The 107,736-nt window shown below is 67.2% G+C and carries 86 protein-coding genes and 2 riboswitches (1 of these 88 running past the window's edge); of the genes, 48 read left to right on the plus strand and 38 right to left on the minus strand.

Going from position 1 to position 107,736, the window contains the following annotated elements; genetic code table 11:
* Together A9K58_RS13980 and A9K58_RS13985 are read right to left on the minus strand one after the other, a co-directional pair.
* On the minus strand, window positions 1-1,536 hold the 5' portion of the coding sequence (locus tag A9K58_RS13980; protein ID WP_065199905.1) for an acyl-CoA dehydrogenase. It extends 942 nt beyond the left edge of the window; the window shows 1,536 of its 2,478 coding nt (coding positions 1-1,536); it begins with the start codon at window positions 1,534-1,536; its stop codon lies off the left edge, out of view.
* Window positions 1,533-2,408 carry an alpha/beta fold hydrolase gene (locus A9K58_RS13985; protein WP_231109322.1) on the minus strand — a complete coding sequence of 292 codons (876 nt, stop codon included), beginning with the start codon at window positions 2,406-2,408 and terminating at the stop codon, window positions 1,533-1,535. Before A9K58_RS13985 ends, A9K58_RS13980 begins: the two co-directional genes overlap by 4 nt.
* Before the next feature lie 183 nt (window positions 2,409-2,591).
* Here A9K58_RS13985 and A9K58_RS13990 point away from each other — a divergent pair, with 183 nt between their 5' ends.
* A complete protein-coding gene (locus tag A9K58_RS13990; protein WP_005418411.1) occupies window positions 2,592-3,194 on the plus strand; it encodes a TetR/AcrR family transcriptional regulator in 603 nt (200 codons plus the stop codon).
* 135 nt (window positions 3,195-3,329) lie between these two features.
* Here A9K58_RS13990 and A9K58_RS13995 read toward each other — a convergent pair whose 3' ends face one another.
* From A9K58_RS13995 to hslO, 3 genes are all read right to left on the minus strand, one after another.
* Window positions 3,330-6,170, minus strand: a complete 2,841-nt coding sequence (locus A9K58_RS13995) for a TonB-dependent receptor (protein WP_065199907.1) — start codon at window positions 6,168-6,170, stop codon at window positions 3,330-3,332.
* 365 nt (window positions 6,171-6,535) lie between these two features.
* A complete protein-coding gene (locus A9K58_RS14000; RefSeq protein ID WP_065199908.1) occupies window positions 6,536-7,384 on the minus strand; it encodes an XOO1806 family protein in 849 nt (282 codons plus the stop codon).
* 116 nt (window positions 7,385-7,500) lie between these two features.
* The gene (gene hslO, locus A9K58_RS14005; RefSeq protein ID WP_065199909.1) at window positions 7,501-8,394 is read right to left on the minus strand and encodes an Hsp33 family molecular chaperone HslO; all 894 of its coding nucleotides are present in this window, start codon (window positions 8,392-8,394) and stop codon (window positions 7,501-7,503) included.
* Between the two features lie 78 nt (window positions 8,395-8,472).
* Here hslO and mtgA point away from each other — a divergent pair, with 78 nt between their 5' ends.
* From mtgA to A9K58_RS14020, 3 genes are read left to right on the plus strand one after another with little or no spacing between them, the layout of a single operon-like run.
* Window positions 8,473-9,216, plus strand: a complete 744-nt coding sequence (gene mtgA, locus A9K58_RS14010) for a monofunctional biosynthetic peptidoglycan transglycosylase (protein ID WP_065199910.1) — start codon at window positions 8,473-8,475, stop codon at window positions 9,214-9,216.
* A gap of 58 nt (window positions 9,217-9,274) precedes the next feature.
* Window positions 9,275-10,294: a glycosyltransferase family 2 protein gene (locus tag A9K58_RS14015; protein WP_065199911.1), complete on the plus strand. Its 1,020-nt coding sequence runs from the start codon at window positions 9,275-9,277 to the stop codon at window positions 10,292-10,294.
* Complete coding sequence (locus A9K58_RS14020) at window positions 10,254-10,685, plus strand: CBS domain-containing protein (protein ID WP_065199912.1); 432 nt, start codon at window positions 10,254-10,256, stop codon at window positions 10,683-10,685. The genes A9K58_RS14015 and A9K58_RS14020 overlap by 41 nt, the downstream gene beginning before the upstream one ends.
* A gap of 200 nt (window positions 10,686-10,885) precedes the next feature.
* Here A9K58_RS14020 and A9K58_RS14025 read toward each other — a convergent pair whose 3' ends face one another.
* From A9K58_RS14025 to A9K58_RS14040, 4 genes are all read right to left on the minus strand, one after another.
* Window positions 10,886-12,859: an AsmA family protein gene (locus tag A9K58_RS14025; protein ID WP_065199913.1), complete on the minus strand. Its 1,974-nt coding sequence runs from the start codon at window positions 12,857-12,859 to the stop codon at window positions 10,886-10,888.
* 83 nt (window positions 12,860-12,942) lie between these two features.
* Window positions 12,943-13,581, minus strand: coding sequence for a PAQR family membrane homeostasis protein TrhA (gene trhA, locus A9K58_RS14030; protein ID WP_065199914.1), 639 nt, complete (start codon window positions 13,579-13,581; stop codon window positions 12,943-12,945).
* Window positions 13,582-13,790: 209 nt separating this feature from the next.
* A complete protein-coding gene (locus A9K58_RS14035; RefSeq protein ID WP_065199915.1) occupies window positions 13,791-15,395 on the minus strand; it encodes a peptide chain release factor 3 in 1,605 nt (534 codons plus the stop codon).
* 67 nt (window positions 15,396-15,462) lie between these two features.
* Window positions 15,463-16,347: a M23 family metallopeptidase gene (locus tag A9K58_RS14040; RefSeq protein WP_065199916.1), complete on the minus strand. Its 885-nt coding sequence runs from the start codon at window positions 16,345-16,347 to the stop codon at window positions 15,463-15,465.
* A gap of 147 nt (window positions 16,348-16,494) precedes the next feature.
* Window positions 16,495-16,613, plus strand: a riboswitch (SAM riboswitch).
* Window positions 16,614-16,690: 77 nt separating this feature from the next.
* Here A9K58_RS14040 and metX point away from each other — a divergent pair.
* Genes metX through A9K58_RS14055 form a run of 3 tightly spaced genes read left to right on the plus strand, consistent with a single transcriptional unit; the run spans window position 16,691 to window position 20,018 of the window.
* Window positions 16,691-17,722, plus strand: a complete 1,032-nt coding sequence (metX, locus tag A9K58_RS14045; RefSeq protein WP_065199917.1) for a homoserine O-succinyltransferase MetX — start codon at window positions 16,691-16,693, stop codon at window positions 17,720-17,722.
* Window positions 17,719-18,954, plus strand: coding sequence for an O-succinylhomoserine (thiol)-lyase (locus A9K58_RS14050; RefSeq protein WP_065199918.1), 1,236 nt, complete (start codon window positions 17,719-17,721; stop codon window positions 18,952-18,954). The genes metX and A9K58_RS14050 overlap by 4 nt, the downstream gene beginning before the upstream one ends.
* Window positions 18,951-20,018, plus strand: a complete 1,068-nt coding sequence (locus A9K58_RS14055) for a homoserine dehydrogenase family protein (RefSeq protein ID WP_065199919.1) — start codon at window positions 18,951-18,953, stop codon at window positions 20,016-20,018. Before A9K58_RS14050 ends, A9K58_RS14055 begins: the two co-directional genes overlap by 4 nt.
* 108 nt (window positions 20,019-20,126) lie before the next feature.
* Here A9K58_RS14055 and A9K58_RS14060 read toward each other — a convergent pair whose 3' ends face one another.
* Window positions 20,127-21,122 (minus strand): alpha/beta fold hydrolase, encoded by a 996-nt coding sequence (locus tag A9K58_RS14060; RefSeq protein WP_065199920.1) that lies wholly within the window; start codon window positions 21,120-21,122, stop codon window positions 20,127-20,129.
* A gap of 90 nt (window positions 21,123-21,212) precedes the next feature.
* Complete coding sequence (locus tag A9K58_RS14065) at window positions 21,213-22,595, minus strand: L-serine ammonia-lyase (protein WP_065199921.1); 1,383 nt, start codon at window positions 22,593-22,595, stop codon at window positions 21,213-21,215.
* A gap of 99 nt (window positions 22,596-22,694) precedes the next feature.
* Here A9K58_RS14065 and A9K58_RS14070 point away from each other — a divergent pair, with 99 nt between their 5' ends.
* The gene (locus tag A9K58_RS14070; RefSeq protein ID WP_065199922.1) at window positions 22,695-22,928 is read left to right on the plus strand and encodes a glutaredoxin family protein; all 234 of its coding nucleotides are present in this window, start codon (window positions 22,695-22,697) and stop codon (window positions 22,926-22,928) included.
* Window positions 22,929-23,034: 106 nt separating this feature from the next.
* Here the strand turns inward: A9K58_RS14070 and A9K58_RS14075 are convergent, their stop codons facing one another.
* Genes A9K58_RS14075 through A9K58_RS14085 form a run of 3 tightly spaced genes read right to left on the minus strand, consistent with a single transcriptional unit; the run spans window position 23,035 to window position 24,832 of the window.
* Window positions 23,035-23,607, minus strand: a complete 573-nt coding sequence (locus A9K58_RS14075; RefSeq protein ID WP_065199923.1) for a YceI family protein — start codon at window positions 23,605-23,607, stop codon at window positions 23,035-23,037.
* A 3-nt stretch (window positions 23,608-23,610) separates the two neighbouring features.
* Window positions 23,611-24,183 carry a cytochrome b gene (locus A9K58_RS14080; RefSeq protein WP_065199924.1) on the minus strand — a complete coding sequence of 191 codons (573 nt, stop codon included), beginning with the start codon at window positions 24,181-24,183 and terminating at the stop codon, window positions 23,611-23,613.
* Window positions 24,184-24,193: 10 nt separating this feature from the next.
* The gene (locus A9K58_RS14085) at window positions 24,194-24,832 is read right to left on the minus strand and encodes a YceI family protein (protein WP_065199925.1); all 639 of its coding nucleotides are present in this window, start codon (window positions 24,830-24,832) and stop codon (window positions 24,194-24,196) included.
* Window positions 24,833-24,995: 163 nt separating this feature from the next.
* Here A9K58_RS14085 and A9K58_RS14090 point away from each other — a divergent pair, with 163 nt between their 5' ends.
* Together A9K58_RS14090 and A9K58_RS14095 are read left to right on the plus strand one after the other, a co-directional pair.
* Window positions 24,996-28,538, plus strand: a complete 3,543-nt coding sequence (locus tag A9K58_RS14090) for a sensor histidine kinase (protein ID WP_065199926.1) — start codon at window positions 24,996-24,998, stop codon at window positions 28,536-28,538.
* A 94-nt stretch (window positions 28,539-28,632) separates the two neighbouring features.
* Entirely contained in the window at window positions 28,633-32,160 is a 3,528-nt protein-coding gene (locus tag A9K58_RS14095; RefSeq protein WP_065199927.1) for a hybrid sensor histidine kinase/response regulator, read from the plus strand.
* A 711-nt stretch (window positions 32,161-32,871) separates the two neighbouring features.
* On the opposite strand, the gene mdtD is transcribed toward A9K58_RS14095, so the two are convergent.
* The 5 genes from mdtD to A9K58_RS14120 all read right to left on the minus strand — a co-directional run bounded on the left by mdtD (window position 32,872) and on the right by A9K58_RS14120 (window position 37,449).
* A complete protein-coding gene (gene mdtD, locus A9K58_RS14100) occupies window positions 32,872-34,281 on the minus strand; it encodes a multidrug transporter subunit MdtD (RefSeq protein WP_065199989.1) in 1,410 nt (469 codons plus the stop codon).
* A 92-nt stretch (window positions 34,282-34,373) separates the two neighbouring features.
* On the minus strand, window positions 34,374-35,456 hold the full coding sequence (gene hemE / locus A9K58_RS14105; RefSeq protein ID WP_065199928.1) for a uroporphyrinogen decarboxylase: 1,083 nt from the start codon (window positions 35,454-35,456) through the stop codon (window positions 34,374-34,376).
* Between the two features lie 26 nt (window positions 35,457-35,482).
* The gene (locus tag A9K58_RS14110) at window positions 35,483-35,722 is read right to left on the minus strand and encodes a WGR domain-containing protein (protein ID WP_065199929.1); all 240 of its coding nucleotides are present in this window, start codon (window positions 35,720-35,722) and stop codon (window positions 35,483-35,485) included.
* A gap of 60 nt (window positions 35,723-35,782) precedes the next feature.
* On the minus strand, window positions 35,783-36,910 hold the full coding sequence (gene aroB, locus A9K58_RS14115; RefSeq protein WP_065199930.1) for a 3-dehydroquinate synthase: 1,128 nt from the start codon (window positions 36,908-36,910) through the stop codon (window positions 35,783-35,785).
* Entirely contained in the window at window positions 36,907-37,449 is a 543-nt protein-coding gene (locus A9K58_RS14120) for a shikimate kinase (RefSeq protein WP_065199931.1), read from the minus strand. The genes aroB and A9K58_RS14120 overlap by 4 nt, the downstream gene beginning before the upstream one ends.
* Before the next feature lie 98 nt (window positions 37,450-37,547).
* Here A9K58_RS14120 and A9K58_RS14125 point away from each other — a divergent pair, with 98 nt between their 5' ends.
* Entirely contained in the window at window positions 37,548-37,751 is a 204-nt protein-coding gene (locus A9K58_RS14125) for a dodecin family protein (protein ID WP_005410663.1), read from the plus strand.
* A 6-nt stretch (window positions 37,752-37,757) separates the two neighbouring features.
* Here the strand turns inward: A9K58_RS14125 and A9K58_RS14130 are convergent, their stop codons facing one another.
* Window positions 37,758-38,585 (minus strand): kinase, encoded by an 828-nt coding sequence (locus tag A9K58_RS14130; RefSeq protein WP_065199932.1) that lies wholly within the window; start codon window positions 38,583-38,585, stop codon window positions 37,758-37,760.
* 40 nt (window positions 38,586-38,625) lie between these two features.
* On the opposite strand from A9K58_RS14130, the gene pdxH reads away from it, so the two are divergent.
* From pdxH to A9K58_RS14145, 3 genes are all read left to right on the plus strand, one after another.
* Complete coding sequence (gene pdxH / locus A9K58_RS14135; RefSeq protein WP_065199933.1) at window positions 38,626-39,225, plus strand: pyridoxamine 5'-phosphate oxidase; 600 nt, start codon at window positions 38,626-38,628, stop codon at window positions 39,223-39,225.
* A 9-nt stretch (window positions 39,226-39,234) separates the two neighbouring features.
* Window positions 39,235-39,594, plus strand: a complete 360-nt coding sequence (locus A9K58_RS14140) for a YqfO family protein (RefSeq protein WP_065199934.1) — start codon at window positions 39,235-39,237, stop codon at window positions 39,592-39,594.
* 161 nt (window positions 39,595-39,755) lie between these two features.
* The gene (locus A9K58_RS14145; protein ID WP_065199935.1) at window positions 39,756-40,208 is read left to right on the plus strand and encodes a DoxX family protein; all 453 of its coding nucleotides are present in this window, start codon (window positions 39,756-39,758) and stop codon (window positions 40,206-40,208) included.
* A gap of 74 nt (window positions 40,209-40,282) precedes the next feature.
* Here A9K58_RS14145 and prpR read toward each other — a convergent pair whose 3' ends face one another.
* Window positions 40,283-41,866, minus strand: coding sequence for a propionate catabolism operon regulatory protein PrpR (prpR, locus tag A9K58_RS14150; RefSeq protein ID WP_065199936.1), 1,584 nt, complete (start codon window positions 41,864-41,866; stop codon window positions 40,283-40,285).
* 156 nt (window positions 41,867-42,022) lie between these two features.
* Between prpR and prpB the strand changes: the two genes are divergently transcribed.
* The 9 genes from prpB to pbpC all read left to right on the plus strand — a co-directional run bounded on the left by prpB (window position 42,023) and on the right by pbpC (window position 57,774).
* On the plus strand, window positions 42,023-42,916 hold the full coding sequence (gene prpB / locus A9K58_RS14155) for a methylisocitrate lyase (protein WP_065199937.1): 894 nt from the start codon (window positions 42,023-42,025) through the stop codon (window positions 42,914-42,916).
* A gap of 35 nt (window positions 42,917-42,951) precedes the next feature.
* Window positions 42,952-44,109 (plus strand): bifunctional 2-methylcitrate synthase/citrate synthase, encoded by a 1,158-nt coding sequence (gene prpC / locus A9K58_RS14160; protein ID WP_065199938.1) that lies wholly within the window; start codon window positions 42,952-42,954, stop codon window positions 44,107-44,109.
* Between the two features lie 97 nt (window positions 44,110-44,206).
* A complete protein-coding gene (acnD, locus tag A9K58_RS14165; RefSeq protein WP_065199939.1) occupies window positions 44,207-46,825 on the plus strand; it encodes a Fe/S-dependent 2-methylisocitrate dehydratase AcnD in 2,619 nt (872 codons plus the stop codon).
* Between the two features lie 100 nt (window positions 46,826-46,925).
* Complete coding sequence (locus A9K58_RS14170; protein ID WP_005410653.1) at window positions 46,926-47,168, plus strand: type II toxin-antitoxin system ParD family antitoxin; 243 nt, start codon at window positions 46,926-46,928, stop codon at window positions 47,166-47,168.
* Window positions 47,165-47,527 carry a type II toxin-antitoxin system RelE/ParE family toxin gene (locus A9K58_RS14175; protein ID WP_065199940.1) on the plus strand — a complete coding sequence of 121 codons (363 nt, stop codon included), beginning with the start codon at window positions 47,165-47,167 and terminating at the stop codon, window positions 47,525-47,527. The genes A9K58_RS14170 and A9K58_RS14175 overlap by 4 nt, the downstream gene beginning before the upstream one ends.
* Before the next feature lie 3 nt (window positions 47,528-47,530).
* Window positions 47,531-48,709 (plus strand): 2-methylaconitate cis-trans isomerase PrpF, encoded by a 1,179-nt coding sequence (gene prpF, locus A9K58_RS14180; protein WP_065199941.1) that lies wholly within the window; start codon window positions 47,531-47,533, stop codon window positions 48,707-48,709.
* A gap of 103 nt (window positions 48,710-48,812) precedes the next feature.
* On the plus strand, window positions 48,813-50,273 hold the full coding sequence (locus A9K58_RS14185) for a bifunctional 2-methylcitrate dehydratase/aconitate hydratase (RefSeq protein WP_065199942.1): 1,461 nt from the start codon (window positions 48,813-48,815) through the stop codon (window positions 50,271-50,273).
* A 159-nt stretch (window positions 50,274-50,432) separates the two neighbouring features.
* On the plus strand, window positions 50,433-55,343 hold the full coding sequence (locus A9K58_RS14190; RefSeq protein ID WP_065199943.1) for an alpha-2-macroglobulin family protein: 4,911 nt from the start codon (window positions 50,433-50,435) through the stop codon (window positions 55,341-55,343).
* Window positions 55,344-55,392: 49 nt separating this feature from the next.
* Window positions 55,393-57,774 (plus strand): penicillin-binding protein 1C, encoded by a 2,382-nt coding sequence (pbpC, locus tag A9K58_RS14195; RefSeq protein ID WP_065199944.1) that lies wholly within the window; start codon window positions 55,393-55,395, stop codon window positions 57,772-57,774.
* Between the two features lie 134 nt (window positions 57,775-57,908).
* Here the strand turns inward: pbpC and A9K58_RS14200 are convergent, their stop codons facing one another.
* Entirely contained in the window at window positions 57,909-58,484 is a 576-nt protein-coding gene (locus tag A9K58_RS14200; protein WP_065199945.1) for a ferritin-like domain-containing protein, read from the minus strand.
* A gap of 29 nt (window positions 58,485-58,513) precedes the next feature.
* A complete protein-coding gene (locus tag A9K58_RS14205; RefSeq protein WP_065199946.1) occupies window positions 58,514-58,996 on the minus strand; it encodes a peroxiredoxin in 483 nt (160 codons plus the stop codon).
* A 261-nt stretch (window positions 58,997-59,257) separates the two neighbouring features.
* Here A9K58_RS14205 and A9K58_RS14210 point away from each other — a divergent pair, with 261 nt between their 5' ends.
* Window positions 59,258-60,142 carry a DnaJ C-terminal domain-containing protein gene (locus tag A9K58_RS14210; protein ID WP_065199947.1) on the plus strand — a complete coding sequence of 295 codons (885 nt, stop codon included), beginning with the start codon at window positions 59,258-59,260 and terminating at the stop codon, window positions 60,140-60,142.
* Between the two features lie 155 nt (window positions 60,143-60,297).
* Here A9K58_RS14210 and pilH read toward each other — a convergent pair whose 3' ends face one another.
* Window positions 60,298-60,669: a twitching motility response regulator PilH gene (pilH, locus tag A9K58_RS14215; RefSeq protein ID WP_065199948.1), complete on the minus strand. Its 372-nt coding sequence runs from the start codon at window positions 60,667-60,669 to the stop codon at window positions 60,298-60,300.
* An 88-nt stretch (window positions 60,670-60,757) separates the two neighbouring features.
* A complete protein-coding gene (locus tag A9K58_RS14220) occupies window positions 60,758-61,753 on the minus strand; it encodes a YhdH/YhfP family quinone oxidoreductase (RefSeq protein ID WP_065199949.1) in 996 nt (331 codons plus the stop codon).
* A gap of 153 nt (window positions 61,754-61,906) precedes the next feature.
* Between A9K58_RS14220 and hflK the strand changes: the two genes are divergently transcribed.
* From hflK to A9K58_RS14245, 5 genes are all read left to right on the plus strand, one after another.
* Entirely contained in the window at window positions 61,907-63,040 is a 1,134-nt protein-coding gene (gene hflK, locus A9K58_RS14225; RefSeq protein WP_065199950.1) for an FtsH protease activity modulator HflK, read from the plus strand.
* Window positions 63,037-63,900: a protease modulator HflC gene (hflC, locus tag A9K58_RS14230; protein ID WP_065199951.1), complete on the plus strand. Its 864-nt coding sequence runs from the start codon at window positions 63,037-63,039 to the stop codon at window positions 63,898-63,900. Before hflK ends, hflC begins: the two co-directional genes overlap by 4 nt.
* A gap of 65 nt (window positions 63,901-63,965) precedes the next feature.
* The gene (locus tag A9K58_RS14235) at window positions 63,966-64,151 is read left to right on the plus strand and encodes a DUF2065 domain-containing protein (RefSeq protein WP_065199952.1); all 186 of its coding nucleotides are present in this window, start codon (window positions 63,966-63,968) and stop codon (window positions 64,149-64,151) included.
* A gap of 275 nt (window positions 64,152-64,426) precedes the next feature.
* The gene (locus A9K58_RS14240) at window positions 64,427-65,719 is read left to right on the plus strand and encodes an adenylosuccinate synthase (RefSeq protein ID WP_005418326.1); all 1,293 of its coding nucleotides are present in this window, start codon (window positions 64,427-64,429) and stop codon (window positions 65,717-65,719) included.
* A gap of 219 nt (window positions 65,720-65,938) precedes the next feature.
* Window positions 65,939-68,062, plus strand: coding sequence for a methyl-accepting chemotaxis protein (locus tag A9K58_RS14245; RefSeq protein ID WP_065199953.1), 2,124 nt, complete (start codon window positions 65,939-65,941; stop codon window positions 68,060-68,062).
* Window positions 68,063-68,212: 150 nt separating this feature from the next.
* On the opposite strand, the gene A9K58_RS14250 is transcribed toward A9K58_RS14245, so the two are convergent.
* Together A9K58_RS14250 and A9K58_RS14255 are read right to left on the minus strand one after the other, a co-directional pair.
* Complete coding sequence (locus A9K58_RS14250; protein WP_065199954.1) at window positions 68,213-68,674, minus strand: hypothetical protein; 462 nt, start codon at window positions 68,672-68,674, stop codon at window positions 68,213-68,215.
* 22 nt (window positions 68,675-68,696) lie between these two features.
* Complete coding sequence (locus tag A9K58_RS14255) at window positions 68,697-70,787, minus strand: catalase (protein ID WP_065199955.1); 2,091 nt, start codon at window positions 70,785-70,787, stop codon at window positions 68,697-68,699.
* 115 nt (window positions 70,788-70,902) lie between these two features.
* Here A9K58_RS14255 and A9K58_RS14260 point away from each other — a divergent pair, with 115 nt between their 5' ends.
* The 3 genes from A9K58_RS14260 (at window position 70,903) to A9K58_RS14270 (ending at window position 73,629) form a co-directional block, all read left to right on the plus strand.
* On the plus strand, window positions 70,903-71,625 hold the full coding sequence (locus A9K58_RS14260; protein ID WP_065199990.1) for a helix-turn-helix transcriptional regulator: 723 nt from the start codon (window positions 70,903-70,905) through the stop codon (window positions 71,623-71,625).
* Between the two features lie 82 nt (window positions 71,626-71,707).
* A complete protein-coding gene (locus tag A9K58_RS14265) occupies window positions 71,708-73,075 on the plus strand; it encodes an amino acid permease (protein ID WP_065199956.1) in 1,368 nt (455 codons plus the stop codon).
* Between the two features lie 143 nt (window positions 73,076-73,218).
* On the plus strand, window positions 73,219-73,629 hold the full coding sequence (locus tag A9K58_RS14270; RefSeq protein WP_065199957.1) for a VOC family protein: 411 nt from the start codon (window positions 73,219-73,221) through the stop codon (window positions 73,627-73,629).
* Window positions 73,630-73,720: 91 nt separating this feature from the next.
* On the opposite strand, the gene gcvP is transcribed toward A9K58_RS14270, so the two are convergent.
* Window positions 73,721-76,588: an aminomethyl-transferring glycine dehydrogenase gene (gene gcvP, locus A9K58_RS14275; RefSeq protein WP_065199958.1), complete on the minus strand. Its 2,868-nt coding sequence runs from the start codon at window positions 76,586-76,588 to the stop codon at window positions 73,721-73,723.
* Window positions 76,589-76,647: 59 nt separating this feature from the next.
* Window positions 76,648-76,750: riboswitch (glycine riboswitch) on the minus strand.
* 299 nt (window positions 76,751-77,049) lie between these two features.
* Between gcvP and A9K58_RS14280 the strand changes: the two genes are divergently transcribed.
* The 3 genes from A9K58_RS14280 to A9K58_RS14290 all read left to right on the plus strand — a co-directional run bounded on the left by A9K58_RS14280 (window position 77,050) and on the right by A9K58_RS14290 (window position 79,802).
* On the plus strand, window positions 77,050-78,276 hold the full coding sequence (locus A9K58_RS14280) for a multidrug effflux MFS transporter (protein ID WP_065199959.1): 1,227 nt from the start codon (window positions 77,050-77,052) through the stop codon (window positions 78,274-78,276).
* Window positions 78,277-78,417: 141 nt separating this feature from the next.
* The gene (locus A9K58_RS14285; protein ID WP_065199960.1) at window positions 78,418-79,326 is read left to right on the plus strand and encodes a siderophore-interacting protein; all 909 of its coding nucleotides are present in this window, start codon (window positions 78,418-78,420) and stop codon (window positions 79,324-79,326) included.
* Between the two features lie 83 nt (window positions 79,327-79,409).
* Window positions 79,410-79,802: a hypothetical protein gene (locus A9K58_RS14290; RefSeq protein WP_065199961.1), complete on the plus strand. Its 393-nt coding sequence runs from the start codon at window positions 79,410-79,412 to the stop codon at window positions 79,800-79,802.
* A gap of 128 nt (window positions 79,803-79,930) precedes the next feature.
* Here A9K58_RS14290 and A9K58_RS14295 read toward each other — a convergent pair whose 3' ends face one another.
* The 4 genes from A9K58_RS14295 to A9K58_RS14310 form a co-directional block, all read right to left on the minus strand.
* Window positions 79,931-81,898, minus strand: coding sequence for a M2 family metallopeptidase (locus A9K58_RS14295; protein WP_065199962.1), 1,968 nt, complete (start codon window positions 81,896-81,898; stop codon window positions 79,931-79,933).
* A 683-nt stretch (window positions 81,899-82,581) separates the two neighbouring features.
* Window positions 82,582-84,231, minus strand: coding sequence for a phosphoethanolamine transferase (locus A9K58_RS14300; protein WP_065199963.1), 1,650 nt, complete (start codon window positions 84,229-84,231; stop codon window positions 82,582-82,584).
* Entirely contained in the window at window positions 84,228-84,980 is a 753-nt protein-coding gene (locus tag A9K58_RS14305; RefSeq protein ID WP_065199964.1) for a phosphatase PAP2 family protein, read from the minus strand. Before A9K58_RS14305 ends, A9K58_RS14300 begins: the two co-directional genes overlap by 4 nt.
* 111 nt (window positions 84,981-85,091) lie before the next feature.
* Window positions 85,092-86,813 (minus strand): ArnT family glycosyltransferase, encoded by a 1,722-nt coding sequence (locus tag A9K58_RS14310; RefSeq protein ID WP_231109324.1) that lies wholly within the window; start codon window positions 86,811-86,813, stop codon window positions 85,092-85,094.
* Between the two features lie 113 nt (window positions 86,814-86,926).
* Here A9K58_RS14310 and A9K58_RS14315 point away from each other — a divergent pair, with 113 nt between their 5' ends.
* The 3 genes from A9K58_RS14315 (at window position 86,927) to A9K58_RS14325 (ending at window position 90,277) form a co-directional block, all read left to right on the plus strand.
* A complete protein-coding gene (locus tag A9K58_RS14315; RefSeq protein ID WP_065199966.1) occupies window positions 86,927-87,637 on the plus strand; it encodes a response regulator transcription factor in 711 nt (236 codons plus the stop codon).
* A complete protein-coding gene (locus A9K58_RS14320) occupies window positions 87,624-88,907 on the plus strand; it encodes a sensor histidine kinase (RefSeq protein ID WP_065199967.1) in 1,284 nt (427 codons plus the stop codon). The genes A9K58_RS14315 and A9K58_RS14320 overlap by 14 nt, the downstream gene beginning before the upstream one ends.
* A 119-nt stretch (window positions 88,908-89,026) precedes the next feature.
* Entirely contained in the window at window positions 89,027-90,277 is a 1,251-nt protein-coding gene (locus A9K58_RS14325; RefSeq protein ID WP_065199968.1) for a DUF819 family protein, read from the plus strand.
* A 179-nt stretch (window positions 90,278-90,456) separates the two neighbouring features.
* Here A9K58_RS14325 and A9K58_RS14330 read toward each other — a convergent pair whose 3' ends face one another.
* Window positions 90,457-90,681, minus strand: a complete 225-nt coding sequence (locus A9K58_RS14330) for a YbdD/YjiX family protein (RefSeq protein ID WP_065199969.1) — start codon at window positions 90,679-90,681, stop codon at window positions 90,457-90,459.
* On the minus strand, window positions 90,681-92,762 hold the full coding sequence (locus tag A9K58_RS14335; protein ID WP_065199970.1) for a carbon starvation CstA family protein: 2,082 nt from the start codon (window positions 92,760-92,762) through the stop codon (window positions 90,681-90,683). Before A9K58_RS14335 ends, A9K58_RS14330 begins: the two co-directional genes overlap by 1 nt.
* Before the next feature lie 215 nt (window positions 92,763-92,977).
* Between A9K58_RS14335 and A9K58_RS14340 the strand changes: the two genes are divergently transcribed.
* Window positions 92,978-93,829 (plus strand): pirin family protein, encoded by an 852-nt coding sequence (locus tag A9K58_RS14340; protein WP_065199971.1) that lies wholly within the window; start codon window positions 92,978-92,980, stop codon window positions 93,827-93,829.
* Between the two features lie 134 nt (window positions 93,830-93,963).
* Here the strand turns inward: A9K58_RS14340 and A9K58_RS14345 are convergent, their stop codons facing one another.
* The 4 genes from A9K58_RS14345 to A9K58_RS14360 all read right to left on the minus strand — a co-directional run bounded on the left by A9K58_RS14345 (window position 93,964) and on the right by A9K58_RS14360 (window position 98,691).
* Entirely contained in the window at window positions 93,964-94,422 is a 459-nt protein-coding gene (locus A9K58_RS14345) for a hypothetical protein (RefSeq protein WP_065199972.1), read from the minus strand.
* Between the two features lie 197 nt (window positions 94,423-94,619).
* On the minus strand, window positions 94,620-95,339 hold the full coding sequence (gene aqpZ / locus A9K58_RS14350; RefSeq protein WP_065199973.1) for an aquaporin Z: 720 nt from the start codon (window positions 95,337-95,339) through the stop codon (window positions 94,620-94,622).
* A 121-nt stretch (window positions 95,340-95,460) separates the two neighbouring features.
* Window positions 95,461-96,324 (minus strand): pirin family protein, encoded by an 864-nt coding sequence (locus A9K58_RS14355; RefSeq protein WP_065199974.1) that lies wholly within the window; start codon window positions 96,322-96,324, stop codon window positions 95,461-95,463.
* Between the two features lie 303 nt (window positions 96,325-96,627).
* On the minus strand, window positions 96,628-98,691 hold the full coding sequence (locus tag A9K58_RS14360; RefSeq protein ID WP_065199975.1) for a 3-hydroxyacyl-CoA dehydrogenase NAD-binding domain-containing protein: 2,064 nt from the start codon (window positions 98,689-98,691) through the stop codon (window positions 96,628-96,630).
* Window positions 98,692-98,926: 235 nt separating this feature from the next.
* Here A9K58_RS14360 and rpoE point away from each other — a divergent pair, with 235 nt between their 5' ends.
* From rpoE to recO, 9 genes are all read left to right on the plus strand, one after another.
* Window positions 98,927-99,547, plus strand: coding sequence for an RNA polymerase sigma factor RpoE (gene rpoE, locus A9K58_RS14365; RefSeq protein WP_065199976.1), 621 nt, complete (start codon window positions 98,927-98,929; stop codon window positions 99,545-99,547).
* Complete coding sequence (locus A9K58_RS14370; RefSeq protein ID WP_065199977.1) at window positions 99,544-100,425, plus strand: sigma-E factor negative regulatory protein; 882 nt, start codon at window positions 99,544-99,546, stop codon at window positions 100,423-100,425. Before rpoE ends, A9K58_RS14370 begins: the two co-directional genes overlap by 4 nt.
* 73 nt (window positions 100,426-100,498) lie before the next feature.
* Window positions 100,499-102,028 carry a DegQ family serine endoprotease gene (locus A9K58_RS14375; RefSeq protein WP_065199978.1) on the plus strand — a complete coding sequence of 510 codons (1,530 nt, stop codon included), beginning with the start codon at window positions 100,499-100,501 and terminating at the stop codon, window positions 102,026-102,028.
* A 179-nt stretch (window positions 102,029-102,207) separates the two neighbouring features.
* A complete protein-coding gene (gene lepA, locus A9K58_RS14380) occupies window positions 102,208-104,001 on the plus strand; it encodes a translation elongation factor 4 (RefSeq protein WP_065199979.1) in 1,794 nt (597 codons plus the stop codon).
* 50 nt (window positions 104,002-104,051) lie between these two features.
* Entirely contained in the window at window positions 104,052-104,846 is a 795-nt protein-coding gene (lepB, locus tag A9K58_RS14385) for a signal peptidase I (RefSeq protein ID WP_065199980.1), read from the plus strand.
* A gap of 38 nt (window positions 104,847-104,884) precedes the next feature.
* The gene (locus A9K58_RS14390) at window positions 104,885-105,268 is read left to right on the plus strand and encodes a DUF4845 domain-containing protein (protein ID WP_065199981.1); all 384 of its coding nucleotides are present in this window, start codon (window positions 104,885-104,887) and stop codon (window positions 105,266-105,268) included.
* Window positions 105,258-105,938 carry a ribonuclease III gene (gene rnc, locus A9K58_RS14395; RefSeq protein WP_065199982.1) on the plus strand — a complete coding sequence of 227 codons (681 nt, stop codon included), beginning with the start codon at window positions 105,258-105,260 and terminating at the stop codon, window positions 105,936-105,938. The genes A9K58_RS14390 and rnc overlap by 11 nt, the downstream gene beginning before the upstream one ends.
* Window positions 105,935-106,831, plus strand: a complete 897-nt coding sequence (gene era, locus A9K58_RS14400; RefSeq protein WP_065199983.1) for a GTPase Era — start codon at window positions 105,935-105,937, stop codon at window positions 106,829-106,831. The genes rnc and era overlap by 4 nt, the downstream gene beginning before the upstream one ends.
* Window positions 106,832-106,849: 18 nt before the next feature.
* Entirely contained in the window at window positions 106,850-107,569 is a 720-nt protein-coding gene (gene recO / locus A9K58_RS14405; protein ID WP_065199984.1) for a DNA repair protein RecO, read from the plus strand.
* Window positions 107,570-107,736: the final 167 nt, after the last annotated feature.

A 107,736-nucleotide genomic window follows, 5' to 3' on the forward strand; every position in this document is an offset into this window, starting at 1 on the left:
CAGCAGGCTGCGGGTCATGATGTTGGCGCCTTCCACGGTGATCGCGATCGGCGCGGCCTGCCAGCTGCGGCCGGCAAAGTTGCGCGGCCCCAGGATGATGCCCTTGCCGCCGATCACGTCCATCATGTCCGAGATCACTTCGCGGCTCATGGTGGTGCAGTGGTACTTGGCGATTGCCGACGGCACCGACGGCACGTCGCCGCGGTCGACCGCCGCGGCGGTGGCCTGCGACAACGCACTGATCTTGTAGGCCTTGCCGCCGATGCGGGCCAGCGCTTCCTCGACGCCCTCGAAGCGGCCGACCGACAGGCCGAACTGCTTGCGGATGCGTGCGTAGGCGCCGGTCACGGCGGCACCCGCCTTGGCGCCGCCGCTGGCGGTGGAGGGCAGGGTGATCGAGCGGCCCACGGCCAGGCACTCGTTGAGCATGTTCCAGCCCTTGCCGGCCATCGCAGCGCCACCGATCAGCTGGGTCAGCGGGATGAACACATCCTTGCCCTTGATCGGGCCGTTCTGGAACGTCGAGTTCAGCGGGAAGTGGCGACGGCCGATTTCCACGCCGGCGGTGTCGCGTGGCAGCAGGCCCAGGGTGATGCCGATGTCGCGGGTATCGCCGATCAGGCCGTCCGGGTCGTACATGCGGAACGCCATGCCGATCAGGGTCGCGACCGGGGCCAGGGTGATGTAGCGCTTGTCGAAGGTCAGCCGCACGCCGAGCACCTGCTCGCCGTTCCACTCGCCCTTGCAGACGATGCCGTAATCGGGAATCGAGGTGGCGTCGGAGCCGGCGAACGGGCCGGTCAGGCCGAAGCAGGGCACTTCGCGGCCATCGGCCAGGCGCGGCAGGTACTGGTCCTTCTGCTCCTGGGTGCCGTAATGCACCAGCAGCTCACCCGGGCCCAGCGAGTTGGGCACGCCGACAGTGGAGCTGACCACCGACGACACCGACGCCAGCTTCTGGATCACCTTGTGGTGGGCCAGCGCAGAGAAGCCCAGGCCACCGTACTCCTTGGGGATGATCATGCCGAAGAACTTGTTCTTCTTGATGAAGGCCCAGAGCTCCGGCGGCAGATCGGCGTGGACGTGGGTGATCTCCCAGTCGTTGACCATCGTGCACAGCTCTTCGACCGGGCCATCCAGGAAGGCCTGCTCTTCGGCGGTCAGCTGCGGCTTGGGATAGTTGAGCAGGATGTTCCAGTCCGGATCACCGGTGAACAGCTCGCCTTCGAAACCGACCGAACCGGTTTCCAGCGCGATGCGCTCGGTCTGCGACAGCGGCGGCAGCACCTTGCGGAACACCTTCATCATCGGGCCGGTCAGCAGCGGCTTGCGGATGAACGGCAGCAGCAGTGGCACGGCGATCAGCGCCAGCACGGCCGCCGCGACGATGGTGGCGGTCGGGTTGACGTAGGGAATGAACCAGCAGGCGACCAGCAGGGCCACGCTGACCAGCGTCCAGGTAACCAGCCGCATGCGGTGGTAGGCGACGAACGCGCCTGCCAGCAGCAGGGCGAGGAAGGGAAGAACGATGCTCATGAGCGTGCTCCGGTGACGTGCTCGTTTGTGGCGGACGAAGCCGCAGCATCCGCTGCGGGCAACACGTCCAGATAGTCCAACACAGTAGCGGTAAAGGCGTCGTTGTCATCGCCGGCGACCATATGCGTGGCCTGCGGCAGCTGCACATGGCGCGCGTGTGGCGCCAACGCCAGGAACTCGGCCACGGTCTGTGGCGTGACCAGATCACTGCGGCCGCCGCTGACCAGCAGCAGCGGGCACTTCACCTGGCGCGCGGCATCGGCCAGTGCGTCCTGGTGCTGTTCGCTGTCGCGGGCCAGCTCGGCCACCAGGCGCGGGTCCCAGTGCCAGCGCCAGCGGCCGCGGCCGTCTTCGCGCAGCAACGCACGCAGCGACTGCTCGGATTTGCGAGGGCGGTGCGGCAGATAGGCCGAGATCACGTCGGCCGCCTCGGTCAGCGAGGCGAAGCCGTCAGGATGGGCCGTCATGAACGCGAGGATGCGCTCGACGCCGGCGGTATCCCAGCGTGGGGTGATGTCAACCAGCACCATCGCTGAGAACAGGCCCGGCCAGCGCGACTCGGCCAGCAGGCCGAACAGCCCGCCCATCGACGCGGCGACCAGTACCGGTGGGCGCGGCTGCTCACCGGCCAGCACGATCAGGTCGTCGGCAAACTGTTCGCCGTGATAGGGCAGGTCGGCGGCATTCCAGTCGGAATCGCCATGGCCGCGGGCGTCGTAGGCCAGCGTCTGCAGGCCAGCCGCGCTCAGTGCGCGGGCAGTGGCGTTCCAGGCGTGGCGGGTCTGGCCGAAGCCGTGCGCGAACAGGACCCGGCCGCGTCGGCCATGGTCGCTTGCGGTCGCCGCCAGACGGGCGCCATGGGCGGCGTCCATGCGCAGATCATGAAACGCGGCGGGAGTAGGGGATGTGACCATACTTGTTAGTATGGAGCGCTTCCAAGGGAAGTCAATACTGCATGGTATGGTGCGCTGCGGCAGGTGCACTCGCGGCTTCGGTGACGGTTTCGACCGCAACCGCGTACTGCAACGAACCCCGGCGTATGGTTAAATCAGCACATGAATCAACCTGACGCTTCCGCCGGCGAACCGCGCGCCGGCCGCAACAGCCGCCTGAGTGCCGAAGACTGGGCTCAGGCGGCCCTCGATCTGATTGCTGAACAAGGCGTGGGTGCCGTCGCGGTCGAACCGCTGGCACGACGACTGGGAGTGACCAAGGGCAGCTTCTACTGGCATTTCCCCTCGCGTGACGCGTTGCTGCAGGCGGCGCTGGAGCGCTGGGAACTGTTCGAACAGGAGCAGGTGTTCGGCAGCCTGGAAGACGTGCCGGACCCCCGGGTCCGCCTGCGCCAGCTGTTCCAGATGGTGGCGCATGAAGTGCAGCCGCACATCATCTACAGCGAGCTGCTGAAGGCGCTGGATCACCCGATGGTACGCCCGGTGATCGACCGCGTTTCGCAGCGTCGCCTGGATTACCTGGTGGCCTCGTTCCGCCAGGCGGGCCTGAGTTCGACCGATGCACGCCACCGTGCGCGGTTGGCGTATGCGGCGTACGTGGGCTTCCTGCAGTTGTCGCTGCAGCTGCAGCAGCCGAAGCAGGCGCGCGAGGATTTCGAAGCGTATGTCGAGCATCTCATCGAGACCCTGATCCCGAACGGGTAGACGTCTTCGACTGCAGGCAGGCGACGGGGAAGGCCGCGGCAATGCCGCGGTTTTTTCGTTGCACGGCGCAGGTGCCACAAAAAAACCGCGGCCCCGAAGGGCCGCGGTCATCGTGCCACTACTACATGGTTGCGATCAGAACTTCTGGTTGTAACGCATGTAGAAGAAGCGGCCCGGGATTTCGTACTGCGGGTCGAACGAGTTGGCGAAGGTGGTGTACGACTTCGGCGGATCGCGGTCGAAGGCGTTGTTCACACCCACGGTGATCTGGCCGTTCCACGGGGTCTTCCAGTAGGCGCTCAGATCGGTGTACGTGACGCTCGGGATGTGGCGCTGCGGATCCGGCTCGCCGCCGCGACCGATGTGGTCCGGATCCGAGCACAGGCGGCCGAAGTTGCCGTTGGCGCCGCCGGTGTAGTTGGAGCCGGTGCAGTCCTCGACCTGGCTGGAGTAGTAGCGTGCCGAGGCATTGACGCCGAAATCACCCAGCTGCCAGTTGACCAGCAGGTTGGAGCGCAGACGCCAGTAGTTGTCGCGATCCAGGTAATTGCCGACGCGGTTGTAGCCCTCGGTCACCGGGTCTTCGATCGTGTAGCTCGAAGTGTAGGTGGTATCCAGGATGAAGTTGAAGCTGCCGAAACGGGTATCCGGCAGGCGGTAGCCCAGGGTGACGTCCCAGCCTTCCACTTCCATCGTGCCGACGTTGTTCGACACGGCCAGCATGTTGGAGATCTGGCCGGTGTTGTCGCGGGTGATCGCGTTGCACAGCGAGGTCACGCCCTTCTCATAGCAGGCGTCCAGCATCTGCTGGGCGGTCTGGGCGTAGATCGCGTCCTCGATCTTGATGTTCCACCAGTCCACCGACACGTCGAGGCCAGGTGCGAAGCTCGGGCTGTAGACGAAGCCGAGGGTCTTGGAGGTGGAGGTCTCCGGGCCCAGCTGGGTGTTGCCGCCAACGGTCGTGCGGATCTGCGAATTCGCCTGCGGGTAGCGCGGCACGCCGGCGCAGCTGGCCGGGCTGGCGGGGTTGGGAACGCCTTCCACGGAGCCGGCGCACGGATCGGCGACGTCTTCGAAGGTATCGCTGACACCGGAATACAGCTCGCTGATCGACGGAGCGCGGAAGCCCTGCGACCAGTTACCGCGGACCATCAGGTCGTTGATCGGCTTCCAGCGGAAACCGAACTTGCTGTTGGTGGTGTTGCCGAAGTTGCTGTAATCCGAGAAGCGGGTCGCAACCGAGAAGTCCAGCAGCTGGGCACCGGTGACACCGGACAGCAGCGGGATGGCCAGTTCGAGATAGGCCTCGTCGAGGCTGTAGCCGCCCTTGGTGGCGGTACGGGCGTTGCCGGTGGTATCACCGGAGTTGATCAGGGCGTCCGGATCATCGAAGCCCGATTCGTTGCGGTGCTCGACACCGAGCGAGAAGGCGAATGCGCCACCCGGCAGGTCGAACAGCTCGCCGCCGATGCTGCCGTAATAGGTCTTCTGCTCGTAGCCGTAGACGTCGTGCGCGGTGAAGCCGGCATAGTCGATCATCTCCTTGGTCAGCGAGCCGGGGCCGCTGAGCATGTTCATCGGCACGCAGCGATCGATCACGTTACCAGCGGTACCGCAGCGAGCGATGCCGTCGCCGTCGATGAACGACGGGCCGAGGGCATTGCGCAGCGCCGAGATGTTGAAGAAGCCGCTGGTGATGTCAGTCTGGTCGTTCTTGCCGTAGAACATACCGGCTTCCCAGTTCCAGAACCGGCCGTTGACTTCGAAGTCACCCTCGAATGCGCCGTTGAACCCGTAGGTCTTGACGTTCTGCTTGTAGATGCGGCCACCAGTCTCCATCGCACGATACTGGATGTAGTTGATGTCGCGGCCGGTGTTGTTGTAGATGTTGTCGGCGCTGATGACGATGTTGGCGCCGTTGGTGCCTGGAGCCGCGCGACCCAGCACGATCGGCATGGCAGCCAGGATCTGCTCGGACTTGCGCTCGTTGTAGGTCACCGTGGTCTTGAAGCGGACGTTGTCGGTGATCGACAGGCCAGCGTCAGCGAACACCGAGGTGCGTTCCTGCGGAGTGACCAGCAGGTTGCCCGGGGCGTGATTGAAGCTGTCGGCCGAGGTGTAGTTGCGCCAGGTGCTGCCACCGTCGCCGGTGACGAAATAACCTTCGGAACCGTTCGGGCGGGTCGAGCCGAAGACCGGATTGCCTTCGTCGTCAACGCCAGTCTGGCCGTAGTAGCCGAAACGGCCGCCCGGCGTGGTGGAGCTGTTGCCGGTATTCGGCAGCGCGCCGTAGGTCGGCACCGCCGAGATCTTGCGGTCGCCCGCCCAGACGGGCTCTTCCTTCACGTAGCCGACGCCCAGAGTGGCGTGCCAGCGTTCACCGCTCGAGCCGATGGTGAAGTCGTACGATTCGCGCGAGCCGTCGCCCTTGTCGTACTGGCCGAAGTAGGCATTGGCCTCGGCGCCGTCGAAATTCTGCCGCAGGATGATGTTGACCACACCAGCGATGGCGTCCGAACCGTAGATGGTCGACGCGCCGTCCTTCAGCACTTCGATGCGCTCGACGGCGGCGGTCGGGATGGTGTTCAGGTCGACTGCACCGCCCAGGCCGGTACCGCCAACCCAGCGGCGGCCGTTGACCAGCACCAGGGTACGGTTGGAACCCAGGTTGCGGAGGTTCACGCGGGTCTCGCCGTTGCCACCGTTGTTATAGGTGCTGTTGAGGCTGGAACCGTTGACGCTGATGTTCTGGATGATGTCGCCGATCGAGGTCTGGCCCTGCGCGGCGATCTGCTCGCGGCTCATGGTGAAGACCGGCTGCGAAGTCTCCAGATCGGCTCGCTTGATTCGCGAACCAGTGACTTCGATCTTGTCGAGGGTTTGGGTTTCCTGGGCGTGTGCAGCGCCGGTAGCAGCGGCGGTTGCGGCCAGGGCCAGCGCGATTGCATCGCGCAGCTTGTGGTTCCTGCGGTTCATTGGCTCTCTCTCTCCAAGGAAATCTTGGCTGGGTGATTGCCTGCGTGCGGAGCGAAAAGGCGCTCCAAATAACGCGAGGCTGAACCGATAGTAGCCGCCCTTTCCCAGAAATTAAAGCTCCGTTAATTCACGCTGTGCTTCCTGCGATTTCAGATTGAATCGCAAGAAAATCAACGAGTTGTGCACTCATCTGGCGCAAGCCAAGGCGCCGGCAGCGCAGCTCGCCCAGAGAAATGTTGTCGTTTTTTTTATGTCGCTACGTATCAGAGCGCAGCGAGCGGCCCGCTGGCGGGTCCCAAAACACGACGGGCGCCCGAGGCGCCCGTATGCTGCGATCCCTGTCGGTCGGGAGGGTGTGCCTGGATCTACAGATCCTGCTCGTACCGGACATACGGCACGGTGCCGTCGTCGTTGCTCTCGTTGCGCGGAGAGAACGGATTCTTGCCCCGGCTGATCACGTTCTCCGCACCCACGGTGAGCTGGCCGGACCACGGAGTGCGCCAGGTCAGGCCGATGCCCAGGCCTTCCCATTTGCCGGGCTTGCCCGGCACGTCGACCACGCGGCCGATGATGCTGCCGGAGAAATTGCCGTAACCGGCGCCGATGCTCAGGCTCTTGCTGTCCCAGCGGTCGGCGATGGCCGGTGCGGCATCCGCCAGCGGTACCAGGCGCGCCTTGGCGTAAGTGCCGGCGATGGACACGAATCCTTCGCGCCCGAGATTCTTCTGCGCGAACACGGTCAGGTCGTTCTGCTCGGCGCGCAGCGCTGGCGTCCTGTTCGGGCCCGCCAACCAGGCCGGCAGCGTCTCACGGCCACTGCCGGCGGTGATGCCCAGGCGGCTGTTGCCACGGTTCAGGGCCGCAGTGCCGGTAAAGCGGCGGCTGTTGAGATCGTCGTCGTCCCCCAGGCTGGCCAGCATGCAATGGCTGGCCAGGCCACTCATGCTGGTCCCACTGCTGCTGTTGCAGAGCAGGCCCAGCGAGTCGCCGGAAGACAGGCCAAAGGCGGCATCCAGCGAATTGCGGCCGAAATGCCAGCGCGCGCCTGCTGCCTGTTCTCCGGTGGGTTCCAGATAGAGCAGGGCCTCGACCTTGCCGCTGCCCTTGTTCCACACCGGCAGCACGGTCCGGGTGTCCTTGCTCTGCGCATGCGCGCCCGTGATCGCGCCAAGGGCGATCAGCAGGGCCAGCGGTAGACGCAGGAAGGTACGCATCGGACCAGTTCAGACAGGGACGGACAGCGGAAGTTCCCGCCGGAGCGGGGACTTGATCCTAGGGTGTTTATGAATTCTTAACAAGCCTTGATCCCCCCAGATTCAAGACCAGCTGACTATTGCAGCCGCTCAGGTGCCGGCACGGCCCCCTCGGCACTGTGAAACAGTATGCCGAACTCCGTCAAAGGAAAGTGATACTCCCGTCCGCAGAATTCGCAACGGACTTCCACCGCGCCGGTGCCCTCAGCCGCCGCCCGTGCCTCGTCCTCGCCCAGCGACTGCAGCATCGATGCAACCCGCTCGCGGGAGCAGGAACAGGCGAAGGACAGCGGTTTTTCGCCCATCAGCTGGGGTTTCTCTTCGTGGAACAGGCGGTGAAGCAGCTGCCCGGCTGGGGTCGCCAGCAGTTCTGCCTTGCCCAGAGTCTCGAACAGGGCACTGGTGCGGGCCCAGCCATCCTCGTCGCCTTCGTCGCCCGGCAGCTTCTGCAGCAGCAGGCCGGCGGCACCGTTGCGGTCGGCGGCCAGCAGCAGGCGGGTCGGCAACTGCTCGGACTGGCGGAAATAGTCCTCGAAGGCCTCGTCCAGCTCCGGAGCGGTCAGCGCGACCAGGCTCTGGTATCGCTGGGGTTCGCGCGGGTCCAGGCCGGGGTTTTCGATGGTGATGGCGAGGAGGGCGTCATCGCCCAGGCTGGACAGGTCGCGCGGCGCGTCGGTGTCTTCGCTGAGCTGGGCGATGCCGCGGAGCGTGCCCGCAGCGGTGCACTCGGCGAACAGGGTGCGAAGGGCGGTGCTGCTGCGCAGCTGGATCGACAGACGGCCATCTATCTTGGTGTGGCCGGTGAACAGTGCCGAGGCCACGCAGGCCTCGCCAAGCAGTTCGGCGGCGGTGTCCGGGTACCGGGCGTGGGACAGGATTTCCTGCCAGGTGGCCTGCAGGCGCACGTGGACGCCACGGACGCCGGCGTCGGGAAGCAGGAAGCGGATCAGGGAATCGGGGTTGGCGGTCATCGGCTCACATCGCGCGTAAACGAGGGCGGTTGCCGGATAATGCGCCGACAACCAGGCATGAAGAAGGATGCACCAGTAATGGGGTCAGGGGGAGAGCCGCACAAGGTGGAGGCGCCGGTGCCGCGCCGTCGTCGCTGGCGCTGGAAGCGGTTGCTGTGGCTGCCGGTGCTGCTGGTGGCCTTCAGCTGCCTGCAGGTGCTGGTGCTGCGCTTCCTCGACCCTCCGGTGTCCATGGTGATGCTGTGGCGCTATGGCGAAGCGCTGGGCGAGGGCGACTGGTCCTATCGCCTGCATTACCAATGGCGCGACCTGGACCAGATGGCGCCGAGCCTGCCGATCTCGCTGGTGGCCGCCGAAGACCAGCGCTTCCCCGACCACAACGGTTTTGACCTGCAGGCCATCGAAAAGGCCCGCGACCACAATGCCAGGGGCGGGCGCCTGCGGGGCGCCAGCACGATCAGCCAGCAGGTGGCCAAGAACCTGTTCCTGTGGCAGGGCCGCAGCTGGATCCGCAAGGGCCTGGAGGCCTGGTACACGGTGCTGATCGAGCTGCTGTGGCCGAAGGAGCGGATCCTGGAGATGTACGCCAACATCGCCGAGTTCGGCGACGGGGTGTACGGCGCGCAGGCGGCCGCCCGCACCTTCTGGGGCAAGGATGCATCGAGGTTGAGCCCGGCCGAGAGCGCGCGCCTGGCTGCGGTGCTGCCGGCACCGCGCCGCTACAACGCGGCAGCGCCGGGGCCGTACGTGCAGCGGCGTGCGGCGTGGATCCAGCGCCAGGCGCGGCAGCTGGGCGGCGCGGCCTACCTCTCGCAGGATTGAGGGGGCCTTGCCTGGCGCGGTGGGGCCGGCATGCCAGCAGGCAACGTACAATCGACGCATGACCCGCGAACGGCTCACCCTTGTCATCGCCGCCTACAACGAGGCCCTCGCACTGCCATTGCTGCATCCGCGGTTGTGCGCGGTACTCGATGGCATGCCCGACGTCGAGGGCCACATCCTGTATGTGGATGACGGCAGTCATGACGGCACCTGGGAGGTGATCGCCGGCCTGGCCCAGTCCGATGCGCGTGTGTCCGCCCTGAAGCTGTCCCGCAACTTCGGCAAGGAGGCGGCGCTGACTGCCGGCCTGGACCGGGTGCGCGAAGGTGCGGCGATGATTCTCGATGCCGACGGCCAGGATCCGCCGGAGCTGGTGCCACAGTTCGTCGCGCGTTGGCGCGAGGGATATGACAATGTCTACGGCACGCGCATGGCCCGCGATGGCGAAGCCTGGATCAAGCGCGCCACGGCCGCGATGTTCTATCGGGTGATGGGGCGGCTGTCGCGTACGCCGATCCCCGCCGACACCGGTGATTTCCGCCTGCTCTCGGCGCGTGCGCTGAGCGCGCTGCGTGGGATGCGTGAACGCCATCGCTTCATGAAGGGGCTTTTCAGCTGGGTGGGATTCAAGCGGATTGCCATGCCCTACCACCGCCACGCGCGCGTGGCCGGCACCAGCAAGTTCAGCCTGTGGCGATTGTGGAACTTCGCGCTGGAAGGCATTACCGGGTTCTCGACCGTGCCGCTGCGTGCGGCCACCTATCTCGGGCTGGTCACGGCGGCCGTGGCGTTTGTGTTCGGTGTCTGGGTGATCGCCAAGGCGGCGCTGTACGGTGACCGCGTGGCGGGCTGGCCGACGATGATGGCCGTGATCCTGTTCCTGGGCGGGGTGCAGCTGATCGCGCTGGGACTGATCGGCGAATACCTGGGGCGGCTGTACGAGGAGTCGAAGCAGCGCCCCTTGTATCTGGTTGACGCGTGGCTAGCATCCGGCGTGGCAGACTCGGCCCTGCAACCCACCCTGGGAGGGCAGGCAGATGACGACGGTACGGCAACTGTTGGACGGCAAGTCTCCTGAAGTACATGCGGTCGCGCCGGATGCGGCGGTGATCGATGCGATCCGGTTGATGGCGGAAAAGGGCATCGGTGCGGTGCTGGTGATGGACGGGCCACGGCTGGTCGGGATCCTGTCCGAGCGTGATTACGCGCGCAAGATCGTGCTGCGTGATCGTTCGTCGCGCGATACGTCGGTTGCCGAGATCATGACGGCGCAGGTGGTGACGGTGTCTCCGGGCGAGCAGGTGGAGCACTGCCTGCAGCTGGTGACTGATTACCGCATCCGCCACCTGCCGGTTGTGGAGGGCGCGCAGGTGCTGGGGGTGATCTCCATTGGCGACCTGGTGAAGTCGGTGATCGATGCGCAGCGGCGCGAACTGGACCAGCTGCAGCAGTACATCGTCGCGGGATGAGTGTGTGTGTCGCTGGCGGGCCTGCGGCCCGCCGGCCCGCTTTTTGAAGCCCAAAGCCAAAGCCAAAGCAGCGCCTATCTGATGCGCCGGGGGGCGGAGGGCATGGCCGTGCAGGACACGCCGTAAACCCCGCTCCGCGGTCCGGCCTGCGTCACCCCCCCTCGGACCACGATCAATCCAAGCGCCACGAACGAACGCTCCTACTTCGCATACTGCCCTCCGCAGTCGGCGTCCTTGCCCGGCCCCGGCTCGATGGTGGCCAGCAGCGCCGCCGGCGGGGCGATGCTGCCCAGTGCCAGGGCTACGGCGCCGCGGATGCCCAGCGCCTTGAAGTCCGGGCGGAACGACGGGTCCTTGAAGGTGCCGGCGATGTGCAACGGGGAGCGCAGCACGAGGATGCTCCTGTCCTTCGGGCGTGGCTTCAGCAGCAGGTCCAGGGTCTCGTCGCGCAGGCTGACCGTGCCTTCGCCGATCAGGATCGTATCGGTGGTATCCACCGCCAGCGCCTGGCTGGTCATCAGGCCGTCGCGCACGCCGAAATCGGCGAAGGCGCAGCGCAGGGGGATCTGCTTGTCGCCGGTCACCAGGAATTTCAGCGACTCGGTGATGTCCAGGCCGGCCAGCTCCATCACCAGGTTGCCGACATGGCCACGGCCCATCGCCAGGCCGACCTTGCCGCTGCTGCTGCCGAGCATCGCGGCGATCGAATTGCCGCGACCACTCAGGTCCACCTCGCCGCCGATGCCGCCCTTGGCCTGCTCGGCGAGCTTCGCATCCGGGAACAACTGGCCCAGCTGCACGCCGCGCACGCGCGCCTTCAGCGCGGTGCTGATCTGCGGCTGTCGCGCGTCCATGCGGATCGTACTGCGGATATCGCCACCGGCCACGCCGAAGTTCAGCGGATCCAGGCGCAGCAGTCCGTCGTCCAGCAGCAGGTGCGCGTCCATGTCATCCAGCGGCAACGAGGGTGCGTTGATGCGACGGGCTTTCCAGCGCACGTCGGCATCCATCGCCCTCAGCTTGCCGAGGCTGTAGGGCGTATCGGGCAGCACGCGCGCACGAGTGGCCAGCCGTGCGGACTCGGCTTTCTGCTCTGCATTGGCGGTTTCGCCGCCACCGGTTCTCGGCGGGGCGCCCACGAAGCCGGCCAGGTCATCGAAGTCCAGGCGCCTGGATTCCAGCGTGGCGGTCAACCGCGGCCGCGCGCCGCCCACTTCGAACTGCAGGTCGCCACCGAGGTCGCTGTCGCCGACCTTGCCGGTGAACCGCTCGTAGCGCCAGAGGTTGTGCTCACGCTTGAGGCGGCCGTGCAGCGCGTAGGGCGGGGAGGGCGGAATGGCGATGCCAAGCAATGGGTAGAGGTCGGCCAGGTCCTGGCCGCTGAGCGCGAACTGCAGGTCGAACACGCGCAGCTGGAATGGATTGGTCAATGTACCGCTGGCGACGGCGTGGGTGGCACCGGCCCGGCCGTCGAGGTGGATGCGGAACGGGTGGTCGCTGTCGGTCAACTCCAGTGGTGATTCAGTGCCGCCGCGCAGAGTGAACGGATTGCCCTGCCAGCGGCCTTCACCCTGCACCCGCAGCGGTGGCGCAGCGTCGGCCTGCTTCGGCTGGCCGCTGCGCACGTCCACACGGATATCGGTGCGCCCGAGCGCATCGAGGAACTGCAGGCGACCGTCATCGATGCGCAGCCGTTTGAGCTGTGGGCTTGTGCCACCGGCGCGATTACCGAGGAAATCCCAGTTGCCTGGTTCGCCCTTGCGCGGAGCGGTTTCCAGCAGCACATCCGGCCGGGTCAGGCGCACTTCCGGCAGCTGCATGCTGCCGCGCAGCAGGGACCACACCCGTACGTCGATCTCGACGCGGTCTGCCGTGGCCATATCGGGTTGCTTCGCCCAGCTGGCATTGGCGAAGGTGACCGCATCGGCGCGGATCGTACTGGTGCGGCCGAGGTCGACATCCAGGTGGCCGATGTGCAGCGCACGGCCGGTGCGTGCCTGCACTGCGCGCTCGACCGGGCCTTTGAACCAGTTCCAGTCCCACAACGCGATCAGCAGCAGGATCGCCGCCAGCAGGAAGATCAGGATCGTCAGCCAGCGCCGGCCTCGTGGGCCGGGGCGGCGCAGGTGCCAGCGGGGCGTGCGCTTTGCAGCAGGGGAGGCGGCAGCATTCACGCCGCCATGGTTGCCCCCTCATCGTGGAGGGGGCGCGAAGCGTCCATGTGCATGGTGTGCACGCGCCGCGTTCGTGCGGCTGCCTACAGGACCTGCATGGTGACCGCGACGAAGTGGCAGACGCTGCCACCGATCACGAACAGGTGCCAGATCGCATGCGAGTACGGGATCGATTCACGGTGGTAGAAATAGGTGCCCAGCGTGTACGACAGGCCGCCGGCGAACAGCCAGGCGAGGGTGCCGCCGTCGATCGAGGCCCACATCGGCTTGATCGCCACGACCACCAGCCAGCCCATGGCGATGTAGATCACCGTTGAAAGCACCTTGAAGCGGCCGGTGTAGAACAGCTTGAACACCACGCCGGCCAGCGCCAGCGCCCAGATCGCGGTGAACAGGCCCCAGCCCCACGGACCGCGCAGGCCGATCAGGGTGAACGGGGTGTAGGTGCCAGCGATCAGCACGTAGATCGCGCAGTGGTCGAACACCTTCAACCGGCCCTTGGCGACCGGATGCTGGATGGCGTGATACAGGGTCGAGGCGGTGTACAGCAGCAGCAGAGCGATACCAAATACGATCGCGCTGGCCAGTTGCCAGCCGTCGCCGTAGATCGCAGCCAGCGTGATCAACACTGCGCTTGCTGCCAGCGCGAATACCGCGCCCAAGCCATGGGTCAGGGCGTTGGCGATTTCTTCACGGATCGAAGCAATGGACGTGGTGGACATGGGCATGGGCATCGTTCGCGGGGAGGGGGACCCGCGTCCCCCTATCATCGCCGCGATGGCCGCCAGGTGCACGCCCGTCACCGCATGATTGGTGAATCGGGGGCCAACGCCGAATCCGCAGTCGATCCGCGCCATGCGTGGATGAATGCCCGATGATGCTGCTGGGGCCGGAGCCCATCCCATGCGGAAAGGGAGCCGGCCCCGTGGCATCAGCCCGCCGGAATGGTATGCGCTGCTTCGCGGGTGGCCGAGAAGCGGACGTCCGGCGAGCGCTCCTGCGCCAACTGCAGATTGACCCGGGTCGGCGCCAGGTAGACCAGGTGGCCGGCGGCATCCAGGGCCAGGTTCAGCGCATTCTTCTCGCGGAACTCTTCCAGCTTCTTCTCGTTGCTGCAGTGGACCCAACGCGCGGTGGTCACGCTGACCGGCTCGAAGGTGGCCTCCACGCCGTACTCGTCCTTCAGCCGGTAGGCCGCGACGTCGAACTGCAGCACGCCGACCGCGCCCAGGATCAGGTCGTTGCTGGTGAGCGGACGGAAGAACTGGGTTGCGCCTTCCTCGGACAGCTGGGCCAGGCCCTTCTGCAGCTGCTTGAGCTTGAGCGGATCGCGCAGCCGCGCGCGGCGGAACAGCTCCGGGGCGAAGTTCGGGATGCCGGTGAAAGTGACCGCTTCGCCTTCGGTGAAGGTGTCACCGATGGAGATGGTGCCGTGGTTGTGAATGCCGATCACATCGCCCGGCCATGCCTCGGCGGCGATCTCGCGGTCGCTGGCCATGAAGGTCAGCGCGTTGGCCAGCTTCATTTCCTTGCCGGTACGCACGTGGAATGTCTTCATGCCGGCGCTGAACCGGCCCGAGCAGACGCGCATGAACGCCACGCGGTCACGGTGCTGCGGGTCCATGTTGGCCTGGATCTTGAACACGAAGCCGGTCAGCTTGTTCTCTTCCGGGGCGATCTCGCGGCCGGTGGTGGAACGCGCCTGGGGGGCTGGTGCGTGCTCGACGAAGAAGTCCAGCAGGGGCTGCACGCCGAAGTTGTTCACGCCTGAGCCGAAGAACACCGGGGTCTGCTTGCCGTCGCGATAGGCCTGCAGGTCGAACGGGTGGCTGGCGCCCTGGACCAGTTCCAGTTCGTCGCGCAGGTCGGCCAGCATCTGTGCGCCGATCTTCTCGGCCAGGCCGGGCGCATCAATGGACGGGAAGATGGTCGAGTCCTGGCGGGTGAAATTGCGGCCAGGCTCGTACAGGTGCACTTCGCCGGTCAGCAGGTGGACCACACCCTTCAGGCGCTGGCCCATGCCGATCGGCCAGGTCACCGGCGCGCACTGGATGCCCAGCACGGTCTCCACTTCGTCCAGCAGCTCGATCGGGTCCTTGCCCTCGCGGTCGAGCTTGTTGATGAAGGTCATGATCGGGGTGTCCCGCAGGCGGCACACTTCCATCAGCTTGATGGTGCGCTCTTCCACGCCCTTGGCCACGTCGATCACCATCAGTGCCGAGTCCACCGCGGTGAGCACGCGGTAGGTGTCTTCGCCGAAGTCGGCGTGGCCGGGGGTGTCGAGCAGGTTGACGATCTTGCCCTCGTACGGGAACTGCATCACCGACGAGGTGACGGAGATGCCGCGCTCCTTTTCCAGCGCCATCCAGTCGGAGGTGGCGTGACGGGCAGCCTTGCGGCCCTTGACCGAACCGGCCATCTGGATCGCGCCTCCGAACAGCAGCAGCTTTTCGGTCAGCGTGGTCTTGCCGGCGTCAGGATGGGAAATGATGGCGAAGGTGCGGCGGCGCGACGCTTCGGTGGCGACTTCGGACATGGCAGTGGCGCCCGCCCGGGGCGCTTTTTGTAAGAGATAAGCGCGCGATTATACCGGCCGGCGCCGGTCAGCGCCCGGTACCGCCCTCGGGTTCGCCCTGGCGGGCGAACTGCAGCTGGCCCTGCGCGGTGAAGATGCGCACCGGCACCGAGCGCAGGCCCATGCCGCGGTTGACCTGCACCACGAAGTGCAGGTGCGGGCCGCTGCTGTAGCCGCTGTTGCCGGACAGGCCGATCGGCTGCCCGGCCTGCACCGCCTGGCCACGGCGCACGCGCATGCCGCCGGCCAGCAGGTGGCCATACAGGGCCATGCTGCCATCGCTGTGCAGCACACGGACGAAGTTGGCGCGGCTGCCATCGCGCTCGCGGTCCAGGCCGTTGCCGTGGAAGCCGTCCTGGATCTGCATCACCGTGCCCTCGCGCGCGGCCAGCACGAGAGTGGCCTGAGGCAACGCGAAGTCGACCGCGTCGCGGTTCTCGTCGTCATCGTGGCTGAACCGGCCCTGTGGCGCCTGGTCCACGCGCAGGCGGGGGACATCGAAGGGCAGGCGATAGGCCACGTCTTCGGCCTGTGCGGCAGGGTTGCCCGGCACCGATCGCAGGTGCAGGTCCAGGGTGCGGCCATTGACCGGGGGCGGGAGATGGCCGACCACCAGGCTGCTGTCGCCCTGGATCAGCGATTGCACCGGCAGTCCTTCAACCGGGTGGCCGGGCGCCGCGCGCAGTTCGATCTGCAACGGCCCGGCCAGGGCGTTGTCGATCCGGGCCTGCCAATGCTCGCCGATCGGCTGCAGGCGCAACTGGGCCATCGGCGCGGCGTTCCGTGCGGACCCGGAATCCGCAGCGGGAGCAGCCTGGGGTACCAGTCCCCATCCCTGGCGCCAGTCGCCGGCGCTGGCTGTCGTGCTGGCCAGCAGCGGCAGCAGCAGGCAGGTCAGGGGCAGGCGGGGCATCGGAGTTTCCAATGGCAGGTCGCCAGGAACTGTACCTGATGCTGAACAGGGTGGACGGTACCGCCTTCACGGATTGAAGGTGGAAATATCCATCTCTTTATCCGCATGAAGGGATTGACAGCGCTCCGATGGGCTGGCATCGTGGCTTCACCATCGAGACCGGCAGAGGGACAGGCCCTTTGAAGCCGGGGCAGCCCGCAGGCGCACACGCGTCGGCGTAGGTGCCAAATCCTGCGGGGACCGTCGCGTCCACCGGAAGATGGTTCGAACCATGCACCCTGCGTGCATCTCGAACGCGAGCCCCGCGAAGGCTCGATGGCCGATTCCCCAACCGGATCCCGCCATGAGCTTCGCCACCAGTACCGCCGTTCGCCCCGAACCCTTTGTCCCCGTCAGCGTCCCGGTCGCAGACCGCGTGCATGCCGAGCGCGGTGAGTTCGCCGCGGTGCTGCCGATGCGTCACGCCGGCCCCCGCCCGGTGCGCCTGCGCTACGAATGGGTAGGCCCCGCCAACGCGCCGGCGGTGGTGCTGGCCGGCGGCATTTCCGCCCATCGCCATGTGGCATCCAACGCGCAGTTCAGCGAGAAGGGCTGGGCCGAAGGCCTGGTCGGCAGCGGCCGTGCGCTGGATCCGCAACAGCTGCGTGTGCTCGCCTTCGATTTCATCGGTGCCGATGGTGCGCTGGACGTGCCGATCGATACCGCCGACCAGGCCGATGCATTGGCGCTGGTGCTGGACCATCTGGGCATCCGTGCGCTGAAGGCGTTCGTGGGCTATTCGTACGGCGCGCTGGTCGGCCAGCAGTTCGCGATCCGGCACCGTGCCCGCGTGCGGCAGCTGGTGCTGGCCAGTGGTGCACATCGCCCGCATCCTTACGCGGCTGCCTGGCGTGCGCTGCAGCGCCGCGCGGTCGCCCTAGGCCAGTTGCAGTGCGGCGAGGATCATGGCCTGGCCCTGGCCCGGCAGTTCGCCATGCTCAGCTACCGTACGCCGGAAGAATTCGGCGAGCGTTTCGATGCCGCGCCGGAGGTCATCAACGGCCGCGTGCGCGTGGCCGCCGAGGACTATCTCGACGCAGCCGGCGCGCAGTACGTCGCGCGCACGCCGGTGGCCGCCTACCTGCGCCTGTCCGAATCAATCGACCTGCACCGCGTCGACCCCACCGCGATCCTGCCGCCCACCGTGGTGGTAGCCGTGGAGGGGGACCGCCTGGTGCCGCTGGCCGACCTGGTCGGCCTGGTCGAAGGGCTGGGCCCGCGCGGCAGCCTGCGCGTCCTGCGCTCGCCCTATGGCCACGACGCCTTCCTCAAAGAGACCGATCGCATCGACGCGATCCTCGCCACTGCCTTCCGCACTTCTGGAGAGTCCGCATGAGCCTGCACGCCAACGAGCCATCCTGTAGTCGCACCACTGCCGCCGTCCGTGCCGGCATCGATCGGGACACCGCGCACGGCGCGGTCACGCCACCGATCGTGCTGTCGTCGAACTTCAGCTTTGAAGGTTTCGGCAACAAGCGCCAGTACGACTACACGCGCAGTGGCAATCCCACCCGCGACCTGCTGGGTGAAGCGCTGGCCGAACTGGAGGGCGGCGCCGGCGGCGTCATCACGGCGACCGGCATGGGCGCGATCAACCTGGTGCTGAACGCGCTGCTGCAACCGGGCGACACCCTGGTCGTGCCGCACGATGCGTACGGTGGCAGCTGGCGCCTGTTCAACGCACTGGCGAAGAAGGGGCATTTCGAGCTGGTCACCGCCGACCTGACCGATCCGCGTGCACTGGCCCAGGCCCTGGCCACCCAGCCGAAGCTGGTGCTGGTGGAAACGCCGTCCAACCCGCTGCTGCGCATCACCGACCTGCGCTTCGTCATCGATGCCGCGCACAAGGCCGGCGCACTCGTAGTGGTCGACAACACGTTCCTGTCGCCGGCCCTGCAGCAGCCGCTGTCGTTCGGTGCGGACCTGGTGCTGCATTCCACCACCAAGTACATCAACGGCCACAGCGACGTGGTCGGCGGCGCGGTGGTCGCGCGCGATCCGGCACTGCACGAGCAGCTGGTGTGGTGGGGCAACGCACTGGGCCTGACCGGCTCGCCGTTCGATGCCTTCCTGACCCTGCGCGGCCTGCGCACGCTGGATGCGCGCCTGCGCGTGCACCAGGAGAACACCGCCTCGATCGTTGCCCTGCTGGACCAGCATCCGGCGGTCGGCACGGTGTACTACCCAGGCCTGGCCGATCATCCGGGCCATGCCATCGCTGCCCGCCAGCAAAGCGGCTTCGGCGCGATGCTGTCATTCGAACTGGCGCATTGCCCCGGCGATGATCCGCATGCGGCGGTGCGCGCGTTCGTTGATGGCCTGCGCTGTTTCACCCTGGCCGAATCGCTGGGCGGCGTCGAGAGCCTGGTCGCGCATCCGGCCACCATGACCCATGCGGCGATGACCGCCGAAGCGCGTGTGGCGGCCGGCATCAGCGAGGGCCTGCTGCGGCTGTCGGTCGGCATCGAGGCCGAGCGTGACCTGCTGGCCGATCTGGGCGCGGCGCTGCAGCGTGCCGAAGCGGTGATTGATGCGGCCGCGCGCCGCAAACAGGTGGTGGACGCATGAGCGCGCTTGCCGCTGAAATTCCCGTGCCTGGTGCAGGGCGCCTGGCGCTGCTTGGCACCGGCACGGTGGGCTCGGCCTTCGTGCAGCGCTACCAGGCGTTGCAGGCACGCGGGCTGGAGCTGCCCAGCGTGCAGTGGCTGGCCAATTCGCGCACCGCACTGGCGATCGATCGCGACCTGGCGTTGCCGCTGGAGCTGGCGCGGCGTGCACCGCGCGACGGCCTCGGTTCGCCGCCCTGGGCCGGCGCCGAAGGACTGGAGCGTGGCGACGTGGTGGTTGATGCCACCGCCAGCGAAGACGTGGCCGCACGTCACGTGCAGTGGCTGGCGCGGGGCGTGCACGTGGTGACGGCCAACAAGCTGGGCCGTGGTGCGCAGCTGGCACGCGCGCAGGCCATTGCGGAGAGCTGTGCCGACAGTGGTGCGCGCTATGGCGACAGCGCCACCGTCGGTGCCGGGCTGCCGCTGCTGAGCAGCCTGCGCGCACTGGTGGCCGGTGGTGATCACATCCATGCGATCGAGGGCGTGCTGTCCGGTTCGCTGGCGTGGCTGTTCCATCGCTATGACGGCCGGTCGCCGTTCTCGGCGGCGGTGCGCGAGGCGTTGGCGGCCGGCTACACCGAACCGGATCCGCGCCTGGATCTGTCCGGCGAGGATGTGCGCCGCAAACTGCTGATCCTGGCCCGCAGCAGTGGGCTGGCGTTGGATGCTGCGCAGGTGCAGGTGGATTCGCTGGTACCTGATGCGCTGGCAGCGTTGCCGTTGCCGGGCGCACTGGCTGCGCTGGAACAACTGGATGCGCCGCTGCAGGCGCGTTGGCAGCAGGCGCACGCCAATGGTCGCGTGCTGCGCTTCGTCGGCCGCGTCGACGGCGAGGGCGCGCAGGTGGGACTGCGCGAGTTGCCGGCCGACCATCCCTTGGCGCAGGGGGCGGGTACCGACAACCGCGTGGCCATCCACAGTGATCGCTATCAGCGCCAGCCCTTGTTGATCCAGGGACCGGGCGCGGGCGCGGAAGTGACCGCCGCCGCGCTGCTGGATGATGTGCTGCGGATCGTCGGCTGATCGCATTGTTCCTGTAGAGCCGAACCCATGCTCGGCTCATCCCGCAGGAGGGGATCTGGCCAGAAGCAGCCGGGCATGGGCTCGGCTCTACAGGAGCACGCCTGCCGGTCAGCGCGACTTCAAGGACCTCAGCAACGCGCTGTTGAACTGCTCCGGGTCCTGCACCTGCGGCGAATGGCCCAGCTCGGCGAACTCGACCAGCACGGCCCCGGGAATCGCTGCCGCCGCTGCCTTGCCGAGTGCCGGATAGTTGCCCAGCGTCGCCTTCACCGCAGGCGGCGCCAGGTCGCGGCCGATCGCGGTGCGGTCCCTTTGGCCGATGAACAGCGTGGTCGGCACCTGCAGGTTCTTCAGTTCGTAAACCACTGGCTGGTTGAACACCATGTCCGACGCCAGTGCCTGGCTCCATGCGACCGCCTGCCTGCCGGGGCCTTCGTACATGCCCGACTGCATCCGTGCCCATGTCTCGTAGGCGGGCTTCCATTTGCCGTCGTAGTAGACGTCCAGCTGGTAGCGGCGGATGGTGTCGTAGCTGACCTTCATTTCGCCGGCGTACCATGTGTCCACGCTGCGCCAGGGTACGCCCAGCGCCTTCCAGTCTTCCAGCCCGATCGGGTTCACCAGCGACAGGCTGCGCAGGTCCTGCGGGAACATCAGCGCGTAGCGCACTGCCAGCATGCCGCCCATCGAGTGGCCCACCAGGTGGACCGGCACGTCACCCAGCTGCAGTTGCTGCAGCAGGGCGTGGGTGTTGGCGGCCAGCTGGGCGAACGTGTACTGGTAGCGCTCCGGCTTGCTGGACTTGCAGAAGCCGACCTGGTCCGGTGCGATCACCCGGTAGCCGGCCGCGACGAGCGGCTGGATCGATGCCTTCCAGGTCGCCGCACAGAAGTTCTTGCCGTGCAGCAGTACCACCACGCCGATGGGCGGGTCTTTTGGCGCGATGTCCAGGTAGGCCATCTCCAGGGGTTGGCGCTGCGATTCCAGCGCGAAGGTCTTCACCGGATGGCCGTAATCGAAACCCTCCAGCCGTGGCCCGTAGGCCGGGGCGGCCAGGGCCGACAGCGGAAGGCAGGCAAGCAGGGCGGCAGCGATCACGCGCATGGCGAACTCCAGGGCGAGGGAGCTCCGAGCCTAACCGGAACGCGGTGACGGTGCCTGGTGTAGAGCCGAGCATGGGCTCGGCTCTACAACTCAGCACTCGATGACGTTCACCGCCAGGCCGCCGCGGCTGGTTTCCTTGTACTTGTCCTGCATGTCGCGACCGGTGTCGCGCATGGTCTTGATGACCTTGTCCAGCGACACCTTGTGCTTGCCGTCGCCACGCATCGCCATGCGCGAGGCATTGATCGCCTTCACCGCGCCCATCGCGTTGCGCTCGATGCAGGGGATCTGCACCAGGCCGCCGATCGGGTCGCAGGTCAGGCCCAGGTTGTGCTCCATGCCGATTTCCGCCGCGTTTTCGATCTGGCTCGGGTTGCCACCAAGCGCCGCGACCAGGCCGCCGGCCGCCATCGAGCAGGCCACGCCAACCTCGCCCTGGCAGCCCACTTCGGCACCGGAGATCGAGGCATTTTCCTTGTAGAGGATGCCGATTGCCGCCGAGGTCAGCAGGAAGTCGAACACGCGCTGCTCGTTCGCGCCGGGGCAGAAGCGATCGAAGTAATGCAGCACTGCGGGCAGCACGCCGGCCGCACCGTTGGTTGGCGCGGTCACCACGCGGCCACCGGCAGCGTTCTCCTCATTCACGGCCAGCGCGTACAGGTTGACCCAGTCCAGCGTGGTCAGCGGGTCGCGCATTGCCGCTTCGGGCTTCGACGACAGTTCGCGGTACAGTGCCGGTGCACGACGACCGACCTTCAGTCCACCCGGAAGCACGCCCTCCTCGCGGATGCCGCGTGCCACGCACGACTGCATCGCGCTCCAGATTTCGCGCAGCTTCCCGCGGATCTCGTCTTCGCTGCGCCAGCACTTCTCGTTCTCGAACATCAGCTGGGCGATGCTCAATCCGCTGCGCGCGGTCTGTGCCAGCAGCTCGTCGCCGCTCTTGAACGGGTAGGGCAGCGGCGTTTCGTCGGGCACGATGCGGTCATCGGCTGCATCGTCCTGGTTGACCACGAAGCCGCCACCGACGGAGTAGTAATCGCGGGTGGCGATCACTTCGTCGTCGGCGTTGTACGCGGTGAAGCGCATGCCGTTGGTGTGGTAGGGCAGCTTCTGGCGCTTGTTCATGCCGAGGTCGCGCTTCTCGTCGAACGCGATCTTGTGCTGGCCCATCAGCTGGAGGCGCTTGCTGCTGCGGATGCGCTCCAGGGTGGCCGGGATGATGTCCGGGTCGATCAGGTTCGGCCGCTGGCCCTCCAGGCCCAGCAGGATCGCCTTGTCCGTACCATGGCCGCGGCCGGTCAGCGCCAGCGAACCATAGACATCGGCGCGGATGCGGGCGACCTCGTGCAGCCGGCCCGGGTCCAGCAACCAGCGGTGGATGAATCGCTCGGCGGCCTTCATCGGCCCGACGGTGTGCGAGGAACTCGGGCCAATGCCGATCTTGAAAACGTCGAACGTGCTGACAGCCATGGATGCCAAACTGCGGGTACCGGACAAGCCGCTATTCTAGCGGCTTGCCGGGCCACTCGATGGCTGCGGCGCAGCATTCGGGCCAAGGGAGCAAAAACGGTGTTGACCCTGTTCCAGCGTGACGACTGCCACCTGTGCGACATGGCACTGGCCGAGCTGGCCAAGGCGCGCGCGCCGGAATTCGACTCGGTGTTCCTGGACGACCAGCCTGCGCTGGAAGCCCGCTATGGCGCGCGGGTGCCGGTGCTGCGTGACGAGCGCGGCGACCGCGAGCTGGACTGGCCGTTCGACGCGGCGACGGTGCAGGCCTGGCTGGCTGAAAGCCCACTGTAGAGCCGGGCCACGCCCGGCCGAAGCGCGCATCGCAACCTGGACAGCAGCCGAGCATGGCTCGGCTCTACAGGATGCGGCCGGGGCAGTACCCCCGGCCCGTTGTTGCTCACTTGGCGTTGAACTTCACGATCGTGCTGATCGCGGTTTCGTCCGGAATCGTCTTGGTGTCGGCCCAGTCGCCGCCGCCGACGCCGAAGTCCAGGCGCTTGACCGTGGCCTTTCCTGTCAGGACCGGCTGCGCGCCCGGCTTCCAGGTGAAGGTCAGGGTGACCGGCTTGCTGACCCCGCGCAGCTCCAGCGTACCGTCCGCGGCGAACTGATCATTGCCGAGCGCACGGAAACCCTTGGCGGTATAGCGCGCGGTAGCGAACTTGCTGACATTGAAGAAGTCTGCCCCCTGCAGGGTCGAGTCACGGTCGCTGTTGCCGCTCTTGGCGCCGGCCAGCGGGATCACCACGTCCAGCGAGCCGGCGGAGGGGTTGGCCGGGTCGAAGCTGAGCTTGGTCGCAAAGCCCGGAAAGCTGCCGGTAAACACTTCGCCGTCGTACTTGGTGGCAAACACCAGGATGGAACCAGCGCCGGGGGCCTGCGCGTAGTCGGCGGCGAGCGCCGGGGCGGTTGCCAGCATGCCGGCCAGGGCGGTGGCCACGGCGGCCGGAGTGGTCAGTTTCAGCTTCATCGGTCAGTCCTTCTGAGGGGAGGCGAGCCAGCCGCGCGGCAACATGCGGGACAACGTTGCGTCGCGCTGGAACAGGTGGTGGTAGAAGGCGGCACCGGCATGGGCCAGGACCACCGCGATCAACAGCCAGAAGCCGTACTCATGGAGGGCATGGGACACCGCCACGACCTGCGGGTCCGGGGCGCTCAGCTTGGGCACGTCGACCAGGCCGAACCAGCGGAACGGGCGCAGGCCGCTGGCCGAATCGTACAGCCAGCCCGACAGCGGAATGGCGAACATCAGCACATACAGCAGCACGTGGGTGGCACTGGCGATGCGTTCCTGCCAGCCAGGCACGCCGGGCACCGGTTTCGGGGCTCCGGCGTACAGGCGCCAGCCGAGACGGAACAGCACCAGCGCCAGCACGGTGATGCCGATCGACTTGTGCGCGGTGTAGACCCAGAAGTACTTGGGCGTCCTGGGCAGTTCATCCATGGTCAGGCCGACCACGCCAAGGGCGAGGATCAGCACTGCGATCAACCAATGCAGGGTCTGGCTGACACTTCCCCAGGCGGCGGGGGTGTTCTTGGCGGTCATGCGGGGTCCTCTAGCGGGCCGTCTTGGGGTTGGAGCGGGAAGCGGGGGCGGGGGGTCCCGGCGCATCGCTGCGCTCAAGGGTGGCTTCAGCCTCGATCCGCAGCTGTACCGCGTCACCGATGACGCCGGGCCAGGCGGTGATGCCGAACGCGCGCCGGCTCAGTGTGGTGCTGGCGGAAAAGCCGGCGGTGCGCCGGAAAGGAGGGAGCGGGTAGCGCTTGATGGCGTTGAGCGTCACGTCCAGCGTGATTTCCTGGCTGACCCCGCGCAGGGTGAGGGTGCCGATGACGCGGGCATGCCGGTCATCGATCGGTTCGACCCGGGTGGAGACGAATCGCGCGCTGGGGAAACGCTCGCCGTCGAGCAGGCTGCGGGCCAGCGTGGCCTGGTTCCATTGGGGATCGCCAAGGTCCAATCGCGACACGGGCACCTCGACGTCGAGACTGGCTTCGCGCCAGTTGTCGGGATCGAACTGCAGGCGGCCTTCACTCCCGGACACCGTGCCCATGGCCTGCGAGTAGCCCGCGTGGTCGATGGTGAACAGCACCCGCGTATGCACCGGATCGAGACGATATGCCTCTGCAGCCGCCCAGGAGGGATCGGTGGCGAGCAGCATCGGCAGCAGGGCCAGGGCCAGGCGGGGACGCATCGATGGCGGGCTCCGGAACGGGGACACTGCGATCATACGCACAGGTCCCCGACAACGCTGCGTGCATGGCTGCAACAGTTCGTGGTGGGATGTGCAGGGAAACAGGCTGTTGCAGCCGGGGCTCCCCCCTGTGTGACAATCAGGGCAGGACAGGGGGTTCAGGATGACGATTGGCTGGCGCCTGGGGTGCCGATGCATCTGGGCGGGACTGCTGCTGCTGGCCGCTGCTGCGGCGGCTGCCAGCGTGGACATGGCCGAAACACCGCGCTTGCGCCGGTTTGGTGCCGCCGAAGGCATGCCGTCGCGGACGGTGCTGGCCCTGGCGGAGGACCGCCAGGGGCATGTCTGGGCGGCCACCGATGGCGGCCTGGTGCGCTACGACGGCGCAGGCCTGCGGGTCTGGGAGCACGATCCGCAACAGCCGGGTTCGCTGCCGGGCAACGAGATCGAGACCCTGCTCGTCGATCCGCTGGACCGCGTATGGGTCGGAATCAACGGCAAGGGCCTGGCACGGCTCGATGCGGACCGCGCGCGCTTCAGGACGTTCGATGCGTTCAACGGCGTGCACATGGGCGAGGTGTGGACGCTGGCCTACACCGACGACGCATTGTGGATCGGCACCAGCGCCCGCGGCGTCTGCCGCCTGGATGAGGACGGCAGCCTGCGCTTCTTCAGGCATGACCCGGCCCGGCCCGGCGGGTTGCCCAGCAACACCATCTTCAGCAGCCTGGTCGACACGAAGGGACGCCTGTGGATCGGCACCGAAGCCGGGGTGGCGCGGTGGAACGGCCAAGGATTCGAGCCCGTGGCACCCCGCGAACTGGGCCAGCTGAGCGTGCTGCGGCTGAGCCGCGATCCGGATGGGTCGATCTGGGTCGGTAGCCAGAATGACGGCCTGTACCGTGTCGACCCGGAGGATCGGGTCAGTCGCCCGCGATGGGCCGACAGTGCTCGGCTGCGCTCAGCGCTGGTGCTGGCTGATCGTCAGGGAGGTTACTGGGTGGGGATGTCCGAAGGCCTGCTGCGCGGTGACGCCAGCGCGCTGCGCCGGCTCGACGGTGATCGCGGCAGTGGTTTTCTGACGGCACACAGCGGTGTGCTTGATCTGCTGCAGGACCATGAAGGAGGGCTGTGGGTGGCCCTGCTGACCCAGGGGCTGGCCTACCTGCCGCCCGACTGGCGCCGCTTCTCGATCTGGAACCAGCTGGACGGCAAGCCGCTGGACAGCCAGTACCTGCTGAGTGCGGCCAGCGATGGCCGGAACTACTACGTGGGTTCGGCGCACGGCGTGTACCAGCTGGATGCGCAGGGCACGCTGCGGCTGCTGGCCAGTGAGCGCGAGATCGGCAATGGTGCGGTGTGGTCGGTGTTGCCGCGGCCGGGCGGGCGCCTGTGGCTGGGGCGCGCCGGTCGCCTGAGCGTGTACGACCCCGCCACCCGTGCGCTGAACGACTGGCACCTCGACGGTGGCGCCGACCTGCGCCAGCGCATCGACCTGATGCGGCAGGCGCCCGACGGCACGGTGTGGCTTTCGGTGATGAACCTTGGACTGCAGCAACGAAATGCGGACGGCCGCCTGCTGCGCAGCTACCCGCTGGATGATTTCCACGAAGCCACCGATGCGCCTGTCGAGCAGATCCGTTTCGATGCCCTGGGCAAGCCCTGGATTGTCGGGAACATGGGGGTCTGGCGCGAACAGGCCGGGCGCTTCGAGGCCATACCGGGCGTTTCGCGCGGGCCCATCTTCGACCTGGCCTGGATTGATCCGCAACAGCTCTGGCTGGCCCGGCAAGGGGCGTTCGAGCGCTACCAGTGGAACGGCACCAGCCTGCACCTGGTCCAGCGCATCGATGGAAGCGCCGGCGTGCCTCCGGTCAGCATGGGCGGGCTGGCGCTGGCTGACGATGGCCGCCTGTGGGCAACCACGCCGCGCGGGCTGCTGCGCTGGGATCCCGGCGCACGCCGCCTGCAGCAGTTCAACGAACGCAACGGCCTGCCCGACGCCGAATTCACCGGCCGGCCGCCAGCGGTGAATGCCGACGGTCGCGTGCTGGCGGTCGCGCAGTCCGGGCTGGTCGCGTTCGACGTGAACGCCGCCGATGTCGTGCTGCCGCCCTCGTCGCTGGTGATCACCGATGTACGCGTACGCCGCGAGGATGCCCGCGGCTGGCAACCCCTGCCGATCACCGGGACGCTGTTGCTGGGGCCCGATGATCGCGACCTGCAGATCAATGCGCGGTTGCTGTCCTATGCAAACCCGCAGGGCAACCGTTACCGCTTCCGGGTGCAGGGTTATGACCAGGACTGGGTGGAGCAGGGCAGTGACGGGCAACGCACGTTGTCGCGGCTGCCGACGGGCCGTTATGTCATCGAAGTGCAGGCGGCGACGGCCAATGGCACATGGACCCCTGCGCAGACGCTGCACGCGAAAGTGCTGCCGCCGTGGTGGCGCAGCGGCATGGCGATCTTTGGTTACCTGCTGATCGGTTCCCTGCTGCTGCTCACCCTGGCATGGTCGATCCGGGCGCGCCTGCGCCGCCGCCAGCAATGGCAGTTGACCGTGCACAAGCAACGGCTGGCCGAGCAGGCTTCGCAGGCCAAGAGTCGCTTCCTGGCCACGCTGGGCCACGAGGTGCGCACGCCGATGACCGGGGTGCTTGGCATGAGCGAGTTGCTGCTGGCGACGCCACTGGATCCGGTGCAGCGCAGCTATGCCGGCTCGATCCAGCAGGCCGGCAGCCACCTGCTGCGGCTGGTGAATGATGCGCTCGACCTGGCCCGCATCGAAGCGGGCCGCCTGGAGCTGGATCTGCGCCCGTTCGACCTGGTTGGCCTGCTCGACCAGGTACAGTCGCTCATGCAGCCGATGGCGGCGCAGCGCCACCTGGACTTCCAGCGGGGTGATGATCCGCCGGGGCCGGTCAGCGTAAGCGGCGATGAGATGCGTGTGCGCCAGATCCTGCTCAACCTCCTCGGCAATGCGATCAAGTTCACCGAGCGTGGCCATGTCGGCCTGGCCGTGCAGCTGGATGAGAAGGGGGCGGGACTTTGCTTCGAGGTGCATGACAGTGGCCCGGGCATCAGCGCCGAACAGCAGGCACGCCTGTTCCACCGCTTCGAACAGGCCGACGGCCCGCGCACGGCATCACGTTACGGCGGCAGCGGGCTGGGCCTGGCGATCTGCCAGGAGCTGGCCGTGGCCATGAATGGCCGGATCGAGGTGGACAGCCAGCTGGGCAAGGGCGCGCGCTTCCGGGTGTGGTTGCCCCTGCCATGGACGCGGCAGGCCACGAGCGCGCCAGGCGAGGCGACCCTGTTGCCGGTGCTGCCGCCCCTGCGCATCCTGCTGGTCGAAGACGATGCGACGGTGGCCGAGGTCATTGGCGGGCTGCTGCGCAGCCGGGGCCATGAGGTCGTGCATGTCCTGCACGGCCTGGGTGCGCTCTCGGAGATCGCTACCCACGGCTTCGACGCAGGCCTGCTCGACCTCGACCTGCCGGCAATGGATGGCACCTCCATCGCCCGCCAGCTGCGCACGATGGGGTACGAGCTTCCGCTGGTCGCGGTCACCGCGCGCTCCGATGCCTATGCCGAGACGCAGGTGCTGGCCGCCGGATTCGACGGTTTCCTGCGCAAGCCGGTGACCGGCGACATGCTGGTGGCAGCGATTGCACAGGCCCACGCGAAACGCCAGTCGCGCCATTGAATGCGTCGGTGCGCGGCGTGAACGGGCTGACTTTCGGTTTACCATGCCGACGCTCGCAGCGCGGGCACCATCAGGCAGCGTGAGGAGGCAATCGGTGACGTATCTGAGGGCGGCGATGGTGCTGCTGGTCCTCCTGTGCTGCCTGCCACCTGCTGCAGCGCAGCCGGTGCCTCCCAGCCCCCGGCAGGTGACGGTGTTCGACGGATTGCCGTCCAACACGGTCAACCGCATGGCCGAGGACCGCTACGGCTACCTGTGGATCGCCACCAACGACGGCCTGGCCCGCTATGACGGGCGCAATTACCGGATCTGGCGCTCGGAGGACGGGTTGCGCGACAACCGCATCTGGACGGTGCTGGTCGATGCCCGCAACCAGCTGTGGATCGGCACCGAGAACGCCGGGCTGGTGCGGATGTCGGCCGACCGCCGCCAGCTGCACTTCTACGACCGCAGCAGCCAACCGCTGATGGGCTCCAACACCGTGTGGAGCCTGGCGGCCACGCCGGACGGCTCGGTCTGGTTCGGTACGCACGAAGGTGGCCTGTACCGGCTGGACAGCCAGGATCGATTGCAGCGCTTCCTGCCGGAGGCCAACAATCCGCGCAGCCTGCCGGCGGCATCGGTGCCCTACCTGGCGACGCTGGCCGATGGCAGCCTGTGGATCGGCACCAAGCACGGTGTCGCGCGCTGGACCGGGACCGATTTCGAGCGCATCGGTGAGGGCCTCATCCCCAGCGAGCTGATCAATGGCCTGACTGCCGAGCCTGACGGCAGCCTGTGGATCAGCACCATGGCCGGTGCCACGGTGCGTCGCCCCGACGGCCGATTCGAAGCCCCGCCGTGGGCGCTGCCGGAGGGCGAGCAGATCCTGGGCATGATGCTGCGTGACGAGCAGGGCGGTTATTGGCTGGACACCCGGACCGGCCTGGGCCGGGCGGTCAATGGCCAGTACCAGGCCGTGCCGCTGTACAGCGCGGTGGCGCGTGGCCCGGTACGGCCGAACTGGACCGGCGCCTACGAGGATCGTGAAGGAGGGATCTGGCTGGCCAGCACCAATGCCGGCCTCTGGCACCTGTTGCCACGCTGGTGGCAGTTCTCGGTGCTGTCGCGACTGGAGGATGACCCCGGTTCGCTGCGTAATGCCTTCGTGCTGGGCACCAGCCCGTCGAGCAGTGGCGGCGTCTGGACCGTCGGCAGCCACGGCGCGTTGGACCGCTTCGACCCGAAGACCGGCCGCATCGAACAGCATCGCACCTGGGTCAATGGCATGCACTGGCTGACGTCGGTGCGCGAGGATCGGCGCGGCCAGGTCTGGATCGGTTCGAATGATGCACTGCTGCGCTACGACCCGAAGCGGCGCGACCTGCGCCGCTGGGGCCGTGATGCCGGCGCCGACGCGACCATGGAGGGCGTCATCGAATCGATGATGACCTGCGATGGCGACAGCCTCTGGCTGATGTTGCCGTCCGGCCTGCAGCAGCGCGACCTGGACGGGCGCCTGCGTCGCCAACTGGACAATGGCCAGCGCGGATTGCAGCAGGGCCAGCTCAATCTTGATGTCGAATGCGGGCCGCAGGACCACATCTGGCTGGCCAGCAGCCGTGGCCTGCTGCAGTGGCTGCCGGAAAGCGAACGCTTCCAGCCGGTGCCCGGCGCGCCTGCCACGGCCATCCATGCGATGCACGTCGGCAGCAACGGCGAGGTCTGGCTGTCCGAGGATGGCCGCCTGTCGAGATACCACTGGAGCCAGGGCCGTCTGGAGCGGCAGGCAGTGGTCGGTGCCGAGCAGGGCTATCCGGCGATCTCCGCGACCAGCCTGGTGGTCGATGCGCAGGGCGTGGCCTGGGCCACCAGCGCGCGCGGCCTGGTGCGGGTCGGGGCCGATGGCCAAAGCGTGCGCCTGTATGGCGTGCACGACGGCCTGCCGAGCCAGGAGTTCCGCGAGCACACCCTGGTGATGTCCAAGGATGGCTACCTGGTGGCGGGGACGCCGGCAGGCGTTGTGGTGTTCGACCCGGAGCAGGTGCGGCCATCCTTGCGGCGCGCGCCCCTGGTGATCGAGCGGGTCGAGGTGCGCCGCAACGAGCAGGTGCTGGACCTGACCCACGACACGCCATTGCAGATCGCCGATGGCGACCGCGACCTGCGCATCGTGGCGCGCCTGCTGTCGTTCGCCGATTCGGCGTCCAACACCTACCGCTACCGGCTGGCCGGCTATGACCCGGACTGGGTGGAAGTGGGGCCGGCAGGTGAGCGCCTGTTCTCGCGGCTGCCACCGGGCAGCTATCGGCTGGAAGTGCAGGCCCGTTCGGCCGACCACGTCTGGTCGCGGGTGCAGGGCCTGGAGTTCCGCGTGCAGCCGCCGTGGTGGCGCAGCCTGTCCGGCCTGCTGGTGCTGGCCTCGTTCGCGCTGCTGCTGACCAGTTGGTTCGCCTGGCTGTACCGCCGCCGCCTGCAGCGCCGGCATGCCTACCAGCTGGCACTGCACAAGCAGGAGCTGGCCGAACAGGCTTCGGCGGCCAAGACCCGCTTCCTGGCCAACCTCGGCCATGAGATCCGTACGCCGATGACGGGGGTGCTGGGCATGAGCGAACTGCTGCTGGCCTCGCCGCTGGACCCCCAGCAGCGCGGCTACACGCAGTCGATCCGGCATGCAGGCGAGCACCTGCTGCACCTGGTCAACGATGCGCTGGACCTGGCACGTATCGAGTCGGGACGGCTGGAGCTGCAGTCCAAGCCGTTCATGCTGGGCAGCCTGCTGCAGGACCTGTCCGCGTTGATGGGACCGCTGGCTGCCCAGAAGGGCCTGCGCTTCATCCTCGACAACCAGTTGCCGCCAGGGCTGCAGGCCACCGGCGACGCGATGCGGGTGCGCCAGATCCTGCTCAACCTGCTGTCGAACGCGGTCAAGTTCACCAGCCGCGGCACGGTCACCCTGCACGCCCGCAGCGATACCGGGCTTCGCTCGCTGCGCTTCGAAGTGCGTGACACTGGCCCGGGCATCAGCCAGGAGCAGCAGCTGCGCCTGTTCCGCCGCTTCGAGCAGGCCGACGGTGCGCGCACGGCGGCGCAGTATGGTGGCAGCGGCCTGGGCCTAGCGATCTGCCGTGAACTGGCGCAGGCGATGCACGGCCGTATCCAGGTGGAGAGCCAGCTCGGCCGTGGCACCTGCTTCGGCGTGATCCTGCCGCTGCCACTGAGAATCGATGACCATGCCGGAGCGGAGGTTGACGCGCGTCGTGACGATGCTGCCAACCTGCCGCCGCTGCGCGTATTGCTGGTCGAGGACGACACCACCGTGGCCGATGTGATGCGCGGCCTGTTGAGCGCACGCGGCCATGAGGTGGTGCATGCCGGCCATGCGCTGGCGGCGCTGCGCGAGGTCAGTGCCGCTGATTTCGACGTCGGCCTGCTGGACCTGGACCTGCCGGGCCTGAGCGGTTTCGAGCTGGCCCAGCACCTGCGCAACCAGGGCTACATGCTGCCGCTGCTGGCGGTGACGGCGCGGACCGATCCTGACCTGCAGCAGCAGGTGGAAGCGGCCGGTATCGGGGGGTTCCTGCGCAAGCCGGTGACCGGCGAGCTGCTGGTGGAAGCGATTGCCAGGGTGATGGGCAGGTAGGGTTTGTTGCAGGGCTTGCAGCCCTGCACTTGCAGAATCAACGTCAACGTCAACGTCAACGTCAAAAGCCTGCATTCCGTGGGATGGCGGGGTGGGTCCGGTTGCGGGGGACGCTGCAGGTCCCCCTCCGCGGCCCGGCCCAGCCGCTGGCGGCTGGGTGTTCGGGCGCTTGCGAAGCAGTGCTTCGCAAGCAAAGCGCCCTCACCCATGTAAGCTCGGTCGCCGCTTGCTCGTGTGCGCAGTCCTGCGCACACGGCAAGACCGGGGTTGCGCGTCCTGCCCAACCTGCCCGAGGCATGCCTCGGGCCCATGCGGCTCACGCCGCCGCAACCGGACCCACCCCGCCTTCGACAGTTTTCCGCGATTTGTCGGAGCACGGGGTCGGATCCCGTTGCTGCGCAACGGGCTCTGACCCCCAATCTGGAATTCGATATCTGACAGATGTGTCGACCAAGGTCGACACCTACCAAAAACCGCGTGTTCCAACAGTCGCGGTTACCCACAGCCGCGTGAACCTGTCAGAGGTGGGGCGGTGTGGGATTGCGGGACCGTTGGCGCCATGGATGGCGCCATCGAGCCCCCATGGACGGGTTTACGGCGTGTCCTGCAAGCCCACACCGCCCCGCCAACCCACGGAATGCTCACTGTTGGTGTTGCTGTTGCTTCGGCTTCGGCCTCTGCAGGTGCAGGGCGCAGCCCTGCCGAACCCCCTCACTCCGCGACGTGCTCGACCTGTCGCGGTTCGGGCCGGGTATCCGGCAGCTGCCAGAAGATCATCGTCGAGGTCAGGGTAATCGCACCCACGCACAGGAACGTGGCATGCAGTGCGGAGGTCGCGCTGTGGCTGTCGAGGTGGTTGCCGAATGCGGCGAGCAGGCTGCCCGCGGCCGCGGCACCAAAGCCGGCTGCGAGCATCATCACCATCGACAGCAGGCTGTTGCCGGAACTGGCGAATTCGCGGTCCAGATCGCGCAGGGTGACAGTGTTCATCACGGTGAACTGCAACGAGTTGACCGCGCCGAAGAATGCCAGCTGCAGCAGGCGCCAGGCCAGGTGCTGGCCGGGTGTCATCAGGATGAAGCTGGCCATTGCCAGGCCCACCAGCACGGTGTTGACCATCAGCACGCGGCGATAGCCATAGCGCTCGACCAGCTTGACCGCCAGCTTCTTCGACACCATGCCGGCCGCCGCCACGGGCACCATCATCAGGCCGGCGTTCATCGGGCCGAGGCCGAGGCCCACCTGCAGCAGCAGCGGGATCAGCATCGGCATGGCGCTGCTGCCGATGCGCGAGAACAGGTTGCCGAGGATGCCGATGCGGTAGCTGGGCACGCGGAACAGCGCGAGCGAGAACAACGGTGCGGTGGAGTTGGCGGCGTGCAGCCAGTAGCCCACCAGCGCCGCCAGGCCGGCCACGGTCATCAGCATCACCAGCGCGTGTGGCGTGCCGAGCCCGGAGATGCCGTCCAGCGCCAGCGACAGCACAACCATCGCGAAGGCCAGCATGAGGTAGCCGCGCAGGTCGAAACGGGTCCGGTGGCTGGCGTAGTGGTCGGGCATGATCTTCATCGCGGCGACGAATCCGATCACGCCGATCGGCAGGTTGATCAGGAACACCCAGTGCCACGAGGCAATCTCGACCAGCCAGCCGCCCAGGGTCGGGCCGATCAACGGGCCGACCAGGGCCGGGATGGCGATGAAGCTCATCGCGCGCAGGAAATCCTCGCGCGGCACGGAGCGCATCACTGCCAGGCGGCCAACCGGCAGCAGCATGGCGCCACCAATGCCCTGCAGCACGCGCGCACCGACCAGCTGGTGCAGGTGCTGTGCCAGTGCGCAGGCCAGCGAGCCGAGGGTGAACAGGATGATGGCCACCAGGAACGTGCGGCGGGTGCCGTAGCGGTCGGCAATCCAGCCGGAGGCCGGGATGAAGGTGGCCACCGCCAGCGCGTAGCTGAACACCACCGACTGCATCTGCAGCGGGCTCTCGCCCAGGCTGGCCGCCATCGCCGGCAACGCCGTATTGACGATGGTCGAGTCCAGCATCTGCATGAAGATCGCCAGGGACACCAGCCACAGCAAGGGGCGGTGGCGGTTGTACGTCGATGGCGATGGGGACATGGCGTGCGGCCGGTGCAGCATGGGGGACGCCATGATCGCGCAATGCGGGTCACGGCGCGATCAACATCGCGCCGCAACTGCATGGGTGAGGCTCAGCGTTGGCTGTGCGCGTGCACTGCGTCGACCAGGACCTGCACGTGCGCCGGATCCATGTCCGGCGACATGCCATGGCCGAGGTTGAATACATGGCCCTCGCGCGAGCCGCCGTTGCCAGCCGCATAGGTATCGAGCACGCGCGCTGCGGCCGCGGCGATCGCGTCCGGCGAGGCGTACAGCGTGGTCGGGTCGAGGTTGCCCTGCAGGGCGACACGGCCACCGGTGCGGCGCATCGCTTCGTCCAGGTCCAGCGTCCAGTCCAGGCCCAGCGCATCAGCGCCGGTCTGCGACAACGCTTCCAGGTGCAGGCCGGTGCCCTTGCCGAACAGGATCAGCGGGGTGCGCCCGCTGCCCTCGCCACGGTCCAGGCCTTCGGCGATGCGCTGCAGGTAGCGCAGCGAGAACTCGCGGTACATCGCCGGCGACAGCACGCCCCCCCAGGTGTCGAACACCTGCAGGGCCTGCGCACCGGCCGCCCGCTGCGCGCCAAGGTAGGCGATCACCGCTTCGGTGGTGACCTCCAGCAGGCGGTGCAGGGCCCGCGGGTGGTTCAGCGCCATCGCCTTGATGCGTGCGAAATCCTTGCTGCCGCCGCCTTCCACCATGTAGCAGGCCAGCGTCCACGGGCTGCCGGAGAAGCCGATCAGCGGTACCTGGCCGTCCAGCTCGCGGCGGATCAGGCGCACTGCGTCCATCACGTAGCCGAGGTCCTGTTCCATGTCCGGCACGGCGAGCCTGGCGATGGCGGCTTCATCGCGCACCGGGTGGCGGAACTTCGGGCCTTCGCCTTCGACGAAATACAGTTCCAGGCCCATCGCATCGGGAATGGTGAGGATGTCGGAGAACAGGATCGCGGCGTCCAGCGGGAAGCGGCGCAGCGGCTGCAGGGTGACTTCACAGGCGATCTCCGGATTCTTGGCCATGGCCAGGAAGCTGCCGGCCCTGGCCCGGGTCGCGCGATATTCCGGCAGATAGCGCCCAGCCTGGCGCATCAGCCAGACGGGGGTGCAGTCCACCGGTTCGCGTCGCAGGGCGCGCAGCAGGCGATCGTTGCGGAGAGGGCTGGTCACGATGGGCATTCCTTGGGCGAAAGTTGGCAGCGGCGTCAGTCGCCGCGCGAAAGGATCTGGAAGCCGCGATGCAGTTCGGCATCGCGGGCCTTCTCGAAAGCATGGCGGGCTTCATCGGCCTGCAGGAACAGCTCGCGGCGCAGCTGCGAGCGGCCACCGACGCGACCGCTCTCGCGCAGCAGCTCCCAGCCGCCGAACAGGTCCGGTTGCAGGCTCAGGCGCAGGAAGCGCGGTGCCTGCGCACCGGCATCGGGATGTTGCAGGTAGACGTGCATGGTGCCGATTGTAGCGCCCGGGGACGACACGGACCTGTAGAGCCGAGCATGGGCTCGGCTCTACAGCGGTGGTTTCCAGCCCGCGTCCAGCACCTTCAGCACCGCCGCTTCACCCACATCCGGCACGACCTCGGCGCGGCCGATACCCCGCCACAGCACCAGGCGCAGGCGGCCGGCCACGTTTTTCTTGTCCAGCCGCATCCGGCCGAGCAGGGCCTGCGGGTCCAGGCCGGCCGGGATCGTCACCGGCAGGCCCAGGCGTTCCAGCAGCGCCTGCAGGCGCACGCGGTCGGCATCGTCGGCCAGGCCCAGGTCGGTGGACAGCTTCGCCGCCAGCACCATGCCCACCGCCACCGCCTCGCCATGATTCAACGCATCGCGGCCGGGGGCCGAGTAGCCCTGTTCGGTCTCGATGGCATGGCCGAAGGTGTGGCCGAGGTTGAGCAGGGCACGCTCGCCCTTCTCGAACGGGTCACGCTCGACGATGGCGGCCTTGTGCCGGCAACTGCGCGCGATGGCCTCGGCCAGCACTGCATCCTCGCCTGCCAGCAGCGCATCGGCATGCTGCTGCAGCCATTCGAAGAACACCGCATCGCCCAGCGCGCCGTACTTCACCACCTCGGCCAGGCCGGCACGCACTTCGCGCGGCGGCAGGGTGGCCAGCACGCGGGTGTCGGCGATCACTGCACGCGGTGGATGGAAGGCGCCGACCAGGTTCTTGCCGGCCGGAATGTCGACCGCCGTCTTGCCGCCCACCGACGAATCAACCATCGCCAGCAGGGTGGTGGGCAGTTGCACGCAATCGACGCCGCGCATCCAGCAGGCGGCGGCAAAACCGGCGAGATCGCCGACCACGCCGCCACCGAGTGCGAACACGCAGGCGTCGCGGGTGGCGCCGAGTGCGGCCAACGCGTCGATCGCACGGCCGAATTCGGCCAGGGTCTTGGACGCTTCGCCGGCGGCCAGCACGTGCTCGCCGACGATCAGGTCCGGGCGCGTGGCCAGCAGGGCCTGCTTCACGGCAGCCAGATAGCGCGGGGCGACTTCGCTGTCGCTGAGCAGCAGTACATGGCGGCCGCGCACATGCGAGGCCAGCGCGGCGCCGTCGGCCTGCGCACCGGCGCCGATGGTGATGGAGTAGGGGCGGTCGCCGCCAACGGCGACCCGCAGCAGGGCGGGGGAGGTCATGCGTTCAGGTCCTGGCGCTGCCACTGCGTGGCCAGCTTGACCACCAGCTGGGCGGTCGCATCGGCAGCGGTGTACGGGTCGGTATCAAGGGTGAGGTCGGCCACCTCGCGGTACAGCGGGTCGCGCTGTGCGGCCAGATCGTGCAGCACCTGCTCGCGGTCCGGACGCTGCAGCAGCGGCCGGCCCTTGTCGCGGGCCAGGCGCTCCAGCTGCGCGGCCACGCTGACACGCAGGTAGACCACGAAGCCGCGTTGGGCGATCAGTGCACGGTTGTCCGGATCCAGCACCGCGCCGCCGCCGGTGGAGACCAGTTGGCCGCAGCCTTCCAGCACGCGGGCCAGGGCCTGGCGTTCATGGTGGCGGAAGCCGGTTTCGCCGGAGTGCTCGAAAATGGCCGGGATGCTGGCGCCGGCGGCCTCGACGATGGCCTGGTCGACATCGACGAAGTCCAGCGTGAAGCGCTCGGCCAGGCGGCGGCCGATGCAGGTTTTGCCGGCGCCCATCGGGCCGATCAGGATCAGGTTCGGAGCGGGATTCATGCCTTCTGATGCTAACACCTCCGTGCCCTGGCCTTTACGTTCTTCACGTCAGGGTAGGCATTCCTGCGGGATTTCCCGCGCCAGCCGGAGTACAGGCCATGACGGTCGCCAAGGTCATCGAAATCACTGCCTCCTCGCCGAAGAGCGTGGAGGATGCCGTGCGCAGCGGGCTGAAGAAGGTCTCCGAGACGGTCAAGGGCATCCAGGGCGCCTGGGTCAACGAGACCAAGGTGGTCACCAACGGCAGCGGCGAGATCACCGAATGGCGGGTCAACCTGCGGGTAACCTTCCTGGTGGAATAGGCGCCTTCAGCGCACCGCCTGCACTTGGCGCTGGCCGTCCAGCACCACCACGTGGTCGGCGAGGGCGGGCAGGGTGCGCAGCGCCTGCCGGCTGACCCGTTCGTAGTACTGCACAAAGCGCTCCAGCTGCGGCCGGCTCATGCCGTGCCGGCCCGGCTGCGCGGCCTGCAGGTTCTGTTCCTGCTGCCAGCGCCAGCGCGGCACCACCGAAAAATCCGGCGGTTGCAGGAACCACAGGCGGTCGCAGCGCTGCCACAGCGCCGGGTAGTCGCGGGCCAGCGCCACGTTGCACCAGCGGCGCCAGCGGCCATCCGTGTCGGCCTCGCGTTCCAGTGCGTTCAACGGGGTGCCCAGCGCAGCGTCATCCTGCGCGGGCGTGCCGAGGAACCATCCCTCGAACACCAGCAGGTCCAGCGGGTGGTCCAGTTGCGGCCATTGCGCCTCGGGCAGGCGCTCGTCGGCCAGCTTGTCGAAGCGCGGCAGCGCGAAAGGCTGGCGCGCCGTCAGGGCATCCAGCACGGCATGCGCCAGCGGCAGGTCGTGGGTGCCTGGCGGGCCACGGGTGATCAGCAGGGGGTGCACCTGGCGGGCCAACCGCTGGCGCTGTGCGCGGGTCAGGTAGACATCATCGATCGACAGCGCAGCCGCGTTCAGGCCGCGTGCCCGGGCGCGCGCCACCACCTGTGCGGCCAGCGTCGATTTGCCGCTCCCCTGCAGGCCGCTGATCGCCAATACTGGAACCGCTGCGCCGCTGCCCAGCGCATCGTCCAGCGCCTGTTCGGCCAATGTTTCGGGGAATCCTTTCACCTGGGGCATATACGCAGCAGCGGCCATGCAGCCACAATAGCCCAAACCGTGTGAGAACAACGCCATCATGAGCGACCTGTACGCCGAAGCCCTGTCCACGTTTGCCAGCCTGTTCGAAGAGGCCAGGCAGAGCCGCGAGGTCGAGCCGAACGCGATGACCGTGGCCACCGCCGATACCTACGGTCGTCCCTCGGCGCGCACCGTGCTGCTGAAGGCCTTCGACGAGCGCGGCTTCGTCTTCTACACCCACCTGGACAGCCACAAGGGGCGTGAGCTGCAGGCCAATCCGCAGGCCGCGCTGCTGTTCCTGTGGCGCAGCCTGCGCGAAGCCGGCATCCAGGTGCGCATCGAAGGCCGTGTCGAGCAGGTCGCCGATGCTGAGGCCGACGCCTATTTCGCCAGCCGTCCGCGCATGAGCCAGATCGGTGCCTGGGCCTCGCAGCAGTCGAAGACGCTGGCCACGCGCGAGGAGTTCGACGCGCGCGTGGCCGAGGTCGAAGCGCGTTTCGAAGGCAAGGACGTGCCGCGCCCGGACGGCTGGAGCGGCCTGCGCGTGGTGCCCGACCGCATCGAGTTCTGGTACGGCGCGCAGTTCCGCCTGCACGAGCGCTGGTGCTATGAAGCCGGTGCCGAAGGGCGCTGGAGCAAGCGCCTGCTGTACCCATAAGGCAGCGTGATGCAACGCCTGCCGCTGTACCGCGTGGTGGTGTTCGTGCCTTCGGCGGCATTGGACGCAGTGAAGCAGGGCATCCTCGCGGTGGATGCCCTGGCCGCGGGTGACTACGAACACGGCATGTGGTGGTCTGCGCCGGGATTCGAGCAGTACCGCCCCCGCGTGGGCGCCTCACCCGTGCAGGGTGAGGAAGGCCGCACCGAAGTGGTCGGCAGCGTGCGCCTGGAGTTCTGCCTGCCGCGCGATCCGATGCGGCTGCAGCGCATCTTCGAGCAGGGCATCGTGCCGCATCATCCGTGGCAGGTGCCGATGGTGCAGGTGGAGGACATCGAGCTGCTGCTTGCTGATGCACGCCTTCTGTAGAGTCGAGCCATGCTCGGCTGCTGTTGCTCTGGCGCGCAAGGCAGTCGAGCATGGCTCGACTCTACAAGAGCGGATTGTCGCGAACGGACCGGCTCGCTTCATCTGCGAGCAGGTCGTTGCCCGGCACACTCCGCCGAATGCCCTTGACTTCCGGAGTTGCCATGCCCTCCTGGCGTTGCCTGTTTGCCGTGCCTTCGCCGCGCGGCGGTGTCGAAGCATGCCTGCTGCTGCTCGCCCGCATCGTGGCCGGTGTGATGTTCAGTGTATCTGGCTGGAACAAGGTATTCACCGAAGCTGGCCGCGAGCGCATGGTGCACACCCTGGTGGACGCGGGGATTCCGGTCCCGGCATTCAGCGCACCGGTGCTTGGCACGATTGAATGGATTGCCGGTGGCCTGCTGGTGCTGGGCCTGCTCAGCCGGCCCTCGGCCCTGCTGCTGGCGGCAATCTGCGCCGTCGCAGCATTGACTGATGGCATCGCCCGCATTCCGGAAGGGCTGGGTGTACCGGACTGGCTCAGCTGGTTCTTCTACCTGAGCGAAGTGCCGCTGGGCGTGTTGCTGCTGTGGATTGCCGCGGTGGGGAGTGGACGGTTCGCTATCGAGGCGCGCTGACGACAGGCACCCCGTAGGGCCGAGCCCATGCTCGGCTGCTTATGCGGGAACATCAGCCGAGCATGGGCTCGGCGCTACAACCCCTCCGTGCGCAGCCACCGCCACAGCGTGGTGCGTGATACCCCCAGCGCGTGCGCCATGCCTTCGCGGTCATTGCGATGTTCCTGCAGCAGCGTTTCCAGTTGTGCACGCGGCGGGCGCCTGCCGTTGCCTTCCGCCGGCGCCGCCGCCGTGACTTCAACCGCCAGCTCCGGTGCCAGCTGCCGCAGGCGAACCGCATCGATGAGCCCCTCGCCCGGCTGCCAGTGGATGCGCAGGCGATCCACCAGGTTGCGTAGTTCACGTACGTTGCCCGGCCACTCCGCGCGGGCCATCATGGCCAGTGCGTCTTCCGCCAGCGGCGCGTCGATCCCTCGCAACTGGCGGAAGAAGTGCTGCGCCAGCAGCGGGATGTCGCTGCGCCTTGCACGCAGCGGCGGCAGGGCGATGCGCAGTGCCGCCAGCCGGTAGTAAAGATCGCGGCGGAAGCTGCCGGTCGCTGCGCGCAGCTCCAGCGATTGCAGGGTGGCGGCGACCACGCGCAGATCGACCGGAGTCGGTTCGGTGGCGCCCACGCGCAGCACTTCTCGTTCTTCCAGCACCCGCAGCAGGCGGGTCTGCAGCGGCAATGGCAGTTCACCGATCTCATCCAGGAACAGGGTGCCGCCGTCGGCCGCTTCGACCAGGCCCACGCGGCCGCCCCGACGCGCGCCAGTGAAGGCGCCATCGCTGTAGCCAAACAGTTCGGCTTCCAGCAGCGATTCGCTGATGGCGCCGCAGTTCAGCGCGACGAAGCGCCCGCGACGGCCGCTTGCGGCGTGCAGTTGCCGCGCCACCAGTTCCTTGCCGGTGCCGGTTTCGCCGCTGACCAGCACGGTGCTGTCGTGCGGCGCGTAGAGCGCGATCTGGGCGCGTACCTGCGCCATCGCATCGCTGTCGCCGAGCAGTTCATGCGCGTCCGTGCGCGCCGCAGGGCGCCGGCGTGGGGCGGTGCGGTTGCCACCGGAGCGGGCCAGGGCCCGGGTCAGCTCCAGCGCATGTTCGAAGGCCTGGCGCACCGAGTCGGCCGAGTACAGCAGCACGCCGGGCAGGCCAGCCTGCTCGGCATGGTCGATGGCCATGCCAGTGCCGACGATCACTTCGATACCGTTGGCACGCAGGTCGGCAATGCAATCGCGCGCGTCCTCGCGGGTGACGAAGCGACGGTGTTCGATGTCCAGGCCGAAACTCTGCTGGAAGTTGCTGAACACCGGCACGTCGCTGGCGTGGGTGACCAGGCCGATGCGGCTGGCGATCCGCCGCGCCCGCGCCAGCGCTTCCATCAGGTCGAAGCCGTTGGCCTGGATCGGAACCAGCGGCAATTCCAGCCGGCCACGCAGCCAGGCCGCATTGGAGCCGCCGGCGATGACCACATCGCAGTGTTCGCGGCGCAGGCGCCGGCCGATCACCTCCACCGCTTCCTCGAAGCCGAGGTTGATCTGCTCGATGCGCGCGCGGCGGTCGAATTCGGGAATGACATCGCCGAGCAGGCCGGTCAGGCGCGAGACGCTGACCGTCCAGATCACCGGACGGCCGGGGTCGGCATCGGCGTGGCGCAAGGGCGAGCGGGGCAGGTACATGACGGCATTGGGGGAGGGCAGATGTTTCATGATACATCTGTTTCAGTGTTTCATATGTTTCATTGATGCGCGCCGGTCATCCCAGTGAAATCAACGGCTTGCAGCTTGGCATGGTGCTTGCGCTTACCTATCCCGTTCTCCAACCTGGATTGCCGCATGACTGCTTCCGCCCCTTTTTCCGCCGGTGCCCGCTTCCGTGAGGCACTGGCTGCCGAATCGCCGCTGCAGGTGATCGGCGCGATCAACGCCAACCATGCCCTGCTGGCCAAGCGCGCCGGCTTCCGTGCCATCTACCTGTCCGGTGGCGGTGTCGCCGCTGGCTCGCTGGGCCTGCCGGACCTGGGCATCAACACCCTGGAAGACGTGCTGGTGGACGTGCGCCGCATCACCGATGTCTGCGACCTGCCGCTGATGGTCGACATCGACACCGGCTTCGGCCCGAGCGCGTTCAACATCGCGCGCACCGTGAAGTCGCTGATCAAGGCCGGCGCGGCCGCCTGCCACATCGAGGACCAGGTCGGCGCCAAGCGCTGCGGTCACCGTCCGGGCAAGGAGATCGTCTCGCAGGGCGAAATGGTCGACCGCGTGAAGGCCGCCGCCGATGCCAAGACCGATCCGGAGTTCTTCCTGATCGCGCGTACCGACGCCATCCAGGTGGACGGCGTGGACAAGGCCATCGAGCGCGCCATTGCCTGTGTCGAGGCCGGTGCCGATGGCATCTTCGCCGAGGCCGCCTATGACCTGGATACCTACCGCCGCTTCGTCGACGCCGTGAAGGTGCCGGTGCTGGCCAACATCACCGAGTTCGGTGCCACCCCGCTGTTCAGCCGCGATGAGCTGGCCTCGGCCGGCGTCGCCATCCAGCTGTTCCCGCTGTCCGCGTTCCGCGCCGCCAACAAGGCGGCCGAGAACGTCTACCAGGCGGTGCGCCGCGACGGCCACCAGCGCAACGTGGTGGAAACCATGCAGACCCGCGAGGAACTCTACGACCGCATCGGCTATCACGCTTTCGAGCAGCAGCTCGATGCGCTGTTCGCCGCCAAGAAATAAGCAGTACCCTGCACCATCAAGTTTCGGAGGGAAACATGAACGATACGACCGCAAACCCGACCTTCAAGCCGAAGAAGTCCGTCGCCCTGTCCGGCACCGCTGCCGGCAACACCGCGCTGTGCAGCGTGGGCCGCAGCGGCAACGACCTGCACTACCGTGGCTACGACATCCTGGACCTGGCCAACACCAGCGAGTTCGAGGAAATCGCCTACCTGCTGGTGCACGGCAAGCTGCCGACCCGCGCCGAGCTGGTTTCGTACAAGGCCAAGCTGAAGTCGCTGCGTGGCATTCCGGCCGCAGTCAAGGCCGCGCTGGAAGAACTGCCGCCGTCGGCGCACCCGATGGACGTGATGCGCACCGGCGTGTCCGTGCTCGGCTGCGTGGCGCCGGAGAAGGATGACCACAACCATCCGGGCGCGCGTGACATCGCCGACAAGCTGATGGCCTGCCTGGGTTCGATGCTGCTGTACTGGTACCACTGGAGCCACAACGGCCGCGCCATCGACGTGGAAACCGATGACGATTCGATCGGCGGCCACTTCCTGCACCTGCTGCACGGCGAGAAGCCGCAGGAGTCGTGGGTGAAGGCGATGCACACCTCGCTGATCCTGTACGCCGAACATGAGTTCAACGCCTCGACCTTCACCTGCCGCGTCATCGCCGGTACCGGCAGCGACATGTACAGCGCGATCTGCGGTGGCATCGGTGCGCTGCGTGGGCCGAAGCATGGCGGCGCCAACGAAGTGGCGTTCGAAGTGCAGAAGCGCTACGACAACCCGGATGAGGCCGAGGAAGACATCAAGGCCCGCGTCGAGCGCAAGGAAGTGGTGATCGGTTTCGGCCACCCGGTGTACACCGTGTCCGATCCGCGCAACAAGGTGATCAAGGACGTGGCCCGCGAGCTGTCCGAAGAGCAGTCGAGCATGAAGATGTACGACATCGCCGAGCGCCTGGAGTCGGTGATGTGGGACATCAAGAAGATGTTCCCGAACCTGGACTGGTTCAGCGCCGTCAGCTACCACATGATGGGCGTGCCGACCGCGATGTTCACCCCGCTGTTCGTGATCGCCCGCACCGCCGGCTGGAGCGCACACATCATCGAGCAGCGCATCGACGGCAAGATCATCCGCCCGAGCGCCAACTACATCGGGCCGGAAGACCGCGACTTCGTCGCCATCGACAAGCGCGTCTGATCCACCTGCTGTATTCATCCGGCCGGCCACATGCCGGCCGGGTGCTTTCGCCGCCGCACCGCCGGCACCCGGCCCGCCCCAAGCATTCCGCCAGCCCATGAACACCGATTACCGCAAAAACCTCCCCGGCAGCGCGCTGGATTACTTCGACGCGCGCGCCGCCGTCGATGCGATCCAGCCCGGCGCCTACGCCACCCTGCCGTACACCTCGCGCGTGCTGGCCGAGAACCTGGTGCGCCGCTGTGAACCGGCCCGGCTCAGCGATTCGCTGAAGCAGTTGATCGAGCGCCGCCGCGACCTCGACTTCCCGTGGTTCCCGGCGCGCGTGGTCTGCCATGACATCCTTGGCCAGACCGCGCTGGTCGACCTGGCCGGCCTGCGTGATGCGATCGCCGACAAGGGCGGCGACCCGGCCAAGGTCAACCCGGTGGTGCCGGTGCAGTTGATCGTCGACCACTCGCTGGCGGTGGAGTGCGGTGGTTACGATCCGCAGGCGTTCGAAAAGAACCGCGCCATCGAGGACCGCCGCAACGAAGACCGGTTCCACTTCATCGACTGGACCAAGCTGGCGTTCCAGAACGTGGACGTGATTCCGCCGGGCAACGGCATCATGCACCAGATCAACCTGGAGAAGATGTCGCCGGTGGTCTACGTGCAGGACGGCGTGGCCTTCCCGGATACCTGCGTGGGCACCGACAGCCACACGCCGCATGTCGATGCGCTGGGCGTGATCGCCATCGGCGTCGGTGGCCTGGAAGCCGAGAACGTGATGCTCGGCCGCGCCTCCTGGATGCGCCTGCCGGACATCGTCGGCGTCGAGCTGAGCGGCAGGCCGCAGCCGGGCATCACCGCTACCGACGTGGTGCTGGCCCTCACCGAGTTCCTGCGCAGGGAGCGCGTGGTCGGTGCGTATCTTGAATTCTTCGGCGAGGGTGCCGCGGCGCTGACCATTGGTGACCGCGCCACCATCTCCAACATGTGCCCGGAGTACGGCGCCACTGCGGCGATGTTCTACATCGATCAGCAGACCATCGACTACCTGCGGCTGACCGGCCGCGAGGAATCGCAGGTGGCGCTGGTGGAGAACTATGCGCGCACCACCGGCCTGTGGGCCGATGCGCTGGCCACCGCGCAGTACGAGCGCGTGCTGCGTTTCGACCTGTCCAGCGTGGTGCGCAACATGGCCGGCCCGAGCAATCCACACCGCCGCCTGCCGGTGTCCGAGCTGGCCGAGCGCGGCATTGCCGATGAAGCCAAGCTGGAAGCGGGCAAGGCCGAGCAGGCGCAGGGCCTGATGCCGGATGGCGCGGTGATCATCGCCGCCATCACCAGCTGCACCAACACCTCCAACCCGCGCAATGTGATCGCCGCCGGCCTGCTGGCGCGCAAGGCCAACGAACGTGGCCTGCTGCGCAAGCCGTGGGTGAAGTCGTCGCTGGCGCCGGGCTCGAAGGCGGTGCAGCTGTACCTGGAAGAAGCCGGCCTGCTGCCGGACCTGGAAAAGCTCGGCTTCGGCATCGTGGCGTTCGCCTGCACCACCTGCAACGGCATGAGCGGCGCGCTGGATCCGGCGATCCAGCAGGAAATCATCGACCGCGACCTGTATGCCACGGCGGTGCTGTCGGGCAACCGCAACTTCGACGGCCGTATCCACCCGTATGCCAAGCAGGCCTTCCTGGCCTCGCCGCCGCTGGTGATCGCCTATGCCATCGCCGGCACCGTGCGCTTCGACATCGAGAAGGACGTGCTCGGCGTGGATGCCGATGGCAACGAGGTGCGCCTGAAGGACATCTGGCCGAGCGACGCCGAGATCGACGCAGTGGTGAAGGCCGCGGTGAAGCCGGAGCAGTTCCGCAGCGTCTACAACCCGATGTTCAACGTGCGCGTGGAGCAGGGGCCGGCGGTCAGCCCGTTGTACGACTGGCGCCCGCAGAGCACCTACATCCGGCGCCCGCCGTACTGGGAGGGCGCACTGGCCGGTGAGCGTACGCTGGCAGGCATGCGCGCGCTCGCCGTGCTGCCGGACAACATCACCACCGACCACCTGTCGCCGTCCAACGCGATCCTGGCGTCGAGCGCCGCCGGTGAATACCTGGCGAAGATGGGCCTGCCGGAAGAGGACTTCAATTCCTACGCCACCCACCGTGGCGACCACCTGACCGCGCAGCGCGCCACCTTCGCCAACCCGAAGCTGTTCAACGAGATGGTGCGCAACGAGGACGGCAGCGTGAAGCAGGGTTCGCTGGCGCGCGTGGAACCGGAAGGCAAGGTGATGCGCATGTGGGAAGCGATCGAGACCTACATGGAGCGCAAGCAGCCGCTGATCATCATCGCCGGTGCCGACTACGGCCAGGGCAGCTCGCGTGACTGGGCCGCCAAGGGCGTGCGCCTGGCCGGCGTGGAAGCGATCGTGGCCGAAGGCTTCGAACGCATCCACCGCACCAACCTGATCGGCATGGGCGTGCTGCCGCTGGAGTTCAAGCCCGGCACCACCCGCCTGACCCTGGGCATCGATGGCACCGAGACCTTTGACGTGATCGGCGAACGCACCCCGCGTGCCGAGCTGAGCCTGGTCATCCATCGCCGCGACGGGCAGGACGTGGTCGTGCCGGTCATCTGTCGCTTGGACAGCGACGAGGAAGTGTCGATCTACGAGGCGGGCGGCGTGCTGCAGCGCTTCGCTCAGGACTTCCTGGAAGGCGCCAAGGTGGCGTGATAGCCGGCTGAATGCCCGCCCCCGGAGGCCGGGGGCGGGCTTGTCCGACACCAGAGCGGGGCGCACACTGACTTGGCAAAAACTGCCAAAGGAGGGTCTCATGGCCACCATGAACATTTCGCTGACCGATCCGCTCAAGCAGTTCGTGGACGAAGAAGTGCGCGAAGGGGGCTACTCCAGCACCTCGGACTATGTGCGTGACCTGATCCGCCAGCGCCAGCGCAGCAAGGCTGAAGAGCTGCTCAAGCAGCTGATTGCTGAGGGGCTGGCGTCGGGACCTTCGGCGCCTCTGGCGCCGGATCACTTCGACAAGCTGCGTGAGCGTGCACGGAACCGCAAGTGAAGCCCTCGCACTGGTCCCCCGCAGCGGTTCGAGATCTTGACCAGGCAGCAGGCTGGTATGCAGATCAAGGCAGAGAAGTGCTGGAAATCGGCTTCATCGATGCGGTGGAATCCGTTGTAAAGCTGATCGAGGCCCACCCGGGTGCTGGTTCCGCACTGCATGCGGGTCTGTTGCCCTCGCTGCCAGCGCCGTTGCGTTTTCATCCGGTTCGTCGCTTCGACGGCTACCTGGTCTACTACGTGGAGCTACCTGCGCACGTTTCCATCGTGCGCATCTGGAATGCTTCGCGGGGCATGGAAGCACTGTTCGAAGACGAGAAGCTCAACCCCGATATTGGTTCGTCGCATCCAGGATACTGATCCATGACCTTCCTCCCGCAACTCCGTATTCCCGCCACCTACATGCGCGGCGGCACCAGCAAGGGCGTGTTTTTCCGCTTGCAGGACCTGCCTGAAGCCGCGCAGGTGCCGGGTGCTGCACGCGATGCACTGCTGATGCGCGTGATCGGCTCGCCCGATCCGTATGGCAAGCAGACCGACGGCATGGGCGGTGCAACGTCCAGCACCAGCAAGTGCGTGATCATCTCCACCGCGTCGGTGCCGGACCACGACGTGGACTATCTGTACGGCCAGGTCTCGATCGACACCGCCTTTGTTGATTGGAGCGGCAACTGCGGCAATCTCAGCACCGCGGTCGGTCCGTTCGCGATCGCCAACGGCCTGATCGATCCGGCCCGCGTGCCGCGCGACGGCCTGTGCACCGTCCGCATCTGGCAGGCCAACATCGGCAAGACCATCATCGCCCACGTGCCGATGCGCGATGGCGAAGTGCAGGAGATCGGCGATTTCGAACTGGACGGCGTGACCTTCCCGGCGGCCGAGATCCAGCTGGAATTCATTGATCCGTCCGATGATGGCGATGCAGGTGCGATGTTCCCGACCGGCAACCTGGTCGACACCCTGGACGTGCCGGGCGTGGGCAGTTTCGAGGTGACCATGATCACCGCCGGCATCCCGACCATCTTCCTCAACGCCGCCGACCTGGGCTACACCGGCACCGAACTGCAACCGGCGATCAACGAAGACAGGGGGGCGCTGGAGCGCTTCGAGAAGATCCGCGCCTGCGGCGCCTTGCGCATGGGGCTGATCAAGAACCTGGAAGACGCGGCGACCCGCCAGCACACGCCGAAGGTGGCCTTCGTGGCACCGGCGCAGGACTACGTGTCGTCCAGCGGCAAGGCCATTCCGGCGTCGGCCATCGACCTGCACGCGCGCGCGTTGTCGATGGGCAAGCTGCACCACGCGATGATGGGTACCGCCGCAGTGGCAATCGGTACTGCGGCGGCGATTCCGGGCACCCTGGTCAATCGCGCCGCCGGTGGCGGCGAACGCGAGGCGGTGACCTTCGGCCATCCCTCCGGCACGCTGCGCGTGGGCGCGCAGGCCGGTCTCGTTGACGGCCAGTGGACGGTGACCAAGGCCATCATGAGCCGCAGTGCCCGCGTGCTGATGGAAGGCAAGGTGCGGGTGCCGGCAGATTGATCAGCCGGTCGGCGCTGGCATCACATGCTTTGGTGGATGCCAACCAAGGTTGGCCACTACCGGGACGCGCGGCCTGACCTGCTTTCTGACGAGGAGATCGACGATGTCCGACAGTCACACCCCATCCAACGAGCGTGCAGCGTGGGATGCGCTGCTGGTGGACATCGTCGATTACGTGCGCGATGCGCGCATCGACTCACCAGTCGCGTTCGAGACCGCGCACCACTGTCTGCTCGACACGCTGGGTTGCGGTTTGGAAGCACTGTCCTTCCCGGCCTGCAGCAAGCTGCTCGGGCCCCTGGTGCCGGGCATGAGCGTGGTCAACGGTGCGCGCGTGCCGGGCACGCACTACGTGCTGGACCCGGTGCAGGCCGCCTTCAATCTGGGTGCAATGGTGCGCTGGCTGGATTTCAACGACACCTGGCTGGCCGCGGAATGGGGCCATCCGTCGGACAACTTGGGCGGCATCCTCGCCGTCTGCGATTGGCTGGGGCGCAACGCGCAGGCGTTGCGCCGCCCACCGCCAACAATGCATGACGTGCTGCTGGCGATGATCAAGGCGCACGAGATCCAGGGCGTGCTGGCGCTGCAGAACTCCTTCAACCGGGTCGGGCTGGACCACGTGGTGCTGGTCAAGGTGGCCACCACTGCCGTGGTCGCCCAACTGCTCGGGCTGGACCGCGAGCGCATGCTCAATGCGCTGTCACTGGCCTGGGTCGATGGCCAAGCGCTGCGCACCTACCGGCACGCTCCCAACACCGGCTCGCGCAAGAGCTGGGCGGCCGGCGATGCGACCAGCCGTGGCGTGCGCCTGGCCTTGATGGCGGCCAGTGGTGAGATGGGCTACCCCAGCGTGCTCAGTGCGCCAACCTGGGGTTTCGAAGCGGTGTCCATGCGTGGCCAGAGGCTGACGCTGGGTCGGGCGCTGGGCAGCTACGTAATGGAGAACGTGCTGTTCAAGATCAGCTACCCGGCCGAGTTCCACGGCCAGACCGCAGTGGAGGCGGCGATCGCGCTGCACCAGCAACTGCGTGCGATGGGACGGCGGGCCGAGGACATCGCGCACATCGCAATCCGCACCCAGGAAGCCTGCATCCGCATCATCGACAAGCAGGGCCCGCTGCACAATCCGGCCGACCGCGATCACTGCGTGCAGTACATGGTCGCCATCGCACTGCTGCACGGTCGGCTCGTGGCCGGGGACTATGAGGACGACGTGGCGGCGGATCCGCGCATCGACGCGCTGCGCGCGAAGATGGCCTGCCATGAGGACCCGCAGCTCAGCGCCGATTACCTGGATCCTGACAAGCGCAGCATCGCCAATGGCCTGAGCGTACGCTTCACCGATGGCAGTGAACTGCCGGAGGTGCTGGTGGAGTACCCGCTCGGCCACGCCCGGCGCCGTGAGGAGGGTATTCCGCTGCTGATGGACAAGTTCCGCCGGCACCTGGCCCATCGATTCCCCACCGCCCAGCAACAGCGCATCCTGGCCGCGTCGCTGGACCCGGTAGCGCTGGCGGCGATGCCGGTGACCGACTACGTGGACCTGTACCTGCCGGGGTGAGGCCGCTCTGGTAGCCGCCAACCTTGGTTGGCATGTGGGGGGCGCCAACCAAGGTTGGCGGCTACCGGGTCCCGGGCGGAACCGGGTTTCCGACCGCCGGGGCGTCAACACCTTGACGTGGCCTGCCTATAATGGCCACCTCGATCAAGGAGTGACGACATGAGCGGTCCGGCACGGCGGAAGCGGTGGGGATGGGCGGCGGCTGTTCTGGCGGGAGGCCTGCTGTTGCTGGGCCTGGCCGGCTGTCGCAATGACAGCGGGCAGCTGCCCAAGGCCAGTGGCGAGGCCATCGCCACCCAGGCCGAGCAGGTGAAGGAGTTCACCCTGCTGCGCGCTTACCCGGACCAGAAGAATGACGGCCTGTCGCTGGCGCTGGAGTTCTCGCGCCCATTGGTCGGCACCCAGGATTTCGACAAACTGGTTCGCTTCGAGGAAAAGGTCGGCACCGACGAAAGCAGCTGGACCCTGTCCGATGATGGCCTGACCCTGCGCTACCCGTTCGTCGAGGCCGGCAAGGAGTTCAGCCTGGTGGTCTCGCCGGACCTGCTGGCCGCCGATGGCAGCCGCCTGGGCAAGGAACTGAAGCAGAAGGTGTTCAGCGGCGAGCTGAAACCGGTGGTCGGCTTCGCCTCGCAGGGCAGCGTGTTGCCGGCCAAGGACAGCCGTGGCCTGCCGGTGGTCTCGGTGAACGTGCCGGAGGTCGACGTCGAGTTCCTGCGCGTGCGCGAGAAGGATCTGCCAACCTTCTTCAGCCAGTACCAGCGCGGTGGTCGCCGTGGCAGCTGGGAGCTCAGCAGCGACTACGAGCGCAGCCCGATCAACAAGCTGGCCGAGCCGGTCTACGTCAACCGCTTCATCCTGGGCGGCAAGCAGAACGAGCGGGTGCTGACCTACCTGCCGACCCAGGACATCAAGGAACTGCAGGAGCCGGGCCTGTACTTCGCCCTGCTCAAGCGCACCGGTGACTACGAAGGCGAATTCGATACTGCGTTCTTCTCGGTCAGCGACATCGGCCTGCATACCCGTGCCTACAAGGACAAGCTGTTCGTGCACACCGCCGGGCTGAAGGACGGCGAACCGCGCAAGGGCATCGACCTGCGTGTGCTGGATGCCAAGGGCGAAGTGGTGCTCAAGGGCAGCACCGATGGCAATGGCAATGCGCTGCTGAACTACACCCTGGATGCCACCCACGTGCTGGTCGCCAGCAGCGGCAAGGACACCAGCTTCCTGCCGTTCAACCAGCCGGCGCTGGACCTGAGCGAATTCGCCGTGGCCGGACGCGACAATGCGTGGTTCGACGTCTATGCCTGGTCCGGGCGCGACCTGTACCGGCCGGGCGAGACCGTGCGCCTGTCCGCACTGCTGCGCGACAACGACGGCAAGCCGGTCAAGGCACAGCCGGTGTTCCTGCGCCTGAAACAGCCCGACGGCAAGACCTTCCGCGAAACCCGCCTGCAGCCGGGCGACCAGGGCTACATCAATTTCGAGCAGGTGATCCCCGCCGAAGCCCCGACCGGGCGCTGGCAGGTCGAGTTCCGTACCGACCCGGCCAGCAAGGAAGCGATCCAGGGCATGACCCTGCGCATCGAGGAGTTCCTGCCCGAGCGCATGAAGCTGGACCTGGACAGCACGCAGAAGACGCTGAAGCCGGGCGAGGACCTGCGCCTGCAGGCCAATGGCGCCTACCTGTATGGCGCACCGGCCGATGGCAACCGCTTCACCGCGCGCCTGGCGGTGGCCGCCGAGCAGCAGCCGGTGGACGGCCTGCCGGGCTACTTCTTCGGTGACCCGACCCTGCAGCTGCCGCGCGAAGCCAAGGACGTGATCGATACCACGCTGCCGGCCAATGGCCAGCTGCGCGAGGACGTGGCGCTGCCGGAAGAAGCGGCCAAGGCCAAGGCGCCGATCGCCGTGGTGCTGTCCGGCAGCCTGTATGAGACCGGTGGCCGTACGGTCACCCGCACCCTTAAGCGGGTGATGTGGCCGGCCAATGCGCTGGTCGGCGTGCGCCCGCTGTTCAACCCCGAGGACGGTGCCGACTCCAACGGCAACGCGCGCTTCGAGCTGATGCGCGTGGACGCCGCCGGCGCGCCGCAGCCGGCCAAGGGCCTGAAGATCACCCTGGTGCGCGAACTGCGCGACTACCACTGGACCTTCAACGACAACCGCTGGGACTACGATTTCACCCGCCGCTTCGAGAACAAGGACACCCGTACCGTCGATGCCGGCAGCAGCGCGGTCGCCTTCGATTTCCCGGTGGAGTGGGGCGAGTACCGGGTGGACGTGTTCGATCCGTCCACCGGCCTGACCAGCCGTTATCCGTTCCGCGCCGGCTGGAGCTGGGGTGATGACAACCGGGGCCTGGACGCGCGCCCGGACAAGGTCAAGCTGGGCCTGGACAAGACCGGCTACAAGGCCGGCGACACCCTGGAAGTGACGGTGACTCCGCCGCATGCCGGCAAGGGCATCCTGATGGTCGAGACCGACCGCATGCTGTACGTGCAGGACATCGACGCCAAGCCGGGTTCGACCTTCAAGATCCCGGTCACCGCCGACTGGGAGCGCCATGACGTCTACATCACCGCGCTGGTGTTCCGGGGCGGCAGTGCGCCGAGCAAGATCACTCCGGCCCGTGCGGTGGGCGTGGTGCACGTGCCGATGGACCGCAAGGGCCGCACCGTGGCCGTCGGCCTGGCGGCGCCCAAGCAGATGCGCCCGGAGCAGGACCTGCCGGTGACGGTCAGCGCACCGCAGCTGGCCGGCAAGATGGCGCACGTCACCGTGTCGGCGGTGGACGTGGGCATCCTCAACATCACGCGCTTCCCGGTACCGGATGCCGGTGCGCACTTCTTCGCCCAGCGCCGCCTCGGCATCGATGCCTACGACATCTACAGCCGGGTGATCGAGAGCTTCGACGGCGGCGCCGGCAAGCTCAAGTTCGGTGGCGACATGGCGCTGCAGGCGCTGCCGCAGGCCAAGCGTCCGACCGCGCGCGTGCAGACCGTGGACCTGTTCTCCGGCCCGGTGCAGCTCGACGCCAAGGGCATCGCCCGGATCCGCCTGAAGGTGCCGGACTTCAACGGCACCCTGCGCGTGTCGGCACTGGTCTACAGCGATGACCAGTACGGCAAGCGCGACGCGGAGACCGTGGTGCGCGCGCCGATCCTGGCCGAAGCCAGCATGCCGCGCGTGCTCGCCCCGGGCGATCGCAGCACGGTGACCCTGGACGTGCAGAACTTCACCGGAAAGCCCGGCCAGTTCAACGTGAAGGTGGACACCGAGGGCCCGCTGAGCCTGGGCGAGGGCAGCCGCAGCGTGCAGTTGAATGCCGATGCCAAGACCACGTTGAGCTTCCCGTTGTCTGCGCGCGAAGGCCACAGCGTGGCCAAGGTGCGGGTGCGGGTGGACGGCAACGGCTTCAAGGCCGACCGCCGCTACGAGCTGCCGGTGCGTGCGGCGTGGCCGCAGGTACTGCGCTCGCAGGTACGCACGCTGGATCCGCTGGCGGCGGTCAGCCTCGACAACAGCCTGACCGAGGGCCTGATGGCCGAGTCTGTGAACGCGCGCCTGCTGGTCAGCCCACTGCCGCCGATCCCGTTCGCCAGTGCGCTGCAGGGCGCGCTGAACTACCCCTACGGCTGTGCCGAGCAGACCACCAGCAAGGGCTACGCCGCGCTGATCCTGGACCAGGCGACCTCGTCGATGCTCGGTGCCGATGGCCTGGACGCCAGGACCCGCCGCGAGCGCATGGAAGGCGCGTTCGGCCGCCTGGCGTCGATGCAGGTGGCCAATGGCAACTTCTCGATGTGGGGTGACGACGGCTACGTGAATCCGTGGCTGACCCCGTACATCACCGAGTTCCTGCTTGATGCCAAGGACGCCGGCTTCGCCGTGCCGGACAACGTGCTGCAGAAGGCGCTCAACCGCCTCAGCGAGGACCTGCTGTCCGGTGGCAACCAGTTCTATGGCCAGGATGACCGCGAGAAGCTGAAGTTCGCCAACCAGGCGTACTCGGGCTACGTGCTGGCGCGGGTCAACCGCGCGCCGCTGGGAACCCTGCGCACGCTGTACGACAACGAGCGCGGCAAGGCGGTCGGCGGCCTGTCGCTGGTCCACCTGGGCGTGGCGCTCTCGCTGCAGGGTGATGCCAAGCGTGGCCAGGCCGCGCTGGCGGCGGCCTTCGCCAAGTCCAGCAGCGAGCGCCCGTCGTATTTCGGCGACTACGGCAGCGCGATCCGTGATGACGCGTTGATGATCGCGCTGACCCACGAGAACAAGCTGGCCAAGCCGGCCTGGGACGCGCGTGCGGTGGATCTAGGCCGTGGCCTGGATGCGCGCCGCAATGCCGGCTGGATGTGGTTGAGCACGCAGGAACAGGTGGCGATTGCCCGTCTCGGCAAGGCGCTGGCCGCCAACCAGAAGGCGCTGGTGGCCGGTGAGCTGGTGATCGGTGGAAATAGCGAGGTGATCGGCGAGCGCAAGCTGTTCGGCCGCAACTTCAGTGCCAGCGAACTGGCCAGCGGTGTTCGCTTCACCCCGCAGGGCCAGCCGCCGATGTTCGCCAGCATCGACGTAGCGGGTATTCCGCGCAGCGCGCCGGCACCGGACAACAGCGTGCTGGGCATCGAGCGCAGCTACTACGGCACCGATGGCAAGCCGTGGTCGCCGCGCCCGCTGAAGGAAGGCGAAGCGCTGATCGTGCGCGTGACCGTGACCGCCGACACCACCATGCCCGACGCGTTGCTGACCGACCTGCTGCCGGCTGGCCTGGAGATCGAGAACTTCAACCTCGGCGATGCCAAGCAGTGGGCCGATGTGGTGGTTGACGGCATCACCATCAGCGACCGTGGCGAAGCGGCCGACACCAAGCACGAGGAGTTCCGCGACGACCGCTACGTGGCCGCGCTGAAGCTCTCGCGCGGCAGCAAGGCCACCGTGTTCTACCTGGTGCGCGCAGTGACCCCGGGCACCTACTCGGTGCCGCCGCCACTGGTGGAGGACATGTACCGGCCGCAGCTGCGGGGCGTTGGCCGCAGCAACCCGACCACGATCACGGTGGTGCAGCCGTGACCGCGCGGACGGGCCGCGGCGGCGCGGCCCGTCCCGCTGGCGCCGGGCGATGAGGACGTCGATGACAGCCCGGCTGGCGGTCGTGCGCCGCTGGCTGCGGCCGCTGTGGCCGTGGCTGCGCTGGGGTACGGCGGCCATGCTGACGCTGCTGCTGATCCTGGACGTCGCGTTCCCGCCGCCCCTGCCGAAGCAGCGCGATACCAGCACCCTGGTGGTGGCGGCCGACGGCACGCCGCTGCGCGCATTCGCCGATGCCGAAGGCGTGTGGCGCTATCCCGCCTCGATCGACAGCGTCTCGCCGTTGTACCTGCAGGCGTTGTTGACCTACGAGGATCGCTGGTTCTGGCGCCATCCAGGGATCAACCCGCTGGCGATCCTGCGTGCCAGCGGCCAGTTGCTGCGCGGTGGCCGCATCGTTTCCGGTGGCTCGACGCTGACCATGCAGGTCGCGCGCATCCTCGATCCGCATTCGCGCACGCCGTGGGGCAAGCTCAAGCAGATGCTGCGCGCGGTGCAGCTGGAAGTGCACCTGAGCAAGCGGCAGATCCTGGATCTTTACCTCGAGCGTGCACCCTATGGCGGCACCATCGAGGGCGTGGAAGCCGCCAGCTGGGCCTATCTCGGCAAGCCGGCGGCGCAGTTGTCACGCGCCGAGGCCGCGCTGCTGGCGGTGTTGCCCCAGGCGCCCAGCCGGCTGCGCCCGGACCGCCATCCGCAGGCGGCGCAGAAGGCGCGCGACAAGGTACTGGCACGCATGGCCGAACTCGGTGTGTGGACGCCGGAAGAGGTGGCGGACGCGCGCATCGAGAACGTGGTGGCGCGTTCGCTGCGGCCGCCGCTGCATGCTGCGCTGCTGGCGCAGCGCCTGCATGCGGCGCATCCGGGCCAGGCGCGCATCCAGAGCAGCATCGACATCGGCCTGCAGCGCACGCTGGAAGAACGCGTGGCCAGCTACTTTTCGACGCTGCCGGAGCGCACGTCCGCCGCCTTGCTGGTGGTGGACAACCAGACCCTGCAGGCGCGGGCCTACGTCGGCACCTTGTCCTTCGGCGATCGCCAGCGGCTCGGCCACGTGGACATGGTGCAGGCGTGGCGCTCCCCGGGCTCTACGCTCAAGCCGTTCCTCTATGCGATGGCGCTGGATGATGGGCTGATCCATTCGGAAAGCCTGCTGGTCGATGCACCGCAGAGTTTCGGCAGCTACCGCCCCGGCAATTTCGACATGGCCTTCAATGGGCCGATCGGCGCTTCCAGCGCACTGCGGCTGTCCCTCAACGTTCCCTCGGTGGACCTGCTGCAGCGGGTCGGGGCCGCGCGTTTTGCCGCGCGCCTGTCGCACGCCGGCATCCAGCTGCGCTTTCCGCCCGGCAGCACGCCCAACCTGTCGCTGATCCTCGGCGGCACCGGCGCGCGCCTGGAAGACCTGGTCGGTGCCTTTGCCGCGCTCAACCGCGGCGGCATCGCCGGCCGCGTGCGTTACACCGGCGATGAACCGATGATCGAACGCCGCCTGGCCTCCCCGGGTGCCAGCTGGATCGTGCGCGAGATGCTGGAATCGAATCCGCGCCCGGGTTATGGCGTCGGTACCTTCGATGTCGGTGGCCGCCCGCGCGTGGCCTGGAAGACCGGTACCAGCTATGGCTACCGTGATGCGTGGGCGATCGGCAGTACCCGCCACTACACCGTGGGCGTCTGGGTGGGGCGACCGGATGGCACACCGTTGCCGGGCCAGTACGGCGCGGTCACCGCGCTGCCGCTGATGTTCGAGGTGATCGACAGCCTGCCGCGCCAGCGCGGCGATTCCGCCGCTGCGCCGATGCCGGCCAGCGTCAGCCAGGAGGACATCTGCTGGCCCACCGGGGAGCGTGCCGATGGCCTGCCCGTGGTGTTGTGCCAGCGGCGCATGCCGGCCTACCTTCTGGACGGTGTCGCTCCACCGACCTTCCCCGAGCGCGAGGCGCGGCGCTGGCAGCCGGGACGGCAGCGCTACCTGGCCGATGCGCGCACCGGGCTGCGGGTGTCTGCCGATTGCCAGGCGCCGCACGAGGAAGTGGCACGCGAGATCGCGCGCTGGCCGGCACTGCTGTCGCCGTGGTTGTCCAAGGCCACGCGTGAGGCGTCGCAGCTGCCAGCGTTGTCGCCGGATTGCCGCGACGACGGGCGTGAAGCCAGTGTCGCGCTGCACGTGGACGGGCTCAACGACGGCGCCACGCTGGCGCGCGCGCCGAACTCGGAACATGGCGTACGCCTGCAACTGCGTGCACTGGGCAGCGAGCAGGCAGTGGACTGGCTGCTGGACGGCCGCTGGATCGCGCAGACCCAGGGCGCACAGCTGATGCAGCGGGAGTTCGCCGAACCGGGCGCACATACCCTGACCGCGCTGGCGGCTGACGGCGCGTGGACGCAGGTGCGGTTCACCGTCCTGCGGTAGCTGCCGACCTTGGTTGGCACTTCCTGTAGGTTTGCCACGCTGCTGTAGAGCCGAGCCCATGCTCGGCCGCTCCTGCGACGTGCGTTCAGCGGTCAGCCGAGCATGGGCTCGGCTCTACAGGGAGCGCTGCACCGCTATTCCCCGATCCACCCATCCAACAGGTCGGCGAACTCGTCGGCGTGTTCTTCTTCCTGTGCCAGGATCTCTTCGAGGATGCGCTTGGTGGTGGTATCGCGGTCACCGATGAAGTTGATCATCTCGCGATAGCTGTCGATGGCAATGCGTTCGGCGACCAGGTTCTCGCGCACCATGTCGCGGAGGTCGCTGCCTTCCTTGTACTCGGCATGCGAGCGCGCGGTGAGCGTATCGGGGTTGAGGTCCGGCTCGCCGCCGAGCTGGACGATGCGCTCGGCCAGCTTGCCGGCGTGCGCCTGCTCCTGCTGTGCGTGTTCGAGGAACTCGGCCTTGACCGCGTCGGCCAGCATGCCCTTGGCCATGAAATAGTGCCTGTAGTAACGCAGTACGCAGACGTACTCGGTAGCCAGGGCGTCGTTGAGCAGCTTGATCACCGCCTCGCGATCGGCGCTGTAGCTGTCGGTGATCGCACCGTCCTGGATGTTGTGCCGGGCCCGCTCGCGCAGGGTGGTGCGGTCGCTGATGCCGGAAACGCGGGCGGCGGGCGGGTTGGCGTTGGCTGGCGTGCTGGACATGGCTGGCCGTTTCCTCTTGCGGTGAAGAATCAGGTGGGGAGGTGCTCCAGTACATATTCGGCCGAGGACACCTCGAACTGGCCGGGCTGTTCGATCCAGGCGGCCCGTACCACGCCATCGACCACGTACAGGGCGAAACGTCGCGAGCGGACGCCCATGCCCGACGCGCTGGCATCAAGCTCCAGGCCGAGCGCGCGGGTCAGCTCGGCGTTACCGTCGGACAACATCAGCAGGCCATCGGGCACGCGCTGGTCGGCGGCCCACGCCTTCATCACGAACGGGTCGTTGACCGCCATGCAGTAGACATTGATGCCACGATGACGGAACGCCTCGAATCTCTCGACGTAGCCGGGCAGGTGCCGCGCCGAGCAGGTCGGTGTGAACGCGCCGGGCACGGCGAACAGCACGACCTTGCGCGCGTCGAACAGCGAATGCGTATCGAGCGTTTCGATGCCCTCGCGGATGCGCTTGAGGGTCACTTCCGGAATGCGGTCGCCGACATGGATGGTCATGGGGAACTCCTTGCTGGGGCAGGCTAGTGGGCCGGATGGGACAGCGGCGTCAAGGCATTGGAAACCTGGTGTGCAGGCCCCATCTCCGGGCGTTGCAGCGTGGGCTTCCAGCCATAGCGTGGCGCATCGGGATGGCATCCGCATTGCGCAGGATCAGTCGGGCTCACCGGGACCGCACGGGCGGCCGCGTAGCATCGCCGGCGCGTAGAATGAACCCGGGGCGGCGCTGCCGGCGCGGCCGAAGTGAATCGAGGTAACTGGATGGAATTCAAGGATTACTACGCCACCTTGGGGGTGGAACCGAGCGCGGGTGAGGCGGAGATCAAGACCGCCTATCGCCGGCTGGCACGCAAGTACCACCCGGACGTCAGCAAGGAGGCCGGGGCCGAGGACAAGTTCAAGGCGGTCAACGAGGCCTACGAGGCGCTGCGTGATCCCGAGAAGCGCGCGGCCTACGACCAGCTGCGTGCGCAGGGCTACCGCCCGGGCGAGGAATTCCATGTGCCGCCGAACTATGGGGGAGGAGGGTTCAACTTCGAGGAAGTGTTTGGCGGCGGTGGCGCCAATGGCGGCTTCAGCGATTTCTTCGAGAGCCTGTTCGCTCGCCAGCGCGGCGGTGCCGGCCCGGGGCCGGGTTTCAGCAGCCACGGCCATGCGCCCAACCGTGATACCCGCGCCAAGCTGTCGGTACCGCTGGAGGCCGCCTACAGCGGCGACAGCCTGCGCATTACCGTCAATGGCAGGCAGCTCGATGTCCGCGTGCCCAAGGGCATCCGCCCTGGCCAGGTGATCCGCCTGGCGGGGCAGGGCAACCAGGGGGGCAATCTGCTGCTGGAGGTGGAGTACGCGGCGCACCCGCAGTTCGAGGTCGATGGCCGCAACATCCTCTACACGCTGCCGGTGACCCCATGGCAGGCCGCGCTGGGCACCAGCATCAGCGTGCCGACCCTGGGCGGCGCGGTGGAGCTCAAGATCCCCGCCGATTCGGACGCCGGCCGCAAACTGCGGCTGCGTGGCCGGGGCCTGCCGGGGAACCCGGACGGTGATCAGATCGTCGAGCTGGAGATCGTCGCGCCGGCCGCGACCGACGAAGCGCAAAAGAAGGCCTACCGGAACCTGGCCAAGGCCTTCGGCGAGTCGATCTGACAGGCCGGAGGAGCGCCGGCGGCGTGCGCCGTCGGCGAGTCGATCTGAGGCCTTGGCATGTAGAGTCGAGCCATGCTCGACTGCTCTTGCTGGGTCGAGCATGGCTCGACTCTACAGAAGCGTGCCAACCAAGGTTGGCACCTGCCGGAAACCTCTCAACCCTGCGCGGCGAACACCCGCTCCAGCACCTCGGACAGCTCGTCCTCAGAGAACGGCTTGGTGATGTAGGCCTTGGCACCCTGGCGCATGCCCCACATGCGATCGGTGTCCTGGTCCTTGGTGGTGACCAGGATCACCGGAATATGCCGGGTCGCCTCGTCGCGGGCCAGGGTGCGGGTGGCCTGGAAGCCATTGAGATTGGGCATCACCACGTCCATCAGCACCAGGTCGGGCAGCTCGGCCTTGGCGGTTTCGACCCCGGCGGCACCGTCGGTGGCGGTCAGGATCTGGTGCCCGAGCTTCTCGACGATGCGCTGTATCCCCAACAGCTGCGACGGTGAGTCGTCGACGATCAGAATGCGTGCCATGTTGTTCCCCGTGTGATGCCCGCAGTGTAGTGCGGGCACATGGCCGGCGGGAGGGCCGCACCTGCCGTCCGTCGCCCGCCTGCGACGTTCAGTCGATCCGGACCACGGTGCGGCCCAGTGACCCTCCGGCCAGCATCCGCTCGAACACCGCCGGCAGCCCCTCCAGTCCGACTTCCGCAGTGCAGATGCGGTCCAGGTGCTGCGGTTTCCATTCGTTGCCCAGGCGCGACCACACCTCTTCGCGCAGCCCGCGTGGCGCGTTGGCCGAGGAGACGCCCAGCAGCGATACACCGCGCAGGATGAACGGCATCACGGTCATGTCCAGCGCCGGGCTGGCCGCCAGCCCGGCACTGACCACGCTGCCGTAGGGCACGGTCTGTGCCAGCAGGCTGGCCAGCATGCTGCCGCCGGCATTGTCGAGGCCACCACCGAAGCGAGCCGACTGCAGTGGGCCGGTGTCGGCCAGTGCCTCGCGCGGCAACACCTCGGCAGCGCCGATGGCGCGCAGGAAATCCGCCTGGTCGGGCTTGCCGCTGATCGCATGCACGGTATACCCGGCCCGGCTGAAGATGGACAACGCCAGCGCACCGACGCCGCCACTGGCACCGGTCACCGCCAGCGGGCCGAGCTCCGGGGTCTGCCGGTTGTCCTGCATGCGCAGCAGGGCCAGTGCCGCAGTGAAGCCAGCGGTGCCCAGTACCATGGCCTCGCGCGGGCCGAGGCCCGCCGGCTGGGCGATCACTGCGCTGGAATCCAGGCGGACGAACTGGCTGTAGCCACCGTCACGCGTTTCGCTGAGACCGCAACCGGTGGCCAGCACGGCATCACCCTCCCGCCAGGCCGGGTCGGTGCTGGCAACGACGGTGCCGGCCACGTCGATACCGCCCACCAGCGGGAAACGGCGCAGGATCCGGCCCTTGCCGGTGCCGGCCAGCGCGTCCTTGTAGTTGACCGAAGACCAATGCGCGCGGATCAGCACCTGGCCGGGGCTGAGGTCGCCGACCATCAGCCGGGCCAGGCCGCTGCGGTAGCCGGCGCTGTCGTTTTCGATGCGGAAGGCGGTGAACGGGGTGGTGGGGGCCATCGGCGCTGCCTGACTTCGAGGAAAACGCCACCATACCCCGGACGTGCCCTTTCGATCCTGCCGATCCGCCCCATCTTGTATGATCAGTGATGGTTTCACGGCTGGCGCCGCGGGAAGGGCCCGCGCCGCAGCCCATATCTTGATGGAGCGTGCATGGCCTGGAATACACCCGGCGGCAACAAGGGCGGACAAGGCCCCGAGGACAATCGACGCGGGCCGTTCGGGTCGCGCGGCGGTGGCAGTGGCGGTGGCTGGGGCGGATTGCCCGGGCCGCTGAGGGACCTGTTCGACGGCGGCATCTGGCGCTGGGTCGTGGCAGCCGTGGTGCTGCTGGTGCTGTTCTCCAGCTTCCAGCTGATCGGCGAACAGCAGCGTGGCGTGGTGCTGCGCTTCGGCCAGTTCTCGCGCATCCTGCAGCCTGGCCCGAATTTCAAGCTGCCTTGGCCGATCGAATCGGTCACCAAGGTCAATGCCACCGAGATCAAGACCTTCTCGATCCAGGTGCCGGTGCTGACCCGTGACGAGAACATCGTCAATGTTTCGCTGAACGTCCAGTATCGCATCGACGACCCGCAGCTGTACCTGTTCGGCACCGTGGACGCCAACCAGGTGCTGGAGCAGTCGGCGCAGAGCGCGGTGCGCGAGGAAGTCGGTCGCGCCGACCTCAACGCTGTGCTGAACAACCGCGGCCCGCTTGCTGCGGCTGCCGAGGAACGCCTGCAGGCGCTGCTGAAGGCTTTCAAGACCGGCCTGACCGTGACCGGCCTGACCCTGCAGGACGCGCGTCCGCCGGAAGAAGTGAAGCCGGCGTTCGACGAGGTCAACGGCGCCCAGCAGGTCAAGGAACGCCTGATCAACGAAGCCCAGGCCTACGCCGCCAAGGTCGTGCCGGAAGCCCGAGGCCAGGCCTCGCGTGCCCGTACCACCGCCGAAGGTTACAAGCAGGCCGTGGTGTCCAAGGCCGAAGGTGACGCGCAGCGCTTCAGCCTGTTGCAGGCCCAGTACAAGGACGCTCCGGAAGTGACCCGCAAGCGCCTGTGGCTGGAGACGGTGCAGCAGGTGCTGAGCGAGAACCGCAAGGTGATCGGCGGCGATGGGCGCCAGCTGATCTACGTGCCGATGACCGGCGAGACCCGTCCCAGTGCTTCGGCTCCGGCCGCAGTGGTGAACCCGGAGGTGGTGATGCCATCGCTGCCGGGTGCGGCGGTGGAACAACCCCGTGATGCGGGCCGGCCGGTGGGCCGTCCGAGCGGGCGACCGAGCGGCCGAGAGGAGGGCAGCCGATGAAGAGTCCTATCTGGATCGCCGTGATCGTGGCGGTGGTGCTGGGCCTGCTCGGCTCGGTGTACGTGGTCCGCGAGGACCAGACCGCGATGGTCCTGAACCTGGGCAAGGTGGTGCGTTCGGACATCAAGCCGGGCCTGCACTTCAAGGTGCCGGTGGTGGAGACGGTGAAGGTTTTCGACCGTCGCTTCCAGGTGCTCGACACCGCGCCGGCGCGCTACTTCACCGCCGAGCAGAAGGACGTCAGTGTCGACTTCTTCGCCATCGGCTACATCTCCAACGTGGGTGACTATTTCCGTGCCACCGGCGGCGATCCGCGCGTCGCCAACGCCCGCCTGGCGCCGATCATCACCGACTCGCTGCGCAACCAGATCAACTCGCGCACCCTGCAGCAGCTGGTGTCCGGCGACCGCAGCGAGCTGATCGCCGAGCAGCTGAAGGGAATCAATGAGGCCGTGGCCGGCCTGGGCATGCAGATGATCGACCTGCGCATCAAGCAGGTGGACCTGCCGACCGACAGCCAGGTGATCAACGACGTGTATGAGCGCATGCGGGCCCAGCGCAAGCAGGAAGCCGCCAAGCTGCGTGCAGAAGGCGAGGAACAGTCGCTGACCATCCGTGCCCAGGCCGACCGTGACAGCACCGTGCTGATTGCCGAGGCCGAGCGCGATGCACAGCGCCTGCGCGGTGAAGGTGATGCCGAGGCGGCCCGCATCTACGGCAGGGCCGGCTCGGCCGACCCGTCGTTCTATGCGTTCTACCGCAGCCTGGAGGCCTACCGCGGTTCCATGACCGACGGCAATGGCGTGATCGTGCTGGACAAGAACGATCCCTTCCTGCAGTACCTGAAGAACGATCGCTGAGATCGCAGGATGCCATCCGGGGCCCGGCCGCATGCCGGGCCCCGTGCTTTTTCCGGAGCTCCCCCATGAAAGATCTGTTCGCGGCCGTCTGCCTGGTGGCGGTGCTGGAAGGCCTGTTCCTGTTCGTCGCCCCGTTGGCCTGGAAGCGCATGGCCGAGCGGCTGCTGGAGATGCCCGGCCCGGCCCTGCGTGGCTTCGGCGGCCTGGTCCTGCTGGCCGGGCTGAGCCTGCTGTGGTGGGCCCGCCATTAGCAGGGGGTCAGATCCCTTTTCGCAGGAAAGGGATCTGACCCCGTTCCGGGGCGGCTGACCGCCCGGTGAAGCCGTCCGCCGGAAAGGTGGCACCGGACCCCGGAAACCCGGATAATGCACAAAAGCCGGACGGGCCTCCCCGTTCGGCTTTTTCCGTGTCTGGGCCTTCCATCGCCGGCCGCTCCCCGTTTGGAGCCGCCCTGCAGGTGCTGGCCAGCCCCGCTGCGGTTCAACCGTCCGCGGCCCCGATGGCCGCAACATATGAGGAGCCCGTCATGGGTCAGTCTGTCGTAGTGCTTGGTGCCCAGTGGGGCGATGAAGGCAAGGGCAAGATCGTCGATCTGCTCACTGAGGAAATCGGCGCCGTCGTGCGCTTCCAGGGCGGCCACAACGCCGGCCACACCCTGGTCATCAACGGCAAGAAGACCGTCCTGCACCTGATCCCGTCGGGCATCCTGCGTGACGACGCGCTGTGCCTGATCGGCAACGGCGTAGTGATCTCGCCGGCCGCGCTGCAGAAGGAGATCGCCGAGCTGGAAGCCTCCGGCGTGGAAGTGCGTTCGCGCCTGAAGATCTCCCCGGCCGCGCCGCTGATCATGCCGTACCACATCGCCCTGGACCAGGCGCGCGAGCGCGCTGCCGGTGGCAAGGCGATCGGCACGACCGGTCGTGGCATCGGCCCGGCCTACGAAGACAAGGTGGCGCGCCGCGGCATCCGCATCGCCGACCTGCATTACCCGAAGCAGCTGGAAGAACTGCTGCGCACCGCGCTGGATTACCACAACTTCGTGCTGACCAAGTATCTGAACACCGATGCGGTCGACTTCCAGAAGACCTTCGACGAAGCGCTGGCCTTCGGCGAATACGTGCAGCCGATGAAGTCCGATGTGGCCGGCATCCTGCACGACCTGCGCAAGCAGGGCAAGCGCGTGCTGTTCGAAGGCGCGCAGGGTGCGCTGCTGGACATCGACCACGGCACCTACCCGTACGTCACCAGCTCCAACACCACCGTGGGTGGCGCGCTGGCCGGTTCCGGCGTCGGCGCCGACTCGATCGACTACGTGCTGGGCATCGCCAAGGCCTACGCCACCCGTGTCGGTGGCGGCCCGTTCCCGACCGAGCTGGACGACGAAGTCGGCCAGGGCATCCGTGACCGCGGCGCCGAGTACGGTGCCTCGACCGGTCGTCCGCGTCGCTGCGGCTGGATGGACATCGTCGCGCTGAAGCGCGCCGTGGCCATCAATGGCATCAGCGGCCTGTGCATCACCAAGCTGGACGTGCTCGATGGCATGGAAAAGCTCAAGGTCTGCATCGCCTACGAATACAACGGCAAGCGCACCGAGTACGCGCCGCTGGACGCGCAGGGCTGGGAAGAGTGCACCCCGGTATACCTGGAGTTCCCGGGCTGGAGCGAGAATACCCACGGCATCACCCAATGGGACGAACTGCCGCCGGCCGCACGCGCCTACCTGCGTTCGCTGGAAGAACTGGCCGGTTGCCCGATCAGCATCGTCTCCACCGGTCCGGACCGCGACCACACCATGGTGCTGCAGGATCCGTTCGCCTGAGTGCGTGATCGGCAACGCTGGGCCTGGCCCGGCGTGACAGGAAAGGCCCCGCGAATGCGGGGCTTTTCCGTTTCCGGCCAGTGCCTGCCGGTGGCAGGAACCGGGCAGGCAGCACTGCCCGATCCAACGTGAACCGCTGCAGAAGCATTCAGGATTGCAGGGTCAAGGCGGCCGGGCATGTCGCCGATACCGGCACATCCCCCCGTTTTGGATGTACCGATGAACTACTTGAGGAACGTCAGGGTTGCCTGGCGTCTTGGGCTGGGCTTTGGCCTGTTGTTGCTGCTGGTCGCCGCCGTGGTCGCAACCGCTGCCACCGCAAGCGTGGTGCAGAAGCGCGCGATGCAGGAGGTGGTCGACGTCAGCGTGGCCAAGGTGCGCCTGCTGTCGCAGATGCTCGATGCGAACAACCAGATGATGGTGGTGCGCCGCGAGATGCTGATCCGCCAGGGCGAAGACCGCGCCAGCGACGAGAAGCGCATTGCCGATCTGGTCAAGCGCTACGAGGCCAGCTGGACCGCCTACCAGGCACTGCCCAGCGACGCCGAGGGCAAGGCCATCGCTGAAACCATCGCGGCCAAGCGCGCCATCGCGCGTCCGCTCAACAAGCAGACCAGCGAACGGATGGAGCAGGGCGACTATCCCGGCGCCGTGGCGCTGACCCTCGGCCCGGTGCAGGAAGCGGCCAATGGCTGGAACAGGGCGCTGGCCGATGGCGTGGACTTCGAAGAGAAGGAAAGCCGCGAAGCGGCTGCCGAGGCGATCCGCCTGGGTGAGCGCAGCGTGTTGCAGCTGCTGGTGCTGGGCGGCGTCGCGCTGTTGGTGGGCATCGGTGCCTCCGTGATGATCGGCCGCAGCCTGACCGGCCCGCTGGCGCGCGCGGTGAACCTGGCCGAGCGCCTGTCCAAGGGACAGCTGGACCAGGAGTTCCGCCTCGGTGGCCGCGACGAGCTGACCCAGCTGGGCGAAGCGATGGCCAGCGTGCGCCAGAGCGTGCAGGCGGCGATCGGCGCACAGCTGCAGATGGCCGGACAGCATGAGGCAGGTGCGATCCGCTATCGCATGGATGCCAGTGCGTTCCCCGGTGATTTCGGCCGCATGGTGCAGGCCACCAACAGCCTGGTGGAATCGCACGTGCAGGTGGAACTGCTGATGGCCGAGGTGATGCAGCGCTACGCCATTGGCGACCTCAGCCGTGACCTGCCCGACTACCCGGGCGAGAAAGGCACGCTGACCCGCACGCTGGCGGCAGTGAAGCAGAGCCTGATGGCGATCAACGCGCAGATCGATGAACTGGCCCGCGCCGCGCGCGCCGGTGATTTCAGCATGCGCGGCGATGCTGCTGCGTTCCAGTACCAGTTCAAGGCAATGGTCGAGCACCTCAACGGCATGATGGCCAGCTCACAGGCCAGCATCGCCGATGTCTCCGAAGTGTTGCGCGCGATCTCGCACGGTGACCTGACCGCGCGCATGGACGGCGAGTATGACGGAGTGTTCGCGCGCATGCGCGACGATGCCAACACCACCACTGCACAGCTGACCGGCATCGTACGTGGCATCCAGGTGGCCGCCGGCAGCATCAACAACGCGGCGCAGGAACTGGCTACCGGCAACAACGACCTGTCGCGCCGCACCGAGCAGCAGGCGGCCAACCTGGAAGAAGCGGCCGCGTCGATGGAGGAACTGACCTCCACCGTGCGCCAGAATGCCGAACTGGCCCGTCAGGCCGACAGCGAAGCGCATGCCGCCGGTGCCGCCGTGCGCGAGACCGAGCAGGCGATGGCACAGATGGCTTCGGTGATGGGCGAAATCGATCAGTCGTCGGCACGCATCTCGGAAATTTCCACGGTGATCGACGGCATCGCATTCCAGACCAACATCCTGGCCTTGAATGCCGCCGTCGAAGCTGCGCGTGCCGGCGAACAGGGACGGGGCTTCGCCGTGGTGGCCAGCGAAGTGCGCACCCTCGCGCAGCGTGCCGGTGTGGCCGCCAAGGAAATCAAGACGCTGATCGAAGACGCCGCCGCCAAGGTGAAGAGCGGATTGGCCGTGACCGTCGAGTCGGAAGCGGCGATCGCACGCGTGGCGCAGGCGAGCTCGCGCACGACCCAGCTGATGAGCGACATCGCGGCGGCCAGCAGGGAGCAGGCTGCGGGCATCGAGCAGGTCAACCAGGTGGTGGTGCAGATGGACCAGGTGACCCAGCAGAATGCGGCGCTGGTGGAGGAAGCCACCGCTGCAAGCCGCGCACTGGAGGAACAGGCGCATGCGCTGACCGCCTCGGTGGCGGTGTTCAAGGTGGAAGGCGCGGTGGCTTCGGCTTCGCCGCGTCGCGCTGCCTGAGCAAGCCGCGAACGTTGCTGCGCGAATGCGGCCGCGCTCAGCGGCCGCACTTCGCTGGAAGGGTCGCATCCATTGCTGCAAGTACGAACTTGTGCTGCGACAACCTAAGTTGCTGCGTGGATGAGGACGCCGTCCCGCGTATTGTTGGCCTCAACTGCGAGCACGCGTACGCGCAGCCTTCTTCGCCGCCGCCTTGCGTGCGGTCTTCTTTGCCGCACGTGTCTTGGCCGCCTTCTTCGCTGCAGCACTGCGCGAGGCGGCTGTACCGGCCTTCTTGACCGCTGTCTTCTTTGCGGCCTTCTTGGTGGCTGTCTTGCGAGCCGGTGCCTTCTTTGCCGCCGTCTTCTTCGCAGCCGTCGCCTTGGTCGTAGCCTTCTTTGTGGCCGACTTCCTGGCAGGCGCCTTCCTGGCCGCCTTCTTGCTGGTCGCCTTCTTTGCGCCTTTGCGTGCGCTGCCGCTGCGCTTGCCGCCGCCGTCCTGCTTGTTCACGGTCGCCCAGGCAATGCGTTCAGCGGTACCCTCACTTGCGCCGCGATCACGTTCGCTTTCCTCGATGTGCTCGGCCTGGCGCTTCTGTTTTTCGGTGTAGGCGGATTTGTCACCACGGGGCATGGCGGTTCTCCTGTCGTTGTGATCAGGCCAGCAGGCGCAGCTTGGGTTCACGCGCCCACTGGCGGGTGGCGGCCGCCGCCAGGAATGCCTTGGCGTCTTCCGCTCCGACGATGCCAGCGTCGTTGCCGACCCGCGCTGCCTTCAACAGCGCCTGGCCCCCTGCATCGCTGGCGATGGCCTTCAGGTGCGCCCAGGCCTGGCTGACGAACTCCAGGGCGGCGCTCTCTTTCGATAACGTCTTTGAAGCCTCCAGGCCGAGCACCACGGCCACTGCATCGAACACCGCCGAGGGGGTGCCGGCCAGTTGCCCGTCGGCCGGCTGCAGCGTGCCGTCGCTGAGCGTGGCGCCGCCCACTCTGGGCGCGACCAGCTTCACCTCGGCACCGGCCTTCTGCACGGCCTTGCGCAGGCTGGCGATCAGGCCGGCGTCGGACCCTTCATCGAACAGGATGCCGATGCAGCGACCCTGCAACGTGGGCGTGTTGCGCCCAATCACGCGGACCTCCGGCGCGGGCGGCATGTCCTGGGCCGGGGTGGCCGTGGGCGCGGGATCGGGCAGCGCGGGCAGGGCAAGGCCATCGGCCACGCGGCGGGCCAGCGAATCATCGATGTTGCGCAGGTGGCTGACGGTACGTACCCGTACCTTCAGCGTCTCCACCTTGGACAGCTCGAAGACCAGGGCCGAGGCAAGATGTGCCTGCTCCGGCTTTTCCAGGCTGCGGAAGAACATGCGGGCCTGGCTGTAGTGATCGGCGAAGCTCTCTGGCCGGGTGCGGCCCTTGCGGCCGTCATCGGCGCTGGCGTGGCTGCGGAACCCGGCCGGCGTTTCACGCGGCGTGTCGTCCTGCAGCGAGCTGGGATCATAGGCGACGCGGCCCTTGGGCACCTGCATCTGCATGTGGCCGTCGCGCTGATGATTGGCGAACGGGCACTTTGGTGCGTTCACTGGAATCTGGTGGAAGTTCGGGCCGCCCAGGCGAAGCAGCTGCGTATCCAGGTAGGAAAACAGGCGTCCCTGCAGCAGGGGGTCGTTGCTGAAGTCGATGCCCGGCGGCACGTTGGCCGGGCAGAAGGCGACCTGTTCGGTTTCAGCGAAGAAGTTGTCCGGCCAGCGGTCCAGCACCATGCGCCCGATCACCTTCAGCGGCACCAGCGACTCGGGAATGATCTTGGTCGGGTCCAGGTGATCGAACGGGAACGCGTCTGCCTGTTCTTCGGTGAACAGCTGCACCGCCAGTTCCCATTCCGGGAAATCACCGCGCTGGATGGCCTCGAACAGGTCCCGGCGGTGGAAGTCATTGTCGGCCGCCTGCAGTTTCAGGGCCTCGTCCCACACCGTGGACTGGATGCCGAGCTTCGGCCGCCAGTGGAACTTGACGAAGGTCGATTCGCCGGCCTCGTTCAGCAGGCGGAAGCTGTGCACGCCGAAGCCTTCGATCATGCGCAACGACCGCGGGATGGCACGGTCGCTCATGGCCCACATGATCATGTGCATCGATTCGGGCATCAGCGAGATGAAATCCCAGAAGGTGTCGTGGGCGGTGGCGGCCTGCGGGAAGGCCCGATCAGGCTCCATCTTCACCGCGTGCACCAGGTCCGGGAACTTCAGGGCGTCCTGGATGAAGAACACTGGAATGTTGTTGCCCACCAGGTCCCAGTTGCCCTCCCTGGTATAGAACTTGACCGCGAAGCCGCGCACGTCACGCGGGGTGTCGACCGAGCCGGCACCACCGGCCACGGTCGAGAAGCGGGCGAACACCGGTGTCTTCACTCCCACCTCGGTCAGGATGCGCGCGCGGGTAAGGGGCGCCAGCGACTCGGTCAGCTGGAAATAGCCATGCGCGGCGCTGCCACGGGCGTGCACGATGCGTTCCGGGATCCGCTCATGGTCGAAATGGGTGATTTTTTCGCGCAGGATGAAGTCTTCCAGCAGCGTGGGGCCACGCGGCCCCTGCCGCAGCGAGTTCTGGTTGTCCGCTACCGGGATGCCCTGGTCGGTGGTCATCGCCGGATAGCGGCCACCGGCCAGCTGGTGCAGTTCGTCGCCATCACCACGGCGGTGGGCTTCGGCGGAAGAGGTTGCGCGCTTGCCGGTCGGCTTGCTGGCGGCCATGGAAGGGGGCTCCGGGAAATCACTGGGAACCCCGACACTGGAACCGGGCCCGTTAAACCACGGTCCGCCGCAGGTGAACATACGGGCAAAAGCGGGCTCGGGTATGCTTGGCGGCATGCGAGTCGAACCCGCCGACATCGAAGCCCTGTTCGACGCCATTCCGGATGTGCTGTTCTTCATCAAGGACCGCCAGGGGCGCTACACCCACGTCAACCAGACCATGCTGCGGCGGCTGGGCCTGCGCGCACGCAAGGACGTGATCGGTCGTACCGCAGCGGAGATCTATCCGACCGGCCTCAGTGCCGACTACGTCGACCAGGACGCCCGCGTCCTGTCCGGCGAGGTGATCGAGAACCTGATGGAACTGCACCTGTTCGCCAACCGCGAACCCGGCTGGTGCCTGACCTGCAAGCGCCCGCTGGTGGTCGACGGTGCCATCGAAGGCCTGATCGGCATCTCCCGTGACCTCGGCCAGAAGGACAGCCTGGGTGCCCAGTACGAACAGCTGCGGTTGGCCCTGGCCCATCTCAACGCGCATTACGCCGAGAACGTGCGCATGCAGACCTTGCTGGATATCACCGGTTTTTCGCTGTCCAAGCTGGAGCGCAGCTTCCGCAAGGTGTTCCAGATGACTCCGCAGCAGGTGCTGACCCGGCTGCGGATCCAGATGGCCATGCACCTGCTGCATGGCGACGACAGCATCGCCTGCATCGGCCAGGCCTGCGGCTTCAGCGACCAGAGCGCGTTCACCCGCAAGTTCAAGGCTGAAACCGGTTTCTCGCCGCGCGCCTATCGTGCCCGTATCGGTGGCGGTGTCGGCGAGCCGGCACTGGCCTGAGCCGCCTGCTGCGCTGTGCCTATCCCGGCGGGCACGGGACAGGGTAAGGTGTCGCCCCTGTAGCCCGCCGCCAGCCCCGCCGATGCCCAATTCGATTCCGACCGCCTCGCCGTCCCGCCTGGGGCATTCGCTCAAGCCCCGCCAGCTGATCATGATGGGCCTGGGCAGCGCCATCGGCGCCGGTCTGTTCCTCGGCTCGGGCGTGGGCGTGCAGGCGGCCGGTCCGGCGGTCCTGGTGTCCTATCTGGTCGCCGGCGCGCTGGTGATCATCGTGATGAACGCGCTGGGCGAGATGGCGGCGGCCAAGCCGACCAGCGGGGCGTTCTCGGTGTATGCCGCCGACGCCATGGGGGCCACCGCCGGCGCCACGGTCGGCTGGCTGTGGTGGGTGCAGTTGGTGATCGTGATCGCCGCCGAGGCGGTGGGCGCGGCCGGGTTGCTGGCCACGGTCTGGCCGGCGGTGCCGGTACCGATGGCGGCGCTTGCCTTCATGCTGTTCTTCACCGCCATCAACCTGCTCGGGGTGAAGAACTTCGGCGAGTTTGAGTTCTGGTTTGCCATCCTCAAGGTGGCGGCGATCCTGGCCTTCATTGCCATTGGCGTGGCCCTGCTGATGGGATGGTTGCCGCAGGTGACCTCGCCGGGCCTGAGCAACTTCACCGAACATGGTGGTTTTGCACCGAAGGGCCTGGCCGGCATCGGTGCGGCGCTGCTGGTCGTCGTTTTCGCCTTCGGCGGGACCGAGATCGTGGCCGTCGCCGCTGCCGAGACGGAAGATCCGGAGCGCAGCATCGCCCGTGCCATCCGCACGGTGGCCTGGCGTATCCTGGTGTTCTACATCGGCTCGCTGAGCGTGATCATTGCCGTGGTGCCGTGGACCAGCGAGGCACTGAAGTCGCCGTTCGCGGCGGTGCTGGACATCGCACGTATTCCCGGCGCCGGCGCGGCGATCACCCTGATCGCGGTGATCGCCCTGCTGTCGGCGCTCAATGCCAACCTCTACGGCGCTTCGCGCATGATGTATTCGCTGGCGCAGCGCCGCGAAGCGCCAGCCGTACTCGGCTGGACCGATCCGCGCCAGGTACCGGTGATCGCGGTGCTGGCCAGCGTGCTGTTCGGCTTCGCCGCCACCATCATGGAGCTGATGTTCCCGGACAAGGTGCTGCCGGTGCTGCTCAATATCGTCGGTTCCACCTGCCTGCTGGTGTGGACGCTGTCGCTGGTTTCGCAACTGGTGCTGCGCCGCCGGGCCGATCGCCTCGGCACCCGCCTGCCGTTCCGCATGGCCGGCTTCCCGTGGCTGACGGTGTGCGCGCTGGGCATCCTGGCGTTGATCTTCGGCCTGTTGCTGAGCGAGTCGCACACCCGCCTGCAGTTCCTGTCGATGGTGGCGCTGACCGCCACCATCGCTGCCGGCAGCGCCATCGCCCGGCGCATGCGCGAGGCCTGACTGCCGTTGTAGAGCCGACCCTACGGTCGGCTGCTGTTCGCGCAGACGCAGCCGAGTACGGGCTCGGCTCTACAGCAGGCATACATCCGGCGTGGCACTGTGGGCACGTGAGCCGTCATTGGCCCGTCGCCCGGGAGTCGCCCATGCTGCGCAGCCGTCCCTTCCTGATGTTCACCGGCCAGGCCGAGGCCGCCCTGGCCCTGTACGCCGAAGCCTTTGCCGATTTTCACCTGCTGGACCTGCAGCGCCACCCCGAAGGTGCGGGTGCCGGCGTGCCGGGGCAGGTGCGCCAAGCGACCTTCCTGCTGGGCGGCACGCACTACCTGTGCTTCGACAGCCTGGACGTGCACGCCTTCACCTTCACGCCATCGATTTCGCTGTTCGTCGAGTGCGCCAGCGCCGAGCAGTTCGAGCGCGCGGCCCGCGCGCTCGAAGAGGGCGGGCATTGGCTGATGCCGGTGGGCGAGTACGATTTCAGCAATCGCTATGGCTGGGTGCAGGACCGTTATGGCGTGTCGTGGCAGTTGAGCCTGGGACAGATGCCGGATCCGTGACCGGATCATGTGGGTGTGGACCTTGGTCCACACGCCTTCATGAAAACGGCCCGCTTGCGCGGGCCGTTCTCTTTACCGATGCAGCGAGGAATCAAGCCTCGACTGCATCATCCTTGTAGGCATCGACCGGGATGCAGGCGCACATGACGTTCTTGTCGCCGTACACGTTGTCGACGCGGGCCACCGGCGGCCAGTACTTGCTCTGCTTCAGGCTGGCCAGCGGGAAGGCGGCCAGCTCGCGCGGATAGGCGTGGGCCCACTCGCTGGCGGTCACGGCGGTTGCAGTGTGCGGCGCGTTCTTCAGCGGGTTGTCCTCGCGGTCCAGGCGGCCATCTTCGATCGCGCGGATCTCCTCGCGGATCTGGATCATCGCGTCGATGAAGCGGTCCAGCTCGTGCAGCGACTCGCTCTCGGTCGGCTCGACCATCAGCGTGCCGGCCACCGGGAAGCTCAGGGTCGGGGCGTGGAAGCCGAAGTCGATCAGGCGCTTGGCGACGTCCTCGGCGCCGATGCCGCTGGTCTTCTCCAGCGGGCGCACGTCGAGGATGCACTCGTGCGCCACCAGGCCGTTGCGGCCGGTGTACAGCGTCTTGAAGTGCGGCGCCAGGCGCCTGGCGATGTAGTTGGCGTTGAGCTGCGCGACCTGGGTGGCCTTGCGCAGGCCTTCGCGGCCCATCATCGCGATGTACATCCAGCTGATCGGCAGGATTGAGGCGCTGCCGAAGCTGGCCGCGCTGACCATGCCGACCGGGCCGTTGTCACCCAGCTTGCCTGGCAGGAACGGGGCCAGGTGCTCCTTGACCGCGCACGGGCCGACGCCGGGGCCGCCACCGCCGTGCGGGATGCAGAAGGTCTTGTGCAGGTTCAGGTGCGAAACGTCCGAACCCCACTTGCCCGGCTTGGCCACGCCGACCAGGGCATTCATGTTGGCACCGTCGGTGTACACCTGGCCGCCGTGACTGTGGATGATCTCGCAGATCTCGACCACCTCTTCCTCGAACACGCCGTGCGTGGACGGGTAGGTCATCATGATCGCGGCCAGGCGGTCGCTGTACTTCTCGGCGTTGAGCCGGATGTCCTCTACATCGACGTTGCCGTTGGCATCGGTCTTGGTCACCACGACCTTCATGCCGCACATCTGCGCCGAGGCCGGGTTGGTGCCGTGCGCCGAATCCGGAATCAGGCAGATGTCACGATGGCCTTCGCCGCGCGAGCGATGGTAGGCGCGGATTGCCAGCAGGCCGGCGTACTCGCCCTGCGCACCGGAATTCGGCTGCAGGCTGACCGCGTCGTAGCCGGTGCATTCCACCAGCATCGCTTCCAGCGAGTCAATCAGTTCCTTGTAGCCCAGCGCCTGGTCGGCCGGTACCAGCGGGTGGATCTGCGAGAACTCCGGCCAGGTCACCGGAATCATCTCGGCGGTGGCGTTGAGTTTCATGGTGCACGAGCCCAGCGGGATCATCGTGCGGTCCATCGCCAGGTCCTTGTCGGCCAGCGAACGCAGGTAGCGCAGCAGTTCGTGCTCGCTGTGGTGGGTGTTGAACACCGGGTGGGTCAGGAACGCGGACTGGCGCAGCAGGCCGGCCGGCAGTGCGTCGGCGGTGCTGGCATCCAGCGCGTCGACGTCGGCCTGCGCGCCAAACACGGCGGCCAGCGCGACCACGTCGGCGCGGGTGGCGGTCTCGTCCAGGCTGATGCCGACCGAGTCGCTGTCGATCGCGCGCAGGTTGTAACCGGCGGCGCGCGCCCTGGCGTGGATCTCATCGGCCTGCACGCCGGTGATATGCAGGGTGTCGAAGAAGTGGCCCCCGACCTGCACGCCGGCGTTGCGCAGGGCCGCAGCCAGGATCGCGGCCAGGCGATGGGTGCGGCGGGCGATGCGGGTCAGGCCTTCCGGGCCGTGGTAGACGGCGTACATCGAGGCCATCACCGCCAGCAGCACCTGCGCGGTGCAGATGTTGGAGGTGGCCTTCTCGCGGCGGATGTGCTGCTCGCGGGTCTGCAGGGTGAGGCGGTAGGCCGGGTTGCCCTCGGCATCGATCGAGACACCGATCAGGCGGCCCGGCATCGAGCGCTTGTAGGCGTCACGGCAGGCCATGAAGGCAGCATGCGGGCCGCCGAAGCCGAATGGCACGCCGAAGCGCTGGCTGTTGCCGACCACGATGTCCGCGCCCCATTCACCCGGGGCGGCCAGCAGGGTCAGGGCCAGCAGGTCAGTGGCCACGGCCACCAGGCCGCCGCGTGCGTGCACGGCCTCGACCAGCGCCTTGTAGTCGCCGACCTGGCCGAAGGTATCCGGGTACTGCAGCAGCAGGCCGAAGGCTTCTGCTTCCAGTGCTTCGGCCGGGGTGCCGACGCGCAGCACGATGCCCATCGGCTCGGCACGGGTACGCAGCAGTTCCAGGGTCTGCGGATGCACGGCGTCGTGCACGAAGAAGGTGTCCGACTTCGACTTGGCCGAACGCTTGGCCAGGGTCATCGCCTCGGCGGCAGCGGTGGCTTCATCCAGCAGCGAGGCGTTGGCGATCTCCATGCCCGTGAGGTCGGCGCACAGGGTCTGGAAGTTGATCAGCGCTTCCATCCGGCCCTGCGAGATTTCCGCCTGATACGGAGTGTAGGCGGTGTACCAGGCCGGGTTTTCCAGGATGTTGCGCAGGATCACGTTCGGCGTGTGGGTACCGTAGTAGCCCTGGCCGATGAAGCTGCGCAGCACGGTGTTCTTGTCGGCGATCGCGCGGATCTTCGCCAGTGCCTCTACCTCGGTCATCGACTCCGGCAGCGCCAGGGGGGCCGGCGACTTGATCTTGGCCGGCACGATGGCATCGGTCATCGCATCCAGCGAGGCGTGGCCGACAACGCCGAGCATCTGCGCGATCTCGGCGTCGTTGGGGCCGATGTGGCGCTCGACGAACGCATTGTGGTGCTCGAGCTCACGCAGGGAAGGGGTGTTCTGGGACATGGCGAAGGATCCGTCAGGAAAGGGCACGCACGGGCACAAGCCGCCGGTCGGCGGTCTGCGGGCGCCCCTCTGTCCTTTTGCCTGAGAGTTTGGAAGTGCGGATGGCCGCAGCTTCGTGCCCCTTCGGCGCCGGATCGAACCGGTCTCTCCAGAGTTGTGTTGCGGGTGGTATCGGGCCTGAGCGATTACGGGCGTTGCGCCTTCGGCAGCGGTGTTCCGCTTCTCCCACCGTGTTGCCCGCCGATTATAGCTCGTTGCGGGCTTTCCGGCCCGGTTCAGCGACCGGGCGCGTGCCTGAATGGCAGGCGCCGTGGCCGTGCGTTCTGTGCACTGCTGCATGGCGCCGGGCGCACTCGCCCCCTATGATGGAGGGATACCCGAATTCATCCGGCGCCGTCCCTGCTGCATGGGACCGGCGCCCGCCGTGCGTGCCACGCCCGGCCCTGCCGGACGCCTTCTCAATGACCGCCGCTGTTGCTCCTTCCACCCGCCGCATGGCCCTGCTGCTTGCCGGCCTGGCCATGTTCGGCCCGTTCTCCATCGACACCATCTTCCCGGCCTTCCCGCAGCTGGCCCAGCGCCTGGCGGTGGACGAGGTGGCGGTACAGCAGACCATCAGCGTATACCTGCTGTTCTATGGCCTGATGAGCCTGGCGCATGGCCCGCTGTCCGATGCCTGGGGCCGCAAGCGGGTGATCCTCGGCGGCCTGGTGGTGTTCATCGCGGCGTCGGTCGGCTGTGCGCTGTCGACCGACCTGACCACGCTGCTGGCGTTCCGTGCACTGCAGGGCCTGTCAGCGGGCGTGGGCATGATCGTCGGCCGTGCCGTCATCCGCGACCTGTACCACGGTCATGACGCACAGCGGCTGATGAGCCAGGTGTCGATGCTGTTCGGCATCGCTCCAGCGATCGCGCCGATCATCGGCGGCTGGATCCTGCTCAGCGGCGCCGGCTGGCCGCTGATCTTCTGGTTCCTGGTGGTGTTCTCGCTGGTGCTGCTGGCGGCTACCGCACGCTTCCTGCCGGAAACCCACCCGGTCGAGGCACGGGTGCCGCTGTCGCCACGCGCGCTGCTGCGTGACTACGTGCGCATCGGCTTCAACCCGCGCTTCCTGCGCCTGGCGCTGGCGGGCAGCATCGGTTTCGGCGGCATTTTCCTGTACATCTCCTCGGCGCCGGTCTTCGTGATGCAGCACCTGCATCTGGGCGAAGGTGGATTCGCGTGGTTGTTCATTCCCACCATCGGCGGCATGACCACCGGCTCGTTCCTGTCCGGGCGCATGGCTGGCCGCATCACCGCAACCCGCCAGGTCGCCATTGGTTTCGGATTCTGCGCGCTGTCGGCGCTGCTGAACCTCGGCTATGTGGGACTGGCCGCGCAGTTCGCGCTGCCGTGGGCCGTGCTGCCCATCTTCCTGGGCGGCATGGGCATGGCGCTGATCTTTCCGATCCTGGCGCTGGCGGTATTGGACATGTACCCGCACCAGCGGGGCCTGGCGTCATCGCTGCAGGCGTTCGTGCAGTTGATGATCAGTACCGTGGTGGCCGGCGTGGCCTCACCGCTGCTCAGTGCCAGCCCGCTGCAGCTGGCGCTGGGCCAGGCTGCATTCTTCGCGGCCGGCTTCGTGTTCTGGTACTGGGAGCACCGGCGCGAGCGCGCAGTACGAGCGGCCTGCATCGATCATTGAGCAGCACGCAGGGACGGGGCCGGCCGTGCTGCCTGCGCGGCTTGCCGTGGCGGGCCGCCAGCGTAGGCTGGGCGTTCCAGCCAGCCGGTGCATGGAAGCACCACAGCCAGCCGATCCGATGCCGTTGCATGAGGTTTCCGCATGGCTGCACAGCAGACCTATCGCTTGTTCCAGGTGGCGCTGAAGGAGCGCCGCATCCTGTCCCCTTCGCTGGACCGCATGGTGTTCACCGGTGCCGATGTGGCACGGATGGGGACCGGAGGTCCCGACCAGCGGATCAAGGTGTTCTTTCCCTTGCCGGGGCAGTCCGTGCCGCAGGTGCCCAGCGGTGCGGACTGGTACCTGCGCTACCGGGCCATGGCCGAGGACCTGCGGCCGCCGATGCGCACCTACACCCTTCGCCAGCTCCGCGCCGGGCAGTGCGAGGTCGACATTGATTTTGTCATCCACGGCGAGGCCGGGCCTGCCTCGCGCTGGGCCATGCGTGCACGGCCGGGCGACCGCGTGGTGCTGCTGGCTCCCGACGCCGACGGCGCCGGCAGCAGCGATGGGTGGGAGTGGCGGCCGCCGGCCGGTGTCGGCCAGGTGCTGCTGATGGCCGACGAAACCGCGTTGCCGGCAGTGGCCGGTATCCTCGAGGAACTGGCGGTGATGCCGGACCCGCCGCGAACGCTGGCCCTGCTCGAAGTCGCCCAGGCGGGCGACGCGGTACCGTTGAAGGCACCGGCATCGGCCGAGCTGGTCTGGCTGCCGCGCGGCCAGGCGCCCTATGGACAGCCCCTGCTGCAGGCCGTGCAGGCACGGCTGGCCGCGGCCGGGGGCGTGGCCGGGAGCGTGGCCGCCAGGGATGCGCTGGAGGACATCGACGTCGACGCGCAGATCCTGTGGGAGCAGGCCGACTCCAGCGTCGCGGGGCCGCTGTACGCCTGGGTGGCGGGCGAGGCCGGCGCGGTGCGGGCGATCCGTCGCCATCTGCTCCACGACTGCGGGCTGGACCGGCGTGCGATCACCTTCATGGGCTACTGGCGGCATGGCAAGGTGCTGGACTGACCGCGCTGGATCGAGCGCGCGTGAAGCGGCGCGGCGGGCGGGGTGCGCTATCCTTGCGCCCCCCCTCGCTGCGGTACCGCACCATGTCCACCAGCTCCAAGACCCGCCGCGACCAGCGCCGTCGCCAGGAAAAGCAGGCCGCCAACAAGGCCGCCGCCCAGGCTTCGCCGGTGGAACCGCATGCCGAGCTGCGCGATCCGCAGCGTACCCTGCTGGCCGGCATCGTCCGCCGTGACGGCGAATGGGTGCTGGGCATGGACGGCCGCATCGCCGGTCACAGTGACAGCGCCGCACAGGTGCTGGCGCTGATCATGCAGGCCGGTGAACTGCACGAGCGCAACGGTACGCCGGTGCGCCTGATGTACTCCGATGCGCTGCGCGATGCCGCGCACGCCGAAGCGAAGGACAAGGGCCAGACCTTCGAGGAATTCAAGGCCGAACTCGCTGCGGCGATGGCGGCCAAGAAGGGCAGCTGATTGCGCCCGATCTGTAGAGCCGAGCCATGCTCGGCTTGCCACGCTCGGCGCGCTGGAAAAGCGGCCGAGCATGGCTCGGCTCTACAACACCGGGAAAGGGGCGGATCCTCGTGGACCCGCCCCTTTTCTCATTTCGCCGCCGTCGCTGCCGCGTTGGCCTGCCAGCCACACATCTGGCCTTCGTTCTGCTGCTTGAGCCACTCGTTGACCGGGGTGAAGTACTCGATCATCGGGCCGGCATCGAGTTTGTCGGTACCGGTCAGCTCCTTCAGCGTGGCCTGCCACGGCTGGCTGGCACCCTTGCTCAGCATCGCCCAGTACTTCTGGCCGGCTTCCTTGTTGCCGTAGAAGGTGCACTCGTGCAGCGGGCCCTTGTAGCCGGCGGCATCGCACAGGCCCTTGTAGAACTGGAACTGCAGGATACGGGCCAGGAAGTAGCGGGTGTACGGCGTATTGCCGGGCACGTGGTACTTCGCACCCGGGTCGAAGAATTCTTCGCCGCGGGTGCCTGCGGGGGCCACGCCCTGGTATTTCGCCTTCAGGTCCCACCAGGCCTTGTTGTAGTTGTCCGCGGTGATCGAACCGTCGAACACGCCCCAGCGCCAGCGGTCGATCATCAACCCGAACGGCAGGAATGAAACGCCCGACAGGGCCATGCGCATCTGGTTGTTGATGACCGCTTCGCGGCTTTCGGTCGGCGCGTCGACCAGGCCGATCGAGCTCAGGTACTTGGGCGTCATCGCCAGCACGATGGTGTCACCGATCGCTTCATGGAAGCCATCGTTGGCACCGCCCTGGAACAGCGGCGGCAGCGGGTTGTAGGCCAGGTCGTAATAGATGTGGCCCAGCTCGTGATAGATGGTGGTGAAGTTCTCTTCGTTCGGCTTGATGCACATCTTGGTGCGCACGTCGCCTTCCATGTTCATGTCCCAGGCGCTGGCATGGCAGACCACGTCGCGGTCGTCGGGCTTGATGAACTGGGTCTTCTCCCAGTACGACTGTGGCAGCGACGGCATGCCCAGCGACACGTAGAAGTCCTGCGCACGCTCGGTCATCTGCCTGGCGGTACGCAGTTCCGCTTCACGCTGCGCCTTGTACTGCGCCGCCACGTTGGCGTCCTTGCCGGCCTTGGCCAGCGCTGCGCTCAGGTTGGCCTGGTACTGCTTTTCAAGCGCTGCAGTGATGTCCAGGCTGCCGGCGCCCGGATATGGTTCCAACTGGTCCCACAGGTTCGACCAGTCCTGCTGCCACATGTTGCCCAGCAGGTGGGCAGCGATCAGGCCGTTGCCCACTTCGGCCTTGTCCTTGCCATAGGTCTTGTCCAGCCTGCCGCGCGCGTAGCAGTGCAGTTGCTCGTACATCGGCTTGACCTGTTCCCACAGGCGATCGGTTTCGGGGCCGATCTGCTCCGGCGGCATGTCGTAGCCGCTGCGCCACATCTGGCCGGCATCGGCGAAACCCATGCTCCTGGCGCCCTCGTTCACCAGGCCAACGAACTTCTGATAGTCGCCGCGCATGCTCTTGGCGGTGCTGTGCCAGCCCTGCCAGGCATCGAGTTGCCTGTCGTAGTCGCGGCTGCTGGCCAGCACATCTTCCAGCTCGCCCAGCTGGCGGCAGGACTTCGGATCATTGGCGTCGGTGCAGTACTTGCCGGCGCCGTAGCTGCCCTCCATGCGGGTGGCGATCTGGGTCAGCTCGGCCAGCTTGGCCGGGTCGCGCGGTGCCGGCATCGAGGACATCAGCTTCAGCAGGTGGATCGCTCGCTTGCTGTCCTCGCTCATTGGCTGGCCATCGAATCTGGCAGCCTGTTCGATCCAGCTGTTGAGCTGGGTCAGTGAACGCTCGTTGGCCTTGGCCGCGATGCGCTCGGAATCACTGTTGATGTAGGTGGAGGACAGCCACTGCGCCGAGGTCATCTCCGGATACGCGGCCTTGAATTCGGCATTGATGCGGGCCACGAACTGGTCGGCGGTTTCGCCGGCCGGGGCGCTGCTGCTGGCCGCATCGGTGCCAGGGGCAGCGTCCTTCTTGCAGGCGACCAGGGCCAGCGCGGCGGCGGCAATTGCCGAGGCCAGCAGGAGATGACGATGTTTCACGGGCGGTCCTTGGGTGGTGAACGACGGCCGAAGGCTAGTGGGCGGCCGCCGCCACCGCAAGTGGCGGAAGTCGGCCGGGCGGCGCCCGGCACCCGCAGAGGCCAGAGCACAAGCAACAGCAACCGCCGAAGCAACCGCAACAGCGGGGTATCCGTGGGATGGCGCGGCGGTGTGGGCTTGCAGGACACGCCGTAAACCCCGCTCCGCGGTCCGGCCCAGCCGCCGGCGGCTGCGCGTTCGGGCGCTTGCGAAGCAGTGCTTCGCAAGCAAAGCGCCCTCACCCATGGGGGCTCGATGGCGCCATCCATGGCGCCAACGGTCCTGCAAGCCCACACCGCCCCACCTCTGAAAGATCGCGGCGGCCGTTGGTGGGTGTCGACCTTGGTCGACACATCTGTCAGGTATCGACAATCAAAATGGGGTCAGATCCGTTTTCCTCCGGAAAACGGATCTGACCCCAAGGTCATTCCAACAGATCGCGGAAAACTGTCGAAGGCGGGGTGGGTCCGGTTGAGGGGGCGTGAGCCGCATGGATGCGGCGACCGAGCTTACATGGACGTACTTGCAGCGTCCCCCTCAACCGGACCCACCCCGCCAACCCACGGAATGCCAGCTTTTGCTGTCGCTTCGACTTCAGCTCTGGCTTCGGCAGGTGCAGGGCTGCAAGCCCTGCCGAACACCCCTCAACCTTCGCAGTTGGCGAACACGTCGCGGTCGCGCTCGTACAGCGAGGTCTTCACCTGCATCAGGCCCAGCACCGACGGGAACAGGTTGTCATGATCGGTATAGGCCGCCGAACGCCTGCGCACGCACTGCAGGTCCAGCCCACGGCTTCTGGCGAAGCCCGGCGAGAACCACATCGTCATCGGCACCCGGGTCTGCTCGGCCGGGGCGATGGCGTAGGGCACGCCGTGCAGGAACAGGCCCTTCTCGCCCAGCGATTCGCCGTGGTCGGACAGGTAGATCATCGCCGTGTCGTAATCCTGCATGCCCTGCAACGTGCCGATGGTCTTGCTCAGGAAATGATCGGTGTACAGCACGGCATTGTCGTAGCTGTTGGTGATCTCCTCACGCGAGCAGCGGCCGATGTCACGGGTATCGCAGGTCGGGGTGAAGCGGCGGAATGCGGGCGGATAGCGCTCGAAGTAGGCCGGGCCGTGGTTGCCCAGCTGGTGCAGCACTACCACCCGGTCGCCGGGCTTGGCACGCACCTGGAGTGCAAGGTCCTGCAGCAGGATCTCGTCCATGCAGCGGCCATCGGCGCACAGCCCCGGGGTGGTCGCATCGGACAACGACAGGAAATCCAGGCCTTCGCACACGCCCTTGCAGCCGGACTGGTTGTCGCGCCACGACGGCGCAATGCCGGCGCGGTTCAGCACATGCAGCAGCGACTGGTGCGCGCGGATCTTCTTCTCGTCATAGTCGTGGCGGCCCCACGGCGAGAACAGGCAGGGCAGCGACACCTCGGTGCTGGTGCCGCAGGAATGCATGTCCGGGAAATTGATCACGCTGGCCTGCGCCAGTTCCGGCGTGGTATTGCGACCGCCGTTGAGGCCCCAGTTCTGCGCGCGCACGGTCTCGCCCATCACGATCACCAGCAGGCGCGGCTTGCTTGCCGGCGCGCGCGGTGTGGCCTTGGCATCGGTGCCGATCGGCAGCTTTGGCGCGCGCTGCACCGGGTTCTCGCTGCGCAGTGCACGCGGCATTCCCAGCAGCACGTTGGCCGGGGTAGCGAGGTAGCGCACTTCGCGCTGGTTGCGCATCAGCGCCGAGACGTCCTGGAACGAGATCAGTGCGCCGCCGATGGCGGTCACTGCAGCGATGGCCAGGAAGCCGAGGCGCCACAGCAGGCTGCGGCCCCAGCTGCGGCGGCGCAGCTGCACGCGCCACAGCAGCCCCATCGGCAGCAGGGCCAGCAGCAGTACCGGCCACAGCAGCGACACGGTCATCAGCTCGCGGCTTTCCTTGGGGTCGGTCGCCAGCACGTTGCGCAGCATGTCCGCATCCAGGTAGATGTGGTAGCGGCTCATGTAGTGCGCAGCGAACGCGGTCACCAGCAACAGCAGGCTGGTCACCACCTTGGCGTTCCAGCGCCAGACCAGGATGCCCAGCAGCACGCCGTGTGCGCCCAGCAGCAACAGCAGCAGCGACAGCGCATAGCGCAGGCTGCCCGGATGGCTGGCCATCGCGCTGTGCCAGAACAGGCCGTTGCCCGCCACTGCGAAGAACAGGCTGGTCAGCGCGATCAGCGCTTCGGTGGACAGCTGCGGCTGCCAGCGGCGCAGGCTCGCCAGCGCAGGCAGGCGGGCGCGGCGTTGGACCGTTGCACTCATGCGTCTGCCTCCTGGCGGCCGGGACGGTCCAGCTGTCTGCGGATCAGTACGTACAGGCCCAGCGACAGCAGCCAACAGATCAGCGCAGTGGCCACATCATGCGAAAGGAAATGAGCGCCGCGCAGCTGCTGGCTGACGCCGAACAGCAGGCCGGTGCCGAGGCCGATCCACAACCCGGCCCAGCGCCACGCGGGACGCCACAACAGGGCGAAATAGTACAGGCAGAGCCATGCATAACCCGCGCTGGCGTGGCCAGCCGGGAAACACGCCTGCGGGCTCATGCCGGCGGGACGTGCGGTGAAAAGTCCGATGAAAGGCTGGTGGCCGCCGTACCGCAGCAGGTCCCAGGGGCATTCCATGGGAACCAGCGATTTCAGCAGGGAGATCGCACCGGTGCCCAATGCCATGGCAATCACGACATACAGCAACGCCCACCGCAGGGTGCGGTCACGACCTTTGCGCCAGTGGTGGAAGCACAGCAGGATGGCCACCAGCGCCGCGGCAGTGCTCAGCCATTTGCCGGCCCTGTGCACGACCGTGCGGGTGATCCAGGCGTCCTGCAATGCCCAGTGGCCGCCTTCGAGTCGGAACAGGTGATCGGCCACCCACTGATCGCCACCGAAACCCATCAGCAGCGTGAACACCGGTAGGCCGATGGCCACGGGCAGCCAGAGGTGGGTCAGGGCGAATCTGGACGCCAGCGGCGATGTCGCAAACGGCGCTACCGAATCAAGGGGACGAACGGGCATGCGGGGAAGGGGCGGTTCCGGAATCCGCCGCCATGCTCGTCACCTGGATGTCGGAGAAGGGTCGGACGCTCGTTCGAGCCGGGTTAATGCCCGCCCGGCCCATGCCAACGTTCAGTCTTCTTCGGCGGTCGATCCGGCCCGCTCGGCATGGCATTGCGGATCCAGCGCGGTACCGGGAAGCAGTTGCCAACGATTCCGGTTGGCAACACCGATTTCGATCACCTTGCCCGGGTCCACGCAGGGACTCATGGCCTGATCCAGTACCAGCAGCCAGCGCCTGCCAGGCGCCTCGGCCAACCACCGGCCGGCGTCGTGCCATTGCTCGGCCCAGGGCCGCTTGAAGCCGAACTCGCGCACCGGCCGGTCGGCCTGCAACAGGTTCTGCTCGCGCCAGGCGACCAGCGCCAGTTCGGCGTCCGGGCCGATCCGTGTGCCCACCCGGCGCATCAGCGCCGATGCTGACGCGTACGGGTCCAGTGCGGGCATGAGCACCAGGCCGTAGAGCATCCACAACATGCCGTGGGCCAGCAGCACCAGTGTGGCGGCGCGGCGTACCCGCAGCCACACGATCAACGTCGCCAGGGCGATGGCGAAGGTCAGCAGGCCATCGCCCAGCACCGGCAGCAGGGTGTCGGGCATCGCCCGGCGCTGCAGCTGCGCAAGGGCCCAGGGATGCTCGGTGAGCAGCATCACGCCGAGCACGCCGGTGGCCAGCATCAGCACCCCGCAGTAGCCGGCCAGGTAGCGGCGGACCCCTGGCCGGCGCAGCAGGCCGGGCAGCAGCGGCGCCACTGCCAGCGCCATGGCCGGCAGCATCGGCAGCAGGTACACCTCCCGCTTGCCTGGGCTGGCGCTGAAGAACAGCAGCACCAGCACGGCCCAGCCCAGCAACAGCCATTGGCGGCGGTCGCCACGGCGGATGCGGCGCCACCACGGCTTGAACAGCATCGGCAGCAGCAGGCTGCCGGGGAGCCACAGGGTCAGGATCACCTGCAGGTAGTACCAGGCCGGTTGCCGGTGGTGCCAGGCATTGGCATAGCGGGTACCGGTCTGCTTGAACAACAGTTCATGCGCGTACGCCTGCAGCTCGGCACTGGGTGCGTGCAGCAGTGCCCAGCCCAGTGGTGCCAGCCACACGGCGGTTCCCAGCAGGAAGGCGGGAATCAGCCACAGCAGGGTCGCGGGATGCGGCCCCTCCACCGGGCGGCCACGACGGCGCTGGTACAGCCACCAGCCGAACCAGGGCAGCACCATCAGCAGCGGCAGGAATCCCACGCCCTTGGTCACGGTGCCGACGCCTGCGGCGAAGCCGGCCAGCCACAGTGCCGGCAGGTTGCGGCGCTCGCACAGGTGGCGCAACAGGCCCCACAGGGCCACGGTCGTCATTCCCACCAGCACCATGTCGATCTGTGCACGCTTGGCCATCAGCCCGAACTGCAGGGTGCAGAACAGCGCCGCCAGGGCATAGGCGGAATGCCGCGGCGACCACAGCCGGCGTGCCAGATCCGACACCAGCCACAAGCTGAGCAGGGCGCCCAGCAGTGAGGGAAGCAGGAATGACCACTGCCAGCTGCCGATCACTTCATAGGCGGCCGCCTGCATCCACATGAACACTGGCGGTTTTTCGGCATACAGCTCGCTACCCCGGTGCGGCAGCAGCCATTGGCCGCTTTCGACCATGGTCCGTGCGGCCAGCACGAAGCGCGGCTCGTCCGGCGGTTGCGGCTGCCGGAGGCCGATACCGGCTGCCAATGCAGCGACGATCAGCAGCCACAACAGGGGCAGGCGCCAACGGCGGGACAGGGCAACGGGCACGGCAGGCTCCGGGAGCAAAAACCGCCATTTTGAAATGGCCGGGGTGGAAAAAGTGTCGGAGAGGGGCAGGGCGACCGCATTCCGACATGTGCGGCGCTACCATGGTACGGACTTCCGTGGATGTTTCGTGCATGCGACTGTTGGTGATCGAGGACAACCGCCAGCTGGTGGCCAACCTGTTTGACTACTTCGAGTCGCGCGGGCACGTGCTCGACGTGGCCCCCGATGGCATCACCGGGCTGCATCTGGCCGGAAGCCACCCCTACGATGCCGTGATCCTGGATTGGATGCTGCCGCGCATGGAGGGGCCGGAAGTGCTGCGCCGGCTGCGTGCCGAGCATGGCTCGGAAGTCCCGGTGATCATGCTGACCGCGCGCGACGAGCTGCCGGACAAGATTGCCGGCTTCCGCGCCGGGGCCGATGACTACCTGACCAAGCCATTCGCCCTGCCCGAACTGGAGGTCCGGCTGGAAGCGCTGGTGCTGCGTGCACGCGGCCGCAACCCGCGCAAGCGGCTGCAGGTGGGCGACCTGGTACTTGACCTGGCCACCCTGGAGGCCCAGCGCGGCGGGCAGGCACTGCATCTGTATCCGGCCTGCCGCAAGCTGCTGGAAGTGTTGATGCGGGCCAGCCCCGGAGCGGTCACCCGGCAGCAGCTGGAGTTCGCCCTGTGGGGCGATGAGCCGCCGGATGGCGACCTGCTGCGCTCGCATGTGTATGAGCTGCGGCGCAGCGTGGACGGCCCGTTCGACGAGAAACTGATCCATACCCTGCCTCGGGTCGGTTATCGATTGGCCGTGGCGGAGAGCTCCGGTACCGGGAACGCCGATGAAGGCGCGTAAGCCCGGTCCCCTGTACCGGCGCGTGGTGTGGTGGTTGCTGGGCTACCTGGCGCTGCTGTCGATCGCCGTGTTCAGTGTCGGCAACTACGTGCACGAACACGCCGAGCACGCCGCCTGGCGCGCACTGCTCAATTCCGAGCTGGACAGCATCGTCGAGCACGTTGAGCACGAGCCGCACTACCGTTGGCAGGATTCGGACACGCTCAGCCTGTTCCGTTTCGATGCGGCCAACCTTCCCGAAAGCCTGCGCGCACTGCATCCTGGATTGCATGACGGCGTGATGGTCAAGGGCCGCGAGACGGCGGTGATGGTGCGTGAGACCCGTTCGATGGGACGGGTCGCGCTGGTGCTGGACATTTCAGACTTCCACGACCTGGAACAGTTCGCCACGCGCTGGGTGATGCTGGCCGGGGTGATCATGATCTTCGTCACGGTGCTGATGGCTTCATTCGGCATGGAACGCATGGTGCGTCCGCTGAGCCTGCTGGCCCAGCACATCGCGGCGCTGCGTCCGGGCGAGCAGGGCCAGCGCATCGACGTCGATCCACGCGGCAGTTCCGAACTGCATACCATCGCTGATGCGCTCAACGACTACCTGGACCGCAACGAGCAGTTCGTCGAGCGCGAGCGGGTGTTCATCAGTACCGCGAGCCACGAGCTGCGCACGCCGATAGCGGTGATGACCGGAGCGGCCGAACTGGCGCTGGAGCAGCCCGGCCTGCCCGAGCGCGCGCGCCAGCAGATGCTGCGCGTATTGCGTACGGCGCAGAGTGTGGAACAGTTGATCGAACTGCTGCTGGTCCTGGCCCGCGATCCGGCGCGATTGGCCGCGCACGCCGAGCGCATCGCGCTGGACCAGCTGTTGCCTGAGATCGTCGATGACCACCGTCACCTGCTGGGCGACAAGGACCTGAGCATCGGAATCCAGGCCGCGCCCGTGGATATCGTCGCGCCGCTGGCGGTGGTGCAGGCGGCGATCGGCAACCTGCTGCGCAATGCCATCGAAAACAGTGGCCGGGGGCATATCGAACTGCGGTTGAATTCCTCGGCGGTGTTGACCCTGCAGGATCCGGGCCACGGCATGAGCCCGGAGGAGATCGCCGCGATCCATGCGCGGATGGCGCGTGGCGAGCGAGCCGATCGCAGCGGTATCGGCCTGGACCTGATCGCGCGGTTGTGCGAGCACCTGGGGTGGACCTTGCAGCTGTATCCCTGCGAGCCACGCGGGACACGCGCCACCCTGGACTTCGGCGCGTCACGACCGGCCTGACCCGGATCCCCACCTGCCCCGCGCTGCGGCATGACCCAGCGTGAAGGCGGTGTTAATCTCGACCTGCGCCGCTTCATGCGGCGCTTTCTTTTCCGCTCTTTCGATCGACAGAGGATCCCATGCCGACCGAACCCGCTACTGCCCTGATCAGCAACGACGTCGTTGGACTGGGCCTGATTGCCGCCACCCTGGCCCTGATCTTCTGGGCTGCCGGTGGCCCGACCCCGCTGCTGAAGAAGATCTTCGCCTGGGTGCCGGCACTGCTGCTGTGCTATTTCATCCCCGCGATCTACAACACCGCCGGTGTCATCGATGGCCACAACACCTCGCTGTACAACCCGGTCGCGCGCGACGTGCTGCTGCCGGCGGCGCTGGTCCTGCTGACCCTGTCGATCGACCTGAAGGGCGTCATCAAGCTGGGGCCCAAGCTGCTGGCCGTGTTCTGTGCAGGCACCGCCGGCATCATGCTGGGTGCCATCGTCTCGTTCCAGCTGATGAAGCTGATCCATCCTGAAACCGTGGCCGGAGATACCTGGGCCGGCATGGCCGCACTGGCCGGCAGCTGGATCGGTGGCGGCGCCAACATGGTTGCCATGCGCGAAGTGTTCGGCACCGATGCCACCACCTTTGGCCAGTTCGCGGTGGTCGACGTGGCCTGTGCCAGCCTGTGGATGGCGATCCTGCTGTTCCTGGCCAATCGCGCACAGCAGATCGACACCCGCAATGGTGCCGACACCCGTGCCATCGACGAGATGAAGGCGCGCATCAGTGCCTACGAGGCGCAGAACGCGCGCATTCCCAGCACTACCGACCTTATGGTCATCGTTGGCGTCGCTTTGGGCGGCGTCGGCCTGGCCCATGCGATCGCCGCGCCGCTGTCGGACTGGTTCAAGGCGCACGTCAGCTGGGCCAGCCAGTTCAGCCTGGACAGCCGTTTCGTATGGGTGATCCTGCTGTCCACGGCGATGGGCCTGGGCCTGAGCTTCACCCGTGCACGCCGCCTGGAAGCGGCCGGTGCCTCGCGGCTGGGCACGGTGTTCCTGTATTTCCTGATTGCGTGCATCGGCATGCAGATGAACCTGCTGTCGCTGCTGGACCGGCCATGGCTGTTCCTGCTCGGCGCGATCTGGATGGCCACGCACGTGCTGGTGCTATGGATCGTGGCCAAGCTGCTGCGTGCACCGCTGTTCTTCTTCGCGATCGGTTCCCAGGGCAACATTGGCGCCGCCGCCTCGGCCCCGGCGGTGGCTGCCGCGTTCCACCCGACGCTGGCGCCAGTGGGGGTGCTGCTGGGTACGGTGGGCTATGCCACCGGCACCGGGCTGGCCTACGTTACCGGCCTGATCCTGAAATGGATGGCCAACGGCTGAGGAAGGGCGCCCTGGCCGCACTTTCCCGCCACCTGCGGTAGATCCATGAAAACGAAGGGGTCAGATCCGTTTCCCGGAGGAAACGGATCTGACCCCGAGGCCATTCCATCACTGGCAGGCTTCTTCCACGCATGGCGTGGATCTACGGAACGTCGCTCGAGTGCTGTCGAACCCGACCCTCAGCAGCAACGGCCACCATTGCGGCCACCGTAGCGCGCTTCCTGGCGTTCACGGAAGAACGTCTTGTAGTCCATCGGCTCCTGGTCCGGATGCTTCTCCAGCATGTGCCGGACATAGTTGTCGTAATCAGGGATGCCACAGCACAGCCGCGCGGTCTGCACCAGGCGCCGCCAGAGGCGGCGGTGTGCCTGGTACTGGCCAGCGGGAACCAGTTGCGTACTCATCACAGATCCGCCATTTCATGCGGCTTCAGCGCCACGTAAGGGGTCTCGCGGTCGCTGCGCTGCGGATTGCGGCGGGCCGCCAGGATGGTCCTGATCGAATACACCAGCACTGCGCCCACCACCAGCAGGAACAGCGCGGTCAGGCCGGTGTTGACGTAGGCGTTGAGCACGATCTGCTTCATCTGCGCCACCGACTTTGCCGGCGCGGTGATCGTATCGCTGGCGATCGCGGCCTGGAACTTGTGCGCCTGCGCCAGGAAGCCCTGCGCCGGATTGCTGTCGAAGATCTTGATGAACCCCGCGTACGTGGTGCAGATCAGCAACCACACTGCAGGTACTGCGGTCACCCACGCATAGCGGTCACGCTTCATCTTGAACAGCACCACCGTGCCCAGCATCAGCGCGATGCCGGCCAGCATCTGGTTGGAGATGCCGAACAGCGGCCACAGGGTCTGGATGCCGCCGAACGGATCGACCACGCCGGTGTAGAGCAGGTAGCCCCACAGCGCCACGCAACCGGCGGTGCCGATGATGTTGGCCGTCCACGACTCGGTCTTCTTCAGTGCCGGCACGAAGTTGCCCAGCAGGTCCTGCAGCATGAAGCGTCCGGCGCGCGTACCCGCATCCACTGCAGTGAGGATGAACAGCGCTTCGAACAGGATCGCGAAGTGGTACCAGAACGCCATCATCGCCTCGCTGCTGCTGGGGATGGCCTGGTGCAGGATCTGCGCGATACCCACCGCCAGCGTCGGCGCGCCACCGGCACGATGCAGGATGGTCGGTTCACCGATCGCCGCCGCGGTCGCGGTCAACTGCTCGGGGGTGATGGCGAAGCCCCACGTGTTGGTGATGTAGTGCGCCGCCGAGGCGGCATCGGCACCGATCACGGCCGCCGGGCTGTTCATCGCGAAGTAGATGCCCGGGTCGATGATCGAGGCCGCGACCAGTGCCATCACTGCCACGAACGACTCCATCAGCATGCCGCCGTAGCCGATGTAGCGCATGTGCGATTCATTGGCCAGCAGCTTCGGCGTCGTGCCGGAGGAGATCAGGGCATGGAAGCCTGAGACCGCACCGCAGGCGATGGTGATGAACAGGAACGGGAACATGCCCCCCTTCCACACCGGACCGTCACCGCTGGCGGCGAACTGGGTCAGCGCCGGCATCTTCAGTTCCGGCATCACGATCAGGATGCCGATGGCCAGCGCGATGATGGTGCCGATCTTGAGGAAGGTCGACAGGTAGTCCCGCGGTGCCAGCAGCAGCCACACCGGCAGGACCGAGGCGACGAAGCCATAGCCGATCAGCATCCAGGTGATCTGGGTGCCGGTGAAGGTGAAGGCCGGGCCCCACACGGGATCGGCGGCGACCTTGCCGCCGTACCAGATCGCGGCCAGCAGCAGGACCAGGCCGACCACCGAGATCTCACCGATCCTGCCGGGGCGGATGTAGCGCATGTACACACCCATCAGGATCGCAATGGGCATCGTCGCGATTACCGTGAACATGCCCCATGGGCTTTCGGCCAGTGCCTTGACGACCACCATGGCCAGCACCGCCAGGATGATGATCATGATCAGGAACGCGCCGAACAGCGCGATGGTGCCGGGTACCTGGCCCATTTCCTCGCGGACCAGGTCGCCCAGCGATCGCCCGTTGCGGCGGCTGGAGAGGAACAGGACCATGAAGTCCTGCACCGCGCCGGCCAGCACCACGCCGACCACCAGCCACAGCAGGCCGGGCAGGTAGCCCATCTGCGCGGCCAGCACCGGGCCGACCAGCGGGCCGGCGCCGGCGATGGCGGCGAAGTGGTGGCCGAACAGCACGTGCTTGTTGGTCGGGACGTAGTCCAGGCCATCGTTGTTGATCACCGCCGGGGTGGCCCGGGTGGGATCGAGCTGCATCACCTTGCTGGCGATGAACAGGCTGTAGAAGCGGTAGGCGATCAGGTAGATCGAGACCGCGGCAACCACGATCCACAGCGCGTTGATGTGTTCACCCCGGCGCAGGGCCACGGTACCCAGGCAAAACGCGCCGAGCAGGGCGAGTACCGCCCAACCCAGTTTGGCAAACCCTTTCATGAGGTGCTCTCTCCCGGAAAGACAGTCAAAGAGTCCCGCGTGCCCTCGACAGGGTCAATCGGCACGGGACGAATAGCCGTTAGTACTTTGGTCGTACGGTGGGGGCGCTGACGTGAAGCGAACATCAGGAATGGAACAATCGGTTGCGGCGCCATCCATTGGCGTGCAGACGCGTGGCGTCCATCTTCACTGGCATCCATCCAACAGGAGTCGCCATGAGCTTTCCCGAACCGGTCCGTGTGCTGCGTACCATCCGTGGCATGCCTACGTCCGACGGTGCAGGCGTCCGCCTGACCCGCGTCATCGGCGGCCCGGCGCTGCCCGATCTCGACCCGTTCCTGCTGCTTGATGAATTCGGCACTGACCGTGCCGAGGACTACATCGCCGGCTTCCCGGAGCATCCGCATCGTGGTTTCGAGACCGTCACCTACATGCTCGACGGACGCATGCGGCATCGCGACAACCACGGCAACGAGGGCCTGCTGACCCCGGGCAGCGTGCAGTGGATGACCGCTGGCCGTGGCCTGGTGCATTCGGAGATGCCCGAGCAGGAAAGCGGGCAGATGCGCGGCTTCCAGCTGTGGGTGAATCTGCCGGCGAAGGAAAAGATGACCGACCCGAAGTACCAGGAGTTCGCCCCCGAGCGCATTCCGGTGGTACAGCCGGAAACCGGCGTGGAAGTGAAGGTGATCGCCGGCACGGTCGACGGCACCCGGGGGCCGATCGTGCAGCCGGCCACCGAGCCGTTGTACCTGGACATCACGCTGGCGCCGGATCGCGCCTGGACCTACGCGCTGCCGGAAGGGCACAACGCCTTTGCCTATGTGTTCGAAGGCGGGGTGACCGTGGGTGAACAGGACGCCGCGCGCGACGTCGCCCGCCAGGAACTGGCGGTGCTGGGCGGCGGCGAACAGCTGCACGTTTCGGCCGGCGGCGAAGGCGCGCGGCTGATCCTGGTGGCGGGCCGCCCACTGCGTGAGCCGGTGATGCGCCACGGCCCGTTCGTGATGAACACGCGCCAGGAACTGATGCAGGCCTTCGTCGATTTCCAGGAAGGCAGGTTCTGACGGGGGGCGCCGGGCCCTGCCCGGTGGATGCCCGGCCGGACACGCGCCACGGAACGCTGCCGGGCATGGCCCGGCGTTACCGTGCGCGCGTTGGATCCTGCGGGGAGGCTGCCAGGCAGTCATCCCCGCCACCGTCAACGCCCTGCAGCCACGGCTGACGGTGTCAGGCTCATGCCCTGCGCCAGCTGCTGCAGCGAGCCCAGTTCTTCGGCACTGCCGGGATACAGCGCGATCTGGGCATAACGGCCCTTGTCGAGCTTGACTACGCTGATGCGGCGCTCGGCGTAGCCGGGCGGCTGCTGGCCGCCCAGGTCAGGTTGGTACCAGTACAGGGTTTCACCGCCGAAGCTGCCTTTTTCCTGCCGCAGCGAACGATTCAACGGAATGTCGGGATCGCGCGCGCTGAGCATCAGGCTCAGCACTTCGCGGTCGTCGGCCGTGCTGGCGCGGCAGACCAGGAAATCGGACTGGACCTGCTGCTGCCAGTGCAGGCCGCTGTCGGCCGGCAGAGAAGGACATTCGGCTGGAGCCTGCGCGGAGGCCGGGACCGCAGCAAACAGCAGGCTCGACAAGACTACAGGTGCGAACTTCATGCATCCCCCAAGGTGATGTGTCGTGTGGCTCCGCCCGCATGGCTGGCGGCCATGGCATCCCATCCCCGGATGCCTCTCCCCCGGCATGTGCACGGGAGGTCAACTCAACCTTAACGGAACGTGAGGGATCGCACAAATTGCGGTTGCAAGCGAAACCATTGCGGCCGGAGGCCGGCCGCAATGGCGCTGGGCAGGACTCAGCGGTCGCTGCCGATCCACTTGTAGATCAGGCCGCCGATCGCGCCACCCAGCAGCGGAGCCACCCAGAACAGCCACAACTGGCCGACGGCACCGCTGCCGGCAAAAAACGCCACCGCGGTGGAGCGGGCCGGGTTTACCGAGGTGTTGGTGACCGGAATGCTGATCAGATGGATCAGGGTCAGTGCCAGGCCGATCGCCAGCGGCGCGAATCCGGCCGGGGCCTTGCCATGGGTGGCGCCCATGATCACGACCAGGAACACGGCGGTCAGCACCACTTCGCACAGGAAGGCGGCCGCGACGCTGTAGCCGCCGGGCGACAGCGCGCCGTAACCGTTGCTGGCGAACGCGCCAGCCTGGCTGCCGTCGATGGCGAAGCCGCTGGCACCGGAGGCGATCTGCAGCAGGATGAATCCGGCCAGCAGGCCGCCGGCGACCTGGGCGATGATGTAAGGCACAAGCTCCTTCGCCGGGAAGCGGCCTCCGGCCCAGAGGCCGACGCTGACCGCCGGGTTGAAATGCGCGCCGGAGACGTGGCCGAAGGCGTAGGCACCGGTGACGACGGTCAGGCCGAAGGCCAGGGCCACACCGAGGAAGCCGATGCCCAGCGGATTGCCATCACCTCCGAATTTCGCGGCAAGCACCGCGCTGCCACAGCCTCCCAGCACCAGCCAGAACGTGCCGAGGAACTCGGCGGCCAAGCGTTTACCCATGCTCATCTGTTGCACTCCTTTGGCGGCATAAAGTGTGATTTATGTCACATTTCTATGGTCAGTGGGTGACTGTAGTGTCAACGCCAGGTGCAGGGATACACCTTCGGATGTGTGCAACACGCGATGTTCAGTACTGCGGCAACGGGATGAACTCTTTGTCGTCGCCGGGAATGGTGCCGAAACGGCCGGCTTCCCAATCGTGCTTGGCCTGTTCGATGCGCTCCTTCGAACTGGAGACGAAGTTCCACCACAGGTGGCGCGGCCCATCCAGCGGCTCACCGCCGAACAGCATCGCCTTCACCGGCGTCTTCGCGCGCAGGCGACCTCGTGCGCCGGCTTCGGGGATCACCAGGTGCTGCGCCGGAATGTCCACCCCGTCCAGCTGTGCCTCGCCTTCGAGGACGTACAGCGCTCGCTCGCGATGGCCGTCGTCGATGTCGATCTCGGCATCCGGGTCGAGGTCGATCGCCACGTTGAGCGTGTCGGCGAACACCTTCACCGGCGATTCCTCGCCATAAGCGCGGCCCGCGATGACGCGCAGCCAGGCGCCGTTGCGCCGCTGCTGGGGCAGGGTGGCAGCGGCATGGTGGTAGAACGCCGGTTCGACTTCCTCATGCGACTTCGGCAGCGCCACCCAGGTCTGCATGCCATGGATCGGGTGGTCATGTTCGCGCTGCGGCGGCGGCGTGCGTTCAGAGTGCGCGATGCCGCGGCCGGCGGTCATCCAGTTCACATCACCGGGACGGATCACCTGGTCCGAGCCCAGCGTGTCGCGGTGGCCGATGGCGCCCGACCACAGGTAGGTGACGGTGGCCAGGCCAATATGTGGATGCGGACGCACATCGATGCCGGTGCCGGCGGTGAGCACGGCCGGGCCCATCTGGTCGACGAACACGAACGACCCGATGCTGCGGGCCTGCAGGGTCGGAACCGCGCGACGGACTTCCAGGCCGCCGATGTCGTGCACGCGCGGGGCGATGATGGTGGTCATGCGGGCGTTCTCGCTGGCTGGGATCAGGCGGCCAGCATCGCACGCGGTGGTGACGGGGACATGCCCCGTACGGGTAACAGGGTGTTCCAGCCAACGGCGCAGCCCCTCGTGGCTGTGGGGGGCGCTGAAGGCAGAAGCAAGATCAAAAGCCGCGCTTGGCCGGGCGGGTGTCCTGCCTGCCCACACCGCCCGCCCAACAAACAGAAAAGCCAGAGCCGGCTGTTGCTCCGGCTCTGGCTCTGGCTTTTGCTTCAACGGTTGCCTCTGCGGGTGCCGGGCCGCAGGCCCGGCCGATAAAACACCTCAAACCACCGGTTCGCGCAGGGCGGGGTTGTCCCAGCCCGGGCGCGGGGCGAAACGATCGCCGTGGCGCTGCTGCAGCACCTTCAGCCGCTCGACGATCGCATCGGCACCGACCGCGCGGATGTGCTGGATCGGGCCACCGCGGAACGGCGCAAACCCGGTACCAAAGATCACGCCTGCATCCAGCAGGTCCGCATCGGCCACCACGCCTTCGTGCAGGCAGGCCACTGCTTCGTTCAACAGCGGCAGGATCAGGCGGTCTTCCAGGTCGGCCGGAGCCTGGTAATCGCGGGCCACGTCCGGCTTCTTCGGCCTGCCATTCTCCCAGGCGTAGATGCCCTGGCCATCCTTCTTGCCACGCTTGTCCGGTTCCACCGTCTGCAATGCGGCAGGAATCTGCAGGCCCAGGAACGGCGCCAGCTCGCGGCCGACGCCGGCCGCCACGTCCAGGCCGACGGTGTCGATCAGTTCGATCGGGCCCATCGGCATGCCGAACTTCACCGCCGCCTTGTCGATCACCGGGCCCGGGATGCCCTCGGCATACGCAGTGGCGGCTTCCAGCATGTACGGGAACAGCACGCGGTTGACCAGGAAGCCCGGGCTGCCGGCCACCGGCACCGGGAACTTGCCCAGCGCCTTGCAGAATGCGGCCAGGCGGCGCTCGGTTTCCGGTGCCATGCCGTCGTGGTGGATGATCTCCACCAGCGGCATCTGCGCAACCGGGTTGAAGTAGTGCAGGCCGGCGAACTGCGCCGGGCGCTGGATGTGGTCGCGCAGTTCCACCAGCGGAATCGACGAGGTGTTGGTGGTCAGCAGCGCGTCCGGCTTCATCTTCGGTTCCAGCGTCTGGTACAGCGCACGCTTGGCTTCCGGGTTCTCGATGATCGCTTCGATCACCAGGTCGGCCTCGGCCACGCCGTTGCCTTCCAGGTCGGCACGCAGGCGCGCGGCCACTGCCGGGCGCTTGCTCTCGTCGCGCACCTTCTTGGCGAACAGCGCCTGCGCGCGTTCCATGGCCGGGTCGATGAAGCGCTGCTCGCGGTCCTGCAGGGTCACCTCGAAGCCCTTGTAGGCGGCCCACGCAGCGATGTCGCCGCCCATCACGCCGGCGCCGACCACGTGCACGTGGCGGATGCCGGAATCACCACCCCCGAGGCCCTTCAGGCGCTCGGTCAGGAAGAAGATGCGGATCAGGTTGCGTGCGGTGGGCGTGCTGGCCAGTTTCACCACGGCGCGTCGTTCGGCGTCCAGGCGCGCCTGGATCGGCTTGCCGCCGCTGCGCTGCCACGTGCTGATCAGCGCGTACGGCGCCGGGTACTGGTCCTTCTTCGCCTTGCGTGCAACCTGCTTGGCCATCTGCGGGGCCAGCAGCCGGCGGGCCAGCCAGGTGTTGGTCGCCCAAGCCGTCGCGCGCTGCTTGAACGGGCGGGTGGTGCCGGACAGGGCCAGCGCCACGGCGGTGTCGAGCAGCACCGCCGGAGCCACCACCTTGTCGACCAGGCCGATGCCGCGTGCGGCCGGGGCCGACAGCGTGCGACCGGTCAGCATCATGTCCATCGCAGCCGGCGCACCGACCAGCTGCGGCAGGCGGGCACTGCCTCCCCAGCCCGGGAAGATGCCCAGTTGGGTTTCCGGCAGGCCGATGCGGGTGCTGCTGTCATTGGAAGCCACGCGGTAGCGGCAGGCCAGCGCCAGTTCGGTGCCGCCGCCCAGGCAGTGACCGTGGATGGCCGCCACGGTCGGGCAGGGCAGTTCGGCCAGCTTCTGATAGGTGGCCTGGCCGCGGCGGATGGCGTCGTTGACGGTGCCGCGGCGGTCGAACTCCTGGAACTCCTTCAGGTCGGCACCGGCAATGAAACCGGCCTTCTTCGACGACTGGATCACCACGCCCTTGGGCGGATCCAGCGCGATGCGCTCGAGCAGGTCGCCCAGCTCCAGCAGGACGTCCTGCGACATGGCGTTGACGCTGCTGTCCTGACGATCCAGGGAAAGAACCACCACGCCGTCGCTGCGGATCTCGGGGTGCCAGTGGCTGAAGCGGAGACCATCGAAGCCTGAGAGCATGGACGTTCCATCCGGTTGTGTATGGAGAAGCGGCTATGATCCAGAGGTTGTTTCCTCCGCGTCAAATCCCTATAGCAGGGAGTGGCGCCCCCCGGATCCATGGCCGTGGACCGGGACGCTAGCGGAACGGTGGTTAAAAGCTGGTGCGGCGCCGGGTGATCGGCGACTGAACTTTTCCCGGGATTGGCAGTCTCATTGCCCGACGTCGGTTGGGCTGACAGGAGTGCGGCCCCTCATGGCCGAGGTTGATACACCACAGGAGCTGGATCTGGAACTGGTCCGGCGAGTGCAGCGCGGCGAGAGCGCGGCCTTCGATGTGCTTGTGCGCAAGTACCAGCATCGGGTCGTGGCCCTGGTGGGTCGCTACATCGCCGACTGGAGCGAATGTCAGGACGTCGCCCAAGACACTTTCATCCGTGCCTACCGCGCGATCGGGAGTTTCCGTGGTGATGCCCAGTTCTCAACCTGGTTGCATCGGATCGCCGTGAATACCGCCAAAAATTACCTGGCTTCACACAATCGACGGCCACCGACCGACGATATCGACATCGGTGACGCCGAACAGTTCGATACCGGAACCCGCCTGCGCGACACCGACACGCCCGAACGCGAGTTGATGCGCCAGGAGCTGGAACAGACGGTGATGAAGGCCGTCAACGCGCTGCCGGAGGAGCTCCGGCTGGCGATTACCCTGCGCGAGGTGGAAGGCCTCAGCTACGACGATATCGCGCAGAAGATGGGGTGCCCGATCGGTACCGTGCGTTCGCGGATATTCCGGGCGCGCGAAGCCATCGACACCGAACTCCGGCCGCTGTTGGATATCGGCAGCGCCACCCGCGAGAAGAGCCGCGTATGACCAGTCACCCGTTCAACGAGTCGCAGAACCATCAATCCCCTGCCGGGCAGCGCCTGGACCAGCGCCACCGCGAGCAGCTGTCAGCGCTGATAGACGGCGAACTGGGCGCCGACGAGGCGCGCTTCCTGCTGCGCCGCATGGAGCATGACCCCGAACTGGCAGGCTGCCAGGAGCGCTGGCACCTGCTGGGCGATGTGATGCGGGGCCACGCCCCGGTGCTGGCACCGGCCGGCTTCAGCGCCGCCGTGGCTGCCGCCATTGCCGCTGAACCGGTTGTGCAGGCCGAACCGCGCCGGCAGGTCCGCCGCAGTGGCTGGCGCACCTGGGGCGGAGGCGCCGCGCTGGCCGCGTCGGTTGCCGCCGTGGCCCTGTTCATGGGGGGCGAAAAACTGAAGGAGGCAACGCCGGGCGAACCGCTGGCACCGCAGGTCATTGCCAGCCAGGCTGAACTGGCGCCGGCACCGGCCCAGCCGGCGCCGGTCACAGAAGCGTCGGTGGACACGGCCGCGATGGCGGTGGCGGCGGCACCGGCCGTGGCCATGGCTGCTTCCAGCCGCCGCCAGGACACCCGTCGTGCCAGCGCGACCCGCAGCCAGCAGGCCGCGCGTGCCGCCCAGCGTGATGATGTGCCGCAGCGTGCCGTGGCTGCCGTACAGGTGCCACTGACCCCGACCGTTCCGGCCAACGCCCACCGCAACCTGCCATTCGGTGAGGTCGGTGGGTTGCAGGCGCGGCCATGGCCGCGCTCCAGCCTGGCACCGGCCGCCAGCGGCGCGCTCAATGCGAGCTTCCCGGCCAATGCCGGCAGCGCCGCATTCTATCCATTCGAGCCGCGCCTGCAGGATGAGCTGCCGGTGCCGCCGCGCCCGCGCGACTGAGCCGGGTGCTTTCCCGCCCCGCCGCCTGCGGGGCCCTTCTTTTCCTTCCATCTGATCCGGAGGTTGCCGTCCGATGACTCCCCGACTCCGCACGCAGGCCATCGGCCTGCTGGCCCTGACTCTGCCACTGGTCGCCTGTGCGCAGGCGCCGGCGCCCGCCGCCCAGCCCCAACCGGCGCCGGCGGCCGCTCCGCGCGCGCCGGCGCAGCCGCTGGTCACGGGCCTGCCTGACTTCACTCATCTGGTCGAGCAGGTCGGTCCGGGCGTGGTCAACGTCGATACCACCATCGTCCGCAGCAACCGCCAGGCGCGCGGTCCGATGGCCCCGGATGACATGCCGGAGTTCTTCCGTCGCTTCTTCGGCCCCGACTTCCCGATGCCCGGACAGGGGCCGGGTGGGCAGGACGGTGGTCCCAGCATCAAGGGCCGCGGCATGGGCTCGGGCTTCATCATCTCGCCCGACGGCTACGTGTTGACCAACTACCACGTGGTGGCCGATGCCAGCGAAGTGAAGGTCAAGCTCGGTGACAGCCGCGAGTTCAATGCCAAGGTTGTCGGCAGCGACCAGCAGTACGATGTGGCCCTCCTGAAGATCGATGGCAGGAACCTGCCGACCGTCCGGGTGGGGGATTCCAATTCCCTGAAGCCGGGCCAATGGGTTGTCGCGATTGGCTCGCCGTTCGGTCTCGACCATTCCGTTACCGCCGGCGTGGTCAGCGCCGTCGGCCGCAGCACGGGTGGCCCCGACCAGCGCTATGTGCCTTTCATCCAGACCGACGTGGCGATCAACCAGGGCAACTCGGGTGGCCCGCTGCTGAACACCCGCGGTGAAGTGGTCGGCATCAATTCGCAGATCTTCTCCGCCTCTGGCGGCTACATGGGGATCAGCTTCGCGATCCCGATCGACCTGGCGATGAGCGCGGTCGAGCAGATCAAGAAGACCGGCAAGGTCACCCGCGGCCAGCTTGGCGCAGTGGTCGAGCCGATCGACTCGCTGAAGGCGCAGGGCCTGGGCCTGCCGGACAGCCGTGGCGCGCTGGTCAACCAGATCGTGGCGGACTCTGCCGCCGCGAAGGCCGGGGTGAAGATCGGTGACGTGATCCGTTCGGTGAATGGCTCGCCGGTGAACAGCTGGTCCGACCTGCCGCCCATGATCGGCGCAATGGCGCCAGGCAGCCGGATCACGCTCGGCGTGATCCGCGATGGCAAGCCGCGCGATCTCAGTGCGACCCTGACGGCGCTGACAGAGGACGGGCAGGGTGCAGCGCGTGGCCCGGCCGCCAGCAGCAATGACGCGGCCCCGCAGGCCGGCGCCAATGCCCTGCTGGGGCTGGACGTCAGTGACCTGACCGCCCCGCAGCGCAAGCAGCTGGGCCTGGAGGCAGGCGAGGGCGTGCGCATCACCGGGGTCAAGGGCGAGGGTGCGCGTGATGCGGGCCTGTCCCCGGGCATGGTGATCCTGCAGGTGGCCAGTACCCAGGTCGGCAGCGTGGATGCCCTGAACCGCGCGCTGTCCGGCTACAGGAAGGGTGATGTGGTGATGCTGCTGGTACGCACCGTCAGCGGCAACAGCGCCTTCGTGGCGGTCAAGGCCGGCCAGTAAGGCCTGCGGGGGCCGCTGCGGCGGCCTGCATGTGCTCCCGAAGCCCCGCTCCGGCGGGGCTTCGGCCATTCCGGGCCCGGTCCGGCCCGGCTTCTTTCGCGGGCGGGCGCCGGGCATGCGATAATCGACCGTTACCCTGACGACGCCGCGCGCCGCCGCCACCTATGTCTTCTGATTCGATGCGGAACATCCGCAACTTCTCCATCATCGCCCACGTCGATCACGGCAAGTCCACGCTGGCCGATCGCATCATCCAGCTCTGTGGCGGCCTCCAGGCCCGCGAGATGGAAGCGCAGGTGCTCGACTCCAATCCGATCGAGCGCGAACGCGGCATCACCATCAAGGCGCAGTCGGTGTCGCTGCCTTACGTGGCGAAGGATGGCCAGACCTATCACCTGAACTTCATCGATACCCCGGGCCACGTCGACTTCTCCTATGAAGTCAGCCGCTCGCTGGCCGCCTGCGAGGGCGCGCTGCTGGTGGTCGACGCCGCCCAGGGCGTGGAAGCGCAGTCGGTCGCCAACTGCTATACGGCGGTGGAGCAGGGCCTGGAAGTGGTGCCGGTGATCAACAAGATCGACCTGCCCACCGCCGATATCGAGCGCGCCAAGGCTGAAATCGAGGCCGTGATCGGCATCGATGCGTCCGACGCCGTGCCGGTCAGCGCCAAGACTGGCCTGAACGTGCAGGACGTGCTGGAGGCGATCGTGCATCGCATCCCGCCACCGACGCCGCGCGACACCGAGAAGCTGCAGGCGCTGATCATCGACTCCTGGTTCGACAACTACCTGGGCGTGGTTTCGCTGGTGCGCGTGATGCAGGGCGAGATCAAGGCCGGTGACAAGCTGCAGGTGATGTCCACTGGCCGCAACCACCAGGTCGACAACGTCGGCGTGTTCACCCCGAAGCGCAAGGTTCTGCCGGCGCTGCGTGCCGGTGAAGTGGGTTGGGTCACCGCCAGCATCAAGGATGTGCATGGTGCACCGGTGGGCGATACCCTGACCCTGGCCGGCGATCCGGCGCCGCACCCGCTGCCGGGCTTCCAGGAAATGCAGCCGCGCGTGTTCGCTGGCCTGTTCCCGGTCGACGCCGAGGACTACCCGGACCTGCGCGAGGCGCTGGACAAGCTGCGCCTGAACGATGCCGCGCTGCGCTTCGAGCCGGAAAGCTCGGAGGCGATGGGCTTCGGCTTCCGCTGCGGCTTCCTCGGCATGCTGCACATGGAAATCGTGCAGGAGCGCCTGGAGCGCGAATACAACCTCGATCTGATCAGCACCGCACCGACGGTGGTGTACGAGGTGCTGAAGACCGACGGCTCGATCATCAACATGGACAATCCGGCCAAGCTGCCGCCGGTGAACCAGGTCGAGGAAATCCGCGAGCCGATCATCCGTGCCAACGTGCTCACGCCCGAGGAGTACATCGGCAACATCATCAAGCTGTGCGAAGAGAAGCGTGGCAGCCAGATCGGCATCAATTACCTGGGCAGTCAGGTGCAGATCAGCTACGAGCTGCCAATGGCCGAAGTGGTGCTGGACTTCTTCGACAAGCTGAAGTCGGTCAGCCGCGGCTATGCTTCGCTGGACTACCACTTCGTACGCTTCGATGCGGGCCCGTTCGTGCGCGTGGACGTGCTGATCAATGGCGACAAGGTCGATGCGCTGTCGCTGATCGTGCATCGCAGCCATGCCGACCGCCGCGGCCGCGAGCTCTGCGAGAAGATGAAGGACCTGATCCCGCGCCAGATGTTCGACGTGGCGATCCAGGCCGCCGTAGGTTCGCAGATCATCGCCCGCACCACGGTCAAGGCCATGCGCAAGAACGTGCTGGCCAAGTGCTATGGTGGCGACGTTTCGCGCAAGAAGAAGCTTCTGGAAAAGCAGAAGGAAGGCAAAAAGCGCATGAAGCAGGTCGGTCGCGTGGAGATCCCCCAGGAGGCGTTCCTGGCCGTGCTGCAGATGGACAACAAGTAAGCCCGCACCGGCCCTGCGGGGTCGCCTGGTGACGTTGCAAAGGACCCTGAATGAAACTGTTTGAGATCCTCCTGGTCGTGCTGACCCTGGCCTCCGGCCTGATCCTGCTCGCGGACAAGCTGTACCTGGCCAAGCGCCGGGCCCAGCGCGCCGGCCTGCTCGACACCGAACCGGTGCTGGTGGATTACTCGCGGGCGTTTTTCCCGGTGCTGGCGATCGTCCTGGTCGTGCGCAGCTTCATCGCCGAGCCGTACAAGATCCCGTCCAGCTCGATGATGCCGAACCTGCTGATCGGCGACTTCATCCTGGTCAACAAGTTCTCCTACGGCCTGCGCCTGCCGATCAGCAACACCAAGATCGTGCCGGTGGGCGAGCCGTCGCGCGGCGATGTGGTGGTGTTCCACTTTCCCGGCCACGGCGACAACGACCCGGCCAAGGGCGAGAACTTCATCAAGCGCGTGATCGGCGTGCCGGGTGACACCGTGGCCTTCGAAGGTGACAGCATCACCCTCAACGGCGAACCGCTGAAGTACGACAACAAGGGCATCTACGCCGGCCACAAGGGGCAGGGCGAGGGTGCCAGCCTGCTGGTCGAGCACCTGCCGGGGCGTACCCACACCGTGCTGGAAACCAGCTATCCGCGCGGGCAGGGCCAGTGGACCGTGCCCGCCGGCAAGTACCTGGTGATGGGCGACAACCGCGACAACAGTGATGATGGCCGGTTCTGGGGCCTGCTGCCGGAAGAGAATCTGCGCGGCAAGGCGTTCCTGATCTGGCTGAACTGCCAGGGCTGGCTCTGCAAGGATGGTTTCGAGCCGTCGCGGATCGGCTCAGGCATCAACTGATCACCTTCACATCCAACGCGTATCTGGGGAGAAACGCAATGAAGACGATGAACACGCAGCGTGGCATGACCCTCACTTCGTTCCTGACGGTCCTGATCGTGGTGGGCTTCTTCCTCTACATCGGCATGAAGCTGTTCCCGATGTACCAGGAGTACTACGCGGTGCGCTCGGCGATGAAGAGCCTGGCCAACGAGCCCGGGGTGGGCAGCATGGAGCCGGCAAGCATCCAGGACCTGTTCTTCAAGCGCCTGTACATCAACTACTCGGACAATGTGAAGCCGGCCAACGTGAAGTTCGAGCGACGCGACAATGGCTGGACCCTCAAGGTCAACTACGAAGTGCGCCGTCCGCTGATCGGCAATCTCGACGTGGTTGGCAAATTCGATTCTTCCCAGGACCTGACCCGAAGCGGTGCCCAGTAAATTCATCCAACGTGGCGACCTGATCGGTCATGCCTTCCGCGACCCGGCCCTGCTCCGGCAGGCGCTGACGCATCGCAGTGCCGGCGCGCCCCATAACGAGCGCCTGGAATTCCTGGGCGACAGCATCGTCAACATGATGGTGGCCGAGGCGCTGTACCAGCGCTGGCCCAAGGCCGACGAGGGCGCGCTGACCCGCGCCCGCGCCGAACTGGTGCGTGAGGGAGCGCTGGCGGTGATCGCGCGCACGCTGCAGCTGGGCGAACGGTTGACCCTGGGGCCGGGTGAAATGAAGTCCGGGGGGCATCGCCGCGATTCGATCCTGGCCGATGCCCTGGAGGCCGTGGTGGCCGCGATCTATCTCGATGCCGGCTTCGAGGCCTGCCGCGCGCGGGTGCTGCCCTGGTTCACGGACTCGCTGGCGGCGTTGCCGGCCACCGGCCGGCCCGAGAAGGACCCCAAGACCCGCCTGCAGGAATGGCTGCAGGCCCGACAGAAGGCGTTGCCGCAGTACGAACTGGTGTCAGAATCCGGTGACGACCATGCCAAGCACTTCCGGGTACGCTGCATCGTGGCCGACCCGCATGCCAGCACCGAGGGCGAAGGCGCCTCGCGGCGGCTAGCCGAACAACAGGCGGCTGCGGCCGTCCTAGAACAACTGGATTCCAAGTGAGCGAACAAACTCCCCATCATTGTGGCAGCGTGGCCGTCATCGGCCGCCCGAACGTGGGCAAGTCGACCCTGACCAATGCCCTGGTCGGGGCCAAGGTCAGCATCGTCTCAAACCGACCGCAGACCACGCGCCATCGCCTGCTGGGCATTGCCACCTATCCGGAAGGCCAGCTGGTGCTGGTCGACACGCCCGGCCTGCACAAGGTGCAGAAGCGGGCGATGAACCGGGTGATGAATCGCGCTGCGCGCGGTTCGCTGGAAGGCGTCGACGCCGGCCTGCTGGTGATCGAAGCCGGCCGCTGGGACGAAGAAGACAGCCTGGCCTTCAACGTGCTGCGCGACGCCGGCATTCCGGTCGTGCTGGTGGTCAACAAGATCGACCGCCTGAAGGACAAGGGCGCGCTGCTGCCGTTCCTGCAGGAAGTCACTGCCGGCCGTGACTTCGCCGCCGTGCATCCGATCTCGGCGCAGAAGCGCAACGGCCTGGACGCGCTGGTGCGGGACGTGCTGAAGCTGCTGCCGGAAGCCCCGCCGATGTTTGGCGAGGACGAGATCACCGACCGCAGCCAGCGTTTCTTGGCCGGTGAACTGGTGCGCGAGCAGCTGATGCGGCAGCTGGGCGAGGAACTGCCATACGCCACGACCGTCGAGATCGAACGCTTCACCGAGGACGGCAACCTGCTGCGCATTGGCGCGGTGATCTGGGTTGAGCGCGAGGGCCAGAAGGCAATCGTGATCGGCAAGGGCGGAACCCGCCTGAAAGAGATCGGAGCCAAGTCCCGCCTGCAGATGGAGCGCCTGTTCGGGGCCAAGGTGTTCCTGGAGACGTGGGTCCGCGTGCGGGAAGGCTGGTCCGACGATGAGGCCGCACTGAAGGCCTTCGGTTACGAGTAAGCGGTTGCAGTCGCTTCGATGCTGATCGAGGACGACACTGGCTTCGTGCTGCATGCACGGGCTTACCGCGAGACCAGCCTGCTGGTCGAAGTACTGAGCGCGCAGCACGGCCGCATCGGCCTGCTCGCCCGAGGCGTGTCTACCGCCAAGGGCCAGGTGCTGCGGGCCGCCCTGCAGCCGTTGCAGTGGATTCGCTTCAGTGCCCAGCAGCGCGGGGAACTGGCCCAGCTGCGCGGCGCCGAGGCACTGGATGCGGCGCCTCGCCTGGTCGGCCCGGCGATGCTGGCCGGCTTCTACCTGAGTGAACTGACCCTGCGCCTTGCGCCCAGGCAGGATCCGCTGCCCGAGCTGTACCTGGCCTATGGCGAGGCGCGTGCGCGCTTGGCCGTGGGTGCCGGCCTGGCCTGGACCCTGCGCCGTTTTGAACGCGAACTGCTGTCCGCCCTGGGCCTGGGCTTCGCGCTGGACAGTGCCAGTGACGGGCAACCGATCGACCCGGCCGCGCGCTATGAGCTGGATCCGCTGGAGGGCGCGCAGCGCCTGCTCAGCGAGCGCGGCGACGCGCGTCGCGCGGCCGCCACAGGATCGGCGCTGCTGGCGCTGGCCGCTGACCAGGAACCCGACGCGGCCGATCTGGCCAGCCTGCGCCTGCCGATGCGGCGGGTGCTGGCCCATCACCTCGGACCGCGCGGCCTGAAGTCCTGGGAAATGCTCGAGCAGCTGGCTCCGCGCAGGTAGGGGCGGCGGCAGGGCTTGCAGCCCTGGACCTGCCGAATCAACGTCAAGGTCAACGGCAGAAGCTGGCTATCCGTGGGATGGCGGGGTGGGTCCGGTTGAGGGGGACGCTGCAAGTCCCCCTCCGGGGCCCGGCCCAGCCGCCAGCGGCTGGGCCGGACCCCGGGGGG

It is taken from the genome of Stenotrophomonas maltophilia (assembly GCF_001676385.1).
Taxonomy (GTDB): domain Bacteria; phylum Pseudomonadota; class Gammaproteobacteria; order Xanthomonadales; family Xanthomonadaceae; genus Stenotrophomonas; species Stenotrophomonas maltophilia_J.

What these genes read in the sequence shown, in the direction of transcription:
- A9K58_RS13985 (WP_231109322.1), bottom strand. Translation starts at nt 2,408, where the DNA reads ATGGACGCCGCCCATGGCGCCCGTCTGGCGGCGACCGCAAGCGACCAT.
- A9K58_RS13990 (WP_005418411.1), top strand. Translation starts at nt 2,592, where the DNA reads ATGAATCAACCTGACGCTTCCGCCGGCGAACCGCGCGCCGGCCGCAAC.
- A9K58_RS13995 (WP_065199907.1), bottom strand. Translation starts at nt 6,170, where the DNA reads ATGAACCGCAGGAACCACAAGCTGCGCGATGCAATCGCGCTGGCCCTG.
- A9K58_RS14000 (WP_065199908.1), bottom strand. Translation starts at nt 7,384, where the DNA reads ATGCGTACCTTCCTGCGTCTACCGCTGGCCCTGCTGATCGCCCTTGGC.
- hslO (WP_065199909.1), bottom strand. Translation starts at nt 8,394, where the DNA reads ATGACCGCCAACCCCGATTCCCTGATCCGCTTCCTGCTTCCCGACGCC.
- mtgA (WP_065199910.1), top strand. Translation starts at nt 8,473, where the DNA reads ATGGGGTCAGGGGGAGAGCCGCACAAGGTGGAGGCGCCGGTGCCGCGC.
- A9K58_RS14015 (WP_065199911.1), top strand. Translation starts at nt 9,275, where the DNA reads ATGACCCGCGAACGGCTCACCCTTGTCATCGCCGCCTACAACGAGGCC.
- A9K58_RS14020 (WP_065199912.1), top strand. Translation starts at nt 10,254, where the DNA reads ATGACGACGGTACGGCAACTGTTGGACGGCAAGTCTCCTGAAGTACAT.
- trhA (WP_065199914.1), bottom strand. Translation starts at nt 13,581, where the DNA reads ATGTCCACCACGTCCATTGCTTCGATCCGTGAAGAAATCGCCAACGCC.
- A9K58_RS14035 (WP_065199915.1), bottom strand. Translation starts at nt 15,395, where the DNA reads ATGTCCGAAGTCGCCACCGAAGCGTCGCGCCGCCGCACCTTCGCCATC.
- A9K58_RS14040 (WP_065199916.1), bottom strand. Translation starts at nt 16,347, where the DNA reads ATGCCCCGCCTGCCCCTGACCTGCCTGCTGCTGCCGCTGCTGGCCAGC.
- metX (WP_065199917.1), top strand. Translation starts at nt 16,691, where the DNA reads ATGAGCTTCGCCACCAGTACCGCCGTTCGCCCCGAACCCTTTGTCCCC.
- A9K58_RS14050 (WP_065199918.1), top strand. Translation starts at nt 17,719, where the DNA reads ATGAGCCTGCACGCCAACGAGCCATCCTGTAGTCGCACCACTGCCGCC.
- A9K58_RS14055 (WP_065199919.1), top strand. Translation starts at nt 18,951, where the DNA reads ATGAGCGCGCTTGCCGCTGAAATTCCCGTGCCTGGTGCAGGGCGCCTG.
- A9K58_RS14060 (WP_065199920.1), bottom strand. Translation starts at nt 21,122, where the DNA reads ATGCGCGTGATCGCTGCCGCCCTGCTTGCCTGCCTTCCGCTGTCGGCC.
- A9K58_RS14065 (WP_065199921.1), bottom strand. Translation starts at nt 22,595, where the DNA reads ATGGCTGTCAGCACGTTCGACGTTTTCAAGATCGGCATTGGCCCGAGT.
- A9K58_RS14075 (WP_065199923.1), bottom strand. Translation starts at nt 23,607, where the DNA reads ATGAAGCTGAAACTGACCACTCCGGCCGCCGTGGCCACCGCCCTGGCC.
- A9K58_RS14080 (WP_065199924.1), bottom strand. Translation starts at nt 24,183, where the DNA reads ATGACCGCCAAGAACACCCCCGCCGCCTGGGGAAGTGTCAGCCAGACC.
- A9K58_RS14085 (WP_065199925.1), bottom strand. Translation starts at nt 24,832, where the DNA reads ATGCGTCCCCGCCTGGCCCTGGCCCTGCTGCCGATGCTGCTCGCCACC.
- A9K58_RS14090 (WP_065199926.1), top strand. Translation starts at nt 24,996, where the DNA reads ATGACGATTGGCTGGCGCCTGGGGTGCCGATGCATCTGGGCGGGACTG.
- mdtD (WP_065199989.1), bottom strand. Translation starts at nt 34,281, where the DNA reads ATGTCCCCATCGCCATCGACGTACAACCGCCACCGCCCCTTGCTGTGG.
- hemE (WP_065199928.1), bottom strand. Translation starts at nt 35,456, where the DNA reads ATGCCCATCGTGACCAGCCCTCTCCGCAACGATCGCCTGCTGCGCGCC.
- A9K58_RS14110 (WP_065199929.1), bottom strand. Translation starts at nt 35,722, where the DNA reads ATGCACGTCTACCTGCAACATCCCGATGCCGGTGCGCAGGCACCGCGC.
- aroB (WP_065199930.1), bottom strand. Translation starts at nt 36,910, where the DNA reads ATGACCTCCCCCGCCCTGCTGCGGGTCGCCGTTGGCGGCGACCGCCCC.
- A9K58_RS14120 (WP_065199931.1), bottom strand. Translation starts at nt 37,449, where the DNA reads ATGAATCCCGCTCCGAACCTGATCCTGATCGGCCCGATGGGCGCCGGC.
- A9K58_RS14125 (WP_005410663.1), top strand. Translation starts at nt 37,548, where the DNA reads ATGACGGTCGCCAAGGTCATCGAAATCACTGCCTCCTCGCCGAAGAGC.
- A9K58_RS14130 (WP_065199932.1), bottom strand. Translation starts at nt 38,585, where the DNA reads ATGGCCGCTGCTGCGTATATGCCCCAGGTGAAAGGATTCCCCGAAACA.
- pdxH (WP_065199933.1), top strand. Translation starts at nt 38,626, where the DNA reads ATGAGCGACCTGTACGCCGAAGCCCTGTCCACGTTTGCCAGCCTGTTC.
- A9K58_RS14140 (WP_065199934.1), top strand. Translation starts at nt 39,235, where the DNA reads ATGCAACGCCTGCCGCTGTACCGCGTGGTGGTGTTCGTGCCTTCGGCG.
- A9K58_RS14145 (WP_065199935.1), top strand. Translation starts at nt 39,756, where the DNA reads ATGCCCTCCTGGCGTTGCCTGTTTGCCGTGCCTTCGCCGCGCGGCGGT.
- prpR (WP_065199936.1), bottom strand. Translation starts at nt 41,866, where the DNA reads ATGTACCTGCCCCGCTCGCCCTTGCGCCACGCCGATGCCGACCCCGGC.
- prpB (WP_065199937.1), top strand. Translation starts at nt 42,023, where the DNA reads ATGACTGCTTCCGCCCCTTTTTCCGCCGGTGCCCGCTTCCGTGAGGCA.
- prpC (WP_065199938.1), top strand. Translation starts at nt 42,952, where the DNA reads ATGAACGATACGACCGCAAACCCGACCTTCAAGCCGAAGAAGTCCGTC.
- acnD (WP_065199939.1), top strand. Translation starts at nt 44,207, where the DNA reads ATGAACACCGATTACCGCAAAAACCTCCCCGGCAGCGCGCTGGATTAC.
- A9K58_RS14170 (WP_005410653.1), top strand. Translation starts at nt 46,926, where the DNA reads ATGGCCACCATGAACATTTCGCTGACCGATCCGCTCAAGCAGTTCGTG.
- prpF (WP_065199941.1), top strand. Translation starts at nt 47,531, where the DNA reads ATGACCTTCCTCCCGCAACTCCGTATTCCCGCCACCTACATGCGCGGC.
- A9K58_RS14185 (WP_065199942.1), top strand. Translation starts at nt 48,813, where the DNA reads ATGTCCGACAGTCACACCCCATCCAACGAGCGTGCAGCGTGGGATGCG.
- A9K58_RS14190 (WP_065199943.1), top strand. Translation starts at nt 50,433, where the DNA reads ATGAGCGGTCCGGCACGGCGGAAGCGGTGGGGATGGGCGGCGGCTGTT.
- pbpC (WP_065199944.1), top strand. Translation starts at nt 55,393, where the DNA reads ATGAGGACGTCGATGACAGCCCGGCTGGCGGTCGTGCGCCGCTGGCTG.
- A9K58_RS14200 (WP_065199945.1), bottom strand. Translation starts at nt 58,484, where the DNA reads ATGTCCAGCACGCCAGCCAACGCCAACCCGCCCGCCGCCCGCGTTTCC.
- A9K58_RS14205 (WP_065199946.1), bottom strand. Translation starts at nt 58,996, where the DNA reads ATGACCATCCATGTCGGCGACCGCATTCCGGAAGTGACCCTCAAGCGC.
- A9K58_RS14210 (WP_065199947.1), top strand. Translation starts at nt 59,258, where the DNA reads ATGGAATTCAAGGATTACTACGCCACCTTGGGGGTGGAACCGAGCGCG.
- pilH (WP_065199948.1), bottom strand. Translation starts at nt 60,669, where the DNA reads ATGGCACGCATTCTGATCGTCGACGACTCACCGTCGCAGCTGTTGGGG.
- A9K58_RS14220 (WP_065199949.1), bottom strand. Translation starts at nt 61,753, where the DNA reads ATGGCCCCCACCACCCCGTTCACCGCCTTCCGCATCGAAAACGACAGC.
- hflK (WP_065199950.1), top strand. Translation starts at nt 61,907, where the DNA reads ATGGCCTGGAATACACCCGGCGGCAACAAGGGCGGACAAGGCCCCGAG.
- hflC (WP_065199951.1), top strand. Translation starts at nt 63,037, where the DNA reads ATGAAGAGTCCTATCTGGATCGCCGTGATCGTGGCGGTGGTGCTGGGC.
- A9K58_RS14235 (WP_065199952.1), top strand. Translation starts at nt 63,966, where the DNA reads ATGAAAGATCTGTTCGCGGCCGTCTGCCTGGTGGCGGTGCTGGAAGGC.
- A9K58_RS14240 (WP_005418326.1), top strand. Translation starts at nt 64,427, where the DNA reads ATGGGTCAGTCTGTCGTAGTGCTTGGTGCCCAGTGGGGCGATGAAGGC.
- A9K58_RS14245 (WP_065199953.1), top strand. Translation starts at nt 65,939, where the DNA reads ATGAACTACTTGAGGAACGTCAGGGTTGCCTGGCGTCTTGGGCTGGGC.
- A9K58_RS14250 (WP_065199954.1), bottom strand. Translation starts at nt 68,674, where the DNA reads ATGCCCCGTGGTGACAAATCCGCCTACACCGAAAAACAGAAGCGCCAG.
- A9K58_RS14255 (WP_065199955.1), bottom strand. Translation starts at nt 70,787, where the DNA reads ATGGCCGCCAGCAAGCCGACCGGCAAGCGCGCAACCTCTTCCGCCGAA.
- A9K58_RS14260 (WP_065199990.1), top strand. Translation starts at nt 70,903, where the DNA reads ATGCGAGTCGAACCCGCCGACATCGAAGCCCTGTTCGACGCCATTCCG.
- A9K58_RS14265 (WP_065199956.1), top strand. Translation starts at nt 71,708, where the DNA reads ATGCCCAATTCGATTCCGACCGCCTCGCCGTCCCGCCTGGGGCATTCG.
- A9K58_RS14270 (WP_065199957.1), top strand. Translation starts at nt 73,219, where the DNA reads ATGCTGCGCAGCCGTCCCTTCCTGATGTTCACCGGCCAGGCCGAGGCC.
- gcvP (WP_065199958.1), bottom strand. Translation starts at nt 76,588, where the DNA reads ATGTCCCAGAACACCCCTTCCCTGCGTGAGCTCGAGCACCACAATGCG.
- A9K58_RS14280 (WP_065199959.1), top strand. Translation starts at nt 77,050, where the DNA reads ATGACCGCCGCTGTTGCTCCTTCCACCCGCCGCATGGCCCTGCTGCTT.
- A9K58_RS14285 (WP_065199960.1), top strand. Translation starts at nt 78,418, where the DNA reads ATGGCTGCACAGCAGACCTATCGCTTGTTCCAGGTGGCGCTGAAGGAG.
- A9K58_RS14290 (WP_065199961.1), top strand. Translation starts at nt 79,410, where the DNA reads ATGTCCACCAGCTCCAAGACCCGCCGCGACCAGCGCCGTCGCCAGGAA.
- A9K58_RS14300 (WP_065199963.1), bottom strand. Translation starts at nt 84,231, where the DNA reads ATGAGTGCAACGGTCCAACGCCGCGCCCGCCTGCCTGCGCTGGCGAGC.
- A9K58_RS14305 (WP_065199964.1), bottom strand. Translation starts at nt 84,980, where the DNA reads ATGCCCGTTCGTCCCCTTGATTCGGTAGCGCCGTTTGCGACATCGCCG.
- A9K58_RS14315 (WP_065199966.1), top strand. Translation starts at nt 86,927, where the DNA reads ATGCGACTGTTGGTGATCGAGGACAACCGCCAGCTGGTGGCCAACCTG.
- A9K58_RS14320 (WP_065199967.1), top strand. Translation starts at nt 87,624, where the DNA reads ATGAAGGCGCGTAAGCCCGGTCCCCTGTACCGGCGCGTGGTGTGGTGG.
- A9K58_RS14325 (WP_065199968.1), top strand. Translation starts at nt 89,027, where the DNA reads ATGCCGACCGAACCCGCTACTGCCCTGATCAGCAACGACGTCGTTGGA.
- A9K58_RS14330 (WP_065199969.1), bottom strand. Translation starts at nt 90,681, where the DNA reads ATGAGTACGCAACTGGTTCCCGCTGGCCAGTACCAGGCACACCGCCGC.
- A9K58_RS14335 (WP_065199970.1), bottom strand. Translation starts at nt 92,762, where the DNA reads ATGAAAGGGTTTGCCAAACTGGGTTGGGCGGTACTCGCCCTGCTCGGC.
- A9K58_RS14340 (WP_065199971.1), top strand. Translation starts at nt 92,978, where the DNA reads ATGAGCTTTCCCGAACCGGTCCGTGTGCTGCGTACCATCCGTGGCATG.
- A9K58_RS14345 (WP_065199972.1), bottom strand. Translation starts at nt 94,422, where the DNA reads ATGAAGTTCGCACCTGTAGTCTTGTCGAGCCTGCTGTTTGCTGCGGTC.
- aqpZ (WP_065199973.1), bottom strand. Translation starts at nt 95,339, where the DNA reads ATGAGCATGGGTAAACGCTTGGCCGCCGAGTTCCTCGGCACGTTCTGG.
- A9K58_RS14355 (WP_065199974.1), bottom strand. Translation starts at nt 96,324, where the DNA reads ATGACCACCATCATCGCCCCGCGCGTGCACGACATCGGCGGCCTGGAA.
- A9K58_RS14360 (WP_065199975.1), bottom strand. Translation starts at nt 98,691, where the DNA reads ATGCTCTCAGGCTTCGATGGTCTCCGCTTCAGCCACTGGCACCCCGAG.
- rpoE (WP_065199976.1), top strand. Translation starts at nt 98,927, where the DNA reads ATGGCCGAGGTTGATACACCACAGGAGCTGGATCTGGAACTGGTCCGG.
- A9K58_RS14370 (WP_065199977.1), top strand. Translation starts at nt 99,544, where the DNA reads ATGACCAGTCACCCGTTCAACGAGTCGCAGAACCATCAATCCCCTGCC.
- A9K58_RS14375 (WP_065199978.1), top strand. Translation starts at nt 100,499, where the DNA reads ATGACTCCCCGACTCCGCACGCAGGCCATCGGCCTGCTGGCCCTGACT.
- lepA (WP_065199979.1), top strand. Translation starts at nt 102,208, where the DNA reads ATGCGGAACATCCGCAACTTCTCCATCATCGCCCACGTCGATCACGGC.
- lepB (WP_065199980.1), top strand. Translation starts at nt 104,052, where the DNA reads ATGAAACTGTTTGAGATCCTCCTGGTCGTGCTGACCCTGGCCTCCGGC.
- A9K58_RS14390 (WP_065199981.1), top strand. Translation starts at nt 104,885, where the DNA reads ATGAAGACGATGAACACGCAGCGTGGCATGACCCTCACTTCGTTCCTG.
- recO (WP_065199984.1), top strand. Translation starts at nt 106,850, where the DNA reads ATGCTGATCGAGGACGACACTGGCTTCGTGCTGCATGCACGGGCTTAC.